We start from the raw sequence: 89,377 nt of genomic DNA, 5'->3' as shown, positions 1-89,377 counted from the left end.
TTTTTTTTTTTTTTTTTTTTTTTTTTTTTTTTTTTTTTTTTTTTTTTTTTTTTTTGGGGGGGGGGGGGGGGGGGGGGGGGGGCGCGCCCCCCCCCCCCCGCTTCTCCTTCTGGACTATGCCCGATTAGTTTTCGAAGCCCGGTTAGTGCTCGACGCCGACGATCGAGAGGTCGATGCCGCCGAAGAAGTAGCCCACCTGGGCGTTACGGACGTTTGATCCCACCACGCTGTTGGTGTGGCTGCGGATGAGCGGGACGATGGGATACGTCTTCAGGGCAGTGCCGAACGCCTCGGACCACTTCTTGCCAAGCTCTTCAGAGGTGCCGTCCGTGTTGCGCAGATCAAACATCGTCTTGGAAACTACGGGATCGAAGTAGCGGGAGGTGTTGGAGAAGCCGTAGCTGGTACCTTCGTTGTTCGGTCCCAGCAAGGGGTCCGCTGAAGTACGGACGGAGGCCGGATCAGCGCCGCCGCACCAACCCGAGCGGCCCATGTCCGGAAGCTGTTCGCTGGCCAGGACCGAGTAGTAGTTCGGCGCCGGGATGGCCACCAGCTCAACATCGATGCCCAGGGCTTTCAGGTTTTGCTGGACTACGGTGCCGGTGTTCTTGAAGGCGTCGCGGTTGTTGGCGTAGCCGTACGTGAGGTTCTTGGGGTAGTCCTTGCCTTCGAGGAGCTTCTTGGCTTCCTCCAGCTTGGGCTTGCCCGCAGGATCCAGATCCAGCTCCGTCTCGACGTAACCACGCATCTTGGAGTTGAGCGGGCTCTGCGTGATCTCGCCAAAGCGTCGTCCGCCGTACTGCACCAGGATGGATTGGCGGTCCAAGGCCAGGGCGATTGCCTTGCGGACGTCCGGGTCCTTGATCTTTTCCGTGTTCAGGCTGAGGACATCGTTGCAGCCGAGGAGGCCGGACGCGACGCGATCCTTGACCTTGGCATCGGCCAGTTTGGCGGAATCCGAGGTTTGGAGAGCCCCGTTGGAATCGAGCGTGATGGCATTAGGATCCGAGTCAGCCAACAACTGCTGGCTGATGGTTGCCTGCGAGGTGGAGAGGGAGAAGCTGAACGTGTCCGGGAGCGCAGTGCGGTTGGAGTCCGTGGCGGGATCCCAGTGCGGGTTGCGGACGAGCTTAAGCGACTTGCCCCGGTTGTACGACTCCACCATGTAAGGTCCCGAAGACACAGGATGGTTGGTGTAATCCAGCTTGGTGTCCTTTGCCTTGGGTACCGGCGCCGTGTTGGAGCGGGACGCCAGCGCAGGGAACTCAGCGAACGGCTTCTTCAGATGGAAGACGATGGTTCGATCATCCGGCGTTTCAACCGCCTGAAGCGACGCGGAAGGATCCTTGTAGGGCCCCTTGTACCCGCCGGCGTCGAGCGCTGAATTCAACTCTTGCGGGGCCTGGGTGAAGACATCCTGCGCGAAGGTGCGTTCCACGCCGTACTTAATATCGGCGGAGGTGATGGGTGTGCCGTCCTCGAACTTCACGCCTTCTTTGAGCGTGAACGTCCAGCTGAGGCCGTCGTCGGAAACTTTGCCGGTGTCCGTAGCGAGGTCAGGGACCACTGTTGGTGGTTGGCCTGCGGTTTCCTTGGCCATGGTCAGGGTCCGGTAGTACAGCTGGCCCACATTGGCGGTCTGGACGTAGTTGCTGTTGCCGGGATCCAGGGTCTGGAAGTCCGAGGACATCAGGACGTTGAGGTTGCCGCCCTTGGTGTTGAAGCCGGTCTTGACCACGTTGGGTGCCAGCTCCGTGACCGATTCTGCGGACTTGGTGTTGGCGGGCTGGTTCTGGCCGGCGGCGCAGCCTGTGGCGGCCATGGCAATCAGCACGGAAAGCGCCAGTGCTCTCGTGGGGGTTTTCATGATGCTCCTCTTGAAGGGGTTGGGTGGAGGGAGATGTTGGAAGTTAGTGGCGGGAAGCCTTGGGGTCCAGCGCGTCCCGGACGGCGTCGCCCAGGAGGTTGAACGCCAGGACGGTGACGATGAGCATGACGCCCGGAACAGCCAGGAACCACGGATCGCTGAGGTACCAGTTGCCGGATTGCGCAGCGTTCAGCATTTGGCCCCACGACGGTGTGGGGTCCTTGACGCCGACGCCGAGGAAGGAAAGGGCTGCTTCTGCAGAGATGTTGGTGGGGATCAACATGGTGGCGTACACCAGGACCACTCCCATGACGTTGGGGATGATCTGGCGGAACAAAACACTCATATGAGAGGCACCAAAGGAACGGGCCGCTTCCACAAACTCGCGTTCCCGGAGGCTCAAGACCTGGCCGCGGACAATCCTGGCCAGGTAAGCCCAGCCGAAGAATCCAAGGATGATCACCAGTGAGGCCATGGGCAGGAAGCTGCCTTCACCCAGCGGTGTGTCGCGGAGCCGGGATTGCAGGATGGGCGTCAGGGAGAGCACTAAAAGCAGGTGGGGGAATGCGAGGAACAGGTCCATGATGCGGCTGATGACGGCGTCGGTCTTGCCACCGAAGTAGCCGGCGGCCGCACCCAATACTGTTCCCAGAACTACGGAAACGGCAGTGGACAGCAGGGCGATGGTGAGGGATACCTGGCCACCGTAGGCAAGCCGGGCGAAAAGGTCCCGCCCCAAGCCGGGCTCCACGCCCAACCAGTGCTCGGCCGACGGATACATGTAGCCGGGGAGCGGCAGGCCAGGCGTCTGGAAGTCGTCCAGTACCTCGGGGCTGGTGTTGGACGTGAAGGGGTCGTTGCCGGACATCGCACTGAGCACGGGGGCAAGGATGGCGAACAGCATGATGGCCACCACGACGCACAGGCTCAGGAGTGCGATCTTGCTCCGCCGGATCCTCATCCACGCTGTGGCGAGCAGCGAACGTGCCTCGGCGGGTGCGGCTGCTTTACGCTCAGGCGACGTTGCCGGAGTGGGCGGCGGACTGCCGGTATTCGGTTCGATGGACTGTAGCTGGGTCAACGGTTGCTCGTTTCATGATCCAGGGAGCTGACTCCGCGATTCTTGTATACCAAACTAGATTAGATCAGGATCGATGCGATGTAAATCACAAATAATGTACTGTTTGGAATACCAGATAGCTATTTTGTTCGAGCAAAGGAGTGCACGTGCCCACAAAGGCAACTGCCCGCTACATCCTGGGGCACAACAAGGGGCAGCACGTGCTGCTGGAGGACGCCTGCGTGGTCTACAGCGGCGACACCATTGAGTACGTCGGCCATGACTACACCGGGCCGGTGACGGAAGAGATTCATCTGGGTGACGCACTCCTGATGCCAGGGCTGATCGATCTCGATGCCCTCACGGACATTGACCACCTCATCCTGGACAGCTGGGCCGGGCCGGAGCAGGCAAAGGGGCACCAATGGTCCGAGGACTACTTCCGCAACCGCCGCACCGACGTCTTTTCCGCTGAGGAACGCCAACAGATCCGCGAGTACGCCCTTATCCAGCTGATCCTGCACGGCATCACTACGTACATGCCCATTGCTTCGGAGGTCCATTCCGAGTGGGCGGAGTCCTTTGAGGAACTCGTGGGCATGGCGGAGACCAGCCGGCGGCTGGGCTTGCGCGGATACCTCGGGCCTGCATACCGCTCGGCCGTGAATGTCGTGTTGGAGAACGGCGAACGCTCGGTCATGTTCGACGTCGACCGTGGCCGTGAGGGGCTGGCGGACGCGTTGCGCTTCATTGACCACGCAACGGAGCTGAACGACCCGCTGATTAACAGTGTCCTGCTCCCGTGCCGCATTGAGACCCTGGACATCGAACTGCTCAAAGCAACGGCGGCGGCTTCGGAAGAGCGCGACGTCCTGGTTCGCCTGCACTCCCTGCAGGGCCTGGTGGAACGGGAACTTATTCTGGACTGGCATGGTGTCACGCCCCTGGAGCTCCTGGACCAAGTGGGCATGCTCAACGAACGCCTGCTGATCCCGCATGCCACCTACACGGACCGCAACCCCGCCGTGTTCGGAGAGGATCGGGGCGACCTGGCCCGGCTGGCAGCCAGTGGTGCCAGCATCATCCACTGCCCGCTGACATCCATGCGCTACGGCAGCACCTTGGATTCCTTCAATGCCTACAAAGCGGCGGGCATCAACATCTCCCTGGGCACCGACTCTTTCCCGCCGGACCTGATCCGGGGGATCGATGCAGGCGTGCAGCTGGGCAAGATCCTGGCAGGCAGCAATGACGCCGGCGACCTCGCCGGATACTTCGACGCCGCCACACTCGGAGGTGCCCGGGCATTGCGACGAACCGATCTTGGCCGGTTGGAGCCCGGGGCCCAGGCAGACATGGTGGCCTTCTTCTTGGGAGACATCCGCGATGGCGTTCACGAGGACCCACTAAGGACACTCACGCTCAACGGAACAGCCCGGCAAGCAGTACTTTCAGTGGTGGCCGGCCGGACCATCATGGCCGACGGTCTCATAGAGGGAGTGGATCTGGACTACTGGCGCGGAAAGGCCCAGGAACTCTTCGCCAGGATGCGTGAGGCCTACACACTCAGGGATGCCCTGAACCGCCCCTCCGACGAGCTGTTTCCACCCGTGTATGCTCGGGTTGAACGCTGACCGGCGCCGGCCGGCGAAGGGAGCGGACGCTGGCATGAAGGGAAGTTTGACAGTGGCTGAGGCGATGCCGGAAACCGGAAATGGCCGCGATGACGAGGCCCGCGCGGAGCACGTCTACCAACTGGTGTTGGAGGGAATCGTCACAGGCACCTTCGCACAGGGTGGGCGTTTGCGCGAACGGGAACTGTCCGAGATGTACGGCGTCTCCAGGATCCCGGTCCGCGAAGCCATTCAACGCCTGGAGAAGGACGGCTTCGTGGCCACCTTCCCGCGCCGCGGCGCCGTGGTCCGGCAACTCACGCTCACCGACGTCAACGAGCTCTTCGACGTTCGCCTTTGCCTGGAAACGTTCGCCGCCAGGATGGCTGCCACCCGCGTTGCCGAAGGCCATTCCGCAGGTCGGCTCGAGGAACTGATGGAAGCCTCCAATGCCGCCATCGACGAGGACCGCGCAGAAGATGTAGCACTGATCAGTGCCGAACTCCACGCCGAGATCGTGCGTCTCTCCGGCAACAGGTTGCTCATCGAGTCCGTGAAGCCGCTCTTCGGCCGCATGCGCTGGATCTTCGGATTGGCACACAACCGCAGCAACGAACTCCAGCGGGACGAACACAAAGAGCTGTGCAACGCCATCCTGAAAGGCAGGCCGGACCTGGCCTACTCACTGGCATACACGCACATTGAGCTCGGCCGGGAACCAGTGCTGGCAGGCCTCGCAGAGACCCTGGAACCCTGAATCAGTCGTCCGCGTCCGGGTACTCGTCCACTTCGTCGTACCGGCCTGACTCCTCCACCTCAACTTCAAGGATCTTGAGCAGCTCGGTGTCAGGGTTCAACATGATGGCAGCCTCGTCCCTGCGGTGCTGCAGCACAGTGTCCAGGTAGGACTGCACAGTCTCAGCCAGCGGGATGTAGCGATCCTGCTTCTGGCTCATGTACCAGCGGTGCTCCAGGACCTCGTGCACTACCTCGGCCGGTTCCAACTTGCCGGCAAGGTGCCGGGGAATAGACCGCACGATCGGTTCGAAGATCTGGCTGACCCATGCGTGGGCGCTGATTTCCTCGTCCAGGTCAGGGTTGTTGTCCGCCCTGAACTGGTCCATATCGTTCAAAAGCCTGCGGGCCTGGTTCTCCTGGGCGTCCAAACCGGTAAGGCGCAGCAAGCGCCTCTGGTGATGGCCGGCGTCGACGACTTTTGGCTGCAGCTGGATGGTGGAACCATCCGCCGTGGTCTTGATGGCATATTCCTCGACGTCGAAGCCGAGCTCGTTGAGCCTGCGAATGCGGGCGCCCACGCGCCAGCGCTCGCCGAGTTCGAAGGATTCCTTCTCCGTCAGCTCAGCCCATAGCCTGCGGTAACTGTCCATGATGAGCTCACTGGTAGCCACGGGATCCACCTTTTCCTCGATGAGCCCGCCATCCAGGAGGTCCATGAGCTCACCAGCGATGTTGACGCGGGCAATTTCCAGGTCATACTCGCGCTGGCCCATGGACAGATCCGGGTAGAGCTCGCCGGTCTCGGCATCCACAAGGTACGCCGCGAACGCGCCGGCGTCGCGACGGAACAGCGTGTTGGAAAGCGAGACGTCGCCCCAATAGAAGCCAATGAGGTGCAAGCGGACAAGGAGCAACGCCTGGGCGTCGATGAGGCGCGTCAACGTGTCCTTGCGCAGCATCTGCGAGAAAAGTGCCCGGTAGGGCATGGAGAACTTCAAATGCCGGGTGACCAACACCGGGTTGAGGGGTTTGCCGTCGACCGTGGTCCGGCCGGTGATGACGGCCACCGGCTCAACACACGGAACATCCAGCCGTGCCAGCTTGCGGAGCATGTGGTACTCGTGGCGGGCAACGTGCTCGGACGTTTCCTTGATGGCAATGACCGATCCACCAAGGTGGGCGAAACGCACGATGTGGCGGGAGATACCGCGGGGGAGGGCGGCGAGGTTCTCGGCTGGCCAGTCCTCAAGCGCAATGTGCCACGGCAGGTCCAACAGCTCCGGATCCGCTGCGGCGGCAGTGATGTTAAGGGAACCGATAACGCTGGCCGGTGGTGCTGTGTCCTGCGCGCTGGCCGCTTCAGTCCTGGGGAGCTTGCCGATCTGCCCGTAGTCGGTCGGTTCGTCGTGCCACTGGGCTCCGTTTTGCTCGCTCATGCCTCAATTGTTCCGTACTCGCCGGTGTTCGCGTTCATTGCTGCGGGAAAGGGAAATTCGGGCATCGCGGACCACTGGACGTCCGGTGCTGCCTGGAACGTGACGCCCTGCCTTGTGAGGCGCTCACCCAAGGCGCCAAGCCGACGTCGGAAGTCACCAAGGTCCCTTGCGTCCTGCGGCGACCACGCCACTTCCGCCAATGAAATCGCCCTCGGGTACATGAGCCAATAGGCCTGCTGGTTGTTGCGGACGGTCTCCGTCCAGAGCGGGCCTTCGACGCCAAGGATCCCGTCATCTTGCAGGCCCCCTTGGGCGGGATTCCAGTCGTAGTACTCGGACCACGTGAACGGCCCGCCGTCCACCCACTCAAGACCGATGGGACTGGTTGCTTCATACTTCTGGTCCAGGTAGGTGTTTGCCGCAGGGGACATGATGACCTTGGAGCCGCTGCTTTCGGCCTGCCGAACAACCGGGGCGAAATCGCCGTGCCAATACTGCACCACAGCCCCTTCCGGGAGTTCGACGTCGGCGTATTCGTTCCAGCCCACCACCGTCTTGCCTGTTTCGGCGCCGATCCTTGCGAATTCCTGCACCATGGTCACATAGTTGTCGTGTCCGGTCACCAGGGCCTCGTCGCCACCGATGTGGAGGTACGGGCCGGCCGTGATGGCGGCAAGCTGACCCAGGACCTCGCGCACGAACTCGTAGGTTGTGGCGAGCGAGACGTCCAGGGTGGACCAGCCAACCTCCGAGGTGGTGCTCATGGGTTTGGCCTGGCCATCCGGGTTGAGCTGGGGGATGGCGGCGAGGGCGGCATTGACGTGTCCGGGGAGGTCGATCTCCGGGACCACCAGGACGTTTTTCGTGGCGGCGTAGGCCACTATTTCCTTGAAATCCTGCTGGGTGTAGAAGCCACCGCGGCCGAGCGCCGGCAGGGCACCGGGGACCTCAACGGCACCCTGCCCGCCGATCGCTGTCAGATTGCTGTACGCCAATCCGGACGGGTTGTCCTCAGGCTCGTGGATTTCGATGCGCCAGCCTTGGTCATCCGTGAGATGAAGATGTAGCGCGTTCAGCTTGAACTGCGTCATCACATCGATCTGCTCCTTCACTTCGTCTACGGTGAAGAAGTGCCGGGCTACATCCAGCATGAGTCCGCGGTAAGCGAACCGCGGTGCATCCTTAATTTCGAGGGCGGGAATCACCCAGGTGCCGCTGGTTCGATTCTTCCAATCAGTCACGCCGGTGGCGGAGCTGCCTTCAATGGCAGGCGGGAACAACTGACGGAGCGTTTGGACTGCGTTGAAGAGGCCGGCAGGGGTTGTTGCCGCGAGGCGTGCGCCGGCATCGGTGACAGTCAGCTGGTAGGCTTCCGGGCCGCCGTCGAGCGTTTCAACGAACTCCAGGGCGATGTCGCCGGGACTGGCCTCCTCGACGATGGGAAGAGCGAAACCTGTGCCGCGGCGAAGCAGCACCGCCAGCTGCTCCGCGACCGGGACGGCTGCCTCGCTTGCCGCGATCCGGGCCGTAGGGGCAAGCGTGAAGGCCTGTCCGTCCGATGGCGCGACGTGTACGGGCGGGGGGATCAGGTTATCCGTCGGGTTCATGGCGTTCTTTCCGGGAGAAGGTTAACGCGAGAGCGGCCCGACCGGGAAGGGTCGGGCCGCTATCAAAATGCGGATTTATTGGGTGGGGATTAGTCGCCCAGGCGCAGGCCGGTCTTGGTGTCGAACAGGTGCACGTGGCCGGACTGCGGACGAACGAAGATGGACTCGCCCTTCATCGGGGGGCGGCGGCCGTCAACGCGGGCAACGATGTCGTGGCTCTTGCCATCCAGGATGGTGTGGCCGTAGACGTAGGCATCGGCGCCGAGTTCTTCGACGACGTCAACCTCAACCTGCAGGCCTTCGCCGTTGCCGACCGTCTCGAGGTCTTCCGGACGTGAACCAACGGTAACCGTCTGTCCGTGTGCTTCTTCGAGGACGTCGCGCTTGACCGGGTAAACCGTGCCACCGAACTGGACGCCGCCGTCGACGACCGGCAGTTCCAGAAGGTTCATGGCAGGGGAGCCGATGAAGCCTGCGACGAAGACGTTCTGCGGGCGGTCGTAGAGGTTGCGCGGGGTGTCAACCTGCTGGAGCAGGCCGTCCTTGAGGACTGCGACGCGGTCACCCATGGTCATGGCCTCAACCTGGTCGTGCGTCACGTAAACCGTGGTGACGCCGAGGCGGCGGGTCAGGGATGCGATCTGCGTACGGGTCTGGACACGGAGCTTGGCGTCAAGGTTGGACAGCGGCTCGTCCATGAGGAAGACCTGGGGGTTACGGACGATTGCACGGCCCATGGCAACACGCTGGCGCTGACCACCGGAGAGTGCCTTCGGCTTGCGGTCCAGGTATGCCTCGAGGTCAAGAAGCTTGGCGGCTTCGCGAACACGCTCGGCGCGCTCTTCCTTGGAGACGCCTGCAATCTTCAACGCGAAGCCCATGTTGTCCGCAACAGTCATGTGCGGGTAAAGAGCGTAGTTCTGGAAAACCATTGCGATGTCGCGGTCCTTCGGCGGAACATCCGTGACGTCGCGGTCACCGATCAGAATGCGGCCGGCGTTCACATCCTCAAGTCCTGCGAGCATGCGCAGGGAGGTGGACTTACCGCAACCGGAGGGTCCAACGAGGACCAGGAACTCGCCATCGGCGATGTCGATGTTGAGTTTATCGACGGCGGGCTTATCTGTGCCCGGGTACAGACGCGTAGCGTTATCAAAAGTAACTGTAGCCACAGTTATCAATCCCTTCACCGGCAGGTACGTGCCGGACGATCCGTTGTGAATGGTTCATTTTCTTCAGTTGAACTCCCCGGCCAATGGCCGGGGAGGATCGTGTGACGTCGCACGGTACTGTGCGTCACATCACGTCCAAGAGTATGTCAGACTTTTGGATTTACTGCCCAAATGTTACGAAGGTCACATGTGACGTTGATCCCGCCGCATGCTTCCGCGGTGAGGGGCTTATGCTTCCGCTGTGACGCGGCGGCGCTCCCGGAGGAGTGCTTCCAATAGTTCCGCAACGTGCACGGGGGCTTCCACACGGTACTCGGCCTGGGTGAAATCCAAGCCCACTTTGATGCCGACGTCGTCGCCCATCAGCCTGCCCAGGGCGTCCTCATCTGTCACGTCGTCGCCGGCGAACAGAACGGCAGTGGCGCCGGTCGCCTGACGAAGGAACTCCACGGCCTCGCCCTTGGAAGCCTTGACCACGGACGTCTCCAGCACGCGTTTGCCGGTCTTCACGTACACGCCAGGATGCTCACGCAGAACCCGCATGGCGGCCTCGACGGCGTCTTCCGCGACGTCGTCGTCGGCAAGCCTCGTGTGGAGGACGACCCCGGCGGGCTTGTCTTCGAGCAACGTCCCGGGCGCGATGTTGACGATGCCGGCCAGGACCTCACGGACTGAAGCCAGTCGTGCAGCTTGTTCGTCATCCAGCTCCAAGCCCAAGGAACCTTCGCCCAGCCATACCTCCGCCCCATGGCTGCCAATCAGCAACGTGTTCACAGGAGGCGAGGCGACCAGGCGCAAACTGTCCAGGGCGCGTCCGGAGATGAGTGCCGTCGTCGTGCGCGGCAGTTCAGCAAGGGCCTCCAAAGCCGCAGCTGATCGCGGAAGGGGCCGGGCGTCACCGGCATGGTCCACGATCGGGGAGAGGGTGCCGTCGAAATCCAAGGCCACCAGGAGTTGCTCCGTGCCCGCGATCCGCCGGATGGCGTCCAACAGTTCCGGGGACAGGGACAGGGGAGTCTGCTCAGCTGTCATCGCGCACTACCTTCTCCTCAAGGGCGGCCAGGAACTCCGCTGACCAATGATCGACGTCGTGGTCCAGGATCTGCTTTCGCATCAGCTTCATGCGGCGACGGGCTTCCTTGGGCGGGAGATTGACCGCCCGCAGGATGGCGGACTTAAGGCCATCGATGTCGTGCGGATTGATCAGGAGCGCCTGCTTCAGTTGGTCGGCAGCGCCGGCGAACTCACTCAGGACCAGCGCGCCGTCGTCCTCGGAACGGGCGGTGACATATTCCTTGGCCACCAGGTTCATGCCGTCGCGCAGCGCCGTGACCAGCATGACGTCCGCCGCGAGATAGAGCGCCACCATCTCCTCTACCGGGTAGCTGTGGTGCAGGTAGCGGACGGCAGTGTTCTGGATGGTGTCGTAGGTGCCATTGATATGGCCAACGGTGCCTTCGATTTCTTCACGCAGAAGCCGGTACTGCTCCACGCGTTCCCGGCTGGGGCTCGCTACCTGTATCAGGGTGGCGTCCTCCACCCTGATGCTGCCCTCGCGCAGGAGTTCCTCGAAGGCCTTCAGGCGGTGGCCGATGCCCTTGGTGTAGTCCAGGCGGTCCACGCCAAGAAGGATGGTCTTCGGATTGCCCAGGTCCTTGCGGATCTGCTTGGCCCTCTCGATGATGTCCGGCCTCCCGGCCAACTCCCGGATCTGGTCAACATCGATGGAAATAGGGAAGGCCTGCGCCCGGGCAATGTGGGTGACCTCGCCGTCCGGGCCCTTTACATGCACTTGTTGCTGCTTGACGCTGGCGCCCAGGAAGCGGCGGGCAGAGCGCATGAAGTTGCCGGCATCGCTGGGACGCTGGAAGCCCAGCAGGTCCGCACCCAGCAGGCCATCAATGATCTCGCGGCGCCAGGGCAGCTGCGCGAAGATCTCCGGAGGCGGGAAGGGAATGTGGTTGAAGAAGCCGATTTTCAGGTCCGGCCGTGCCTCGCGGAGCATGCGGGGAACCAGCTGGAGCTGGTAGTCCTGGACCCACACCGTTGCGCCCTCCGCGGCATGGCGTATGACGGCGTCGGCGAACTTCTTGTTGACCTGTCGGTATGCATCCCACCACGTACGGTGGAATTCCGGCGGGGCGATGACATCGTGGTACAGCGGCCAGATGGTCGCATTGGAGAAGCCTTCGTAATACAGCTCGACGTCGTGGCTGCTCAATTGGACCGGGACAAGATCCATCGCTTCGTGGCTGAAAGGGCGCACGGTTTCATCCGGGGCGCCATGCCAACCCACCCACGCGCCATCGGACTTTGTCATCATCGGTGCAAGCGCGGTAACGAGGCCGCCAGGTGAGCGCCGCCAGCCCCCGCCACCATCGCCGTCGCCATCGCTGCTGCAGCGGTCAACGGGCAGGCGGTTGGACACCACCATGAAGTCGAACTTGCTCGCCGTTGGCTTCCTGGTGGGAGAGGCCCTAACGCCGTCTTCCATCTTGAGTTTTTCGCTTGCCAAATCCTGCATTACTGCTCCCTGGGGTTGCTGTGACTCACCTCCCAGCCTACCGGCGGAATCATAGACCGCAGTTGATCGTTCAACGACCGGGCAAGCATGTCAGCGGCAGAGCTCCTAGTTGGCTCCCGTAAACTGACCCCGTTGCCCCAAGCTATGCACTACCGACGTCGAGTAATCCGAGGAACTGATGAGCCCCGCAAACGAACCCCGCCTCTCCAAGGCTGAACGCACCGCCCAGGCACGGGAGAAAGCGCGCGAAATCCGCGAAGCGCAGCTGAAAAAGGAAAAGCGCAACAAGCTCCTGATCGGTTGGGGCATCGTGGTGGCCGTCGTGGCAATCCTTGCCGTTATCGCGCTGGTAGTGACCACCAGCATTCAGCAAAGCGCACCCATCGCCGATCAGGGCCCCACTCCCGCGAACGGCAACGTGCACGGCGGCGTAACATTGCTGGCCAACTCCGACGTCGTGAAGTCCGATGCCTCGTCCGTGAACGTGGCGGACGTCCCTTCGGCTCCGGCAACCAAGCCCGCAACCGTCACCGTTCCCGGTGGTGAGCCCGAGGCCGGCAAGCCCGTCAAGGTGATCGCTTACATCGACTTCATCTGCCCGGTCTGCAAGCGGTTTGAGACAACCTACGGGGAGTCGCTCACCAATCTCCGCAACGAAGGCAAGATCTCCCTCGAGTACCGTCCCCTTGGCTTCCTGGACCAGCAGTCCACCACCAACTACTCTTCACGTGCAGCAAATGCTGCAGCGTGCGTGGTGAACTCTTCGCCTGAGAAGTACGCCGACTTCTTCAACCTCCTCTTCGAACGCCAGCCTGCCGAAGGCAGCGCCGGTATCTCGGACAACGACCTCAAGGCCATGGCCAAGGAAGTCGGCGCCGCGAACATCGACTCCTGCGTGGACAGCAAGCAGTACCGGCCGTATGTGAAGGTCGCTACGCAAGAAGCGGCAGCCATCGGCATCACGGGCACCCCCACCGTATTCGTCGACGGCAAGCAGTGGGATGGATCCACCGACCTGAACGCTGAGATCCAGACCGCGGTTGACGCCAAGGGCTAGGTTTCAGGAATTTACGACGGCGGCTGGTCACCTCGGGTTTTTGCCTTGCGTTCAACCCGGGGTGGCTGGCCGCCTTCGTGATTTCCGTGAGGGGGAGGGTCTGGGCTAACCTTATCTAGCGTCGTTTTCGGCGCATGCCTCCTTAGCTCAGTTGGCCAGAGCACCGCTCTTGTAAAGCGGGGGTCGTCGGTTCGAATCCGACAGGGGGCTCCACGAACCCCTCCATTCCGGCGATTTTGCCCGGAGCGGAGGGATTTTTCGTTTCCGGGAAGCGCGTCGTCAGCGTCCCCGGGCTAAGGCACTTCCCCCTGAGGCACAGGTGTCCGTCGTTGACGTTCACGCTGACCCTGCCGAAGCGCCAGCAGCGGAAACAGGAGCACAGAGAGCATGCCGGCCCCAACCAGTGCTGACGAGATTCCGCTTGAGATGAAGCCCTGATCCCGGCCAATGGCGGTGACGGCAACGATAATCGGCAGGCCGGTTGCCCCGAAAAGCATGATCGCCCGTTTCTCGGCGAAAGAGGACTTCGGTGGGGCAGCAAGCATCGACGGCAGGCCGCGGATGATCAGCAGGAGGAGCAGGAACAGAGGAAGTAACCCCAGTGCCATGGGGCTGGACGTGAGTGCGCCGAGATCGAAATCTATGCCGGTATCGATGAAGAAGATGGGCACCAGGAATCCGAACGCGACGGCGTCGAGTTTGGTCTCGATCACCTTCCGGTCCCGTTCGGGTGCGCGCGCAATGGCCACCTTCCAGAGGACGCCTGCGGCGAATGCCCCCAGCAACATGTCCAATCCCAGGACCATGCTCAGCACCACGAGCACGGTAAGGATGAACATGATGGAGCGGACAGCGAACTGGCCGCTGGTGTGAAGAGTCCGGGTGACCTGCGAGTGGAAGAGCGTGTGCTGTGCCCTGGAGGCCAGGAAAATCGCGATGCCGGTCAGGAGAACGAATCCGAGAAGCACGGCCGTAGCTGGTCCCAGCTGCCTGCCGCTGAAGAACAGCGAGATCGCAATTAGGGGACCAAACTCGCCAGCCGCGCCCAATGCCGTGACGGCGATCCCCATCGGTGATTTTGATTCGCCGGAATCACGAAGAATGGGCAGCAATGCTCCCAACGCCGTGGAGCAGAGCGCCACCCCGATGATGACCGCGGCCTCCGGCGTGGGGGCCAGCAGAAAGCCTGCGCCAACGCCTGCGGCCAACGAGATCACCCAACCGGCTGAGGCACGGATGGCGGGACGGCCTCGGATATCGGCGAAGTCAATCTCATTGCCGGCCACGAAGAAGAGCGTCGCCAGCCCGAAATCGGCCAGCGTATCCGTGAACTGGGTAGATTCGATCCATCCCAACAGGCTGGGACCCAGCAGGATTCCGAGGACGATCTCGAACACCACGAGGGGCACTTTGACCACCGGGTCAAGGAAGCGGACCGCCAGAGGCGCCGCCACAGCCAGTAGAGCGATCAGAACCAAGGATGTAGACAAACCCTGCATCAGCGGTACCTCCGGTACCTCGGCCGCTTCTAGCCCGGCCGCTTCGAAGGAAAAGTAATCCAAAGCTACCGCCACCCTTGCAATGACGCCATGACGTTCGACTTTCGGTCGGCGGCCAGAGTTATCCACATGCAGGAAGAAGCGCGCGACGCCGGGTCCCGGCCCGCGTTAGTCTGGTTACCTCGGCTGAAGCAAGCGGCCGCAACACCCACCGTGCGGAGCCGTTTTCCTATGTCCGATGATCCAGACCTGGGCGCCCTTGCGGCGTCTTCCTTTTCCCTTCCCAAGCTCCGCCCCGGCCAACTCGCTGCCATGAACGCGCTCGCAGGCGGCCGCGACGTCCTGGCGGTCATGCCCACTGGGTACGGCAAATCAGCCACCTACCAAGTGGCAGCCAGGTACCTCTACAACCAAACTGGGCGCCCCGCCGTCGTGGTTTCTCCCTTGATCGCTTTGCAGGAGGACCAGCTGGATGGGCTGAACGGGCAGTTGGGTGACGGGGTTGCCGTCGCCATTAACTCCTCCCGTAGCGACTCGGAGGTGGAGGACGCCTGGGAGTCAGTGGAGTCGGGCAAAGCCACTTTCCTGTTTCTTGCCCCGGAGCAGTTGGCCAAACAGGAGACTGTGGACCGCATCGCCAAACTGGACATCACGATGTTCGTGGTGGACGAGGCCCACTGCGTTTCCTCCTGGGGTCATGATTTCCGCCCCGACTACCTCGATCTGGGAAACGTCCGCGAACGATTGGGAAACCCTCCCGTGGCAGCCCTTACCGCCACAGCCTCACCGCCGGTGCGTGACGAAATTCTTGAACGGCTGGGCATGAAGGATCCGCTGGTCCTGGTCCGTGGCTTTGACCGGCCCAACATCAGCCTTGACGTGGTCCGCCACCAAGAAGACAAAGGCAAGCGAAAAGCAGTCCTGGAGCAGGTTGCCGCGCTGGCCAAAGGAGGAGAGCGGGGGCTCTTGTACGCGGCCACTCGGAAGGACACGGAAAAGTACGCCGCCAAACTGGTTAAGGAAGGGCTCCGCGCCGAGGCCTACCACGCAGGCCGGTCGGATGCTGACCGGGAGCGCATCCATGAGCAGTTTCTGGACGATCAGTTGGACGTCGTGGTTGCCACAACCGCTTTCGGCATGGGTATCAACAAACCCAATGTCCGGTTCGTTATCCATGCCGACATTCCGGAATCACTGGATGCCTATTACCAGGAAATCGGCCGTTCCGGACGCGACGGGAAACCGGCCGCTGCCACACTGCATTACCGCGAAGAGGATCTTGGCCTCCGGAAGTTCTTCGGCACGCACTCACCGGACCCCGATTCGCTCCTGGCAGTCCTGAAGATCCTGAAAGCCGCAGGCGCTCCTGCCCCGAAGAGCGCGCTCTCGGAGTTGACGGGATTCCCTGCGCGGCGCCTCACCGGGCTCGTTAACCAGTTGGAGGAAGCCGGCGCTGTCACCACAGGCAGGCGCGGCATTCGCCTGGCCTCCAAAGCCAAACTATCGGCCCTGGTGGCTCGCGCCGTCGAACTGGCCGAGGCCCGGCAGCGCGTCGACCAGTCCCGGCTGACGATGATGCGCGCATATGCGGAGACGGACAGCTGCCGCCGGCAGTTCCTGCTGGCCTATTTCGGTGAGGAACTTTCGGAGCCGTGCGGCAATTGTGATGCGTGCGCCGCTGCTTCCAAAGCCAGCAATGGTTTTCACAGCACAGAGGACGAGCGCGGCTCAGATGAACAGCGTGCTGGCGAAAGCGATCCATTCCCGCTGCAGTCCGCTGTGATTCACAAGGAATGGGGCCCAGGTCTGGTGATGCGGCATGAGGACGACGTCATTACCGTCTTGTTTGAGCAGGAGGGCTACAAGACGCTCTCCCGCAGCGCGGTTCTGGAACACGAGCTGCTGAAGCCCGCCTAGTGCTGACGGCGCAGGTGTTTCACGTGTTCAGCTCCAGCATCAGGGCGGGCAATTCGTCGGCGAGTTCGCGCGCAAGGAACCCGAGCGGGCCCAGCTTGCTGGCCAAGCGGTCGGCCGCGGCGGCGTGGAGGTGGGTTCCCCAGCAGGCGGCCTGTGCGCCGCTGGTTCCACGCGCCCGGAGACCGGTGATGGCACCGGCCAGTACGTCTCCACTGCCTGAGGTACCCAAACCTCCGTATCCGGTGGTGATCTTCCACAGTCCCGGGTCTTCAGGCGCTTCCCCGGACGGACGTGCGATCACGCCCTGGCAGCTCACCACCGCGCCGTACTGTTCGGCGACGGCAGCAACGTCATTTTCCAGGTGGTTTACGTCCCGTCCCAGCAGGATTCCCGCCTCTGTCGGGTTAGGGGTGAGAATTAGCCGGCCTCGCCAAGGTTCCGGCCTCTCCTTTAGCTTCGCCAGCCCGCCGAGGGCGTATGCGTCGAGGACAACGGCAGGCCTCTCCGGTCCGCCGCTGAGCTCCTCCCGCTCCAACAACCTGGTGAGCAATTCCCCGGCCAGATCGGAATCATCCAAGCCGGGGCCGACCAACACGGCGTCTGCCCGCTCCAAATACGTTGAGATGAGGTCCAGCCCCTCACCTGTCAGGGATCCATCGGCGGTCTCCGGCAAGCCCACCGCTCCACACTCCGGGAATGCTACTCCCACCTGCGCGGCCACGGATTCGGCGACAGCCAACGTCATCTTTCCGGCCCCCGCGCGGAGGGCGGCGATGCCGGCCAGGACGGTGGCGCCTGGAGTGGTTCGCGCACCGCCGATGACCAGCACAGCGCCGCGTGAGTATTTATCTTCGCCAGGAGCAGGCAGTGGCCAATCGCGCAGAAGCGACGGCGTCACTTGCGTGGGGCCGGTGGTGCCGTTGGAATCACTGTGGGTGGACACTGGCATCTCCGGCATGCTCGGTAACCGTGACGCCCTGTTCGGTGAGATGATCGGCCACGTTGAAGCTCTCGAGCGTCCACGGTCCAGCACCAGACGGGCGCACATAGCGGGTTATCGATGCGTTAAGGACTGTTGTTCCGGCGGCGAGGTCCAGGATCTCCCGCTCGGACATCCCCTCCAGGACGTATCGGACCAACAGGATCACTGCATCATGGCAAACGAGCATTACGCGGTGACCTCTTCCCAGATTGTTGAGCTCCTCCAGGACGGATCGCAGCCGAAGCGCTACGTCAGCCCAGGATTCACCTCCCGGTGGCCGGTAGTACAGCTTGCCCAGCCATAGGCGCCGTTCGGCCTCATCCGGGTAACGCGTTTCCACGCCTAAGCGGGTGAGTCTGTCCAAAATGCCCAATTCCCGGTCGCGGAGGCGTTCATCGGTGTGGACTTTCAGGGGCCAGCCAGCTGTTTGAACGGCAATTTCCGCTGTCTGAAGGGCGCGTGCATAGGGCGAGGAGACCACCGCGTCCGGACGGAACTCCTCCGCAATCCGGGACAGCGCCGTTCCCAGTGCCTTGGCCTGATCCTGGCCGGTATCCGAGAGGTTCACGTCAGGGTCCCTGGCGGGAACGTCAATGACCTCAGCCCGCGCCAGGCGGGCTTCCGTCGCGGCCACGTTGCCTTCGCTTTCTCCATGCCGGACCAGCAGCAACTCAACAGCCCCGGCCTCCTGCACCGCCTCTGTCAGGCCGTTGTCGTTCAAGAAAACCAACTCCTTCGCGCGCCCTTGCCGAATGCAGAACACTACCCAACTGCGTACCCACGGGACCAGAGAATAAACGCACGACGGTGACCTTCCGCCGCAGCGCTGGCGGCCACCCGGCGTCGAACCTTGCCGACAGGTGAAGACTGTCAAGCACTGTTGCCGGAACCCATGGTGAAGTAAGTTGCTCGCATGGAGGACACATACCAAGTCATCGTGGTGGGTGCCGGATTTGCAGGCGTTGCGGCAGCCAAAAAACTCGGCCGGAAGGGCGTACGCGTCCTGTTGATTGACTCGAACAACTACCACCAGTTCCAGCCGCTCCTTTATCAACTGGCTACTTCCCAGATTGGGGTTTCAGCCATTACGCGCCCACTGCGCTCCGTTTTCCGCCGCTATAAGACCGTCAAAGTCCTGACGGCGAGTGTTGCCTCTATAGATGCTGGGCAACGCTCAGTCACCACCTCCGATGGCGTGACTCTGCGGGCGGAGATCCTGGTCATTGCGGTAGGTGCCGTTCCCAACTTCTTCAACACCCCAGGTGCCGAGCAACATGCTTTCCCGCTGTACTCCGTTATGGACGCCACCAGGCTGGGCACCGCCATTACCCGGCTGCTGGACCAGGCCGATAGAAACTCCGAAGGCTTGGTAGACGTGGTGGTGGTGGGAGGGGGACCCACAGGCGTGGAGACTGCCGGGGCCATGGCAGAAAACGTGAAATACATGGTCCGCAAGTACTTCTCTCCCGAGCTCGCTGCCCGCTGCCGCGTGCACCTGGTGGACATGGTTCCGAGCGTGTTGAACATGTTCTCCACGAAGTCCCAGCGCTACGCCACCGAACGTCTTCGGAAGGTGGGCGTCCAGCTGCATATGGGAGTGGGCGTTACCGAGGTTCGAAGCGATGGTGTGGCGCTGGCTGACGGGAGCTTCGTCCCCGCGCAGATCGTTGTTTGGGCAGGCGGTCTGAAAGCGGGAGACCTCATCAGCACTTCGGGGCTGGCACAGGGCAAAGGTGGGCGTGTCGATGTCCGTCCGGACTTGACCGCCCCGGATGTGGATGGTGTGTACGTCATCGGTGATGCAGCGAACATCACGGATTCCAACGGCGCGAAGTTGCCCCAGCTCGGCTCCGTAGCCCAACAAGCGGGAAAATGGGCGGCGGCCAACATCCTTGCAGACCTTACTGGCGGAAGTCGGACTCCCTTCCGCTACGTTGACAAGGGCTATATGGCCATGGTTGGACGCGGTGCTGCGGTGGCAGAACTGGGCCGCAAGCGAATCCAGTTGCAGGGCCTTTTCGCCTTCTTGTCCTGGCTCCTGGTCCATTTGGCACTGTTGTCCGGGGTCCAGCAGAAAGTCCGTGCGCTGTTTTCCTGGCTCAACGGATACCTTCTGCACAGCCCCGCGCAGGTGGTGGTCAGCGGCCCAACCGAGAAGGAGCTATCCGTTATGACTCTTCCCGAAGTACGTCCCGCCCCACCAACCGATGCGGGCCTGGAAAAGGAATAGGCTCAGCCGGAGGTGGAACGGGCCTTCTGAACGCGATGTGCCACTAATCCCCACGCCATCAGAAAGAAGCCACAGTATCCCAAGGGGGACGGATTGATTGGTATGGCCAACAGCATCAGCAGCAGTCCAACTGTTACAGCAAGAACGTGGCGCGCCTGCGGTTCATAGGGGCGACGCGCAGGGATTCCTGTTTCCAGTTGACGGGCCAAGTCCGGATCCTGGATGAAAAGTTCCCGTTCGAGTTGCTGCAGCACCCTGCGCTCCCGTTCGTTTAGATGCATGCTTGTCCCTCCCATGTAGCGCTAAGGCTCCTCGGTGCGATCGGTGAGCCAACCGGTTCCTTCAAGGAATTCCAGCGGCACGATAAGCTAAGCATGCTTACTAAATGCTCCGCAAGGAAAATTTTCCGGACCCTCACTCCGGCCAGCGTCGGCTTGGTGGACTGACTACGATGGCAAGTAGGAACCCTGAACAAGGAGCACAATGTCACTGAAAGACCGCCTCAAAGCAGACGTCGTTGGCCACATGAAGGCGGGCAACAAGACAGCGCTCACCACCGTGCGGAACGTCCTGGGTGAGATCACCACTCGCGAGAAATCGGGCAAAACGCCCATCGAGTTGGACGATGCGCAGGTTACGTCACTGCTCCAAAAGGAGGCTGCCAAGCGCCGGGATACCGCACGCATCTACACCGAAGCCGGGGAAGCAGACAGGGCAGCCGCCGAAGTTGCGGAGGCTGAGATCATCGAGGCGTACCTCCCCAAGCCGCTAAGCCGCGAAGAAGTGGAAGGCATCGTCGACGAAGCCATCGCCGCTCTGAAAGCCGACGGACAGGAACTCTCAATGCGTTCAATCGGCGCCGTGATGAAGCCGGTCACTGCCAAGGTTGCAGGACGCTTCGACGGCAAGACCGTCAGCGAGATCGTACGAGGTCGCCTGAGCTAGGACCCGCCGGCTGGCTCGCCCTTAGCGAGTCAGCCGTTCCCAAGCAGCCACCGCAAAGTGTCGGCATTGCGCACGGCGTTACCACCGCCGTCGTTGTTGAAATAGGCGTACACGTCCTTGCCCGTGCTGTTCCACTCGCGAATCCGATCCGCCCACCAGCGAAGATCCTCCTCCGAATACGAGCCGCCGTAGAGGTGCTCGGGATCCGGTCCGTGAAGCCGGACGTAAACGAACGGTGCGGTGGCACGGAGGATGCATGGCAGATTGGCGCCGCTCATGATGCAGTAGGCGGCCTCGTGGCGTTCAAGCAACGCGTATACGTCAGGGTGGTCCCAGCTATCGTGCCGGAACTCCACCGCCACGCGAATCCAGTGGGGCAAGGCTGCCAGGAAGTAATCCAGGCGGGCATCATCACGGGCAAAATCTGGAGGAAGCTGGACAAGCAGCACAGCTCTTTTGTCGCCCAGCTCGTGCCAGCAGCGGGTAATGCGTTCCACCCACACTTCAGGGCCGTACAGCTTTTTCCCATGCGTGAGACCGCGGGGTGCCTTGACCGACATCGCAAATCCAGCAGGCAAACGATCGTGCCAGCTTTTGAATGCGGTGTCCCGCGGCCAGCGGTAAAAACTCGCGTTGAGCTCAACCGTGTCGAACCGCGCCACGTAGTGCGCCAGACGCTTGGCTGTGGGCAGGCCCGGTGGGTAGAGCACATTTTCCCAGTGATCGTAGCTCCAGCCAGACGTACCGATGCGGATACTCATGCTGTGGATGGTAGTCCTCGTGAGTGCGCTTGCCGGGTCACGTCACGCGTTGGGTCGGTCACCGAGCACTGCTTACCTATTCGGGCCGGATCCAATCCCGGCCGACGTCGCCGGTTAATGCCTGTTCAGGACTTCATCCCAGCCCTGGCGATCAACGCCTGGAGATCCTCGGCAACCTTGGCCACCTCGCGCTGCCGTGTCGACTTGGCTGCGTGCGTGGAGGGTCGGGTGGTCCGGGGAGAAATGCGTGTCCGGGCGTCGCGGCGGAACGCGCCATCGCGTCCAGTCCTTGGGTCACGCACGGTTGCGTCGACGGTGACGCGGCCCTGAAGGGGGTCGTGGAAAAGTGGGAGGTTCATGGTCCATTCCGGGGTATCAGGATGTGAACTTTGATCCTGACATATGCCTGAACGCCGCGATATGGACGGTTGCATATCGCCCCGCAGGGAGGCGGTGCACATGTCCAGTTGTCTGACGGATGCCGAATCGGTCCTGGCAGGTACTGCGGGTACCCCGCACACCAAGCCCTCCCACGTTAAGGAAGGGACTGGTTGTCTGGTGGAGATCGGATTTCCCTTCGAGAGGACCATCAGTGCGCCAGTTACTCCCGTCTTGCATGGCGTTACTGTGGGGCCTGCAGTTTGCCTTCCTCACTCCTGCCCTTGCCCTGATGCTGGTAGACCTTTTCGACGCCTCGCCAGCCGATGTGGGCTGGGTGCTCGCCGTGTACAACGCCGGTGGCTTTCTGGCCTCCCTGCTCATCCCGGCTTATGCGGACAGGAAGCGCGACTACTTGCGGCCGATGCTGCTCTGCGGGTTCTTGGCTCTGGCACTTCCCTGCGTACTGGCCTTCAAGCAGACTTCGTGTCTGGCGACCATCAAACTGACAGCTCGCTGCCATCCACGTGGGCCATTACTGGCGTGGTCATAGGTTTTACCCTGCTTCAGGCAACTGACAGCAGTGCGGTGACCATCATGGCACTCTTCGTGGGCCAGAAAATGGGCGGGGAGCTGATTTGGGCGGGTATTGCCCTGGGCGTCGCCGCAGCGCTCGAGATACCTGCCCTCCTGGTGATCGGGCGGCTCAGCCGTCACCTGTCCGGGACGGTGCTCATAACGTCGGGGTGTATGGCTGGAATCTTGTACTACGCAGCAATGACCTTCGTGGCTGACCCCATCACACTGCTGCTCCTTCAGATCCTGCATGCCTGGTTCTTCGGTGTCGTGGCGGGCGTAGGCCTGACCCTGTTCCAGCAGATCATCCCTCGTCCAGGCCTGGCAGCCGGTCTCTTCACCAATACCCGGCGCATTGGCGCCGTAGCTTCAGGTCCGATCATTGCTTTCGGATCAATGACAACCTTCGGTTACCAGGGAACCTTCGCCGTGTGTGCGGTCCTGACCCTGGCGGCCATGTTGCTCATCCAATTCACGGCAAGGGCCGGAAAATCACCAACGCGGCGCCGGGACAGCAACCGGACCGGAGCCGTGACTACCCCCACAGAGCCTTCTTCAATAGCGCCCTGAGTTGGGCGTTCTCCTCTTCGCTTAATGCCGCGAGCTGTGTTTGTTCGCACACCTCCAGGGCAGCGCGGGCCTTCGTGTGGATTCGGCGGCCCTCGGCTGTGGAGACGATGATCTTGGCGCGCCTGTCTTGCTTTCCCTGCGCTCGCTCTACCAGGCCCCGGTGCTCCAGGTCGTCCACGAGGCTGACAACCTGGCTGGGGTCCAGGCTGAGGAAATCGGCGAGTTCGCGCTGGGTCGGTTCCAGTCCACTGCAGGCGAGCGTCAGTACTGAAAAGGACCTTTCCCGCAGTCCAAAGTCGCTCAGCGCACGGTTATTCAGCACTGAGCCCATGGCGTGGAGCTTGGCGAGCAGCAGGCCTACGTCGTTCCCAATTTTCGCGGCCGCGAGGCGCGGGGTTTCGACGTTGGTGCTTTGCGGGCCCATGACAACTCCAATAGTAAATAAAAACAATCATTGACTTTTTCAATGATCCGTAATCTCATTGATCATGACAAGGATCTCACGGGGCAGTGGGATCGGCCCCACCGGCTCCGGCCGGTTACTGCATGCGAAGGAGCACGCCATGAGCTTGAACGGCAAGGTTGCAATCGTCACCGGGAGCGGACAGGGTCTTGGACTCGCTTACGCGAGGGAGCTCGCCCGCCAAGGCGCCGCCGTCGTGGTCAATGACGTGAACCCTGGGACAGCTGCAGAAGCAGTCGCGTTGATTGAGGCCGACGGCGGACGGGCCACCGCCGTCGTGGCTCCGGTGGGTACCACGGACGCTGCCAAGGCGCTGGTAGCAGGCGCTGTTGAGGCGTTCGGGCGGCTGGATATCCTGGTCACCAACGCCGGTATCCTGCGGGACAAGAGCCTGTTGAAGATGACCGATGAGGACTTCGACCTGGTCATCAACGTCCACCTGAAGGGCACCTTCACATGTGTCCGCGAGGCGTTCGCATACTTCAAGGACAACAACGTCGCCGGCCGCGTCATCACCATCGGTTCACCGACCGGCCAGCGCGGCAACTTCGGCCAGACCAACTACGCCGCAGCCAAGGCCGGAATCGTTGGCATGGTCCGAACGTGGGCGATGGAAATGAAGAAGGCCGGAGTAACGGTGAACACTGTGGTCCCTGTGGCGGCCACTGCCATGACCAAGACCGTTCCTTACTTCCAGAAGGCGGTGGAGGCTGAGGAACGCGGCGAGGCCATGCCGTCCTTCTTCCGTCACGACCTCGGATTCGGCACGGCCGACGACGTCGCTGGGTTAATTGCGTTCCTCGCCTCGGACTCGGCTGCCCATATTACCGGGCAGGTAATTGGCGCCGGAGGTGACCGGCTGCAGGTCTGGACGCACCCGACGGCCGCAACCACTGACTACCGCGACGGCGGTTGGAGCTACGAAGCCCTCCGCGACAACGCAGGGTCCCTCTTCGGAGCGGAGGCCCTGCAGAGCTACGGCGAGGAATTCCTACCGTTGCCCCAAGAACTCCAGCCCGTAGCTGCGGCCGTAACTGCTTAGGCCCGCTGACCATGGCCGACCGTTACGAACTTGGCATCGACGCATCCGCACTGGATGCGATCGACATGCATGTCCACGTGGAGGTGGACAGCTGCGGGCACGGATCCCTTCCGGACGCGCTTACGGAGGCGTCGGCGAAGTACTTCAAAGCTGAGGACCGGACGCCGTCGCTTGACCGCATCGCGCAGATATACCGGGACTTGAACATGGCCGCCGTCGTGTTTACGGTCGACGCGCGGACGCAACTCAAGCATGAACCCAACAGCATCCCCGAACTGATCGCCGGGGCGGCGCGGAACAACGATGTGCTGATTCCTTTCGGCAGTGTTGACCCGCGCACGGGCGAGGACGCGATCGCCGGTGCCAAGCGCCAGGCTATTGAGCTCGGTGCCAGGGGCTTCAAGTTCCACCCGTCCCTGCAGGGATTCGACCCGTCCAATGAACGGTTCTACCCTCTCTGGGAAACGCTTCAGGAACTTGGGCTGCCCGCCATCTTCCACACAGGCCAGAACGGCATGGGCGCGGGGCTTCCTGGCGGGTTTGGGATCAAGTTGGCCTATTCCAACCCGCTGCTGCTCGACGCCGTGGCCGCGGACTTCCCTGGCTTGCAGATCATCATGGCCCACCCGTCGGTGCCATGGCAGGACGAGGCCAACTCCATTGCCACACACAAGTCCAACGTGTTCATCGACCTGTCCGGGTGGTCGCCCAAGTACTTCCCGGAATCACTGGTCCGCCTCTCCAATTCCGTGCTGCAGGACAAGATTCTGTTCGGAACGGACTTCCCGCTGATCACCCCGCAAAAGTGGCTCGGAGCATTCGCTGATCTGCCACTGAAGGACGAGGTCCGGCCGAAGGTCCTGAAGGACAACGCTGTCCGGCTGCTCGGGCTGGGTGGTTGAGATGACGGCAAGCGCTGTGGAACAGCGGCTCTATTCAGCGGCGGACTGGTATGACGCCGAGTCACTCTTGTCCGTTCAGGAACGTCAGGTGCTATCCCGCTTGCGGGACTTCCTGGACATCGAGGCCAAGCCGCTCCTGGCCGCGTATTGGGACCGTGGCGAGTTCCCGGAGCAGATGGCACAGCCCCTGATCGACCTGGACCTCATGGAACCCTTTGAGTCGCCTGCCCGTGGGATCTATCACGGATTCCGGATCTTCGAGCTTGCCCGCACGGACGCGTCGTTGGCCACTTGGTACACGGCACAGGCCGGACTCTTCCGGACCGCAATCCAGATAGGTGCCTCTGAGGAGCAGCAGCGCGAATGGCTACCTAAGGTCATCGACTTCTCGCTCAGAGGCGTCTTCGCCCTGACCGAACCGGACCACGGTTCCGACATCGCCGGCGGGCTGTCCACCACAGCCCGTTTCGCAGCAGAAGCCGACGGCGGAGGCTGGGTTTTGGACGGCGCCAAACGTTGGATCGGGGGCGCCTCCACAGCTGACGTGCTGTGCGTGTTCGCCCGCGACCTTGGCGATGGACAGGTCAAATCGTTCCTCGTGGAGCGGACCGCGCCAGGCGTCACCGTGGAGAAAATCCATGGCAAGACGTCGCTGAGAATGATGCAGAACGCGCACATCAGCCTTGAGCGGGTGCGGGTTCCTGAGGCCATGCGCCTGCAGAACGTGAACTCCTTCAAGGACGTCGCCGAAATGCTCCGGGCTATGCGTTCGGATGTTGCATGGATCGCCACCGGCATCCAAGCCGGAGCGTTCGAAGCAGCGTTGGCCTACGTCAACGAACGTCAACAGTTCGGGCGCACACTGGGGTCGTTCCAATTGGTGCAGGAGAAGTTGGCCCGCATGCTCGGAAACATCACGGCTTCGCTCTCGCTGGTGGTCCGGCTCACCGAACACCAGGCCCGTGGGATTTACCGGGACCAGGATTCAGCACTAGCCAAGATGCAGACCAGTTTGTTCATGCGCGAGACCGTCGCACTGGCCCGCGAAGTGGTCGGGGGCAACGGCATCACGCTCGAAACCGACGTCGCGCGTTTCCACGCCGACGCTGAAGCCGTCTATTCCTACGAGGGAACCCACGACATCAACGCGCTCATCATTGGCCGCGCCCTCACGGGCGTCAGCGCTTTTACCCATTAAGAGACAGCCCAACTAAGCAACACCCCAACAAGGAGGCAACGATGCCCAATCTCGTCGTCGATTTCGACACGCTGCTCACCATGTCCGGCACGGACCTCGGCACTACCGATTACCGGGAAATCACCCAGCAGCAGATCAATCTCTTTGCTGACGCCACGGACGATCAGCAGTGGATCCACACCGATCCCGAGCGCGCCAAGGATGGCCCGTTCGGTGCCCCAATCGCCCACGGATTCCTCACACTGTCCCTGATCATCCCGTTCTGGGGTGAGCTTTTCGACGTCGACGGCGTCACCACCAAGGTGAACTACGGCCTGGACAAGGTCCGCTTCACCTCCCCGGTCAAGGTCGGATCAAAGGTCCGCATGCAGGGCTCGATCGCCGAGGTGACCGAGGTTAAGGGCGGGGCCCAAATCAAGGTCAACGCCACTATCGAAATCGAAGGCCAGGAACGCCCCGCCGTCGTGGCCGAATTCCTGGCCCGCTTCCATAAGTAAGCCCCTTTCAAAGAACCCACCCCTCCTCTCCCAAGGAACAGCCATGTCAGGACACACTGCACTCGCAACTGCGAGCACGGCCGCGAAGCGCAAAGAAGCGCGTACGGTCATTTTGTCCAGCTATCTGGGCAGCACCATCGAGTTCTACGACTTCCTGCTGTACGCAACGGCCGCCGCGGTGGCTTTTCCCAAGGTCTTCTTCGCAGGCACTGATGAGTGGGTTGGCGTCGTAGCCGCCTACGCTACTTTCGCTGCCGGCTATGTTGCCCGGCCTCTGGGCGGCATCATCTTCGGCCACTTCGGAGACCTGATCGGCCGCAAGGGAATGCTCATCGTCTCCATGGCGATGATGGGCATCGCCTCCACCCTGATCGGCCTGATTCCTGGTGCCAGCATCATCGGTCCGTGGGGAGCCGTGATCCTGGTGGTCCTGCGGGTGTGCCAGGGTATCGCCGTCGGTGGTGAATGGGGCGGCGCTGCGCTGATGGCGTTGGAACACTCCGATCCCAAGCGGCGCGGCTTCGCAGCATCGTTCGTCAACGCAGGCGCCCCAACGGGGGCCGTACTGGGCACATTGGTGATGGGTATCTTCTCGGCGCTTCCGCAGGACGCGTTCCTGGCATGGGGTTGGCGAGTGCCATTCCTGCTGTCCTTCGTGCTGCTGATCGTCGGCATGTTCGTGAGGCTGCGGGTCTCTGAGAGCCCCATCTTTGCTGAGGCCGTGGCCAAGGAGGGCGCCCAAAGCACCAAACGCAAGATTCCGCTGTTGGAAGTGCTGCGTCGCCCCAAGGCCCTCATCATGATCATGTTCGCGGGTGCCGCCGGCTTCGGCCTCCAAGTTGTGCTGCCGACCTTCTCGGTCACTTATGCTGTCTCCAAGGGCGCGCCGCAGCAAGGCGTTCTATACGCGTTCGCGGGAGCCTCCGCCATCTCCATCCTGTTCGTGCTCCTCGGCGGCAGAATGTCCGACCGCTTCGGACGCAGGCCAATCATGGTCACAGGGTTGACACTGTTTATCCTTTACCTGTTCCCCATGTTCGGAATGCTCAGCTCCGGCAATATCGCCTTGATCTTCCTGGCTTTTACGGTGGCACTCATTCTGCACTCGTCCCTGTACGGGCCACTTGCAGCATTCGTCTCCGAGCAGTTCGGTACCACCAACAGATACACCGGCGCGGCCGTCGGGTATCAGTTGGCGACCTTGATCGGCGCGGGTTTCACCCCGGGCATCGTGGCTGGCCTTTACAAGGATTCCGCCCAGAACATTCTCCCCGTGGTGGTCTTCCTCTCCGTCATGTCGCTGGTCTCGATTGTGTTCATCCTGCTAACGCGGGAATCTAGGAACAACGACCTCACCTCGGTCAGTTAGGAGTACCGCACCATGGACAACAACGGAGTCGGATCCTGGCCGCACCGTCGCCGTGCCAAGTCGGGTCCCAAAACGGCCTTGGTTTCCGGGGATCGCATCCTGAGTTACACGGAGCTCGCTGATCGCACTGATTACCTCGCCAACGCACTGAAGGACAGAGGTGTGGTCATGGGGGACAGGGTGGCCTACCTCGGTGAGAACCATTCATCGTTTGTTGAGACCTTCTTCGCTTGCGGGCTGCTCGGTGCGATTTTCGTCCCGCTGAACACCCGCCTCGCCGCCCCGGAGCTGCAGTTCCAACTTCAGGACTCAGGTGCACGCGTCCTGATCAGCGCCGAGGCGCTTGAAGCGGTAGCCGCTGCCTCGGTGGAGGACACCGCTGTGACCCACCGGCTTGTAGTGATGCCCGACGGCGGGACACAAGGTTTCGCTGTCAAGCCGCCATCCGGCGTCGAACGTTATGACGAGGTACTTCAAGCGGCAGCCGGGACCCCGCTTGATGTAGCCGTGGGCCTGGACGACCCGGCGATGATCCTCTACACCTCCGGAACCACGGGCAAGCCCAAAGGCGCACTCCTCACGCACGGGAACATCACGTGGAACTGTTTCAACACTGTGGTGGACATGGACCTGAACAGGAACGACGTCGCTCTGATGATTTCACCACTGTTCCACGTGGCCTCCCTGGATATGGGCCTGCTGCCGATGCTGCTCAAAGGTGCCACAGTGGTGCTCGAAACCAAGTTCGATGCCGGCCGCGTCCTCAAGCTGATCGGGCAGCACAAGGTCACCACGCTCAATGGCGTGCCCACCACATTCCAGATGCTCTGCGACCATCCGGAATGGTCGACGGCGGACCTCACCTCCCTGGACAAGCTCACGTGCGGAGGGTCTGCTGTCCCGCAGCGCGTGTTGGACGCGTATGAGCAGCGGGGCATTGGATTCACGAGTTGCTACGGCATGACCGAGACTGCCCCGGGCGCCACGATGCTCCCAGCGTCGAGGTCCAGGGAGAAAGCCGGTTCCGCAGGACTGCCGCACTTCTTTACCGACGTACGGATTGCAGACCCGATAGGTGGGCTCGCTCTTCCCGGCGCAGTTGGGGAGATTCAGATTTCCGGCCCAAACGTCATCAGGGAGTATTGGAACAGGCCTGAAGCCACCGCTGATAGTTACTCTGATTCGGTGTGGTTCCGGTCCGGGGACATGGGCTTCCGGGACGATGAAGGTTTCTTGTTCGTCTCGGACCGCATTAAGGACATGATCATTTCCGGGGGCGAGAACATCTATCCGGCCGAAGTGGAAGCTGCGATCGCGGAACTCCCGGAGGTGGGAAGTGTTGCCGTCATTGGGGTTGTCGACCACAAATGGGGCGAGGTTCCCCGCGCCATCGTGACACTGCTGGAAGGCGCTTCCCTGACCGAGGAACAGCTGCGCTCACATTTGGAAGGCCGGCTCGCCCGCTACAAGATCCCCAAGTCCGTGGTTTTCGTTGAGGAAATGCCGCGGACTGCCAGTGGGAAGATCCGCAAGGTGGAACTGAGGAAGCAGTTCGCGTCCTGACCCCCGTTTGTTCTCTCACGTCCTGCGGTGTTTTGGCGGTTGTTCTCTCACGTCCTGCGGTGTTTTGGCGGTTGTTCTCTCATGTCCTGTGGTGTTTTGGCGGTTGTTCTCTCACGTCCTGCGGGTGACAGAGATCCTCAGCAGGTGACTCCAACTGGCCAGAAATCTTCAAGCCTGAGGTACGACGACGACGCTTGCCAGGGCCGCCGTCGAACCTCAATGGGAGTTAGGTGAGAGAACGTTCGCCCGAAAGCGTTGGTATGTGAGAAAACGTTGGCCCGAAAGCGTTGGTATGTGAGAGAAGGTGGGCGCAAAAGGGTTGGTATGTGAGAGAGGGATTGGGCCGACATAATCCGTCAACGGACTAAATCCCGGTTAATTTTGTCCATCGACCTGCATAAATACCTCGGAGAGCACTACGATGAGCAACGACTCTTCACTGAGTTTGGTCTCATTGCATTATTCACACCTAACCCCGGGGGAACACCTTGAGTTACCAGCAACAGCCACAGCAAACCCAGCCGTATGGCGCACAGACCGGCGAACCGCCGCTGTGGGCTCCCTACTATGGCGCACCCATTGGCGCCGCTGTAAAGCGTTTCTTCAAGAAGTACACCGCCTTCACTGGCCGCGCGAGCCGCAGCGAATACTGGTGGGTGGCCCTCGCTTTGGGTGTCATCGGCCTCGTCCTGCAGATCCTTACCGGCATTCTTGGGGCAGCAGGTTCTACCACCTCAGCAAACGGAACGGCAGTTCCCGGCCCGGGCGCAGTTGTAGGACTTATCTTGATCTTTGCGTTCTACCTGGCGGTCCTCATTCCGTCCATTTCGTTGCTGGTTCGTCGTCTGCACGATGGCAACTTCAGCGGATGGCTCGCATTGCTCGGCCTCATTCCGTTCGTCGGTGGACTCGCCGTTCTGGTTTTCGCGCTCCTGCCGTCCAACCCGGCCGGCCAGCGCTTCGACCAGCCCAGCGCTGTCTAGCATTTCACGCACTACGTAAAAGGGGCGGCACGCGAAGTGCCGCCCCTTTTTACGTGCCCGGCGAACCACTCCATGGAATGCTGTGGAGTGATGCGGACCGATCCCCAACGACGAGGAGTTCCCATGCCCGGTGATACCAATCCGAAAAACATCAAACGATGCGCCGTTATTGGCGGCGGGATCATCGGTGTGGCGGTGGCTCGGGAATTGGCCAACAAACTCGACGGCGTCCAGGTCACGGTTTACGAGAAGGAAGACCAGCTCGCCAAGCACCAGACCGGCCACAACTCCGGCGTAGTCCACGCGGGCCTGTACTACGAGCCCGGCGGGCTGAAGGCAACGCTCTGCCGCCGGGGAGTTGCCCTGCTTCAGGAATTCTGCGCCGCCAAGGATCTCCCGTACGAGGCCTGCGGCAAGTTGGTGATCGCCCAGACCCCCGAAGAATCGAAGCGATTGGAGAACATCTTCGCGCGGGCAACGGCCAATGGGGTGCCGGGCGCACGCATGCTGAGCGGCGACCAAATACGCGAGGTGGAGCCGAACGCCGTCGGGCTTTCTGCTTTGCACTCGCCGGAAACGGCAATCGTGGACTACACGGCCATCACCAAGGCGCTCGCCGACGACGTCCGTGACGCAGGCGGGCAGATCCGGCTTGGGCAGGAAGTCACCTCGCTGGAACAGCAGGGGAGCGGCGTCGTGGTCCGCACGAAGGATGGAGGCGAACACTACGATCTTGTGGTGGCCTGCGCCGGCCTTCAATCGGACCGGTTGGCGAAAGCGACTGGAGAGCCTGCAACGCCGCGCATCGTTCCCTTCTTTGGGCAGTACTTCCTCCTCGGGAAGGAGACCCGCGCAAAAGTCAGGGGCTTGATTTATCCGGTGCCGGACCCCAAACATCCGTTCCTTGGCGTGCACTTGACCAAAAGGATCGACGGCGAAATGATGCTGGGCCCCAACGCATTCATCTCCTTCGGACGCGAGGCCTATTCCTGGAAGGACATCGATGTGCGCGATGTCCTGAATTACACCCTGTTTCCAGGCTTCTGGAATTTTGCCCGCCAGAATGTGCCATCGGCTGTCCGCGAATTCCAGACCGTGGTCAGCAGGAAGAAGTTCATTAAGGAGGCCGTACGCTTTGTTCCGTCGTTGGAGGGTGCCACTATTCTTCCCGGCACGCGAGGCGTCCGCGCACAGGCCATGAACGCTGACGGTTCCCTGGTGGATGATTTTGTGATTTCACGACGCCGGGACACGGTTTTGGTGCGGAACGCACCCTCACCGGGGGCAACGTCGTCGATGGCGATCGCGGAGTACATCGTGCAGCAGGCTCTGCAGGACCAGGTGCAGCAAGCTCTGCGGGACCAAGTGCGGAAAAAGGGGAAGTTAACACGCCCGTGACGCTGCAGAAACCGGCCCCACATGACTGCTGGATACCTTTGCCGCATGAAAGCATCCTGGGTGGCTGAACAAGGCGCGAAGATCGGCTCCAAGATCGGCCAATGGATTGAGGCCGCCTACGTCCTGGATTGTGTGGAACCGGCAAACGACCCCGGCGGCCAGGGGGGTCACGGGCGGCCCGCCGATTGGACGTGGTTGCCTGCGCTTAGCGGGGTTACGGTTGCCAGTGCGCAGGCCATTCAATCCCACTCGGGAATGGCCCGCCGTAACCCCTGAAGGTTGGCTTGAAAGCTGCTGAATGTTGTTTTGGGCACACTTTTCGTCTAACGCGGATGCTATGCCCTAAACTGCTTCACTGAGGTGCCTGAAATGGCACTATGCAGCAACGAAAGCGAACCCAATGGCTACTGATTACGACGCGCCCCGCAAGACAGAAGAAGAGACTCCCGCGGACTCGCTTGAGGCTCTTCAGGCGTCCCGCGGCACCGGTGCCCAGACTGCAGTCATCGACCTCGACGAAAACGACACCGCGGAAGGCATCGACCTCCCAGGCGCCGATCTTTCCGGTGAAGAACTGACCGTTGTGGTGGTACCTGAACAGTCTGACGAATTCACGTGTTCTTCCTGCTTCCTGGTCCGCCACCGGTCCCAGGTTGCCTTGGAAAAGAACGGCCTTAAGTACTGCAAGGACTGCGAAGGCTAACCCCAGGCACTGCAAAACGTTCGAGCCCCGTCAGGCCAGAGAATGGTCGGATGGGGCTTTTGCGTGTCCGCGGCTCTTTGTAACGCCCAGGTATCGTTATCTTCGGTTACGAACCTACGCATGAAGACCCTCAACAGAGTCCCTGAATCGGCCTAAATGTCCCCTTCCATGACTCTCCTGTGACCACCCCGGAGTCGTTTTAACGGTTGTGCGCCGAAGCGGCCACAACCCATCCAAACCACCCAATGCGCTCCTACTGTTGAAGTATCAACTTCGCCTGAAGGGGGCACAAAAAATGAGGAAATTTGGAGCGGGTTTGGCCGCAGTCCTTGCAGCTGCCGGACTCGGTCTGGTGGCACCGGGGCCAGCCTCGGCATCACCATATTGCGGGATCATGTGGGGCTCGCTGGCCAAGGCCGACCCCGATATGAGCGCCGCCAACGTCACCAACGTCCGAACGGGCCAGCAGCCCTGTTACGACCGCTTGGTGATCGACATGACCGGCAAGGTGGCCGGCTATTCAGTGCAGTATGTCCCGGTGGTGGTTCAGGATGCCACGGGCTATCCAATCCCCGTGCTCGGTGATGCTGACCTGCAGGTTGTTGTGACAGCGCCTTCATACAACCAGAACGGCCAACTGACGTACGCTCCGGCTGCCAAGGCGGAGTTGTCCAACGTTTCCGGGTATGAGACGTTCCGGCAGGTGGTTTACGCGGGCAGCTTCGAAGGCACCACGAGCATCGGTTTGGGTGTCCGTGCCCGGCTTCCGTTCCGCGTCTTCACTTTGGACGGGCCCGACGGCGGTTCGCGCCTTGTGGTGGACGTCGCCCACCGTTGGTGATTGGTTAGCTGGCTAACGCGAGAACGCGGGAAAGCGGCCAGTTCGTCCGGAGATTTCCGGCGAACTGACCGCTTTCCCACGTCTTCGCGTTGAGGACCTACTCGGGGACCACCAGGGCAGGGGTGTCCTTGCGGATGGTCTCTCCGCGGAAGAAGCCGGGACGGACGCGGGACATGATCAGCATGAACACCGCACCCAGGGCAAGGATTCCGATGCCGAGCACGAACACGAGCCCCACTCCGAAGATTTCCGAGCCACTTCCAAACTCCGGGGCCCAGCTGTCCACCGCGGTCTGCAGGAAGACAACGAACAGGCCGACCCCACCCAGCAGCGGGCAGAGGAGACGCAGGAAGAAGTTGCGGGCACTGGAGAACACGCTGTTCCGGAAATACCAAACACAGGCGATGGCCGTGAGCCCGTAGTAGAAGCAGATCATCAAGCCAAGGGCCAGGATGGTGTCGTTGAGGACGTTCTCACTGATCACGTGCATCACGGCGTAGAAGCCGGCGGACAGGACACCGGCCGCGACGGTGGCGAAGCCCGGCGTCGAGAACTTCTTGCTCATGTGGCTGAAGCGCTCGGGCAGGGCGCCGTAGTGCGCCATGGCCAGCAGGCTGCGCGACGGCGAGGTGAACGTGGACTGCAGCGATGCGGCCGAGCTCGACAGGACCGCGAGGGACATGAGGATCGCGAACGGACCCATGACCGGTGACGCGAGGGCCGTGAACACGTTGGCGTGGTTTTCCTCGTTGTTCAGGCCGATTCCAGTGTCTCCGACGCCTGCGAACATCATGGTGGCGATGGTGACCAGCAGGTAGATGCCCAGCACGATGACGGCGGTCAGGGTGCCTGCGAGGCCGGCGGTCTTCTTACCGTTGGCGGTTTCCTCGTTCACTGTGAGGCATACGTCCCAGCCCCAGTAGACGAAGATCGACAGGGAGATGCCGGCCGCGATCTGGCCGAAGGTCTCGATCTTGGTGACGTCGAACCAGTCCCAGCTGAACGGAATGGCGGTCTCGGAGGTGGACCAGTTGGCGAACGCCATGGCCACGAAGAGGCCCAGGACCAGCAGCTGGAAGCCCACCAGCCCGTACTGGACGATCTTGGTGGTGTGCAGGCCGCGGTAGCTCACCCACACGGCCAAGGCAACGAAGACGAAGCAGGTGGCAACGTTCAGCACCTTGTTCGAGGCGAGGTCCGCGAGCTCGGGGGAGCCCGTAACCTGTGCCAGGAAGAGATAGAAGAAGTCCACTGCGACGCCTGCCAGGTTGGACAGGACGATGATGTTGGCCGCGAGCAGGCCCCAGCCACCCATCCAGCCCACCCAAGGACCGAATGCTTTGGTGACCCACGTGAAGGTGGTGCCGCTGTCCGGGGAATCTGCATTGAGTTCCCGGTATGCCAGTGACACCAGGATCATCGGAATGAACCCGATAAGGAAGATCACGGGCAGTTGCAGCCCGGCTTCGTTGACGGTTGGACCGAGCGCGCTGGTAAGCGTATACGCCGGGGCGATGGTTGAAATGCCAAGAACGACGACGGCGAGGAGCCCCAACTGCCCCGTCTTCAGTCCCTTGCCGCTGATCTCGTGCGACTTGCCGGCCGGGCTGCTGCCTGAGGCCGTGCTACGGATTGTCTGGCTCATGAAAGGCCCTTTCTAGATGGCCGTAGGCTGCTGCTGCGTAATGCAGTGGATACCGCCGCCCCGGGCAAAGAGTTCCCGCGCGTCAACACTGACTACGCGGCGTCCGGGATAGGCGTCGGCGAGGATGCGGAGTGCTTTCTCGTCCATGGGGTCATTGAAACTGCATGCGATGACCCCTCCGTTGACCACGAGGTGGTTGATGTAGCTGTAGTCCACATACCCTTCGTCGTCGGTAAGGGTTTCCGGGGCGGGAACTTCGATGATGTTCCAGTCCCGGCCTGCTGCGTCATGGGTGGTGCGCAGGAAGTTGATGATTTCCCGGGAGACGTTGTAGTCCGGGTGTTCGGGGTTCTGCTGGGAGTGGACCAGCAGCGTGCCGGGGCTCGGGATCGCTGCCACAATGTCCACGTGGCCGCGGGTGCCGAATTTCTCCGAGTCCCGGGTGAGGCCGCGGGGCAGCCAGATCACATGGGTGGCGCCAATGGTGCGGGCCAGTTCCCCTTCGATGTCCGCCTTGGTCAGGCCGGGGTTGCGGCCTTGGTCAAGCTGTACGGTCTCGGTGACCAGGACTGTGCCTTCGCCATCAACCTGGATGCCGCCACCTTCGTTGACGATGCCTGAGGGGATGTGGTGGGCATCGGCGCGAGCGCTGATCTCCGCTGCGATGAGGGAGTCCTTGTCCCATGTGGCCCAATCCTGGCCACCCCAACCGTTGAAGATCCAGTCCACGGCACCCAGCTGCTTGTTGGCATCAAGCACGAAGGACGGCCCGATGTCGCGCATCCAGGCATCGTTGAGTTCAGCGGTCAGTACCTCGACGCGAGGGTCCAGGTAACGCGCGGCGGTGTCCACGTCGTCGGGGTGTACCACCATGGTGACCGGCTCGAACTCAAGGATGGCGTTGGCAACGGCAGCCCACGTGGACCGCGCTGCGTGAGCTTCTTCCGCGGTGTCACCCAAGGTGTAGCCACCAGTGGGGAAGGCCATCCAGACGCGGTCCTGGGGAGCGGTCTCGGACGGCATCCGCCAGGCGCTCATGCGGACACAGCCTGGTATGGGGTGGCCTCGGCTGTGGAGCCGAGCGGGGCGTTGGGGTTCACGGGTTCCGTGAGGCGGCCGTACGTTTCCGGGCGGCGGGTGGCCAGGAACGGGAAGAGCGTGAGCCAATCCTTGCGCTGGTCCAGGTCGAGATCGGCCACCAGGACGGCGGATTCGTCGCGGGGTGCCTGGACCAGGATGCGGCCGTACGGATCCGAGATGAAGGATGAACCGTAGAAGTTCAGGGTGCCCTCGCTGCCGTAGCGGTTGGGGGCGATCATGAAGAGGCCATTGGCGATGCCGTTGCCCACGATGACCTGCTGCCAGAGCGGTTGGGTGTCGAAGTCGGGGTGGTCCGGCTCGGAACCAATGGCAGTGGGGTAGACCAGGATTTCGGCACCGCCTAGGGAGTACATACGGGCGAGCTCGGGGAACCATTCATCCCAGCAGGTGGGCATGCCAAGGCGTGCGCCGCCGAGTTCGGCAGGGGCGTGGACCGCATAGGCGTCCTCGGCGGCCGGGCCTTTGCGGAAGAACTTGTCCTCGTAGTAGCCGGCCGTGACGGGGATGTGCAGCTTGTGGGTGCGGGCCACGAGCTCGCCAGCAGGGGAGACGAGGATCGCGGTATTGAGTCCCAAGCCGTCGTCCGTGCCGTCCGGGTTTTCAGCACGCTGGTAGAGCGATGCGTGCACCGAGACGCCGTACGTCCTGGCAGCCGCTGCGGCGAACGTGAAGGTTGGGCCCGTGAGCAGGTCTTCGGTGATGTCTGAAGGGCGGATACCTGCGGCCGGGTTGTTCTCCGGCCGGGTGTCTGCAGGGTAGCGGGAGAGGGTCAGTTCAGGCAGGAAAACAACACTGGCTCCCAGCTTGGCTGCACGTTCGATTCCCTCGTTCAGTTCGGCGTGCAGGACTGCTTCATCAGCGTGCCAGCGGTGCTGAACGACGCCGACCCGCAGCGGGGTGCGGGTGGACGGCTCGGTGCGGGCCAGGGAAGTCGGGGCTTCGAGGCGGGTAATTTCAATCATGGGGCATGTACTCCGGTGAGACGACAGTCACTAAATGAATAGCGTTCATTTAGTATGGCGGTAGTCACGGCTGGATGCAAGGAGCAAAAATGAATTCCCTTCATTTCCCGCGCTCAGGAGGCACCTATCTCTTCGGCCGCGCCCTGACGTGCATGCGCTCGCCCTGCTGTCCAAAGAGGGTAAGGAGCTCCACGGGCTCCTTAGTGGCGCTGGCGAACCAGTGCGGCGTCCGCGTATCGAACTCCGCCGCCTCACCTGCTTTAAGAATGAAGTCGTTCTCACCCAGGACAAGCCGGAGTTTGCCGTTGAGGATGTACATCCAGTCATAGCCCTCATGCGATTGGGGATCGGGAACTTCCTTCCCCGTACCGCCCGGCAGGACCATCTTGAACGCCTGGATTCCCCCTGCTCGTCGCGTCAGCGGCAAGGCTGTGCCCCACTCGTGCACGTGCGGCTTGAGGTGAATCCGCGGATCACCGGTTTCCGGGGCGTCGATGAGTTCTTCGAGGGGGATCTGGTGAAGCCGGGCAATGGGCAGGAGCAATTCGAGCGTGGGCTTCCGTTGCCCCGACTCCAACCTTGAGAGTGTGCTGACCGAAATGCCCGTGGCCGCCGAGGCCTCCGACAGGGTCACATTGCGTTGGGTCCGCAGCGCCCGCAGGCGAGGGCCGATGGCGTCGAGCATTTTGCTGAAATCCGGAGTCATGGCTTCAGTTTGCCATACCAGCAAAATTTGTTGCTGATTCCAGGGTCTTCGTTTGAGCATTGAATCAGGCCGTTATGAGGCCCGCTTTGCGCCCCAAAACCTGGAAATAGCGCGCAGATCAGGCCTCGCAACAAAGCGAACAGGAGGCAAAAATGAAACAACAGTACGACGTCGTCATTGTGGGAGGTGGCGCAGCTGGGTTAAGTGCCGCGGTCACGCTGGGTAGGGCGTTGCGGTCCGTGCTGGTCATCGACGCCGGGGAGCCACGGAACGCTCCTGCCGCAGGGGTGCACGGCTTCCTTTCCCGGGACGGGCTCAGCCCCAGGGAACTCTTGGCGCTTGGTCGCGCTGAAGTTTTTCTCTACGGCGGCCACATCGAATCGGGCGTGGCTGTGGCGGCGCGTTCGACGCCGGATCCCACCAACGCTTCCGAACCCGCCTTTGAGGTGGACCTGGCTGATGGTCGGACTGTCGGGGCGCGTCGGATGCTGGTGGCCACGGGCCTGACCGACATCCTGCCCGATGTTAAGGGCATCCGGCAGCGCTGGGGCAGGGACGTCCTGCACTGCCCGTACTGCCATGGTTGGGAAGTGCGGGACAAAGCAATCGGCATCCTGGGCTCCGTACCGATGGCTTTGCACCAGACCCTGCTGTTCCGGCAGTGGAGCCCCAACGTCACGCTGTTCCTGAACGACATCGTTGAACCGACTGAAGAGCAGTGGGAACAACTGGCGGCCCGGTCCATCAGCGTGGTCGAAGGCAAGGTTCAGTCATTGGAAGTCACTGACGATGTGCTGAGTGGCGTCGTCCTGGAATCCGGCGCGGTGATACCAGTTGAGGCGGTGGTGGTTGGTCCACGCATGGAGGCGCGTTCCAGGGTGCTCGAATCCCTCGGCATTGAGCCGGTGGAACACCCCCAGGGAGTGGGACTTCATTTTGAAGCGGTTGCACCAGGAGGAGCCACATCGGTGCCGGGCGTTTGGGTAGCGGGCAACGTCACCGATCCCATGGGCCAGGTAGTGGCTGCCGCGGCGGCGGGAACCATGTCCGGTGCAGTCATCAACGCGGATCTCATGATTGCTGAAACCAGGCTGGCGGTAGCGGCAGCGGCCAGCCGCGCTGAGGGCCTTGTTTCACCGTAAGTTGCATTAATTAGCAGTCGACTTACGGTCCGGGTGCGAGGACGATTAAAGAACAGCCACTAAGGAGGTTGGGTATGTGCTACTCGTACTATGAGGGCTTTGAGAGGCGCACGAAGAAGGACTCCGTGCGCACGCCTGAGATGCACAAGCCTGAGACCAGCAAGGATCAGGCACCTGAGGCCCCTGCCGAGAAGAGCCCGCAGACAGAAGGAACGTTGTGGACTTTCCTGGCTCGTCGCCGCAGGGAATTTGAGGTTTCAGAACCGAAGATCGACCGCATCCGCGAGAAGGTCTAGGCAGCGGTCTGGGCAAAGACCCTGTACAACGGGCAATTCACCACCGCGCGCGGCGGTGAATTGCCCGTTAAGCGGCGTTTCCGGCTGCCTGCTTGGGAACGTCCAGGAATTCGAGGGCGCCAGTGACCAGTGCTTCCGTGCCAAGGGCCAGTGTTGGCTGGATGATCGGGGCAAAGTAGGGCGAATGGTTCGACGGAACGTCCTCCGGGAGACGGCCCGTCGTCGCCCAGTCCTTGAAGCGGGTGGCCTCGATCCCGCCCAGGAACCAAAAGACGAGGGGCGCCCCGGCCGCCGTCGCGAGTTCCCCGACGTCTTCACTGCCTGAGACGGGGCCGGGGTCCATGATCCGCGCGGCCCCGAACCTATCGCGAAACGCTGAAGCGACCCTTCCGGCGGCCGATTCATCATTGACCGTCATCGGGAAACGCTCCTCATAGTGGAATTCGGGTTCCTTGAGGGAGCCTGAGGCAGCAGCTTCACTTCGAACGATGCGCTCGATCGAGTTCAGGACTTTCTCCCGCGTGGGCTCGCTGAAGGATCGGATGCTGAGGCCAAGGGTTGCGGTCTCGGGAATGATGTTGTTCTTTGTTCCCGAATGGATTTGCCCAACCGTAACTACTGCAGAATCGCTGGCGGCGAGTTCCCGGGACACCACTCCTTGCAGGCGCATGGTGGTTGCCGCTGCCATGAGCACTGGATCAATGGTGGTTTCAGGCCGGGAGCCGTGGCCGCCGCGTCCATGCAAAGTCACGTTGAGGGAATCCGCTGATGCCATGGCCACACCGGGACGGATGCCGAACCATCCGGCAGGAAAGGGCGCCACGTGCTGGGCGAGGACCACGTCCGGCTTGGGGACCAGGTCAAAGAGCCCATCCGCCACCATGGCCTGGGCACCGCCACCCCATTCTTCGGCTGGCTGGAAGACGGCGATCAACGTGCCCTGCCAGTCCTGCCGCTTTTCGGCCAACGCTTCCACGGCTCCGAGGAGGCAGCTGACATGCACGTCGTGCCCGCACGCATGCATGATCGGCACGTCGCGGCCTTCATGGTCGACGCCGACTGCCGCACTTGCGTAGTCCAACCCGGTGGCCTCTTTGACCGGTAACGCGTCCATATCGGCACGAAGCATCACCACAGGTCCGGGGCCATTGTCCAGGACTCCTACAACCCCCGTTTTCCCCACGCTGCGGTGGACCAGCAGCCCCAGGTCCTCAAGGTGTCCGCTGATGATCCCGGCTGTCCTGCCCTCTTGGAAGGAAAGCTCCGGGTTTGCGTGGAGGTCACGGTAGAGGGCTTCAAGGTCAATGCTCATGGGGAATTTTCCTTAACAGGTCGACGCCGCAGGTCTGGCCAGTGTATCGACGTCATCAGACAACGACGGCGACCCACACCTTTGCGCTTCAGGGCAAACTTGGTTGCATGGAATCTTCACAAGAGATCACTACCCAACGCTCAACGGTCGAGGATTGGACCAAGGCTCTGGCAGAGTCCAGCGGATCACCTGGTGGAGGCGCAGGAACAGGTGTAATGCTGGCCATTGCCGCATCCCTGGCTTCCATGGTTGCTGGTTATACGGAGGCGCCCGGGCAGCAGTTGGCCGATCTTCACGCCCGGGCCCGCTCCCTCCGCGAAACCGCCCTGAAGCTGGCTGACGACGACGCAACGGCGTCAAAGGCTTTCGGTGCGGCCTTCCGGCTTGATCCTGGCCCGGACCGGGAGCAGGCAATCCACCGGGCATCCGTCGATGCTGCCAAGGCGTCCGCGGTCCTCGGGGACCATGCCATCGAAGCCATCGAGGACCTGGGATGGCTTGCTGCCAACGGGAACCCGGCGCTCATTGCTGATGTGGTGGTGGGGTTCGGAGCCCTCAGGGCGGCGATCGCAGGAGCCCGGACCAACGTGAGCTTTGATCTCGGGTCGCTCAGATCCGCAGGCGCGTCGCTTGATGAGATCAAGGAAAAGCACCCTGAATTGTGGGCAACGGTAGGGCGGCTCAGCGATGCCCTGGACCGCATTGACCAGCTGGTGGCCGCCATAGATGGCAAGGCTGCACCTACGGACGGCCACTGATTCCCGCGGCGCCTACTGCGCTTTGGGAACCCGCCGGAGCACGACGGCGGCAAGCACTGCCGCGCAAGCCATCAGTACCAGCCCAATCGCCGCAGTGATGTGGACGCCGGATTCGAAGGCTACCCGGGCGGCGGCTGTCAGGGCATCCGATAGCGGAGCGGGTAGTGCCGAAGCAGCATCCACGGCGCCGGCCAGCGTTTCTCCCGATTTCCCGGCCGCTTGCGTGGACAAGCCCTCCGGGATGACGAGGTTGTGCTGGTAGGACGCGGTGAGGATCGAGCCCAGCACGGCCGTTCCCAGGAGCGAACCAAGCTCGTAGCCTGTCTCGGAAATTGCGGACGCCGCTCCGGATTTGTCGGCCGGCACCGAGCCGAGGATGAGGTCGTTGGAGATGGTTTCCGCTGCGCCTACGCCGACGGCGAGGACAGTCAAGGCTGACAACAGGAACACAGGTCCGCTGCCGTGATCACCCACAGCTACCACCAAATAGCCCGCCGCGCTGAGGGTAAGGCCGCCGGCCACAACGAATCCTGGCCGGATGCGCTTTACCAGCGGGACCACCACCAGGCCGGCGATGATGGTTGCCAGGAGCGCCGGAATCATTGCGATGCCCGCTTCCATGGGGGACTGGCCCTCAACAAGTTGCAGGTGCTGGGCGAAGAAGTAGATGAAGCCCGTCATGGAAAACAAGGACAGGACGTTGGCCACGATTGCGGTACTGAACACTTTGTTCCTGAACAAAGAGACGTCCAGCATGGGACTCTGGATCCGCCGCTGGCGCCGGACAAACAGAACGCCCATCACCAGGCCGAAGACCATGAAGGCCGCTGCCGACGCCCCGAATCCGTGAACAGCGAATTCCTTGATGCCGTACACGAACGGAGCCATGGTGATCACGGACAGCGCGATGCTGGGCACGTCCACACGGCCAGGATTGGCGTCCTTGGATTCGGGAATGAGGACCCTGCCGAAAGCGAGGAGGGGCAGGAGCAAGAAGGTCGCCACCAGGAAGACGGCACCCCACCAGAAGTGTTCCACCAGCCAGCCACCAAAGATCGGGCCAAGGGCGGCGCCGCCAGAGAATCCGGCAGCCCATACGGCGATCGCGAGCCGCCGGCGGTTCGGATCAGCAAAGATGTTCCGGATCAAGGACAACGTTGAAGGCATCAACATCGCGCCGAACACGCCAAGTGCGGCGCGGCCGGCAATCAGCCATTCCGCGGAAGGTGCGAACGCCGTAGCAGCCGAAACCGCCGCGAAGCCTGTGCTGCCGATCAGCAGCAGCCGCCGTCGTCCGATCCTGTCGCCAAGGTTGCCCATGGAAACGAGCAGCGCCGCCAACACGAGCGGGTAGGCGTCAATGATCCACAGCAGTTGCACGCCACCTACATCCAGGGAGCGGGCAATTTCGGGCAGGGCGAAGGTGAGCGCGGTGTTGTCTACGGCCACCAGCAGCACCGGGAACATCAGGAGTGCCAGGGCCGTCCAATCGCGCCACGGTGCCGTCTGACCCATCAGGGAATGAGCGGAACGGGGTGCTTGGGTTGAGGACGGCGTGAACATGGCACCAACTATACCGTCCAGACGGTATAGTTTCAAATTCAACACCATCAAACGCCGTAGGGAATGATGTAGTCATGCCACGAAAACCAGTTGCCCGGGATGCGGTCCTGGATGCCTACGAAGCCCTCCTTATCGAGGTGGGGGAGCGGGCTGCCACGCTTGACGCCGTCGCAAAGCGGGCAGGTGTCTCCAAGGGTGGACTGCTTTACCACTTCCCCAACAAGGAATCGCTGATCAGCGCCCTGCTGGAGCGCTTGGATGAGTTGGCCCAGGCAGACATCGAAAAAATGAAGACTGCGCCCGATGGCAGCGCTGCTTACTTCATTCGGACCTCGCTGTGGGCCGGGACCCCCATGGACCGGGCGTTCGTCGCGGCTACACGGCTGGCAGAAGTTGCCCATGAAGAGACCCGGCTACGGTTCAGCGGAATCCAGCAGCAGTGGCTGGACGTCCTGGCCGAGGATGTGGGTCCGGAGGTAGCCAAAGCCGTCAGTTATATGGGTGACGGCCTGTATTTCAATGCCATGTTCGAGGGTGGCCAGGAAGGCGGCAAGCCCGGGCGGGAGGTCGACGTCGAGATCCTGCTGGGAGTCCTGGACCGGCTCCGCAAGTAGCGGGTCGCCCATTTGCGGCGACGCCTCCGACGTAGGACAATTGAGTCTTGTGGTGCGTCTTTACAGAGGCACGCAAACAATAGAATATGCCTTTGATCTGCGGCGGGAGAGTCCTGCAAGCAAGTGATGCGGGCGCCGTAGGAGCAAACCCTCCCCAGGAATCTCTCAGGCCCACGCACCGCCGCGGCGAGGCAACTCTGGAAAGTAGCAGGCCTTTTGCTGCGCCCTTTGGCGCGGAAGAAATGCTGTGCTCACCGACGGTGCAAGCGATCGTTGTGCAAGCAACACGCGGAAACTCTCAGGTCCAATACAGAGCGGGGAGGAACCCAGCCGCTGTGGCGTACCCAAACGCCGCCCAAGTAATGGAGTTCCTTCGTGACGGTTAGTTCAGCCTCCACCACCTTCGTCGATCGGCATATTGGCGCCCGCCGCCAGGCCGACATTGACACCATGCTCAAGACGGTCGGCTACGACACCGTTGATTCGCTGGTTGATACGGCCGTTCCCAACGACATCCGCCAAGACGTTGCCCTCACCCTCGAAAACGCGCTCAGCGAAGTTGAGGTCCTGGCCGAGCTGCGCAAGCTTGCGTCCAAGAACAAGACCGCCGTCCAGATGATCGGCCAGGGCTACTACGACACCGTCACGCCGCCGGTTATCCGCAGGAACATCCTCGAATCCCCGGCCTGGTACACCGCATACACGCCTTACCAGCCGGAAATCTCGCAGGGCCGCCTGGAAGCTCTGCTGAACTTCCAGACCATGGTCCAGGACCTCGTGGGCCTGCCGATCGCCAACGCCTCCCTGCTGGACGAAGCGACGGCTGTGGCAGAGGCCGTGCTCATGATGCGCCGGGCCAACAAGAACAAGGCAGCCCATGACGGGAAGACCGTCCTCGACGCCGACTGCCTCCCCCAGACCATCGCTATCGTGAAGGGCCGCGCTGAGGCGCTCGGTTTCGAAGTTGAGGTCGCCGACCTTTCGCTCGGCCTCCCGGAAGGCGCCATCAACGGCGTCGTCCTGCAGCAGCCCGGCGTTTCCGGCCGCGTGTTCGATCACTCCGCCGTCATCGCTGACGCCAAGGAACGCGGTGCACTGGTCACGGTCGCAGCAGACCTTCTCTCCCTGACGCTCATTACCCCTCCGGGCGAGCAAGGTGCGGACATCGCCGTCGGTTCCGCCCAGCGTCTCGGTGTTCCGCTGTTCTTCGGTGGCCCCCACGCTGCGTACATGGCCGTCCAGAAGGGTCTCGAGCGTTCGATGCCTGGCCGTCTGGTGGGCGTTTCCAAGGACGACGCCGGTGTCCCCGCCTACCGCTTGGCGCTGCAGACCCGCGAGCAGCACATCCGCCGCGAGAAGGCCACGTCCAACATCTGCACCGCGCAGGCGTTGCTGGCCATCGTCGCCTCCATGTACGCCGTCTACCACGGACCCGAAGGCCTGAAGGCAATCGCAGAAACCGCCCACGGTCACGCCCGCACCCTTGCAGCGTCACTGAAGGCTGCCGGCGTCGAGGTCCTTCACACATCCTTCTTTGACACCATTACAGTCCGCGTTCCTGGCAAGGCTGCCGAGGTTGTAGCTGCTGCCGAGGCCAAGGGCATCAACCTGCGCGGCATTGACGCTGATCTGGTGGGCATTTCTGTTGACGAGACCACTACATCAGAGGTTGTTCGCAGCGTCCTGGATGTCTTCGGCGCTAACGTGCTTGAGTCCGCAGAAGGTTTCGCGCTTGAGGCTTCCATTGAGCGCTCGAGCGACTTCATGCAGCACCCGGTGTTCAACACGCACCGCTCCGAAACCCAGCTCCTGCGCTACATCCGCAAGCTCTCGGACCGTGACCTTGCACTGGATCGCACCATGATTCCGTTGGGTTCCTGCACCATGAAGCTCAATGCCACGGCCGAGATGGAAGCCATTTCCTGGCCCGAGTTCGCCTCGATCCATCCGTTCGCTCCGGATTCCCAGACAGAGGGCTGGCGTGAACTGATCACCGATCTTGAGTCCCAGCTGACTGAGATCACCGGCTACGATCAGGTCTCCATCCAGCCGAACGCCGGTTCGCAGGGTGAGCTCGCCGGCCTCCTCGCGATCCGCGGTTATCACCTGTCCCGCGGCGACGAGCAGCGCAACGTGTGCCTGATTCCTGCTTCTGCGCACGGCACCAACGCTGCTTCCGCAGTGCTGGCCGGTATGAAAGTTGTTGTGGTGGCCACCGCTCCCGATGGCACCATCGATCACGTTGACCTCAAGGCCAAGATCGAAGCAAACAGGGACGCCCTCTCGGCCATCATGATCACCTACCCGTCCACGCACGGCGTGTACGACGCCGACGTCCGGGAAGTGTGCGACGCTATCCACGAAGCCGGCGGCCAGGTCTACATCGATGGCGCCAACCTCAACGCACTCGTTGGGCTCGCGCAGCCGGGCAAGTTCGGCGGCGACGTATCGCACCTGAACCTGCACAAGACGTTCTGCATCCCGCACGGTGGTGGCGGACCCGGTGTTGGTCCGGTCGCGGCCAAGGCACACCTGGCGCCGTTCATGCCTGGTGACGCTGCTTCGTGGACCGAAGGCAATGACGTCCCGATTTCGGCCTCCCGTTTCGGTTCGGCCGGTGTGCTCCCGATTTCCTGGGCTTACGTGAAGCTCATGGGCGGCCAGGGGCTCACCGAAGCCACCAAGTCCGCCCTGCTGGCTGCGAACTACATTGCTTCCCGGCTCAACGAGCACTTCCCCGTGCTCTACACCGGCGAGGGCGGGCTCGTAGCCCACGAGTGCATCCTGGACCTCCGTGAACTGACTGCCCGCACAGGCGTTACAGCTGAAGATGTTGCCAAGCGCCTCATCGACTTCGGCTTCCACGCTCCCACGCTGGCGTTCCCGGTTGCCGGAACCCTTATGGTGGAGCCCACAGAGTCTGAGGACCTCGTGGAGATCGACCGTTTCATCGAAGCCATGATCACCATCCGCGCCGAAATCGAGCAGGTCGCCACCGGCGATTTCACTGTTGAGAACTCGCCGCTGCGCAAGGCACCCCACACGGCTGCCGCCGTCGTAAGTTCTGACTGGGACCGCGCATACCCGCGTGAGCAGGCCGCGTTCCCCGTCCACCACCTCAAGCAGGACAAGTACTTCCCGCCCGTTGGCCGCATCGACGGCGCAGCAGGAGACCGCAACCTGGTCTGCTCCTGCCCTCCGATCGAAGACTTCGAAAACTAAAGGACGGTCCTGCAAATGACTGAGAACTACACTGCTCTCTACGAAGAGCACAAGAAACTGGGCGCGTCCTTCACGGATTTCGGCGGCTGGCAGATGCCCCTTAAGTACTCCTCCGAGTTGGCCGAGCACCACGCCGTCCGCAAGTCCGCCGGCCTGTTCGACCTCTCCCACATGGGCGAAGTCTGGGTCACCGGACCGGACGCGGCGGCGTTCCTGGACTATGCGCTGGTAGGCAAAATTTCCGCCATGGCCGAGGGCAAGGCCAAGTACTCGCTGATCTGCCAGGAAGACGGCGGCATCATCGACGACCTCATCACCTACCGTCGTGGCACCGACAAATTCCTGGTGGTTCCGAACGCCGGAAACGCTGCGGTTGTGGCTGCGGCCCTGCTGGAGCGCGCAGCTGGTTTTGACGTGGTTGTTGAAGACGCCTCTTCCGAGACGTCGCTCATCGCTGTCCAGGGTCCGCGCGCCGAAGCCATACTGCTGCGCCTTGTGCCCGCAGAGCAGCACGCGCTGGTCACCGAACTGAAGTACTACGCCGCTGTTGAGGTGCCGTTCACGTTCGACGGCGGCACTCAGGACCTGCTGCTCGCCCGCACCGGGTACACCGGTGAAGATGGCTTCGAGATCTTTGTGTCCAACGACTCCGCTGCTGCCCTGTGGCAGGCCATCGCCGACGTCGCTGAAGAAGGCGAGTTGACCCCCGCAGGCCTGGCTTCCCGCGACTCCCTGCGCCTGGAAGCAGGCATGCCGCTCTACGGCAACGAACTGTCCCGCGAAGGAAACCCGTTCGCCGCAGGACTCGGTCCCGTCGTCGCACTTTCCAAAGAAGGCGACTTCGTCGGCAAGGACGCACTCGCTGCCCTCAAGGCTGACGGCGCCGGCTCCACCAGCGGACGCAGGCTTGTGGGCCTCAAGGGCCTGGGCCGCCGCGCTGGTCGTGGTCATTACCCGGTCCTCAAGGATGGTGCAGTGGTAGGCGAAGTCACCTCCGGCCAGCCCAGCCCGACGCTTGGTTACCCGGTAGCGTTGGCCTACGTCGACGTCGAGCATTCAGAGCTTGGAACTGCGTTGGACATTGACCTGCGGGGCAAGTCTGAGCCGTTCGAAGTTGTCGCATTGCCGTTCTACAAGCGCCAAAAGTAAGCGGGGGTCTTCGTGCCCGGCGGGGTCGCCTTTTGCCCGTCGGGTCCGCCATCCTCCGCGGGCCCGGTCGCCTAAGCGCCCGCTGGGCGGACGCGAGGCTCCCTTGGACGCCCGCTTCCGGATACCGGGCCCGACGGGGCCGCCCTGCCTGGCGCTTCGTGAACCGCTAAAGGTGCTGGGGAGTAGCCACTCGCCTCGGGTGATCTTGTCGTGCCGGCCTCCCCACCCAGCCACAGTTTTTGATCAACCACAGTAAGGAAACAGAATGCCCAAAGTAGCGCCCGAACTTCAGTACTCCGACGAGCACGAGTGGGTTTCCCGCGGGGAGGGGAACCTGGTGTCCGTCGGGATTTCCGAGGTCGCCACCGACGCGCTGGGTGACATCGTGTACGTTGACCTGCCCGAGGTTGGCTCCGCCGTTACTGCAGGTGAGACCTGTGGCGAGGTTGAGTCCACGAAGAGCGTGTCGGACCTCTACTCGCCGGTCACTGGTGAGGTCACTGAGATCAACGACGCCGTCGTGGGCGACCCGGCCCTGATCAACAACGACCCCTACGGCGCTGGTTGGCTGTTCAAGGTCGCCGCTGAGTCCGAGGGCCCGCTGCTTTCGGCCGAGGAGTACGCCTCCAAGAATGGCGGAGACCTCTCGTAGGGTCAGTGGTTGGCCCGTCGGGGCCGACGTCCTCCGCGTGTTCGGTCGCGAAGACGCCCGCTGGGCGGACGTGACGCTCCCTTGGACGCACGCTTCCGGACGCCGGTCCCAAGGGGCCCGTTCCCGCAGCCGATGAGGTATTGCCAGTCCGTTTCGTGGGGTTGCTGCCGGAGATGCCGTGCGCACGGCATGTTCGGCAGGGGAGCCCCGAAATGGCCGCTGGAGTCCGCGGAGGACGTTGGCTCGAAGCGCCCATACAGCGCCCACTGTGGCGTAGCGTGGCATTGTAGAACTGAATAAAATTGCGACGCCGGGTTGCCGCCTTTGGGGGCCATCCGGCGTCGTGCTTCGGTCGCCTGCCGCCATAAGCGGGGGCGGCCCTCCGGCAGGACCATCTGCCGGACCGTTTTCAAGCTTTGTTAAGGGATCCCGACCATGGCTGTTGGTGTTTTCGATCTGTTCACTGTGGGTATTGGCCCGTCGAGTTCGCATACTGTGGGGCCGATGCGGGCCGCTGCGGTGTTCGCTGGTGAGCTCAAGGGCGCCGGTGTCCTGGGCTCGGTCGCGTCGCTGAGGGTTGATCTGTATGGCTCTTTGGCTGCGACTGGCCGTGGGCACGGGACCATGACTGCGACCCTGTTGGGCCTTGAGGGTTACCACCCGGATTTGATCCTGCCCGATGAGGTGGAGGAGCGGCTGGCCTCGATCGCTGAGACAGGTGTCCTGAATCTGGCCGGTGCATCCGGCGAAGGCGTAGAGCTGCCGTATGCGGTGGAGGATATGGTCCTGCATCCGTTGACGGTGTTGCCGCGGCATACGAACGGGATGAAGTTTGCCGTGGCTGATGCCGGGGGGAACGTGCTGCGGGAGGCGACGTTCTTCTCGGTTGGTGGCGGGTTCATCGTCCGGGAGGGCGAGGAAGACGCGGCGCGGGCGGAGTTGGAGGAGACGAAGGCGGAGTTGCCGTTGCCGTTCCGGACGGCTGCCGAGTTGCTGGGCCGGTGCTCCTCCAAGGGCCTGGGGATCAGCGACATCATGTTCATCAACGAACGCGCGTCACGGTCTGAGGAGGAGATCCGGGAGGGTCTTTTGCATATCTGGCACGTGATGGAGGCGTGTGTTGAGACGTCGTTGAAGCGTGAGGGTGTGTTGCCCGGGGGGTTGAGGGTCCGTCGTCGTGCTCCTGATTGGTTGGAGCGGTTGTTGAAGGAAGACAAGGACCGCAACGATCCGAAGTATTGGCAGGAGTGGGTGAACCTGATCGCGTTGGCGGTCAATGAGGAGAACGCTACGGGCGGGCGGGTGGTCACGGCGCCGACGAACGGTGCGGCGGGGATCATTCCGGCGGTGTTGTATTACGCGTTGAATTATGCCCCGGGCATGGACAAGGCGTCCCAGGCCGACAAGGACGATGTGGTGGTGAAGTTCCTGCTCGCCGCGGGTGCTGTGGGTGTGTTGTATAAGGAGCAGGCGTCCATTTCCGGGGCTGAGGTGGGCTGCCAGGGCGAGGTGGGCTCGGCGTCGTCGATGGCTGCTGCCGGTCTTGCTGAGGTGATGGGTGGTACGCCGGGGCAGGTGGAGAACGCGGCGGAGATCGCGATGGAACACAATCTGGGGTTGACGTGTGATCCGATCGGGGGGTTGGTGCAGATTCCGTGTATTGAGCGGAACGCGATCGCGGCGGCGAAGGCGATCAACGCGGCGAAGATGGCGTTGTGGGGTGACGGGACGCACCGGGTGTCGCTGGATGAGGTGATCGTGACCATGCGCGAGACCGGCAAGGACATGTCCTCCAAGTACAAGGAAACCGCGATGGGCGGCCTGGCCGTGAACGTCGTCGAATGCTGAGTCTGTTCGCTGTCTGTCCCTAGTGCCATGCTGTATCCATGAGCGGGGGATACGACAAAGATTTTCTGAGGGCACGCGTTGAACTGCCCAGTCCGTCGGCAACGACGATTCTTTTGGACTACACACACTTTTCCGTGCGCTTCCGGGCTCCCCGGAAGCTCGCGGCGATCGTGGGGGTCAACATCAGTGGCGGGGAACTGACCCCACTGGCCCGGGAAGGGACTTGGCATTTCGATGACAGGATCCCCAAAGAACAACAGGCGGGCCCGGACGTCTACAAGAACAACGCGTTCGATCGCGGGCACTTGGTTCGTCGCCTGGATCCCGTCTGGGGCGACCCGGCCACGGCCAAGAAAGCCAACCAGGACACGTTTGCCTTTACCAATGCCGCACCACAGGTGGACGACTTCAACCAGGGCAAGGAACTGTGGGTGGGGCTCGAGGACCACGTGCTGGGCCATGCGGACGCGTACGACGCCAAGCTCACTGTGTTCACCGGGCCAGTACTTCTCGACGACGACCTCCCGTACAGGGGTGTACAGGTTCCGCGGAAGTTCTGGAAAATCGCCGTATGGACCAACGACGCCAAGCTTGCCGCTGCCGGCTTTGTGCTGGACCAATCGCCATTGCTGGGGAAGGTTGAACTGAAGAAAGCGATCGATCAACGGCTCCTGGAAGGCGAACCGCCGCCCCTGGGGCCGTTCCGGACCTTCCAAGTCCCCATCGGTCAGATCGCTGACCTTACCGGTCTTAGCCTCACCAGGCTGGCCAACGCGGATCGCCTGATGAGCGGCCAGCGGGAACTCGGTAAGGAACCCAAAGCCATCAAGCTGGAGAGCGCCGAGCAGATCCGTTTATGAGTGGCCTCAAGACCCATATATAGACAGCTCCAAGAGCAGGAACCCTCGTTTATCAGCCGAATCGGCCTATTTATGTACGCCCGATAGACTTGAGGCTGCATGTCCGCATGCGCACCCAGCTTTTGAACACTGCACCAACCCCTGAGATTGGACACGGCCACCTTGCGAGAATTTACCGCCCGCTTTGCCACCGCCGAGGAAATCGATAACTGGGACAAGCACGTCACAGCCAACCCCAATGGCGGCAACATGCTGCAGTCGGACGCCTATGCGGCAGTCAAGGATGGCAACGGCTGGTTGGTCCGCCGCCTGGTTCTGGAGACCTCTGAATATTCCAGTTACAACCTGCTCCTTGAGAAGCAGTTCCCCATCCTGGGCCGGCTGTGGTACCTCATCAAGGGTCCTGACGCTGCCGCAGTGCAAGACATCAAACCGATGCTCACCGCCGTCGCCAATCTGGCACGTGAGCAGAAGATGAACGTCTTCACCATCAAGATCGAGCCAGACATCGTGGCATCCAGTGAGGCGACGGCCCAGCTCGCAGCCGTCGGGCTGGTCAAAGCCCCCAACATCCAGTCAAACGACTCAACAGCGTTGCTGGATATCTCGGCACCTGCCAATGAAGTGCTGCGGAGTATTTCATCGCGGGCCCGTAACGCCGTCCGCAGGGCAGAACGTGAAGGATGCGAAGTTCTCCCTGCCGAGCCCGGCGAGGAGACCTACCGCAAGCTCTATGCACTGATGCAAGACACAGTGAACGCCAAGGGTGCCATGCCGTTGCGGAGCTACGAGTACTACTCCCGTTTCTGGCACGAATTCTGCAGCCGCGGCCAGGGGAACTTCTTCTTTGTCTACGAGGACGGCGCACCCAGCGTGGGTGCTTTCGTTATCAACTATGGCTCCAAGGCAACCTACAAGGATGGCGGCTCCACGCAGAACCGCAAGCAATACGGTGACTCGCATTTGGTCCAGTGGGCAGCTATCCAGCGGATGCAGGATCTGGGCTGCGTTGAGTACGATTTCTGCGGCACGCCGCCTGCCGCCCGGATCAAGGACAAGACCCATCCCCTGTTCGGCATGGGCTTGTTCAAAACGAGTTTCACCAAGACCGTTACCGACTTCGTAGGCTGCTACGACCTCGTCCTCGGACCATTCCGCCATAAGCTCTGGCTCAAGGGTGCAGAGCGCGTCTTCCGCCGGCTGGAAACCATGCGCACCGGCGGACAGTTCTACTGAGAACCGGCACCAACCCAACACACTTCAGGCCCGCCCCGGCCACCAACGGGTGCAAATCTATCTAGGTGAGGTAATTTCTTTGACTCCGATTGAGGCTGGAACCGGCATGGAATTCGTGATTCTCAGTGACGCTGATTTCGAGACATTCGCCAAGGGACACCCGCAAGGCAGCTTCATCCAGTCCGTGGACCTGGCGCGTTTCCAGCGTGCCCGCGGCCAGGAAGTGGAGCTCTTTGGCGTGACCCGCGCCGGCAGCCTGATCGCCGCCGGAAAGCTCGTCTACACCGCCAATCGCTTTGGCTACAAGGTCTGCGACTGCGCAAAGGGACCACTGATGGACTACAGCGACGCCGAAGCGGTGCGGTTCGTCGTCGAGCAGTTGAAGAAGCACGCGGCCTCGAAGAAGGCCGCTGAACTGCGGATTTCACCGAACGTCAAGTACATCGCGCGCGACGAGGACGGCGCCGAGCACCCGGAAGTTGAGGACAACCGTCCACTGCTGAAGGAGCTGGCGGGGCTGGGCTTCAAGCACCAGGGCTTTGACATGAATTTCGCGAACATCAACTGGATGTTCGTCAAAAAACTGGACGGGATCGCCGATTCCGAAGAGCTCATCATGGGCATGAACTACCGCACACGCAAGGCCATTCGGAAGGCCGAAAAGAACGGCGTTTACCTGGAGCAGGCCACGCTGGAAACGCTGGACGACTTCTACAACGCGCTGAGCACGGCCGGCGACGAAAAGGGCTTCACGTACCGCGAGCGTGAATACTACGAGCAACTGCTCCGCAATACCTCGGATGAGTTCACCAAGCTCATGATGGCCAAGATCAACATCCCCGAATACCGGGCCTCCATCACTGAGCGCCTGGATGCCGAAGCCAAGACTCTCGCGGACCTCAAGCGCGACGTCGAGGAAACCGGGAGCAAGAAGAAGGCCAACCGCATCAAGGTGGTCCAGGACCTCGTGGATAGCTACGAGCGAAGCCTCAAGGACATCGAACGGTTCCCCGACTCTGTTGGCGTGGCTACCGTTGCGGCGATCCACTTCGCTTGCTCCGGCGATGAAATCGTGTGCGTGATCGGCGGCACTGTCCAGGACTACATCTACTTCAACGGAGCTACGTCGCTGTACTGGGGCATGATGCTGCACGCGCTCAACAATGGCTACTCGCGCTACAACTTCTATGGCACGTTCGGCATTCAGGGCCAGGATGAAACCGGTCACGGCGGCTACGAATTCAAGAAGGGCTTCGGCGGCGAAGTGGTCCAGCTGGTGGGCGACTTCGTGACGCCGGTGAACCTGCCGGTCTTCACCGCTTACCAGGCGGTCAGGAAGCTTGCAGGTGCCGCCAAGATGGTACTGGCAAAATTGCCGGAGCCCCGAAACCTGCTGAGGAAATTCCGGGGGAAGAACTAATCAACGAAGCCAAAGGGAGGAACACTGCGTGACTGAACGCCCTGAGGGCTCCGGCGGCAGGCCTCACACCGACGGCTTGCCCAAGACCCAGCCGATGCGGCCATCGCAAATCCGGCAGAACGCCAATGCCAAACGCATGCTGATGCGCTTGGTGCAAGGCGACAGCCCGCCCACCGCCCCCATGAACATCGTGGACCGGCTCGCGGGCAGTCCCTACGCCAACCCCACTATTCAGGTGGTCGGCGTCGACGCCTCAGCGCGTAAGACCATCGACTTCGCCTTGCATCTGGCCGAAGTCATGTTCCGCTACGGCGCAGGCGCCCTTGAAGTTGAGACCAGCATGATTGCCGTGACTGCGGCCCTTGGCTTGAAGAACGTTGAAGTGGACATCACCAACCAGTCGGTGGCCATCAACTATGCGCCGAAGGACCAGACCCCCATCACGTTGTTGCGTGTGGTGCGCTCGTGGACCAACAACTACGCCGGTCTCGCCCAGGTGCATCAACTGGTCACGGACATTGTGGCCGGGGGAGTTGGCCGCGACGAAGCAGTCCGTCGATTGAATGACATCGTCCGCAGCGCCAAGCCCTTCCCTCGCTGGATGGTCACGGTTGCCTTCGCTGTTTTCGCCGCGGTGTTCGTGGGCGTCCTGGGTGGCGGTCCGGGGGCATCAGCCCTGGCCTTTGCCTCCAACCTGCTGATCAGCCTGGTTGCGCGGCAGCTCAGCCGCTGGCGCACCCCGGACTTCTTCATCACGATGTCGTGCTCGTTCCTCGTCACGTTTATCGCCCTCATGCTGCGTTGGGCGGGGGCGGACATCGCTCCGTCCATTGTGGTTGCGGGCGGGATCCTGTTGTTGCTTCCAACAGGCAGGCTTGTGTCCTCCGTGCAGGACGCCATCAACGGCTTCCCCGTCACGGCGGCCGGGCGGTTCCTCTCCACGCTGCTCACCTTCGGCGCGATCGTCGCTGGCATCGCGGTCGCCGTCGTTGTGGGGACCCTCATGGGCAGCGAAGTCCTGGACGTCACCAAAACATTCCCGGATGCGTATCCTTTGTGGGGCCAAGCCATTCTGATTGCCATCGCCGTAGTGGCTATCGGCGTCACCGAGCAGACACAGATGCGTCTGTTACTCCCGACGGCGGCAGTCGGCTTGGTTGGCTTCTTCGTCTTGTGGGTTGCCACCACCGCCGGGTTTGGCGACCGCTTGTCGCCGGCAGTTTCGGCTGTGGCCATCGGCCTGCTGGCTCGGGTAGTGGCGCTCAAACTTGGCGCTCCCCAACTTGTAGTGGCTGTTCCGGCCGCGCTCATCCTGCTGCCCGGCCTGACCATATTCCGTTCAATGTATGTATTGACCATTGAGGAAGCGGACATTCTTCAGGGTGCCGGAGGGATGCTGAATGCAGGCGCGATCGTCCTGGGAGTGGCAGCAGGAATCGTGCTCGGCGACAACCTGGCAAGGCCGCTGACGAAGGGCCTATCCAGCAACGAGCGCCGCAGGGTAAGGCGCCGCTAAATTTGTCCTGGTCGCTAAATCTGTCCTACTGGTAGCTTCTTCTCTGCCTGGAAAACTTCCTCTACCCGGCCCTGAGCCCAATAGCCGGAGAGCGAAACCTGCGAACGCTCCAGGCCGCGTTGGGCGAAGAAGATCTGCCGCAGGCCCTTCATGTAGCCCCTTTCGCCATGCGCAAAGACGTCAACGCGGCCGGGCAGCCACTGCATTTCGCGAAGTGCGTCAAGCAGCAGCTCGCTTGATCCGGCCGGCACTCCGTTGCGTTGCAGCCAGTGGATTTCCAGGCCGGCAGGAGCAGAGACAGGCAGGATGTCCTCGGCGCTGTCCACCTCGAGGAACGCGTATCCGCGGGCTTCCGGGGCGAGAGCCTCTATGCAGGCTGCGATGGCTGGAATCGCGGCGTCATCGCCGGCGAAGAGGTGCCAATCGGCGTTGGGCGCAGGATTGTAGGCGCCGCCGGGGCCGGTAAAAATCAGCGAGTCCCCAGGTTCCGCTGCCGCTGCCCAGGGCCCTGCCAGGCCCTCGTCGCCATGGACTACGAAGTCAATTGCCAGTTCCCGTTCTTCAAGGTTCACCCAGCGGATGGTGTACGTCCGGGTGTGCGGCCATTGCTCACGTGGCATCGTCTCGCGGATGGCCCACAGGTCCAGCGGAAGTTGGTAATCAACGCCGGGCTGCGGAAAAACGATCTTGACGTATCGGTCCACGTATTCGTTGTTCGCATAGTCGCTGAACCCTGGGCCGCCGGCGACGATCCGCACCATATGAGGTGAGAGCCATTCTTTGCGCAGGACGGTCAGGTTAACCTGCGGGCGCGTGTTCCGGGTGGCGGACGAGGTGACGGGGAGAGCAGCCATGCAGGCAAGCCTAAGCTAATTCGTTGGGTGCCACCTGGGTATGAGTCGAAGGTTACAAGATGGGTAGTTCCCAATTGACGGGCTTTGCGCCCTGTGCCGACAACAGTTGGTTGGTTCGGCTGAACGGCTTGGAACCAAAGAAACCACGGGATGCCGACAGGGGACTGGGGTGCACCGAAGTGATTGCCGGTGTGTCATCCAGCAGCGGCATGACCGCTTCGGCGTCCTTCCCCCACAGAATCGCTACCAGGGGACTCCGGCCTCCCGCGCCGTCGGTGCGATGGGCTACCGCCCTGACGGCCGCCGTCGTGATTGCCTCCCAGCCTTTGCCTCGGTGTGATCCAGCACTGCCTGCTGCGACACTAAGGACCCGGTTCAGCAGCAGGACGCCTTGGTCCGTCCAGGCCGTGAGGTCGCCATGGATGCGTGGCGGGAGCCCGAGGTCGTCGTGGAGTTCACGATAGATATTTGCCAGGCTCCGGGGGATCGGCCGCGTATGCCGCGAAACGGCAAAGGAAAGCCCGACGGCGTGTCCCGGGGTTGGGTATGGATCCTGGCCAAGGATGAGTACTTTGACGTCAGCCAGTGGTCGGCGGAAAGCCCGGAGAAGGTTGGTAGCTGGAGGAAGGACTTGGATCCCTTGGGCAGCCTGACCCGCAACAAAGGCCAAAGCCTCACGGAGTTGACCTTCCACGGGTCGCAACGCGTCCGCCCAATCAGCGGCCATCAGCTCTTCCAAGGGTCGGTCAATAAGCTCGTCGAAGCCTGGATCGGCAACGCCGGCGGGTTCCAGGTCAAACAGTGCATCCTCACCAGTCACCCTGTCATTGTCTCCTCCATGGCATCGGCGGTGCGAATGACAGCGTTGTTATTCGCCCGTAACATGGGGGTAGGACATTTTCCCCCAACCAGCGTCAAGGAGTGTGCCGTGGCAGAACCAGCACCGGAACCAATGGCGCCGCAGTCTACCGGTTTGGCGCTCGAAGACCTGGCGGCCGAGACCCGCAAAGACTCACCTTTAAGTGACCGTGATCAGCAAATGTTGGCCTTGGAACGGCAATGGTGGAAGTACGCCGGCGCCAAGGAACAGGCGATCCGTGAGCTCTTCAATCTCTCCGCCACGCACTATTACCAGATCCTGAACGCACTTATCGATACGGAAGATGCGTTGGCCCACGATCCCATGCTTGTGAAGAGATTGCGTAGACTACGTACGTCGCGCCAACGTGCGCGGACAGCGCGCCGTTTGGGGTCCGACGCGTAAATCGCCCGGCTGATAGTCAGCAGCAACCAGCAAGGACAAGGCTTCACCATGACCAAATTTGCCAAGGATGAATTCGACCGGGTCCCACAGAACAGCTCCCGGCAGGGGGTGCACCGTGACGCCCAAGAGACAGTCCGCCCCAATCTGTGGCCGGTCTTGACCGTAGGAGCCGTCGCACTGGTGCTGGGACTCGTCGCTTTCCTGATACTTCCGCGGCTTGGCCTGGTGGCCCCCGGCGCGTCCACAAGCGTTTCGACGCCGGCGCCCCAGCAGAGCGAAACCTCCCCTTCTGCTGCACCTGCCGAATCAAGCAACGCCCCCATCGCTTCCGGTGAGCCGAGCCCGGGGACCACACCTTCGGGCGAACCCTCCGCAACTCCTTCTTCAGCGCCCGTGGACAAGACCGTTGCTGTAGCCGTCTACAACGGCACGGGTACGGCTGGCCTCGCCAGCCGTGTCGCAGGACTGGTCCAAGGCGATGGCTGGACCCTGGGAACTGTGGGGAACTGGGGTGGCCTGCCGCAGCAGTCGTCCGTCGTCTTCTACAACGTTCCCGGGCAGAAGACGAACGCAGAAGCGCTGGGCAAGCTCCTCGGTATCAGCGCGGTCGTTGAATCTCCTGAAATACAGCAGCCACTGGTTGTTGTTGTGGGACCTGGCTACCAGTAATTTCGCTGATTTTCGGCAGTTTTTCAGTAGGTTTCAGCCCCGAAAGCCGCAACTCGGTTAAGCCTCAATAACAAAAGTCATGGTGGGCCCCTCGGCAGCAGCGCGCGGATAGTGACTGTGGTTACAGTGGATTGATTCCGGTCCGGAGATCCCGGCAACCGGTCTTGGCTACTGTGAAAGTGTGGGCATCATGGCTTTGGGAACCGTCAAATGGTTCAATGCCGAAAAAGGATACGGCTTCATCACTGTGGATGACTCCGGCGACGACGTCTTCGTGCACTGGTCCGCTATTCAGATGGAAGGCTTCCGTGCCCTCGAGGAAGGCCAGCGGGTGGAGTTCGAATTAGGCGAAGGCCAGAAGGGTCCGCAGGCGGAAAGCGTCCGCGTTGCATAGTCCTTATCCCGGTCGCGTCAGCTAACGGCTGAAACCCCTTTGTTTATAGCGCAAAGTGGCGCTTCTGCTTGCACTCTCCCCGGTCGAGTGCTAATTATTGATTTAGCACTCCTACGCTTCGACTGCTAACTGCGGCCCGGTTTACGCCGGGGGCGGATGGCTCTCGGAACGCCAGGAGGATCAAGAAACACCTTGGTGGGGTGAGGTCCGGAGCGCGGGGCATACAGAGGCCGCAAGCAAAGGACCGTCCGTCGCGGGCACCCCATCTGACAGGTTCCTTCTTAACGACTGTCCCGAAAGGACTACCGCCGTTATGGCCAAGATCATTGCATTTGATGAAGAGGCACGCCGCGGCCTCGAGCGAGGCCTGAACATCCTCGCCGACGCCGTCAAGGTCACCCTCGGCCCGCGTGGACGCAACGTCGTCCTCGAAAAGAAGTGGGGCGCCCCCACGATCACCAACGATGGTGTTTCCATCGCCAAGGAGATCGAGCTGGACGATCCTTACGAGAAGATCGGTGCTGAGCTGGTCAAGGAAGTTGCCAAGAAGACGGATGACGTCGCTGGCGACGGTACCACCACCGCTACGGTTCTCGCCCAGGCACTGGTGAAGGAAGGCCTGCGCAACGTTGCCGCCGGCGCCGACCCCCTGTCCCTCAAGCGCGGTATCGAGAAGGCTGTTGAGGCAGTCATCAAAGAACTGCTCGCCTCTGCCAAGGAAATCGAAACCAAGGAAGAGATCGCAGCCACGGCTTCCATCTCCGCCGGTGACCCGGAAATCGGCAGCCTGATCGCCGAAGCCCTGGACAAGGTGGGCAAGGAAGGCGTCATCACGGTCGAGGAGTCCAACACCTTCGGCCTGGAGCTCGAACTCACCGAAGGCATGCGCTTCGACAAGGGTTACATCTCCGCTTACTTCGTCACCGACGCTGAGCGCCAGGAAACGGTCCTCGAAGACCCGTACATCCTGATCGTGAACTCCAAGATCTCCAACGTGAAGGAACTCGTCACGGTCCTGGAGAAGGTCATGCAGTCCAACAAGCCGCTGCTGATCATCGCTGAAGACATCGAGGGCGAGGCCCTGGCCACCCTGATCGTCAACAAGATCCGTGGCACCTTCAAGTCCGTAGCCGTCAAGGCTCCGGGCTTCGGTGACCGCCGCAAGGCACAGCTCGCCGACATCGCCATCCTCACCGGTGGCCAGGTCATCTCGGAAGAAGTTGGCCTCAAGCTGGAGAACGCTGGCCTGGAACTCCTCGGTACCGCCCGCAAGGTTGTTGTTACCAAGGACGAGACCACCATCGTTGAAGGTGCCGGCGACGCCGAGCAGATCGCGGGCCGTGTTGCCCAGATCCGCGCCGAGATCGAGAACTCCGATTCCGACTACGACCGCGAGAAGCTGCAGGAACGCCTGGCCAAGCTGGCCGGCGGCGTTGCAGTCATCAAGGCCGGTGCCGCAACCGAAGTTGAGCTCAAGGAACGCAAGCACCGCATTGAGGACGCAGTCCGCAACGCCAAGGCTGCTGTTGAAGAAGGCATCGTCGCCGGTGGTGGCGTTGCCCTCATCCAGGCAGGCGCCAAGGCATTCGCCAACCTCACCCTCCAGGGTGACGAAGCAACCGGTGCCAACATCGTCAAGGTTGCCATCGACGCTCCGCTGAAGCAGATCGCCTTCAACGCTGGCCTCGAGCCGGGCGTAGTTGCCGACAAGGTTCGCGGCCTGCCTTCCGGCCACGGCCTGAACGCTGCCACGGGTGTCTACGAAGACCTGCTGGCTGCCGGCGTCAACGACCCCGTAAAGGTTACCCGCTCGGCTCTCCAGAACGCTGCTTCCATCGCTGGTCTCTTCTTGACCACCGAGGCTGTAGTTGCCGACAAGCCTGAGAAGAACGCTCCGGCTGCCGGTGGCGACGACATGGGCGGCATGGGCGGCTTCTAAGCCTCCTAAGCTGTAGCATCACGCTTCAGAGCACACGACGGCGGTCCTCACCATTTGTGGGGGCCGCCGTCTTGCTGTGCCGCCCAATGAGTAGCAGGTCAGACCGTTCTGAGTGCTCAGAACGACATGTCCTGCTATCTGGTTGGGTGCTTGCACGCTTTCAGTGTCTGTGTGGTCTGGCAGGATTGAAGGCATGACGATTATTGCTGCCGCCGATGGCTCTGCCCTCGGCAATCCTGGGCCGGCCGGTTGGGCCTGGTATGTTGACGACTCCTGTTGGCGCGCAGGAGGTTGGCCCCACGGCACCAACAACATGGGCGAGCTCATGGCTGTCCTGGACCTGTTCCGCTCCACTGCCCACGTACCGCAAGAAGAACTGCTGATCCTTTGCGACAGCCAGTACGTCATCAACTGCATCACTAAGTGGATGCCCGGGTGGAAGCGGAAGGGCTGGCGCAAGGCTGACGGAAAGCCCGTCCTGAACGTTGACCTTCTCAAGGACATCGACCAAGCAATTGTCGGACGCAAATACACGTTTGAATGGGTCAAGGGGCACGCCGGACACGACCTCAACGAGGCAGCAGACGAGCGCGCACGCGCCGTAGCCACCGCTTTCCAGCAGGGCACGGCCGCTCCAATCGGACCGGGGTTTACAGGCTCAGGCCAAGGCTCGGCCGAGCCTGTTCCTGCTACAGCTGGCACCGGCAGCATTACGAGTACCCGCCCAGTTCCCACAACCGCCTCAGTTCCCCCGGCCAGAGCCGGGCGCAGCTTCCAATCCCACTCGGAACCCACGCTGTTCGGGGAATCGGGTATCTTCGGTCAGCCGGATCTTTTCAGTGAACTGGACGAGGACGCATCCGCACAGGAATTGCCCGCGGAGGAAATCGTGGTTGCCTTGGAGCGCGAGCTCCTCCGCCCGGATGTGCGCACTGACATCGGCAGGATCGGAGTATTGCTCCATCCTGACTTTGCCGAGATTGGCAGTTCTGGTCGCTTCTGGACCCGGGACGCCATGATGGTCGCCCTTGAGGAGGACCCTGGCGAGCCCATTGAGCTGGAAGTTCTTAGCGCAGATCGCCTGAGTGAGAACACTATCCTGCTGAATTACCGCAGTTTCGCGCATTCAGGTTCGGCCCTCCGCAGTTCCGTTTGGCTTCTGGACCGAGGCCAGTGGCGGCTCCGGTTCCACCAGGGCACCCCCGAAAACTGAGCCAACCGGAAGCACGGCGCAGGAAGCAACGGGCTTGATGACCTGCGGGGCGGCTGCACAGGGGGAAGACAGCCGGCCCCGCAGGAGCTTATGTGAAGCAGGAGCTTGTGTGAAGCAGGACGTCGTATCCAGCTGGACCTCTTATCCAGCTGATCTTGGCGCTTCTAGTGGAGCATGGAGCCCCTAGTAGGCGAACCGCTGGGTGTTGCCCTGCTCCACTTCGAGGTAGCTTGCGGCTGCCGACGCTAAAGCCATGTTGATGGAAGCCAGTGAGGCCTCGACTTTGTTTTGCGTCAGGGACCATTCAAGGACAAGCGACTGGAAGTTGGTGGCAGCTGAGCCTTTCCAGGTGGCTTGAAGCTCGTCCAGTCCTTGTTTCATGGCTTGCACGTCCGTGCTGATGCGATCAACGGTTGCTTTGACGTTGGACGACTTGAGCTGAAGGAGCTCTGTGTCGACGGAAATGACGCTCATGGGTGGTGCCTTTCGACGATGATGTTCCGCTGCTCGCGGCGGTGTGCGTGGCCACAACATCGAGCCTAGGCAGCCGCCTGGAGCCGGGGAACAACCATTCGTCGCTATGTGGATAACACTCTGTTGACGAGCCGCTATATGGATAACGCCGCCATGGGGGACACCAGCGTTACTGGGATATCAGCTCCGCGGGCTCCTCGCGGAACGGGAGGCTGACCACCAAAGTTGCGCCGCCGCCGTCGGTCTCTTTCACCCGGACGCTGCCCCCATGCGAGCCCACGATGGCAGCCACAATGGCCAGTCCGAGGCCACTGCCGCCGGTCTCGCGGGTGCGGGAGGTATCGGCACGATAGAAGCGTTCAAAGATCTTCTTGGTCTCAGCCTCAGGAATGCCGGCCCCGTGATCCCGTATTTCGATGACCGAAAACGCCCCTTCAGGACTGGTCCGAACACCAACTGCGAGTTCTATGGGGGTGCCCTCTGGCGTGTAGCGAAGGGCATTGCCCACCAAGTTGCCGATAACCTGCCGGAGCTTGGCCTCATCCCCCTGGACTGGGGCTGGGGTGGGGGACGAACCTTCGAGTCCGATTAGGGTAATGTTCCGGTTGCCGGATGAGGCTTTGGTATCCACCACGGCGTCGTGCGCCAACAACTGCAGATCCACCGGCTTGAGCTGCAACGGCCGCTGCTCGTCCAGCCGGGCCAAGAGGAGCAGGTCCTCCACCATGGAACCCATCCGCTTGGCTTCGCTTTCGATTCTGCTCATGGCGGTGGCGACGTCTTCGGGAGTCGCCAGCGCGCCGTGGCGGTAAAGCTCAGAGAAACCCCGAATGGTGACCAAGGGAGTCCGGAGCTCATGGGAAGCATCCGCAGCGAAGCGGCGCATGCGGGCTTCAGAAGCGGCGCGCGCCGCAAAGGAAGCCTCAATGTGGGCCAACATTGCGTTCAGCGAAGCGCCAAGCCGGCCCACCTCTGTATGGGGGTTGTCTATTTCCACGCGTCGGGAGAGGTCGCCTGCGGCGATGGCTGCTGCTGTCTTCTCCACCCGGGCCAGAGGCCTGAAGGAGCGTGCCACAGTCCATGTAGCGATGAAGAACGCCAGGACCAGGGTCAGCAGGCCAACGCCCACCACCACCAGTACGGCGTGTTCCATGACTTTGTCCACGGGCGTCAGCGGCAGGCCGATAATCACCACGCCGTTCTGCCCGTTGGCCACGACGCCCACGGCGACGACACGCCAGTTGCTACCCGCGGTGCCACTCACTTGGAACGGGGCATTGCCGCGCGCTTTGGCCTCGGCAGGAGTGATGTTCGCGATCGCGGGACGGTCACTTTGCAAGCCGCCGAAGGGGTACGGCGAAAGCCCCGGAACGTACAGGGTCAGTGAGTAATCCGTGGGTACCGCAGGGTTCGGCTCGGACAGCTTGTCGAATGACTGCTGGTCCTGGGCCAGTGCGACGGCGGCCTTGAGTTTGTCGTCCACCTGGCCTTGCAGGTAGCTCTTGACGAGCGTCAGCGTACCGGCGCCCGTCGCGGCCAGCGCCAGCAGGAGCAGTCCCATGATGATGGCGACGAGCTGCGACCTCAGGGACGCCGATTTCCAGCGTTGCAGCAAGGTCAGCGCTTCTCTGCCGTTCGCAGCACGTAGCCCACTCCGCGCTTGGTTTGGATGAGGGCTGCGGCATCGGGGTCGATGTCCACCTTGCGGCGCAGGTAGGAGATGTACGACTCAACGATGGAGGCGTCGCCGTTGAAGTCGTATTCCCACACGTGGTCCAGGATCTGTGCCTTGGAGAGAACGCGGTTGGGGTTCAGCATGAGGTAGCGCAGGAGCTTGAACTCGGTGGGCGACAGTTCAATGACCGTGCCACCGCGTCGCACCTCATGGGCGTCGTCGTCGAGCTCGAGGTCGTCCACCCGGATCACGGCATCGTCATCCTCAAGGGGCTGCGTCCGGCGCAGTACGGCGCGGATGCGGGCCACTACTTCGTCGAGGCTGAATGGCTTGGTGACGTAGTCGTCCCCGCCCACGGTCAGGCCCGTTACCTTGTCCTCGGTATCGTCCTTCGCCGTGAGGAACAGAACGGGGAAGTGTTTGCCTGCAGCACGGAGCCGCCGCGTCACTGTAAAGCCGTCCATGTCCGGCAGCATGACGTCCAGGACTGCGAGGTCGGGGGCGTGAAGGTCGGCGGCAGCCAAGGCTTCGCGACCGTTGGATGCGGCAACGACCTCGAAACCTGCAAACCGCAGGGACGTGGAGAGAAGCTCGCGGATGTTGGGTTCGTCGTCGACGACAAGGAGCTTGGCTTCGGGGCCGTTCTTTTTCATGACACCCATGATGCTCCCAGTTTCTGTGAGTTATCTGGATGCTTGATGTGAGGAGACTGCGTGCCGCCTCAGGCGCCCAGCGCGAGCCCTGCGCCGAGGGCTCCCATGGTCACAGCGATCCCGCCGTCCAGAATCCGCCAGGACTTGGGCCGCGCGAAGAAGCCGCGCAGGAACCTGGCACCGAAGCCCAGGGAGCAGAACCAGAGGATGCTGCCCAGCATGGCCCCGGCGCCGAACCACCATTGCAAAGGAGTCCCTTGGGCGCTGGCCAGCGAGCCGATAAGTGCGATGTCCAGATAGACGTGCGGGTTGAGCCACGTCAGCGCCAGTACGGTGGTGAGGACCGCGGCGAGGCCACGTTTGGCGTCATCATCAGGGGACGCAGTATCCGAAGAAACGAGCACCTGCGGGCGAAGGGCCCGACGGGCCGCAAGTACCCCATAAGTCACCAGGAAAGCCGCTCCCACAAAGCGCAAGATCACGACGGCGGCAGGAGCGGCCGCGATCAGCGCGCCTGTGCCAAGCACACCGGCGGCGATAAGAAGGGCGTCTGAGAGGGCGCAAACTGCGACAACCGCGCCTATGTGTTTGCCGAGGATTCCTTGCCGAAGGACGAAGGCGTTTTGGGCGCCGATGGCAACGATGAGGCCGAGACCTGTCGCGAGGCCGAGGCCGGCAGAGTTGAAGATGTCAGAGAAAGTCACTCTTCAAAACTATGGTTCCCAAGACATTTAGGACAGCTAATGTTTTTGACGTACCGTAAGATTTTCTTATGCCACAGTTTCCCTCTGAGCAGTTGGTAACGTTCGCCACCGTACTTTCGGAAGGCACGTTGGATGCGGCAGCGCGCCGGCTGCACATCACGCCGTCGGCAGTGTCCCAACGCTTGAAGGCGCTTGAGCAATCGTCCGGAAGGGTCCTGCTTCAGCGGAGTAATCCCGCGCAGGCCACCGAAGCAGGCGAAGTGGTCCTTCGACTCGCCCGCCAGGTGGCCCAGTTGGAAGCAGATGCAGTCGTTGAGTTGGGTTTGGGCGCGGACGGTCCGCAGCTGGCTGTGCCAATCGTGGTGAATGCGGACTCGCTTGCGGTTTGGTTCCTGCAAGCACTTGCCCGTGTGCCCAGCGATCTCAACATCACCTTTGACCTGCACCGCGACGACGAGCAACACTCCACCTCGATGCTGCGTTCGGGGACTGTCATGGCTGCAGTCACGGCCACCCCGGACCCGGTGCAGGGCTGCCGTGTGGAGAGCCTCGGAGTCATGCGTTACCGGGCAGTGGCAGCTCCGGTCTTTGTTGATCGTTGGTTTGCAGATGGGGTGGACGGAGGCAAGCTCAACACGGCACCGGCCGTGGATTTCGACCGAAAGGACACCTATCAGTGGGCTTTCGTGGAATCGTGGCCGGATGCTCCACAAGCACGACAGAAGGGGCCGCGGCACTACGTGCCGGCGTCGCAGGACTTCGGCGATGCCATTCGCCTGGGCCTGGGCTGGGGACTGATTCCGGAAGTTCAATGCGGGCCGGACATTGCCGACGGGCGCTTGATTGAACTTGCCCCCGAGCGTCCCTTTGATGTTCCGCTCTACTGGCAGCGCTGGAAGACAGCATCAAAAGTTCTCGACGTCCTTAGCTCTACGGTGAGGAAAGTCTCTGCCGAGTATCTTCGGACGCCGTAGTCCAGATCGTTCCAAGTTATGGTTCGCGACCCTCTTTGCTGCCGGCGCTTCCTCCAGGCAACCCATTTCAGTTGCCTTCGAGGGGGTCGGGCATCAAAGAAGGTCAGGACGCCACGGGCCCAAGACTTTGGATCCGAACACGCCGACGGATGCTCCTAAAAATGTCAGTGCGCCATTCCACACTGGAAACATGGCAAAAGAAGCAGCCCCCATCAGCATTCATCACAATGAAAAAGCCGCGGACGTCGAGTTCCACGTGACGTACCTGGATACAGACTCGGGCCACATCCGCCGCGAGGAATTTCCGGACCTGGCATCAGCCGAGCGCTTCGCCAGCGCACAGCTCCATGACGCCGATTGCTGGGCAGTGGTGGATCACGTTGCAATCCAGCACGCCAGCCGCATGGTGGCCTGAGCACGTCTACCCGAAAGACATCCGCCCACAACCGTCCTATTCAGGACGGTTGTGGGAATGGCCACCGTGTACGAAGTCAGATGACACGCCTTCGTACTTCAGCATCATCATCATTCCCTCTGCAGCATGGTCCAGGTTGTGGCAGTGATCCATCCAGATGCCCGGATTGTCCGCATGCAGCAGTAGCTCCCATACTTCGCCCGGCAGCACGTCCACGGTGTCAAGGATCAGCGGCGATCCACTCGGGGCAACCCCGTTCCTGCTGAGTACTTGAACGTGGTGTCCGTGGGGATGCATGGGATGCGGCTCCGCGGTGCGGTTGACGATCGTCATTTTCAAAGTGTCCCCCTCCGCCACCTCAATGGAAGGCACCAGGGGATAGGAGGCGCCGTTCACCGTAAACGCATAGCGCGGAACTCCGTCAACAAAGCGGAACTGGCGGTCCAACACCAGCACTTCCTCCCGGACATTTTCTGCGGGTGCCGGTGTTCCAGCCACGGGTTCGCCGTAGTCCAAAAGGTCCAGGACGGGCGTCGTCGCAAAGACGCCCGGCCGTGCCTTCTCAGGGACGGCGGGCGCCGTCTCCCGGACATCCCGCGCCTTCTCCGGGACGTCGGCTGCTTTCGCTGCGGCATGAGCACCCTCCCCGTCCGGGCTGGACGGGGCGATCACGACGACGGCGCTGGCCGCCGAGTCAGAGCGCAGCGTCACCTCGGATTCGGGCATTGTGAAGGTGACGTCCATCCTTCCTCCGGCTCCAAGCCGCAATAGCTTCCCTGTGACCTCCTGGGGCTGGTTCACCTCCGTTCCGTCCATGGCCGCAACCTTGAACGCCGTTCCGTCCAGAAGGTAACGCTGTGGCAGGGAATCAGTGTTGATGAGGCGCACCCGAACGCTGGAGCCCGGGACGGCCGCATGAACACTGCTGCGGTCTGAGGAGCCCAGCAACCCCAGACCGCCGAGGTCGTGTCCCGCCACCACAATGTCAGTATCCGCGCGAGGCAGTGTGGGGTTGTGCACGACGAATGTGCCGTAGAGGCCCTTGCGGACACCTTCGGCTGCGTCCTGGTGCGTGTGGTACCAATATGTGCCGGCTTGGGCAGCAAGGAAGCGGTAGGTCATGGACTGCCCGGGCATGACGGCGTCCTGTGTTGCCCCGGCCACGCCGTCCATGGCGTTGGGGACGTCGTAACCGTGCCAGTGCAGAGTCACGCCAGCGCTCACGTCCTGGTTCTTAAGCTCAACTTCCATGACCTCGCCCAGTTGGGCCTCAATGCCGGGCCCGGGGAGGCTGCCAAAGGTCCAGGCATCGGTGGACTCCCCGGAGGGCAAGGTTATGTGTTCCGTGCGGGCAGTGAGCTCGTAGTGCCGGACCACGGCATTGTCAGGGATGTCTCCCACCAAGCTGGTTACCGGAGTTGGGGCCACCACTGGTGCAGCGGTGACACCTCGGTGATGACCGACGGCGGCCGCGATCACCGCGCCATCGGCGGACCGGCTACCCAGCCAGGCAAAGACTCCCGAGCCCAAAGCGGTGCAGGCCATGAGTCCGGCGACTGCAGCAGCCGCCGTCGTGCGCCTGCGAACCACACGGCCCTGGCCGGGTGAGGCGCTGCTGCCGGGATGAGCGGGATGAGCGGGCGGACGCTGGAACGGAGGAAACAGAGGGAACAGCGCGAGCCTGGCTAGCATCACGGTCCCTGCAACCAGGAAGAAGAGAATCGCCAGCGTCCACGGGGCGGGGAATGGGCCGAGGACGAAGATCAGCGCAAGTGAGGCAATTGCCGAAGCCGCGGCCGACACCATGGCGAGAACAGCCCATTCCTGGGCTCGGCCAGCACGGTTGGGGAGAGTCCGCGAAGGTTTTGAGCCGGTGTTCCGCCTCCTCAGCAAGTACGGAACACCGGCCATCGCGGCCCAAGCCGCGGGGATGGCGGTCAAAGGCAGGCTGATGGTTGTGCGTTCGCTGGCAAACCACCAACTGCCCGCCACCAAAGCGGGGAGCAAGGCATAGCGCGCCGCCGTGGCAACGACGGCCAGGCCCAGCAGAAGAAGCGCCAAGTCGATAACGCGTGGCTTGGCCGGCCTCCTGTCAGCTGTTGAAGAAATGGCCATGCAGGCGGCGGCTATCCAGACGCCGGCTGCAAGGACGGCCAGCATCAGGTCGACGGCCAGTAGCTGTGAAATATTCACAGCCGCCGCTGATCACGCCGTAGCGGACGAGGCGGAAGCATCCGATGCTGCTGCCTTGGGTGGAAGGGGCTGGGGATTGAGTGCAAGCGCACGGGCACGTCTGAACAACCAGTAGGACATGAAGATGATCAGCAGTCCTGTGACCGGGTGGATGGAAGCCACCCACGATCCGGAGGGCGTGATGAAATCTTCCGACGAACCAGTGAGCATGCCGCCGATGATGAAGATGAACAGCTGGACCCACGTCATGAGGAAGATGCCGGCGGCAAGCCAGATAGTTCGGGATCCGGCTTTGGCAATAGCCGCGACAATCACAGCCAACAGCGCCGAATAGCGCAGCACGTATTGGCCGTTCATTACGTGATAAACGCCCGCTTCGTGCTGGGCTTCAATGCTGTTTTGGAAATGGAAGTAGCCGGCAAAAAAGAGCTGGGCAAGCCCTGATAGCAGGATGATTGCCGACAGGACCAGGAGGGTCTTACGCATAGGGAATCCTCTGGTAAAAAAATCACAGATTCTTCAAGGCCTTCGAATCGTCGGCACCCTGGCTGCGGGCTACCCCCACTGCCGACGACTGGCCGCCAGGCTGCCTGGACCAAGGGCAGCCATTAAAAGCGGAGAGCTTCACTTGGAATCCTAAAATTGCTGGAGATAAATAGCAATGGCCTCACGACTATTCGTCTGTGGCAGCGTCCTTGCCCACATCCTTGGCATCCATGATCCGGTAGGCATATCCCTGCTCAGCCAGGAAACGCTGGCGCTTGGCTGCAAAGTCCTGATCCAAGGTGTCGCGGGCCACGAGGGAGTAGAACCGCGCGGAACGGCCGTCTTGCTTGGGCCTCAGCAGGCGTCCCAGGCGTTGGGCCTCCTCCTGCCGGGACCCGAAGGAACCCGAAACCTGGATGGCGACTGAAGCTTCCGGGAGGTCGATGGAGAAGTTGGCAACCTTGGACACCACGAGCGTCTGGATCTCGCCCTTGCGAAAGGCATCAAAAAGTTTCTGCCGGGCTTTGACACTGGTTTCCCCCTTGATCAAGGGAGCATCCAGCCGCTCTGCGATCTCGTCCAGCTGGTCTATGTACTGGCCGATGACCAGTAGTTGCTCACCCTTGTGCGCCGCCACGAGCTGCTCTACCAGTTGGGTCTTTGTCTCGGAGGTTGCGCACAGCCGGTATTTGTCTGCGTCATCAGCCATGGCGTAGGCCACGCGCTCGTCACGGGGCAAATCGACGCGGACTTCAACGCAATCCGCCGGTGCGATGTAGCCCTGCGCTTCGATGTCCTTCCACGGAGCGTCGTAGCGCTTGGGTCCAATCAGGCTGAAGACTTCGCCTTCCCTGCCATCCTCGCGCACCAGCGTAGCCGTCAGTCCGAGCCTTCGCCGGGCCTGCAGGTCCGCCGTCATCCGGAAGATCGGGGCGGGCAACAAGTGCACCTCGTCATAGATGATCAGGCCCCAGTCATGGCCGTCCACGAGTTCAAGGTGCGGGTAAAGTCCACCGCGTTTGGTGGTGAGTACCTGGTAGGTGGCGATGGTGACCGGCCTGACTTCCTTGACTGCACCGGAATATTCGCCGATCTCATCTTCAGTCAAGGACGTCCGCTTGAGCAGTTCGTCCTTCCACTGACGTGCCGAAACCGTGTTGGTAACCAGGATCAGCGTTGTGGTGGAGGACGTCGCCATGGCGGCCGCGCCCACCAGGGTCTTTCCCGCACCACAAGGAAGAACGACGACGCCGCTGCCGCCGGCCCAGAAGTTCTCCGTGGCCAACTTCTGGTAAGGGCGCAACTGCCAGCCAGTTTCATCGAGCATGATCAGGTGGGGCTGCCCATTGACATACCCGGCAAGGTCTTCGGCCGGCCATCCCAACTTGAGGAGCAGCTGCTTGAGCTGGCCTCGCTGCGAGGAATGAACCACCACGGTCTCACCATCGATCCTGGGCCCAAGGAGTGGGGCGATTTTCTTGGCGCGGATGACTTCCTCCAGCACGGGGTAGTCGTCAGTTCGCATCACCAGACCGTGCTGTGGATCCTTTTCGAGGCGGAGCCTGCCATAGCGGGACATGGTCTCTTCGATATCGATCAACAGTGCATGCGGGACCGGGAATCGGGAGTACTTCAGCAGCGTATCCAACACCTGCTCGGCGTCGAGTCCGGCGGCACGGGCGTTCCAGAGCCCAAGAGGCGTCAGCCGGTAGCTGTGCATGTGCTCGGGAGCGCGCTCAAGTTCAGCAAATGCCGCAATGGCGTGCCTGGCTTCTGTAGCGAGCTCGTGGTCGACTTCCAACAGAATGGTTTTATCGCTTTGTACGATCAGTGGACCGTCGGTCACTCTTGTATCCTCACTTGCGCAGTTCTCCTGCGGGTTCTACATCGATGATCCGGTGGATGGACAGTACACGTTCCGTTTCCTTGCCGGGATCAAAGACCCTGACGCGGCCACCGGAGACGGAGACAGGGACCACGGTTTCAATGTTCGCATTCCCCAGGCTGTCCACCACGTTCATGGTGACCGCCTGTTTGAGCCGGATGGCCTTCTGCAGCGTTTCCAGGCCGAGTTGCGTGGAGGCTTCGCCTGTCGCATCAGCCGGGACGCCACGGTGCTGCCGCAAGACCGAGAGCTGGGCTTCGACGTCGTCGTCCGGTGGGGCCGTCCGCGGTGCCGTATAGACCGGACGCGCGCTGCCGGGCACTGCCGCTGTCCGTTTAAAGCGCACGACGGCGGGTTCCGCGTCCTGGACGGCAGGGGAAAGGCCCAGCTCGCGCAGCACACGTGCAGTCTCCTTGGGGCTGGCAGAGGACGTCAGGACGGTGGGGGCGATCCGAACCAGGCTCAGTGCAGACGTGCGGGCCTCCTGCAACAGGTCAGTGATGGCGGATTCGTCGTCGCTTTGGATGAAGCTGGCACTGGAACCGATCCGCAAACGTCCGTGTCGGGACGCTGTGTCCTGCACCAGGTACGCGAGCGGTTGCGGCACGTCCGTGGCTGAATGCTCGCGGAGGAACGTCAACAGCGATTCCGCATCCTGGCCGGCGTCGAGGGCCCTGCGGATAGTTGCCGTGGAAAAACGGTAGATCGACGCCGGGCCCTGGCCTTCGGCGTCGGCCATGAGCAGCAGCGTTTCACTGAGTTCGGGGGCGAGGTAACCGGGCGCCACGGCTGTGAGGTCCGCTTGCAGGAGGATGTGGTTGACCGCGGCGGGCAGGTGTTCACCAAGGAGGGTCATCGCCTCTTCGGGATGGCCGAGCGCGATGGCAGACCCCAACTGTGTGAAGGCCCCGGACCCCATCAAGCCCAGCAAGGTGGCTTCTTCCAGGATCCCCCTCACCAGGGAGCTGAACCGTCGGGACATCCGGGGCTGCGTCCATTCCGCGCGTTGCAGCACCGCGCGCGCATCCAGGACGGGTGCTTTGCCATCCGGAGCGGCCGCCTCAACCGTCAGTTCATTGAGGATTTCCAGGACCCGGCGCCGGACCACTGGAGCGTCGGGCCTTTGAGCCTCTGCGGACAATGCATTGATGGTGCTGCCGGCGGAACCTGGATGGGATGGCGAACCGGACGTCGCTCCCGGGAGGGGCTGCCCCACCATGGAAGGTGCCCGCTCGCTGGCCAACCAGGCGTTCACCAGCCAGAGCCACTGTTCCTGTCGCGGCAGGGAGAGCCATTCCAGTGATGGCGGCTGGATCCACGTGGAACTGTCAACGTCCAGCCGCACAAGGCCGGCCAGCGCGCAGAACTCCAGCAGGAGGGCAGTTTCGTGGACGCCGCACCGGATGGATTCTGCAAGGCGCCGCAGCTCACGCACGCCTACGCCGCCGCTCCGGAGGGTTGCCAATGGCTGCTCACGGACTGCAAACAGCACCTCGCTCGTGAGCCGTAGTGTCTCGGCGATCGCCCCCATCGCGGCGTTGCGCCGGAGGGCGGCACTCGTGTGGCCCAGTTCCGGAACCGGAGGGCTGAGGGTGAAGTCGTCAACGATCGCACCACCGCGCAGGGCGATGCCGACACTGTGCGGCAACTCGACGTGGCCGGCATCCAAGGGAACCAGCAGGCCGCGGGCCAGCAGCCAGTCGACAGGCCCGACGTCGGCGCTTTCGTGGGTCACGGAGGCCCGCCGTTGAGCTTGGGGGACCGCGCCCATGGCCCAACTGCCGAACTTGTCCAGCAAGCCGACGGTCCTTTCGGGCGCCGTGGCCAGAATAGCGCGCACGTTCTCTGGACTTGACGTCCAGCGCTGCAGGGACAAGGCGGCGTCCATGGGCGTGCTGGCCGGGTGGATGTCCAGGCCGCAGTGATGGAGCTCGGCTACGAGCTGAACCACGCGTTGGGCGAAAGCCGGCTGCAACCTGACCAGCTCCGTGTAGCTTCGGCCCAGGCCGGCCGGATAGATGCCGATCACGTCCTTCAGGCTTCCAACTGGAAGGTAGAACCGTTGCCGCGAATTCGGTTGTGAATTTGATGCCGCCGGCGGATCGGCCCGGTGGATCAGGGCCAACTCCTGAAGTTTAGCGAGAATCGGTTCCAGCGCAGACAGCGTGGAACCGGCGATGACCTTCTTGAGCCCGGCAGCGGAAACGCTGTGGCCAGTATCGGCATTCGTGCACAGATGGAGTGTTTCCAGAACCTGCATTTCAGGCTTCGTCAGGCGCTCCAACGCCCGTTGCACGCTGACTCGCGCACTTGCCCGGGCTGCCAAGGCAGCGAAGTCCGGGGCCATGGGAGAAATCAGGTCAGGTCGCGCGGCAAACAAGGCCCGCAGCGAATTGTCGCTGCGCGCTTCCAGTTCCTTGCTGAGCGCGCGAATTAGGGACATCAATCCAACGTTACCGCCACCGGGCCACTCGTGCGTGGCCAAGGCAAAGCCGCCCCGGTTGATTTGCTGTTGACGGCGCCTGATTCGCTATTGCCGGCGCCGTTGACGGACGGCATCCAACACCAGGACCACGGCAAGCATGAAGGCAACCGGCAGTCCGTACAGGGCGGCGGACGTGATCCACACCGGCGCCACTCCACCGTTGAAGGCGATAGCCATGACCGCGCCTACTGCAGCCAAGGAGAGGATGGCGATCATGGCGGCAACGATCATGAGGGGGCGGCGGTAACCCGGGGAAGTCATGCGCCTAACGCTAGCAGCAGGGCCATACGAAGCAGGCTTGTGGGCTCCTGGGCGGCCTCCATCCCGGCCTGTTCGCAGTCAAGGCGCCGCAAGCGTGAAGCAACGGCGCCGCAAAGCGGCGGCAAAGCATGAATAGGTGGTCCGGCAGGATAACCTTGAAGCAACAGACCAACACGGACCGTGCTGTCTCCCTCGATCCCGCACATCCCTGCGGATGCGGTGGCGGCGCGACGTGTCTCCAAAGCAAGAACGAAGAAGGTTGATTACGTGCCCACCGGCAAGGTCAAGTGGTATGACAAGGAAAAAGGCTTCGGATTCCTCGCGGCTGAGGACGGCCAGGAGGTATTCCTGCCCAAGACATCGCTGCCCGCAGGCGTAACCGAGCTCAAAGCCGGTACGCGTGTGGAATTTGGCGTGGCCGATGGCCGTCGCGGTGCCCAGGCGTTGGGCCTTCGGGTCCTGGACAAGACGCCCTCCATCGCCAAGGCCAAGCGCATGAACGCCAAGGACCTGGCGCCTTTGGTGCAGGACCTCGTGACCGTGCTGGATAACTTGTCCGGTACTTTGTCGTCCGGTAAGTACCCGGAAGGCAACAAGGCCAAGGCCATCGGTATGGCGCTGCGCAAGGTTGCCGACGAGCTAGAAGCCTAGGAACTGCCATGACTTCGGAATCCGCACAGGATACTCAGGCCGGAAGGGACGCGCAGGCCAGCCCTGAGGCCGTCACTGCCGCCGCCCCAGTTCCTGTCACCGGGGAGAATCCTGTCAACGGGCAAGCCCCTGAAAACAGCGACACCCCTGCGCGGAAGCCGGTCGCAGCGAAGCCGCGGGCCGGCATCCCCGTGTGGCGCACTGGCAAGCCGGATGCGTTCCTGGCCGCCGCCGTCGATGTCGCGCGGGAAGCGGTGGAGACTATCGCGAACCCGGGCGAGGTGGGTACCTACGTAGGCGCAAAGTCCGAGGGCGACCGCGTGGTCACGCACTTGTTCGAGTCGAAGCTTGCGGGATACGGCGGGTGGCAATGGTATGCCGTGATCACGCGCAATTCCCGGTCAAAGATCGTCACAGTCAGCGAGCTTGGCCTCTTGCCCTCTGAGGATTCCATCCTGGCCCCGGAATGGGTCCCGTGGGCCAAGCGTGTCCGCCCGGAAGACGAGACACCCTTGGTGGAGGAGACGGTTGAGGAAGTGTCCGAGGAATCCGTACAGGCTGATGAAGACGACGCCGCCGAGGCATCCGATGAAGCCGACGAAGAGGACGACGACGCAGCCCGCCTGGGCGATTAACGGCAGCGGCGCCGCCCGGGAAGAACCCTGACGACGCCGTTTCCTGCCCTTGCGCGGAATTCCGCGACAGTTACTTCTTCAGTTTTATTTCTTGAGTTCGCCCACGACGTAGTCGATGCTGGCGAGCAGGGCTGAGACGTCGTCCGGTTCGATAGCGACGAAAGTGGCAATGCGCAGCTGGTTCCGCCCAAGCTTGCGGTACGGCTCGGTGTCCACGACGCCGTTGGCACGCAGGATCTTGGCGATTGCCGCTGCATCAATGGAGTCATCGAAGTCGATGGTGGCGATGACGTTGGAGCGGTCCTCAGCCTTGGCGACGAACGGTGTGGCGTACTCGGAAGCCTCGGCCCAGGAGTAGATGCGGCTGGCAGAGTCTGCTGTGCGCTTGCTGGCGAAGTCCAGTCCACCATTGCTGTTGAGCCACTGCACCTGCGCGTCCAAGGTCACCAGCGTGGACAGTGAAGGTGTGTTGTACGTCTGGTTCAGTTTGGAGTTGTCGATTGCGGTCTGGAGATCCAGGAAGTCCGGGATCCAGCGGTCGCTGGCCTTGATCCGAGCGGCGCGCTCCAGGGCCGCGGGGGAGAACAGGCCCAGCCACAGGCCGCCGTCAGAGGCGAAGTTCTTCTGCGGGGCGAAGTAGTAGACATCCGATTCGGCGACGTCCACGTCCAGCCCGCCGGCGGCTGAAGTGGCGTCCACCAAGACGAGCGAACCGGCGTCGGCGCCCTCGACGCGCTTCACGGGGGCTGCAACACCAGTTGAGGTCTCGTTCTGCGGCCAGGCATAGACGTCAACGCCAGCCTCCGCTTGGGAGACCGGCCGCGTGCCGGGCTCGGACTTGATGATGGAGGATGCATCCAGGAACGGGGCTTTGTCGGTGGCCGCGGCAAACTTGGAACCGAACTCACCGAAGGAAAGGTGCTGGGCCTTTTTCTCAACCAGGCCAAAAGCCGCTACATCCCAGAAAGCAGTGGAACCGCCGACGCCGAGGACAACTTCGTAGCCCTCAGGTGCACGGAAGAACTGGCTGAGCCCTTCGCGGACCGAACCCACCAGGTTCTTGACCGGCGCCTGACGGTGGGACGTGCCGAGAATGGTGGTCGATGCGGCAGACAGGGCCTGGACCTGTTCCGGGCGGACCTTGGACGGTCCCGCGCCGAAGCGTCCGTCCTTGGGCAGCAGGTCGGCGGGAATAGTGATGCTGTTGTCGCTCACGTATGGCTCCAATGGGTATCGGTTAGAGAGGGGGAGGTGGGCAGGTGGCATCGGCTGCCCCTTCGACTCCCTCATTCTGCCTGACCGGACCCACCGTCAGGAATCTGCGGTTGTCATAGTCCGCCACGTGGAATGACGGACCACCACAGGCATTGCGGCCCAGGGAAAAATTATCCAGAGTAATTCCAAATAAGCTAGGCTGGGGTTGACGTTCCTGAGGTGTCGGTTGCACACCGTCCACCTTGGCTGGGACGCGGTACGGTGGAGATTACGCAAGAAATGCGTTCGAGGAGAGCTGAGCTGGATGACGGATCTGATCGATACCACTGAGATGTATCTTCGGACCATTTTGGAGCTTGAAGAAGAGAACATCGTGGCTCTTCGCGCACGCATTGCGGAGCGTCTGCGGCACTCGGGTCCCACGGTTTCCCAGACCATTGGACGCATGGAACGCGACGGCCTGGTGATTGTGTCCAACGACCGCCACCTGGAACTGACCGAAGTCGGGCGCAAGCGGGCCACCGAAGTCATGCGGAAGCACCGTCTTGCCGAAAGACTCCTGGCGGACGTCATTGGTCTGGACTGGGCGTACGTTCATGACGAAGCATGTCGCTGGGAGCATGTCATGAGCGAACGGGTGGAACGGCGGCTCTATGAGTTGTTGGAACACCCCACCGAGTCACCGTATGGCAACCCCATCCCGGGTTTGGAAGCGCTTGGCGGCCTCGCCAACCAGCCCCTTGCCCGGCTGGACGTCAACCTGCTGCATGCGATGGACGGGTATGCTGCCGATTCGCGCGTAGTGGTCAGCCGCCTTGCTGAGCCCATCCAGGTTGAGCCCGAGCTCCTCACCCAGCTCGACGAAGGCGGAATTCGTCCTGGCGCAACTGTCTCCTTGGAACGGGTGGGGGAGTACATCTCTGTCCGCGTTCCCGGCATTGAAGGAGCACTGGAGCTGCCTCCCGAGGTAGCTGCGCACGTCTTCGTCGCCGTCAGCTGACTCTGACTTTCCCTCCGACCGCGGGGAGTGTCGGATCTCACTTTGAGCTGGTTGCCGCGCGTGTGACCTGCGGATTTCGGCGACTGATGATATGGGGCCACCCACAACACGGTCGTCTGGAAAGATAACGAATTTATTACTGCGGGCTTTAATCACCTATAGTTATCTACTAGCGCCGATACCAAAGCGTTACCTGATCTGGAGCCGAGCTCTGCCAGCAGATCAGGTGTGTCATCAACTACTGGCAGAGGCGGGGGAACCACAAGCGGCTGCCTAAAGAAGCAGCCTTGGGGTGAAGTCCGCAGCAGAAGTGCCTACTAACGCAAGTCCTTCCGGGGATACCTGTGTGCCGTTTGCGCTTCGTGCGGACCGGGTCTTTGAACTCTCTGACCCGAATCCGACAGCTAACTTCGCAGGCTTTCCAGAGAGGAACAGAGTTTGACATCGCAGAACGTCAGGGGCCGCCGCCGCGCGTCCGGCCCCGCTGCTGAGCTGCGGCCAGCCCGCGCCGCAATGGAGATCCGGCCACGCGACACCCCGCGTCAGGTGCGCCGCCGTAAGAGCCCGTTGCGCCAGGTAGCCGACTTCGCCGCAGCCAGTGGTGTCGGGCAGAAGGCCGGTGTCGCGCTTGCCGCCACCGGACTTGCCCTGACTGTAGGCCTGCCTGCCACAAGCCCCGTCATGGCCACGTCCGAGTCCGGCCAGGCCGAGGCGGCCCTCTCCGTGCCCGGTGGCAGCCAACCGGAAGTTTCTGCAGCAGCCTCTGCCAAAATCGATTTCAGTCGCGCAGCCGTCGCTACCGCCGCTGATCCTGACGGCAAGCTCAAGCAGTTGCTGAGCGCCCAGTCAGCGGGGAGCATCCAGCGCGCCTCCTCACTTGGCACCTTGGGAAGTCCGCTGGACAAGCTGGTCACGGCATCGCCGTTTGGCTACCGTGTCAGCCCCCTTACCGGCGGCACCGGCGACTTCCACCGTGGCCAGGACTTCGTGGCCCAGTGCGGAACCGCCGTTCACGCCGCAGCCGCAGGCAAGGTCACATTCGCCGGGTGGCATGAGTACGGCGGAGGCAACCGCGTCGTGATTGATCACGGCAACGGCCTCGAGACCACGTACAACCACCTGTCGTCCTTCAACGTCAAGGTGGGGCAGACTGTCAGCCGCGGCGATACCGTCGCGCTGAGTGGCACCACAGGAGCATCTACCGGCTGCCACCTCCACTTCGAGGTCCAGGTCAACGGCGAAGTCGTAGATCCCATGGGCTGGCTCTGAGCCAGTTGATGGTTGTCTATCGCATTCATGACACGCCCCGTGACCTGAATGTGACATTCACGAACATCTGTTGTACCGTCTAAAGCGCATCGGCTTTTTAGGGGGCCGATGCACTTGAGTGGATTGCCTAGCTCTGCCACCACTCGAGGTCCGTTCGCAAAAATCGTCTGGCAGGGGCGGGGGAACCAATTTTGGTCTTCGAGTCAGAAGACCTTGGGGTTAAGTCGCAAAAGCTTCCTTGAAGCCGCGCGGCCGGATGACTCCCATCCGAATCCGACAGCTCACCTCGCAGGCATTGGGAGAGGCTACCTTCGTGTCATCACGCACTACCCCTGCGCGCCATCGCGCCGAATTGGTTCGCACGAACCCGTTGAACACCCTTTCCAAGGCTGTCTCAACCAATGCAGGCACCGTAGGCCGCCAAGCCGCCGTTCTGGCCGCAGCCTCGGGGCTCGTTCTCAGCGTTGGACTCCCGGCCCAGGCCGCTGACACCGACGTTTCCAAGTCGGAATCCTCCAGCACCCAGCAGTTGGTCGCCACCGCAGTTGTTACCGCGGAGCCCACCGCAACCGTTTCCTTCGAGAGCCCCGTTGTGGCTACAAAGGAAGCTCCCAAGGTTCAGCGGGCCTCCCAGCGCACGGCAACCGAAGACCAAGCGAACGGCACCCTCGCTGCCCTGTCCTCCAAGGCCAAGGATGCCGCTTCCAGCGCGGCAGCCTCAGGACTTGCAGCAATTGCCTACACCGGCATCGGCCACCCCTACGTTTGGGGCGGCACTTCCCCCAACGGCTGGGACTGCTCCGGATTTACCCAGTGGGTTTACGCCCAGGCCGGCATCAGCATCCCCCGCGTCAATGCCTGGACGGTCATGACCCCCACCAGCACCCCTGCCCCTGGCGACCTCGTCGTGCAGAACGGTGGAGCCCACGTGGGCATCTACGTCGGTAACGGCATGATGATCAGCGCTTTGAACCCCAGCCAGGGCACGCTCCTGCACTCCGCGGCCTCCACCGGCACGTCCTCGTTCTACACCCTCCGCTAGAAAATCCCATTCGGGGTAAGCCAGCATGCCCCCCAAGTGCTGGCAGCCCATAACCCGCGTGCGACCCCACCGTGCGCGGATACGAAAAGAGAGTAATCATGACCAGTGCAAACAAGGTTGCACGGCATAGAGCTGAGGCCCCCAAGACCAGCTCACTTGCCGTCATTGCCAAGGCTGTCAGCGACAACGCCGGTGGCGTTGGCCGTCAGGCAGCAGTGATCGCAGCTGCATCGGGCCTTGTCCTGACCAGCGGCGTTGCTGCAAATGCTGCGGACACCAACGTCCAGCGCGAATCTACGTCTGCGTCCACCCTTGACGTGCAGTCGGTTGCCCAGGTGACCATTGCTGCCGATTCCAGCGTCGCCATCTCCTACGAGCGCCCTGTGGTCAAGACTGTGGAAGCCCCGGCTCCCGTCGTCGAGAAGGCACCTGCCAAGGAAGCTCCGGCTGCCGGCGGCACCGCTACTTTGGCGGTCAACACTGATGCGTCCGCGGCCAAGGCGCCTGCTGCATCCAGCGGCCTCGGGGCGGCTATCGCTGCAGCGGCCTACGCACAGCTCGGCGTCACGCAGGACTGCACCATGCTGGTGACCAACTCGCTGGCCGCCGTCGGTATTCACTTCCACGATTGGCCGGCCGGCTACCTCTCCCTCGGCCGCACGGTCAGTGCAGCTGAAGCCCAGCCCGGCGACCTCGCCTACTATGCCAACGGTGGCTACGGCGGAATGGCACACATCGCTGTTTACGTCGGCAACGGCATGGCAGTCCACGGTGGATGGAACGGATCCACCACGGCACTGTTCAGCGTGAACGTTGGCTCCGGCCCCGTTTTCATCCGCGTCAACGGCTGATCAAGTACTCCACGGAACACCCCGCAGGCTCAGGCCGGCGGGGTGTTCTGCTTTAACCACGGGGTGTCCCGCACATGAACTTTCGCCAACACCACAGGCGAAACGGCGGAAAAATTCGTTGATATGGCATATAAGTGCTTACCCTTGTGTTGTCGATCCACAGCCCGTACAAGCAGAGGGCAGCCGGCCCTCGTGCCCCTGACGGGTGCGGCCGTGAAGAGGTACGTGCATGCGCACACTCGTTCTGAATGCTGGATATGAACCGCTGGCGGTAGTAACCTTCCGCCGGGCGCTGGTCCTTGTGCTGACTGGAAAAGCTAGCGTGGTGGCCGAAGGCGACGAGCCTGTCGTCGGGCCACAGGAGGTTCTCGGGAGACCATCCGTGATTCTTCTCAATCGCTACATCCGGCCCCGGTACAACAGGATCACTGCCGTGAGCCGCCGCGGGGTACTCCGCCGCGACGGCCATCGCTGCGCCTATTGCGGGAAAACAGCCCACACCATAGACCACGTCCACCCCAAATCCAGGGGCGGCGCGGATTCCTGGGAAAACCTGGTTGCGGCGTGTTTGAAATGCAACAACGCCAAGAGTGACCACACGCTGGCCGAGATGGGTTGGAAACTTCGTTTCAAACCTGGCGTGCCCACGGGAACCATGTGGCAGATCAAAGAACTCGAGAAACCTGCGCCGGACTGGGACCCGTTCCTGTTGCCGGAATCCGCCGCCTGATCGATTTCTGTTGCCCTCCCGCCGTCCGGGTAATCTGGGCGGATGGAGTTCAACGCTGTGATTCTGGCGGGTGGCAGGGCCACCCGCCTCGGTGGCGTGCCCAAGCCCGGATTAACGTTCGACGGCGCCAGCCTCCTTTCGCATGCCCTGCAGGCGGCACGGGGTGCTTCCGCTGTGGTGGTGGTTGGTCCTGACACCTCTGGTATCGGCGGCGTCCTGCCGGATGGAGTTCTTAGTGCCCGGGAGGAGCCGGCCTTTGCTGGGCCTGCCGCCGCGATAGCTGCTGGTCTGGTGGCTTTGCACCAGAATGGGCAACCAGCGCCGTGGACGCTCGTCCTGGCATGCGACATGCCGCACGCCTCCAGGGGCATTGCGCCCCTCTGGGAAGGATTGCGTGCCCATCCTGAAGTGGAAGGTGCCATGGCCGTCTCAGCCGACGGCCGGCAACAGCCCCTCCTGGGGGTCTACAGCACCACCGCTTTGGAAAGGGAAGTTGCCGTAGCTTCGGCAGCTTCGGGGTTAACGAACTCTTCAGTGTTCCGGCTGCTTGCTAGGCTGAACCTGCTGGCCGTTACTGTCCCCGATGGGTCTACCGATGATGTGGACACGTGGGAGGACGCTGCGGCCCTGGGCATACACAACGAGCAGGAGGCGGACATGAAGAGCCAGGAAGAGACGCTCGAGGATTGGTGCCGCACACTGTTGCAGGCCTTTGAGCTTGAGGGCGTTGAAGTGGACATCAATGAAGTCCTTTCGGTGGCAGGAGTTGCAGCCCACTCCGTGGTTCGGCCTGCGGCGCCGCTGACTACGTTCATCGCCGGTTACGCTGCCGGTATGGCCAGGGGGATCGGACAGGCGGCGGACGACACCGCCATGAGCGCTGCCCTTGACCTGGCCCGCCAGGTTGCCAAGCAATACCTGGAGCCCGGGACTGAGTCGGAATGACCGAGGCCCCCGGACAGGGCCACCACCACGCGGCACACACATGGCATGAGGCCCGGCAACGTGCCTTTGAGGTCGCTGCTCCCATCCCGCCAAGCCCAGTGCCATTGAAGGCTGCCTTGGGAAGGACACTTGCCTCGGATGCAGTGGCCATTCAGGACATGCCGCACTATGCGTCCTCCGCCATGGACGGCTGGACCGTCAACGGAACGGGCCCATGGATTCTTGTTGAGCCCGGCCACAGACTTGCTCCCCACCAGGCCAGTCCCATCGTCACCGGAGGACTCATTCCGCCAGGCGCCAAGGCCGTTCTGCGCAGCGAAAGTGGCGTTATCACCACGGACGACGACGGCCTTCCGATCCTTGCGCTTGGCGGGTCCGCGAAGCCGGGGGAGCCACGCAATGGCCAGCACATCCGCAAAGCTGCCGAGGAAGCTGCCGAAGGGGACGTGCTGCTCAAAGCCGGCACCATCCTGAATCCTGCGCACATTGCCTTGGCTGCCCTGGCCGGACTGGATGAATTGGAAGTCCTGGGGAAACCTTTGGTGCGGTTTCTCCTGACGGGGTCGGAAGTGGTGACGCAAGGCGTCCCTGTGCCAGGCAAGGTCCGGGATACCTTTGGCCCTCAGCTTGGAGCCGTCGTCGAACTCCTGGGTGGCATCGCAGGAGAGCAACTTAAGGTAGGCGACAACTACGACGACTGGCTTGCGGCTTTGCAGGACACCGAGCCTGAACCTGCGGAACCATATGCCGCAGCGGAGCCGCCGGCCGACGTCGTGATTACTACGGGCGGGACCGGACGCTCAGGGACGGATCATTTCAGGAGGGCCGTGGCTGAACTGGGCGGCCGTCTGCTGATCGATGGCATTGCCATGCGCCCCGGGCACCCCGCCGTGTTGGCGGAGCTTCCGGACGGGCGCTTCGTGCTGGGCCTGCCCGGGAATCCGCTGGCTGCCATGATGGCGCTGTTTACGCTTGGGGGGCCGCTGCTCGCAGCCCTCGGCCACAGGAAGCTGGAGGACGTTGGCGAGGTTCCGAGCGGTGCGATGATCGACGCCGATCCTGGACGGACGCGCCTGATGCCCTTCAAGCTGGTCTACGGATTGGCATCGCCCGCGCAGCATGCAGGGCCTGGGATGATGCGAGGGCTGGCGGGAGCAGATGGCGTCATGGTGGTGCCGCCGCATGGTGTCCAGATGGGCGAGCTGGTCCCGGCTTTTTCTTTGCCATGGGGCAAACCTCTGCCCACGCCCCAAGATGCTGCAGGAAAACCACGCAAGCCGCCGGCCAGGCAACAAAAGAAGGCTTCTTCCGGTCCTGTTGACTGGAGCGCGCTGGAATCCTGAAGGTCCCCGGATGGACGCAGGTGGTAACTGGGGGCCCGGGCTTGCAATGATGGACCCATGAACAGGCATGCTCCCGAACAGGACATCAATGAAGATGACCTGCAAATCCACCCGCCCAAGAAGGCTGCGGCAGGCCTCAAGGCTGTCACTGTCGCCCTTGTAAGGGGCTACTCCCAGGCAGGAGTAGCCCGCACGGTCCGCTCCATGCTCAGGGTTAACCAGCATGACGGCTTTGATTGCCCGGGCTGCGCCTGGCCGGAATCCATCACGGGACGCCGCAGTCCCGCGGAATTCTGTGAGAACGGCGCGAAGGCAATCGCTGAGGAAAGCACCACACGGACGGTCGGCGCAGATTTCTGGGCAGCACATTCCATCGCTGATCTTGAGGACAAGACCGAATATTGGTTGGGGAGCCAGGGGCGGATCGCCGAGCCGGTAGTCCTCAAACCGGGGGACACCCACTATTCCCCGATCAGCTGGACTGAAGCCTTTGCCTTGATCGGGGAGCATATCAATGCCACCACACCTGATCGCTGCGTTTTCTACACGTCCGGCCGCACGGCCAACGAGACCGCGTTCATGTACCAGTTGTTCGCCCGCAGCATCGGAACCAACAACCTGCCGGACTGCTCCAACATGTGCCATGAGTCCTCGGGCAGCGCGCTGAACCCGACCATCGGAATCGGCAAGGGAACGGTTTCGCTGGAAGACATCCACCACGCCGAACTGGTGTTCGTAGTGGGCCAGAACCCCGGGACCAACCATCCCCGCATGTTGTCCGCTTTGCGTGACTGCAAGAACAACGGCGGAAAGATCGTTGCCGTGAACCCGCTTCCGGAGGCGGGACTGCTGAACTTCAAGGACCCCCAGTCCCTCAACGGCGTGATCGGCGGCGGCACTACGATCGCGGATGAGTTCCTTAAGATCAAGGTCGGTGGCGACCTCGCACTGTTCCAGGCACTGGGCCACCTGCTCCTGGAGGAAGAGAAGCGGAACCCGGGGACGATCGTCGATAAATCATTTATCGGGAAACAGACCGAAGGCTTCGAAGCGTACGCCAAGGCACGGTCCCAGCTGGACTGGGAGGAAACCGAGCGGGCAACAGGCTTGTCCCGCGAGGAGATCGTCACTGTGGCCGGGCTGATGGCCAAGTCAAAGGCAACCATTATTTGCTGGGCGCTCGGCTTGACCCAGCAGCCGCACTCCGTGGATACGCTGAAGGAGATCATCAACCTGCTGCTGCTCCAAGGCAACTTTGGCAAACGGGGAGCCGGCGCCTGCCCGGTGCGTGGCCACTCCAACGTGCAGGGCGATCGCACCATGGGTATTTGGGAGAAGCCGGGCGAAACGTTCCTTGCCGCGCTGGACAAGGAGTTTGGGTTCCAGATGCCTCGAGAGCATGGATATGACTCTGTGGAGACCCAGCACGCCCTGGAAAAGGGAGAGGTGGATGTCTTCGTGTCCATGGGTGGAAACTTTGCTGCAGCCGGTTCTGACACCGCAGCATTGGAAGCAGGGCTCAAGACCGCCGGGCTGACCGTCCACATCTCCACGAAACCGAACCGTGCCCACGTGGTGCACGGGAAGACATCCCTGATCCTGCCCACATTGGGACGCACGGACACGGACGACAAACACCCCAAGGGCAAGCAGTTCCTCTCCGTAGAGGACTCAATGTCGGTCATCCACAAGACGCAGGGCAGGCTGGCTCCGATCTCAGAGCACCTCCTGAGCGAACCCGTCATCGTGGCCCGCATGGCGGAAGCGACACTCGGGGACGGCCACGGCGTGGACTGGCGCGCCATGGCAGAGGATTATGACGTGATCCGGGACCACATCTCACGTGTTATCCCGGGGTTCGAGGACTTCAACGCCAGGGTCCGGACGAAGAACGGTTTCGTCCTTCCGAACCCGCCACGGGATACCCGTACCTTCGCCACTGACATCGGCAAAGCACGGTTCTCGGTGAGTCCGCTGGAGTATCTTGAAGCTCCAGAGGGCCATTTGATCCTGCAGACGGTGCGCAGCCACGACCAATACAACACCACGTTCTATGGCCTTGATGACCGCTACCGCGGGGTCTCGGACGCCCGCAGGGTGATCCTGGTCCACGAGGAAGACATCGCTGGCCTGGGTTTCAAGGACCGTGACCTGGTGGATGTCATTTCCACCTTTGCCGGCACGGAACGGCGAGCCAATAAGTTCCGGCTGATTTCTTATCCCACGGCCAAGGGCTGCGCTGCCGCCTACTTCCCGGAAGCCAACGCCCTGGTGCACCGCGAGCTTGTGGCCCGCGAATCGAACACGCCCGGCTACAAGGCCATGACTGTACGGTTCGTAAAGCACCCAGAGGAGAACGGATCCTGACATGGGACGTGTGACCCAGCGCCGAAAGCTGCATAAGTTCGTTCTGGACGGATCGCCCCAGGCCCTGGAACACCCTGTCCGTTACAAGGAAGACATCCTCGCGGTCGAGGAGCCCCTGGAGATCCGTCTTGGTGATATGTCGTTCTCGGTGACCATGCGGACACCTGGGGACGATTTCGATCTGGTGGCGGGATTCCTTGTCTCGGAGGGCATCATCTGGGAGCCGGGGCAACTGGTCTCCGAGCGTTTCTGCGCAGGGGAGGACGAGGACGGCGTACAGACCTTCAATGTCGTGGACGCTCAGCTGCGGCCCGACGTCGAACGTCCGGACACCGGCCGTAACGTCTACACATCAAGCTCCTGCGGCATTTGCGGTACCGACTCGATCGACGCCGTCCGGAAGTCCTCACGTCATAGTCCCCAGAACGATGACGTGACGATCCCCGTAAGAGCACTGGCTGCCCTCCCGGTCCGGTTGCGTGAGGCGCAGGCGGTCTTCGCCAAAACCGGTGGCGTCCATGCCGCGGGCCTTTTCAGGATTCACGACGACGGTACTACCGAGCTGCTGTGCCTGCGGGAAGATGTGGGGCGCCACAACGCCGTGGACAAAGTGGTGGGTTGGGCTTTGCGGGGAGGCAAGCTGCCACTGAAAGGAACAGTTCTTCAGGTATCCGGCCGGGCATCTTTCGAGCTTGTCCAGAAAGCTGCCATGGCGGGCATTCCCGTCCTTGCGGCCGTCAGCGCTCCATCGAGCCTCGCTGCCGAGCTCGCGGACGAAACGGGTATCACGCTGGTGGGCTTCAGCCGCGGTGCGAGCCTGAACGTGTACGCGGGCAGGGACAGGATCGTAGGGGTAGAGGCTGGCTAAGGGCCCCATTCGCTGCGGATAGTCCTCGATCACTTGGCTATTGAGCTGGAACAACGTAGATTTTATCCATCGATTGGAATCGCTGTGTCCTCTAATAATGCCGTCCATAAAGTGCCGGCTCGCCAGCCGGCCATGACGCTTTGCCACCAGCCAATGCCTAAGGGGATTTAATTGCACGACGACCGCCGGATCACTGAACAGCGTCTCGATCGATTCGTTCGGGAACGCCTTCTTCCGGCCATTTACGGCAGGTCCGTCCCGCTGCAGCTCAGCAGCTGGGACGCGCCTGGAGAACCCGTGCCCGCAGCGGAGGCCATGCGCCAGCTCTTCACGCCCCAGGAGCCGGGCGCACCTTGGGGTAAGCCATGGAGCACTAAATGGCTCCGGCTCCAGGGTGAAGTTCCAGAAGGCTGGGGTTCAGCCAAGGGGACGGCGGTGGAAATCATCGTGGACCTCGGTTTCAACAGCGACGTGCCGGGGTTCCAATGCGAAGGCACGGCCTGGCACGCCGATGCCAGCATCATCAAAGCGATCTCACCGCGTAATTACCACGTTCCGCTGAAGCTGCTCGGCGGCGGATTGTCCGTGGATTTCTATGTGGAAGCGGCAGCTAACCCGGACGTGTCGCAGGGCTGGTCATTTGCGCCTACTCCTTTGGGTGATAAGGCGACCTCCGGCGACGAACCCCGGTATCGTCTGGGCCGGATTGCCATTGCCGAACTCAACGAGACGGTGTGGGAACTCAACCAGGACGTGTGGACATTGAGCGGGCTCATGCACGAGCTCCCCATGGACCTGCCGCGCCGCCACGAAATCCTGCGGGCCCTGGAACGGATGCTGGACATCATGGATCCGGACGACGTCGCAGGAACGGCTGCCGCAGGTCGCGAGGCATTGGCAGAAGTACTGAGCCGCCCCGCCTATGCTTCGGCACACGAACTCCTGGCTACCGGTCATGCGCACATCGACTCCGCGTGGTTGTGGCCCGTCCGCGAAACAATCCGCAAGTGTGCCCGCACCTTCTCCAACGTGGTGGCCCTCATGGACGAGGACCCCGACTTCATCTTCTCGTGCTCCTCAGCTCAGCAGATGGCCTGGATCAAGGAATTCTTCCCTGAGCTCTTTGTCCGCATCCGGGAAAAGGTCCGGGCCGGGCAGTTCGTTCCCGTCGGTGGGATGTGGGTTGAATCGGACACCAACATGCCCGGTGGCGAGGCCATGGCGCGCCAGTTCGTGGAAGGCAAGAGTTTCTTCTTGAAGGAATTCGACGTGGAGTGCCAGGAAGCATGGCTGCCCGATTCCTTCGGTTACTCGGGAGCACTGCCACAAATCGTCAAGTCCGCGGGTTTGCGATGGTTCCTTACGCAGAAGATTTCCTGGAACAAGGTGAACCGGATGCCGCACCACACCTTCATGTGGGAAGGCATCGATGGCACCCGGTTGTTCACCCATTTCCCGCCGGTAGATACGTATAACGCTGAGCTCCACGCGCGCGAACTTGCGCATGCGGAACGCAACTACCGTGACCACGGCCGCGGCACCATGTCATTGGTTCCCTTCGGCTATGGCGATGGCGGTGGTGGTCCCACACGCGAGATGGTGGCGACTGCACACCGCACGGCGGATCTTGAAGGTTCGCCCAAGGTCCGGATGGGTACGGCCAAGGACTTCTTCACCGCGGCCGAGGCCGAGTACCGCAACCTCCCGGTGTGGGTGGGCGAGATGTACCTGGAGATGCACCGCGGAACGTACACCAGCCAGGCGAAGACCAAGCGAGGCAACCGGCGCAGCGAGCACCTGCTGCGCGAGGCAGAACTGTGGTGTTCCACGGCCGCAGTGCGCCTGGGCGACGCCTACGCCTATCCCGAAACGGAGCTCAAGAGGCTGTGGCGGTTGGTGCTCCTGCAGCAATTCCACGACATCCTGCCGGGCAGTTCCATCGCCTGGGTCCACCAGGACGCCGAGCGGAATTACGAAGCGATCGCCCGCGATCTCGAGGCCATCATCGGCCAGGCCGCTCAGGCACTCGT

Annotated in this window: 82 protein-coding genes, 1 tRNA gene and 3 riboswitches (1 of these 86 cut by a window edge); of the genes, 51 read left to right on the top strand and 32 right to left on the bottom strand. The window is 62.1% G+C overall.

The window, feature by feature from the left end:
* Positions 1-142: 142 nt before the first annotated feature.
* Positions 143-1,867, bottom strand: a complete 1,725-nt coding sequence (locus tag ABIE18_RS16350; protein ID WP_499723699.1) for an ABC transporter substrate-binding protein — start codon at positions 1,865-1,867, stop codon at positions 143-145.
* 43 nt (positions 1,868-1,910) lie between these two features.
* Positions 1,911-2,948, bottom strand: a complete 1,038-nt coding sequence (locus tag ABIE18_RS16345; RefSeq protein WP_499723698.1) for an ABC transporter permease — start codon at positions 2,946-2,948, stop codon at positions 1,911-1,913.
* Positions 2,949-3,094: 146 nt separating this feature from the next.
* On the opposite strand from ABIE18_RS16345, the gene ABIE18_RS16340 reads away from it, so the two are divergent.
* Both ABIE18_RS16340 and ABIE18_RS16335 read left to right on the top strand, forming a co-directional pair.
* Entirely contained in the window at positions 3,095-4,561 is a 1,467-nt protein-coding gene (locus ABIE18_RS16340) for a chlorohydrolase family protein (protein ID WP_499723697.1), read from the top strand.
* A gap of 34 nt (positions 4,562-4,595) precedes the next feature.
* The gene (locus ABIE18_RS16335) at positions 4,596-5,297 is read left to right on the top strand and encodes a GntR family transcriptional regulator (RefSeq protein ID WP_477516661.1); all 702 of its coding nucleotides are present in this window, start codon (positions 4,596-4,598) and stop codon (positions 5,295-5,297) included.
* A 1-nt stretch (position 5,298) separates the two neighbouring features.
* On the opposite strand, the gene ABIE18_RS16330 is transcribed toward ABIE18_RS16335, so the two are convergent.
* The 5 genes from ABIE18_RS16330 to ABIE18_RS16310 all read right to left on the bottom strand — a co-directional run bounded on the left by ABIE18_RS16330 (position 5,299) and on the right by ABIE18_RS16310 (position 11,987).
* The gene (locus ABIE18_RS16330) at positions 5,299-6,714 is read right to left on the bottom strand and encodes a DUF4032 domain-containing protein (protein ID WP_499723696.1); all 1,416 of its coding nucleotides are present in this window, start codon (positions 6,712-6,714) and stop codon (positions 5,299-5,301) included.
* A complete protein-coding gene (locus ABIE18_RS16325) occupies positions 6,711-8,321 on the bottom strand; it encodes a beta-N-acetylhexosaminidase (RefSeq protein ID WP_499723695.1) in 1,611 nt (536 codons plus the stop codon). Before ABIE18_RS16325 ends, ABIE18_RS16330 begins: the two co-directional genes overlap by 4 nt.
* A gap of 89 nt (positions 8,322-8,410) precedes the next feature.
* Positions 8,411-9,493, bottom strand: a complete 1,083-nt coding sequence (locus tag ABIE18_RS16320) for an ABC transporter ATP-binding protein (protein ID WP_431118474.1) — start codon at positions 9,491-9,493, stop codon at positions 8,411-8,413.
* A 228-nt stretch (positions 9,494-9,721) separates the two neighbouring features.
* On the bottom strand, positions 9,722-10,525 hold the full coding sequence (gene otsB / locus ABIE18_RS16315) for a trehalose-phosphatase (RefSeq protein WP_499723694.1): 804 nt from the start codon (positions 10,523-10,525) through the stop codon (positions 9,722-9,724).
* Complete coding sequence (locus tag ABIE18_RS16310; protein WP_499723709.1) at positions 10,515-11,987, bottom strand: alpha,alpha-trehalose-phosphate synthase (UDP-forming); 1,473 nt, start codon at positions 11,985-11,987, stop codon at positions 10,515-10,517. Before ABIE18_RS16310 ends, otsB begins: the two co-directional genes overlap by 11 nt.
* Before the next feature lie 208 nt (positions 11,988-12,195).
* Here ABIE18_RS16310 and ABIE18_RS16305 point away from each other — a divergent pair, with 208 nt between their 5' ends.
* Both ABIE18_RS16305 and ABIE18_RS16300 read left to right on the top strand, forming a co-directional pair.
* A complete protein-coding gene (locus ABIE18_RS16305; RefSeq protein WP_499723693.1) occupies positions 12,196-13,074 on the top strand; it encodes a DsbA family protein in 879 nt (292 codons plus the stop codon).
* A gap of 136 nt (positions 13,075-13,210) precedes the next feature.
* Positions 13,211-13,287, top strand: a tRNA-Thr gene (locus ABIE18_RS16300).
* An 80-nt stretch (positions 13,288-13,367) separates the two neighbouring features.
* Here ABIE18_RS16300 and ABIE18_RS16295 read toward each other — a convergent pair.
* Positions 13,368-14,636 (bottom strand): cation:proton antiporter, encoded by a 1,269-nt coding sequence (locus tag ABIE18_RS16295; RefSeq protein WP_499723692.1) that lies wholly within the window; start codon positions 14,634-14,636, stop codon positions 13,368-13,370.
* 168 nt (positions 14,637-14,804) lie between these two features.
* On the opposite strand from ABIE18_RS16295, the gene ABIE18_RS16290 reads away from it, so the two are divergent.
* Complete coding sequence (locus ABIE18_RS16290; protein WP_499723691.1) at positions 14,805-16,490, top strand: RecQ family ATP-dependent DNA helicase; 1,686 nt, start codon at positions 14,805-14,807, stop codon at positions 16,488-16,490.
* A gap of 19 nt (positions 16,491-16,509) precedes the next feature.
* On the opposite strand, the gene ABIE18_RS16285 is transcribed toward ABIE18_RS16290, so the two are convergent.
* On the bottom strand, positions 16,510-17,439 hold the full coding sequence (locus ABIE18_RS16285; protein WP_499723708.1) for an NAD(P)H-hydrate dehydratase: 930 nt from the start codon (positions 17,437-17,439) through the stop codon (positions 16,510-16,512).
* Positions 17,417-18,193, bottom strand: coding sequence for a histidine phosphatase family protein (locus ABIE18_RS16280; protein ID WP_499723690.1), 777 nt, complete (start codon positions 18,191-18,193; stop codon positions 17,417-17,419). The genes ABIE18_RS16285 and ABIE18_RS16280 overlap by 23 nt, the downstream gene beginning before the upstream one ends.
* 192 nt (positions 18,194-18,385) lie before the next feature.
* On the opposite strand from ABIE18_RS16280, the gene ABIE18_RS16275 reads away from it, so the two are divergent.
* Positions 18,386-19,702, top strand: coding sequence for an NAD(P)/FAD-dependent oxidoreductase (locus ABIE18_RS16275; RefSeq protein ID WP_499723689.1), 1,317 nt, complete (start codon positions 18,386-18,388; stop codon positions 19,700-19,702).
* 2 nt (positions 19,703-19,704) lie between these two features.
* On the opposite strand, the gene ABIE18_RS16270 is transcribed toward ABIE18_RS16275, so the two are convergent.
* Positions 19,705-19,983, bottom strand: coding sequence for a DUF3040 domain-containing protein (locus ABIE18_RS16270; RefSeq protein ID WP_499723688.1), 279 nt, complete (start codon positions 19,981-19,983; stop codon positions 19,705-19,707).
* A gap of 202 nt (positions 19,984-20,185) precedes the next feature.
* Between ABIE18_RS16270 and ABIE18_RS16265 the strand changes: the two genes are divergently transcribed.
* Positions 20,186-20,647 carry a GatB/YqeY domain-containing protein gene (locus ABIE18_RS16265; RefSeq protein WP_499723687.1) on the top strand — a complete coding sequence of 154 codons (462 nt, stop codon included), beginning with the start codon at positions 20,186-20,188 and terminating at the stop codon, positions 20,645-20,647.
* 29 nt (positions 20,648-20,676) lie between these two features.
* Here the strand turns inward: ABIE18_RS16265 and ABIE18_RS16260 are convergent, their stop codons facing one another.
* Both ABIE18_RS16260 and ABIE18_RS16255 read right to left on the bottom strand, forming a co-directional pair.
* Positions 20,677-21,408 carry a DUF72 domain-containing protein gene (locus ABIE18_RS16260; protein ID WP_499723686.1) on the bottom strand — a complete coding sequence of 244 codons (732 nt, stop codon included), beginning with the start codon at positions 21,406-21,408 and terminating at the stop codon, positions 20,677-20,679.
* A 125-nt stretch (positions 21,409-21,533) separates the two neighbouring features.
* Entirely contained in the window at positions 21,534-21,767 is a 234-nt protein-coding gene (locus tag ABIE18_RS16255) for a hypothetical protein (protein ID WP_499723685.1), read from the bottom strand.
* 233 nt (positions 21,768-22,000) lie between these two features.
* On the opposite strand from ABIE18_RS16255, the gene ABIE18_RS16250 reads away from it, so the two are divergent.
* A complete protein-coding gene (locus ABIE18_RS16250) occupies positions 22,001-22,339 on the top strand; it encodes a hypothetical protein (RefSeq protein WP_499723684.1) in 339 nt (112 codons plus the stop codon).
* Positions 22,273-22,932, top strand: a complete 660-nt coding sequence (locus tag ABIE18_RS16245; RefSeq protein WP_499723683.1) for an MFS transporter — start codon at positions 22,273-22,275, stop codon at positions 22,930-22,932. Before ABIE18_RS16250 ends, ABIE18_RS16245 begins: the two co-directional genes overlap by 67 nt.
* Here the strand turns inward: ABIE18_RS16245 and ABIE18_RS16240 are convergent.
* On the bottom strand, positions 22,898-23,356 hold the full coding sequence (locus ABIE18_RS16240; protein ID WP_499723682.1) for a MarR family winged helix-turn-helix transcriptional regulator: 459 nt from the start codon (positions 23,354-23,356) through the stop codon (positions 22,898-22,900). The two genes, ABIE18_RS16245 and ABIE18_RS16240, sit on opposite strands and share 35 nt — an antisense overlap.
* A 139-nt stretch (positions 23,357-23,495) precedes the next feature.
* On the opposite strand from ABIE18_RS16240, the gene ABIE18_RS16235 reads away from it, so the two are divergent.
* From ABIE18_RS16235 to ABIE18_RS16185, 11 genes are all read left to right on the top strand, one after another.
* On the top strand, positions 23,496-24,437 hold the full coding sequence (locus tag ABIE18_RS16235) for an SDR family NAD(P)-dependent oxidoreductase (RefSeq protein WP_499723681.1): 942 nt from the start codon (positions 23,496-23,498) through the stop codon (positions 24,435-24,437).
* Between the two features lie 11 nt (positions 24,438-24,448).
* The gene (locus ABIE18_RS16230) at positions 24,449-25,339 is read left to right on the top strand and encodes an amidohydrolase family protein (RefSeq protein WP_499723680.1); all 891 of its coding nucleotides are present in this window, start codon (positions 24,449-24,451) and stop codon (positions 25,337-25,339) included.
* Position 25,340: 1 nt separating this feature from the next.
* Positions 25,341-26,537 (top strand): acyl-CoA dehydrogenase family protein, encoded by a 1,197-nt coding sequence (locus tag ABIE18_RS16225; RefSeq protein WP_499723679.1) that lies wholly within the window; start codon positions 25,341-25,343, stop codon positions 26,535-26,537.
* 41 nt (positions 26,538-26,578) lie between these two features.
* Entirely contained in the window at positions 26,579-27,034 is a 456-nt protein-coding gene (locus ABIE18_RS16220; protein WP_499723678.1) for a MaoC family dehydratase, read from the top strand.
* Positions 27,035-27,077: 43 nt separating this feature from the next.
* Positions 27,078-28,403, top strand: a complete 1,326-nt coding sequence (locus tag ABIE18_RS16215) for an MFS transporter (protein WP_477516642.1) — start codon at positions 27,078-27,080, stop codon at positions 28,401-28,403.
* Positions 28,404-28,415: 12 nt separating this feature from the next.
* Entirely contained in the window at positions 28,416-29,966 is a 1,551-nt protein-coding gene (locus tag ABIE18_RS16210) for an acyl-CoA synthetase (RefSeq protein WP_499723677.1), read from the top strand.
* A gap of 488 nt (positions 29,967-30,454) precedes the next feature.
* Positions 30,455-30,949, top strand: a complete 495-nt coding sequence (locus ABIE18_RS16205) for a DUF805 domain-containing protein (RefSeq protein WP_477516640.1) — start codon at positions 30,455-30,457, stop codon at positions 30,947-30,949.
* Between the two features lie 123 nt (positions 30,950-31,072).
* A complete protein-coding gene (lhgD, locus tag ABIE18_RS16200) occupies positions 31,073-32,347 on the top strand; it encodes an L-2-hydroxyglutarate dehydrogenase (RefSeq protein ID WP_499723676.1) in 1,275 nt (424 codons plus the stop codon).
* 45 nt (positions 32,348-32,392) lie between these two features.
* Entirely contained in the window at positions 32,393-32,623 is a 231-nt protein-coding gene (locus tag ABIE18_RS16195) for a hypothetical protein (protein ID WP_499723675.1), read from the top strand.
* A 124-nt stretch (positions 32,624-32,747) separates the two neighbouring features.
* The gene (locus ABIE18_RS16190; protein ID WP_431118510.1) at positions 32,748-33,050 is read left to right on the top strand and encodes a DUF4193 domain-containing protein; all 303 of its coding nucleotides are present in this window, start codon (positions 32,748-32,750) and stop codon (positions 33,048-33,050) included.
* A 295-nt stretch (positions 33,051-33,345) separates the two neighbouring features.
* Positions 33,346-33,891: an AMIN-like domain-containing (lipo)protein gene (locus ABIE18_RS16185; protein ID WP_477516637.1), complete on the top strand. Its 546-nt coding sequence runs from the start codon at positions 33,346-33,348 to the stop codon at positions 33,889-33,891.
* Between the two features lie 97 nt (positions 33,892-33,988).
* Here ABIE18_RS16185 and ABIE18_RS16180 read toward each other — a convergent pair whose 3' ends face one another.
* The 4 genes from ABIE18_RS16180 to ABIE18_RS16165 all read right to left on the bottom strand — a co-directional run bounded on the left by ABIE18_RS16180 (position 33,989) and on the right by ABIE18_RS16165 (position 38,305).
* Positions 33,989-35,536 carry an APC family permease gene (locus ABIE18_RS16180; RefSeq protein WP_499723674.1) on the bottom strand — a complete coding sequence of 516 codons (1,548 nt, stop codon included), beginning with the start codon at positions 35,534-35,536 and terminating at the stop codon, positions 33,989-33,991.
* Positions 35,537-35,548: 12 nt separating this feature from the next.
* Complete coding sequence (locus ABIE18_RS16175; protein ID WP_499723673.1) at positions 35,549-36,574, bottom strand: agmatine deiminase family protein; 1,026 nt, start codon at positions 36,572-36,574, stop codon at positions 35,549-35,551.
* Complete coding sequence (locus tag ABIE18_RS16170; RefSeq protein WP_499723672.1) at positions 36,571-37,599, bottom strand: nitrilase-related carbon-nitrogen hydrolase; 1,029 nt, start codon at positions 37,597-37,599, stop codon at positions 36,571-36,573. The genes ABIE18_RS16175 and ABIE18_RS16170 overlap by 4 nt, the downstream gene beginning before the upstream one ends.
* A gap of 124 nt (positions 37,600-37,723) precedes the next feature.
* On the bottom strand, positions 37,724-38,305 hold the full coding sequence (locus ABIE18_RS16165) for a helix-turn-helix domain-containing protein (RefSeq protein WP_499723671.1): 582 nt from the start codon (positions 38,303-38,305) through the stop codon (positions 37,724-37,726).
* A gap of 152 nt (positions 38,306-38,457) precedes the next feature.
* On the opposite strand from ABIE18_RS16165, the gene ABIE18_RS16160 reads away from it, so the two are divergent.
* Both ABIE18_RS16160 and ABIE18_RS16155 read left to right on the top strand, forming a co-directional pair.
* A complete protein-coding gene (locus ABIE18_RS16160; RefSeq protein WP_499723670.1) occupies positions 38,458-39,447 on the top strand; it encodes an NAD(P)/FAD-dependent oxidoreductase in 990 nt (329 codons plus the stop codon).
* Positions 39,448-39,521: 74 nt separating this feature from the next.
* Positions 39,522-39,743, top strand: a complete 222-nt coding sequence (locus tag ABIE18_RS16155) for a hypothetical protein (RefSeq protein WP_499723669.1) — start codon at positions 39,522-39,524, stop codon at positions 39,741-39,743.
* 67 nt (positions 39,744-39,810) lie between these two features.
* Here the strand turns inward: ABIE18_RS16155 and ABIE18_RS16150 are convergent, their stop codons facing one another.
* On the bottom strand, positions 39,811-41,055 hold the full coding sequence (locus ABIE18_RS16150; RefSeq protein WP_499723668.1) for an amidohydrolase: 1,245 nt from the start codon (positions 41,053-41,055) through the stop codon (positions 39,811-39,813).
* Between the two features lie 107 nt (positions 41,056-41,162).
* Between ABIE18_RS16150 and ABIE18_RS16145 the strand changes: the two genes are divergently transcribed.
* A complete protein-coding gene (locus ABIE18_RS16145; RefSeq protein WP_499723667.1) occupies positions 41,163-41,813 on the top strand; it encodes a cyclodeaminase/cyclohydrolase family protein in 651 nt (216 codons plus the stop codon).
* Between the two features lie 12 nt (positions 41,814-41,825).
* On the opposite strand, the gene ABIE18_RS16140 is transcribed toward ABIE18_RS16145, so the two are convergent.
* Complete coding sequence (locus ABIE18_RS16140) at positions 41,826-43,376, bottom strand: MFS transporter (protein WP_499723666.1); 1,551 nt, start codon at positions 43,374-43,376, stop codon at positions 41,826-41,828.
* Between the two features lie 74 nt (positions 43,377-43,450).
* Between ABIE18_RS16140 and ABIE18_RS16135 the strand changes: the two genes are divergently transcribed.
* From ABIE18_RS16135 to ABIE18_RS16095, 9 genes are all read left to right on the top strand, one after another.
* A complete protein-coding gene (locus ABIE18_RS16135) occupies positions 43,451-43,990 on the top strand; it encodes a TetR/AcrR family transcriptional regulator (RefSeq protein ID WP_499723665.1) in 540 nt (179 codons plus the stop codon).
* A 93-nt stretch (positions 43,991-44,083) separates the two neighbouring features.
* A riboswitch (glycine riboswitch) is annotated at positions 44,084-44,181 on the top strand.
* Between the two features lie 184 nt (positions 44,182-44,365).
* Positions 44,366-47,212 (top strand): aminomethyl-transferring glycine dehydrogenase, encoded by a 2,847-nt coding sequence (gene gcvP / locus ABIE18_RS16130; protein ID WP_499723664.1) that lies wholly within the window; start codon positions 44,366-44,368, stop codon positions 47,210-47,212.
* A gap of 15 nt (positions 47,213-47,227) precedes the next feature.
* Positions 47,228-48,361, top strand: coding sequence for a glycine cleavage system aminomethyltransferase GcvT (gene gcvT / locus ABIE18_RS16125; RefSeq protein WP_499723663.1), 1,134 nt, complete (start codon positions 47,228-47,230; stop codon positions 48,359-48,361).
* 265 nt (positions 48,362-48,626) lie between these two features.
* On the top strand, positions 48,627-49,013 hold the full coding sequence (gene gcvH / locus ABIE18_RS16120) for a glycine cleavage system protein GcvH (RefSeq protein WP_477518056.1): 387 nt from the start codon (positions 48,627-48,629) through the stop codon (positions 49,011-49,013).
* A gap of 435 nt (positions 49,014-49,448) precedes the next feature.
* On the top strand, positions 49,449-50,861 hold the full coding sequence (locus ABIE18_RS16115) for an L-serine ammonia-lyase (RefSeq protein ID WP_499723662.1): 1,413 nt from the start codon (positions 49,449-49,451) through the stop codon (positions 50,859-50,861).
* 38 nt (positions 50,862-50,899) lie between these two features.
* The gene (locus ABIE18_RS16110) at positions 50,900-51,721 is read left to right on the top strand and encodes a DNA/RNA non-specific endonuclease (protein WP_499723661.1); all 822 of its coding nucleotides are present in this window, start codon (positions 50,900-50,902) and stop codon (positions 51,719-51,721) included.
* Positions 51,722-51,868: 147 nt separating this feature from the next.
* Positions 51,869-52,957 carry a lipid II:glycine glycyltransferase FemX gene (locus ABIE18_RS16105; protein WP_499723660.1) on the top strand — a complete coding sequence of 363 codons (1,089 nt, stop codon included), beginning with the start codon at positions 51,869-51,871 and terminating at the stop codon, positions 52,955-52,957.
* A 106-nt stretch (positions 52,958-53,063) separates the two neighbouring features.
* Positions 53,064-54,377: a peptidoglycan bridge formation glycyltransferase FemA/FemB family protein gene (locus ABIE18_RS16100; RefSeq protein ID WP_499723659.1), complete on the top strand. Its 1,314-nt coding sequence runs from the start codon at positions 53,064-53,066 to the stop codon at positions 54,375-54,377.
* 28 nt (positions 54,378-54,405) lie between these two features.
* Complete coding sequence (locus ABIE18_RS16095) at positions 54,406-55,893, top strand: threonine/serine exporter family protein (RefSeq protein ID WP_499723658.1); 1,488 nt, start codon at positions 54,406-54,408, stop codon at positions 55,891-55,893.
* A 14-nt stretch (positions 55,894-55,907) separates the two neighbouring features.
* Here the strand turns inward: ABIE18_RS16095 and ABIE18_RS16090 are convergent, their stop codons facing one another.
* Positions 55,908-56,747 (bottom strand): siderophore-interacting protein, encoded by an 840-nt coding sequence (locus tag ABIE18_RS16090; RefSeq protein WP_499723657.1) that lies wholly within the window; start codon positions 56,745-56,747, stop codon positions 55,908-55,910.
* A 52-nt stretch (positions 56,748-56,799) separates the two neighbouring features.
* Positions 56,800-57,567: a uracil-DNA glycosylase gene (locus ABIE18_RS16085; protein ID WP_499723656.1), complete on the bottom strand. Its 768-nt coding sequence runs from the start codon at positions 57,565-57,567 to the stop codon at positions 56,800-56,802.
* Positions 57,568-57,675: 108 nt separating this feature from the next.
* Here ABIE18_RS16085 and ABIE18_RS16080 point away from each other — a divergent pair, with 108 nt between their 5' ends.
* The 5 genes from ABIE18_RS16080 (at position 57,676) to ABIE18_RS16060 (ending at position 62,226) form a co-directional block, all read left to right on the top strand.
* Positions 57,676-58,011 (top strand): DUF3263 domain-containing protein, encoded by a 336-nt coding sequence (locus tag ABIE18_RS16080; protein WP_431118552.1) that lies wholly within the window; start codon positions 57,676-57,678, stop codon positions 58,009-58,011.
* Between the two features lie 48 nt (positions 58,012-58,059).
* The gene (locus tag ABIE18_RS16075) at positions 58,060-58,680 is read left to right on the top strand and encodes a LytR C-terminal domain-containing protein (protein WP_499723655.1); all 621 of its coding nucleotides are present in this window, start codon (positions 58,060-58,062) and stop codon (positions 58,678-58,680) included.
* A 190-nt stretch (positions 58,681-58,870) separates the two neighbouring features.
* On the top strand, positions 58,871-59,074 hold the full coding sequence (locus ABIE18_RS16070; protein WP_216926027.1) for a cold-shock protein: 204 nt from the start codon (positions 58,871-58,873) through the stop codon (positions 59,072-59,074).
* 313 nt (positions 59,075-59,387) lie between these two features.
* Positions 59,388-61,013: a chaperonin GroEL gene (gene groL, locus ABIE18_RS16065; protein WP_442005923.1), complete on the top strand. Its 1,626-nt coding sequence runs from the start codon at positions 59,388-59,390 to the stop codon at positions 61,011-61,013.
* 193 nt (positions 61,014-61,206) lie between these two features.
* Positions 61,207-62,226, top strand: coding sequence for an RNase H family protein (locus ABIE18_RS16060; protein ID WP_499723654.1), 1,020 nt, complete (start codon positions 61,207-61,209; stop codon positions 62,224-62,226).
* A gap of 183 nt (positions 62,227-62,409) precedes the next feature.
* On the opposite strand, the gene ABIE18_RS16055 is transcribed toward ABIE18_RS16060, so the two are convergent.
* From ABIE18_RS16055 to ABIE18_RS16040, 4 genes are all read right to left on the bottom strand, one after another.
* Complete coding sequence (locus ABIE18_RS16055; RefSeq protein WP_499723653.1) at positions 62,410-62,700, bottom strand: WXG100 family type VII secretion target; 291 nt, start codon at positions 62,698-62,700, stop codon at positions 62,410-62,412.
* A gap of 169 nt (positions 62,701-62,869) precedes the next feature.
* Positions 62,870-64,315, bottom strand: a complete 1,446-nt coding sequence (locus ABIE18_RS16050) for a sensor histidine kinase (RefSeq protein ID WP_499723652.1) — start codon at positions 64,313-64,315, stop codon at positions 62,870-62,872.
* A 2-nt stretch (positions 64,316-64,317) separates the two neighbouring features.
* Positions 64,318-65,028, bottom strand: coding sequence for a response regulator transcription factor (locus ABIE18_RS16045; protein WP_026543233.1), 711 nt, complete (start codon positions 65,026-65,028; stop codon positions 64,318-64,320).
* Between the two features lie 68 nt (positions 65,029-65,096).
* Positions 65,097-65,732, bottom strand: a complete 636-nt coding sequence (locus ABIE18_RS16040) for a LysE/ArgO family amino acid transporter (protein ID WP_499723651.1) — start codon at positions 65,730-65,732, stop codon at positions 65,097-65,099.
* A 68-nt stretch (positions 65,733-65,800) separates the two neighbouring features.
* Between ABIE18_RS16040 and ABIE18_RS16035 the strand changes: the two genes are divergently transcribed.
* Both ABIE18_RS16035 and ABIE18_RS16030 read left to right on the top strand, forming a co-directional pair.
* On the top strand, positions 65,801-66,706 hold the full coding sequence (locus tag ABIE18_RS16035; protein WP_499723650.1) for a LysR family transcriptional regulator ArgP: 906 nt from the start codon (positions 65,801-65,803) through the stop codon (positions 66,704-66,706).
* 190 nt (positions 66,707-66,896) lie between these two features.
* Positions 66,897-67,121 carry a hypothetical protein gene (locus ABIE18_RS16030; protein ID WP_477515944.1) on the top strand — a complete coding sequence of 75 codons (225 nt, stop codon included), beginning with the start codon at positions 66,897-66,899 and terminating at the stop codon, positions 67,119-67,121.
* A 36-nt stretch (positions 67,122-67,157) separates the two neighbouring features.
* Here the strand turns inward: ABIE18_RS16030 and ABIE18_RS16025 are convergent, their stop codons facing one another.
* The 5 genes from ABIE18_RS16025 to ABIE18_RS16005 form a co-directional block, all read right to left on the bottom strand.
* A complete protein-coding gene (locus ABIE18_RS16025; protein WP_499723649.1) occupies positions 67,158-69,314 on the bottom strand; it encodes a multicopper oxidase family protein in 2,157 nt (718 codons plus the stop codon).
* A gap of 12 nt (positions 69,315-69,326) precedes the next feature.
* Entirely contained in the window at positions 69,327-69,800 is a 474-nt protein-coding gene (locus tag ABIE18_RS16020) for a hypothetical protein (protein ID WP_499723648.1), read from the bottom strand.
* 187 nt (positions 69,801-69,987) lie between these two features.
* Complete coding sequence (locus ABIE18_RS16015; RefSeq protein ID WP_216926037.1) at positions 69,988-71,646, bottom strand: DNA repair helicase XPB; 1,659 nt, start codon at positions 71,644-71,646, stop codon at positions 69,988-69,990.
* 10 nt (positions 71,647-71,656) lie between these two features.
* The gene (locus tag ABIE18_RS16010) at positions 71,657-74,128 is read right to left on the bottom strand and encodes a helicase-associated domain-containing protein (protein ID WP_499723647.1); all 2,472 of its coding nucleotides are present in this window, start codon (positions 74,126-74,128) and stop codon (positions 71,657-71,659) included.
* Between the two features lie 87 nt (positions 74,129-74,215).
* A complete protein-coding gene (locus ABIE18_RS16005) occupies positions 74,216-74,431 on the bottom strand; it encodes a hypothetical protein (RefSeq protein WP_499723646.1) in 216 nt (71 codons plus the stop codon).
* 267 nt (positions 74,432-74,698) lie between these two features.
* Here ABIE18_RS16005 and ABIE18_RS16000 point away from each other — a divergent pair, with 267 nt between their 5' ends.
* Both ABIE18_RS16000 and ABIE18_RS15995 read left to right on the top strand, forming a co-directional pair.
* Complete coding sequence (locus tag ABIE18_RS16000; RefSeq protein ID WP_216926040.1) at positions 74,699-75,082, top strand: cold-shock protein; 384 nt, start codon at positions 74,699-74,701, stop codon at positions 75,080-75,082.
* An 8-nt stretch (positions 75,083-75,090) separates the two neighbouring features.
* Complete coding sequence (locus ABIE18_RS15995) at positions 75,091-75,717, top strand: DUF3027 domain-containing protein (RefSeq protein WP_499723645.1); 627 nt, start codon at positions 75,091-75,093, stop codon at positions 75,715-75,717.
* 84 nt (positions 75,718-75,801) lie between these two features.
* Here the strand turns inward: ABIE18_RS15995 and serC are convergent, their stop codons facing one another.
* Positions 75,802-76,932, bottom strand: coding sequence for a phosphoserine transaminase (gene serC / locus ABIE18_RS15990; protein WP_499723644.1), 1,131 nt, complete (start codon positions 76,930-76,932; stop codon positions 75,802-75,804).
* 304 nt (positions 76,933-77,236) lie between these two features.
* Here serC and ABIE18_RS15985 point away from each other — a divergent pair, with 304 nt between their 5' ends.
* From ABIE18_RS15985 to ABIE18_RS15940, 10 genes are all read left to right on the top strand, one after another.
* Positions 77,237-77,932, top strand: a complete 696-nt coding sequence (locus ABIE18_RS15985) for an iron-dependent transcriptional repressor DtxR (RefSeq protein ID WP_442018464.1) — start codon at positions 77,237-77,239, stop codon at positions 77,930-77,932.
* A gap of 202 nt (positions 77,933-78,134) precedes the next feature.
* Positions 78,135-78,364: riboswitch (cyclic di-AMP (ydaO/yuaA leader) on the top strand.
* 6 nt (positions 78,365-78,370) lie between these two features.
* Positions 78,371-79,201: a M23 family metallopeptidase gene (locus ABIE18_RS15980; protein ID WP_431118572.1), complete on the top strand. Its 831-nt coding sequence runs from the start codon at positions 78,371-78,373 to the stop codon at positions 79,199-79,201.
* A 145-nt stretch (positions 79,202-79,346) separates the two neighbouring features.
* Positions 79,347-79,510, top strand: a riboswitch (cyclic di-AMP (ydaO/yuaA leader).
* A gap of 4 nt (positions 79,511-79,514) precedes the next feature.
* Positions 79,515-80,243 carry a C40 family peptidase gene (locus ABIE18_RS15975; protein WP_477515952.1) on the top strand — a complete coding sequence of 243 codons (729 nt, stop codon included), beginning with the start codon at positions 79,515-79,517 and terminating at the stop codon, positions 80,241-80,243.
* Positions 80,244-80,341: 98 nt separating this feature from the next.
* Positions 80,342-81,094 (top strand): NlpC/P60 family protein, encoded by a 753-nt coding sequence (locus ABIE18_RS15970; RefSeq protein WP_499723643.1) that lies wholly within the window; start codon positions 80,342-80,344, stop codon positions 81,092-81,094.
* Between the two features lie 229 nt (positions 81,095-81,323).
* A complete protein-coding gene (locus ABIE18_RS15965; RefSeq protein WP_431118577.1) occupies positions 81,324-81,824 on the top strand; it encodes an HNH endonuclease in 501 nt (166 codons plus the stop codon).
* Between the two features lie 42 nt (positions 81,825-81,866).
* A complete protein-coding gene (locus tag ABIE18_RS15960) occupies positions 81,867-82,769 on the top strand; it encodes an NTP transferase domain-containing protein (RefSeq protein WP_499723642.1) in 903 nt (300 codons plus the stop codon).
* Complete coding sequence (locus tag ABIE18_RS15955; protein ID WP_499723641.1) at positions 82,766-84,112, top strand: molybdopterin molybdotransferase MoeA; 1,347 nt, start codon at positions 82,766-82,768, stop codon at positions 84,110-84,112. The genes ABIE18_RS15960 and ABIE18_RS15955 overlap by 4 nt, the downstream gene beginning before the upstream one ends.
* Before the next feature lie 57 nt (positions 84,113-84,169).
* Positions 84,170-86,479 carry an FdhF/YdeP family oxidoreductase gene (locus ABIE18_RS15950; RefSeq protein ID WP_499723640.1) on the top strand — a complete coding sequence of 770 codons (2,310 nt, stop codon included), beginning with the start codon at positions 84,170-84,172 and terminating at the stop codon, positions 86,477-86,479.
* 1 nt (position 86,480) lies between these two features.
* Positions 86,481-87,347, top strand: a complete 867-nt coding sequence (fdhD, locus tag ABIE18_RS15945; RefSeq protein ID WP_499723639.1) for a formate dehydrogenase accessory sulfurtransferase FdhD — start codon at positions 86,481-86,483, stop codon at positions 87,345-87,347.
* Positions 87,348-87,518: 171 nt separating this feature from the next.
* Positions 87,519-89,377, top strand: partial view of an alpha-mannosidase gene (locus ABIE18_RS15940; protein ID WP_499723638.1) — the 5' portion only. 1,168 nt of this gene lie beyond the right edge of the window; 1,859 of the gene's 3,027 nt are visible here — the first part of the coding sequence; the start codon lies at positions 87,519-87,521; its stop codon lies off the right edge, out of view.

It is taken from the genome of Arthrobacter sp. 2762, from assembly GCF_040548745.1.
In the GTDB taxonomy this organism is placed as follows: domain Bacteria; phylum Actinomycetota; class Actinomycetes; order Actinomycetales; family Micrococcaceae; genus Arthrobacter.
This window is presented reverse-complemented; position numbering and strand designations above follow the sequence as displayed.

What these genes read in the sequence shown, in the direction of transcription:
- ABIE18_RS16005 (WP_499723646.1), bottom strand. Translation starts at nt 74,431, where the DNA reads ATGACTTCCCCGGGTTACCGCCGCCCCCTCATGATCGTTGCCGCCATG.
- ABIE18_RS16175 (WP_499723673.1), bottom strand. Translation starts at nt 36,574, where the DNA reads ATGAGCGCCTGGCGGATGCCGTCCGAGACCGCTCCCCAGGACCGCGTC.
- gcvH (WP_477518056.1), top strand. Translation starts at nt 48,627, where the DNA reads ATGCCCAAAGTAGCGCCCGAACTTCAGTACTCCGACGAGCACGAGTGG.
- ABIE18_RS16030 (WP_477515944.1), top strand. Translation starts at nt 66,897, where the DNA reads ATGGCAAAAGAAGCAGCCCCCATCAGCATTCATCACAATGAAAAAGCC.
- ABIE18_RS16305 (WP_499723693.1), top strand. Translation starts at nt 12,196, where the DNA reads ATGAGCCCCGCAAACGAACCCCGCCTCTCCAAGGCTGAACGCACCGCC.
- ABIE18_RS15960 (WP_499723642.1), top strand. Translation starts at nt 81,867, where the DNA reads ATGGAGTTCAACGCTGTGATTCTGGCGGGTGGCAGGGCCACCCGCCTC.
- ABIE18_RS16260 (WP_499723686.1), bottom strand. Translation starts at nt 21,408, where the DNA reads ATGAGTATCCGCATCGGTACGTCTGGCTGGAGCTACGATCACTGGGAA.
- ABIE18_RS16160 (WP_499723670.1), top strand. Translation starts at nt 38,458, where the DNA reads ATGAAACAACAGTACGACGTCGTCATTGTGGGAGGTGGCGCAGCTGGG.
- ABIE18_RS15955 (WP_499723641.1), top strand. Translation starts at nt 82,766, where the DNA reads ATGACCGAGGCCCCCGGACAGGGCCACCACCACGCGGCACACACATGG.
- gcvT (WP_499723663.1), top strand. Translation starts at nt 47,228, where the DNA reads ATGACTGAGAACTACACTGCTCTCTACGAAGAGCACAAGAAACTGGGC.
- lhgD (WP_499723676.1), top strand. Translation starts at nt 31,073, where the DNA reads ATGCCCGGTGATACCAATCCGAAAAACATCAAACGATGCGCCGTTATT.
- otsB (WP_499723694.1), bottom strand. Translation starts at nt 10,525, where the DNA reads ATGACAGCTGAGCAGACTCCCCTGTCCCTGTCCCCGGAACTGTTGGAC.
- ABIE18_RS15985 (WP_442018464.1), top strand. Translation starts at nt 77,237, where the DNA reads ATGACGGATCTGATCGATACCACTGAGATGTATCTTCGGACCATTTTG.
- ABIE18_RS16020 (WP_499723648.1), bottom strand. Translation starts at nt 69,800, where the DNA reads ATGCGTAAGACCCTCCTGGTCCTGTCGGCAATCATCCTGCTATCAGGG.
- ABIE18_RS16010 (WP_499723647.1), bottom strand. Translation starts at nt 74,128, where the DNA reads ATGTCCCTAATTCGCGCGCTCAGCAAGGAACTGGAAGCGCGCAGCGAC.
- ABIE18_RS16140 (WP_499723666.1), bottom strand. Translation starts at nt 43,376, where the DNA reads ATGTTCACGCCGTCCTCAACCCAAGCACCCCGTTCCGCTCATTCCCTG.
- ABIE18_RS16060 (WP_499723654.1), top strand. Translation starts at nt 61,207, where the DNA reads ATGACGATTATTGCTGCCGCCGATGGCTCTGCCCTCGGCAATCCTGGG.
- ABIE18_RS16220 (WP_499723678.1), top strand. Translation starts at nt 26,579, where the DNA reads ATGCCCAATCTCGTCGTCGATTTCGACACGCTGCTCACCATGTCCGGC.
- ABIE18_RS16135 (WP_499723665.1), top strand. Translation starts at nt 43,451, where the DNA reads ATGCCACGAAAACCAGTTGCCCGGGATGCGGTCCTGGATGCCTACGAA.
- ABIE18_RS16165 (WP_499723671.1), bottom strand. Translation starts at nt 38,305, where the DNA reads ATGACTCCGGATTTCAGCAAAATGCTCGACGCCATCGGCCCTCGCCTG.
- ABIE18_RS16335 (WP_477516661.1), top strand. Translation starts at nt 4,596, where the DNA reads ATGAAGGGAAGTTTGACAGTGGCTGAGGCGATGCCGGAAACCGGAAAT.
- ABIE18_RS16190 (WP_431118510.1), top strand. Translation starts at nt 32,748, where the DNA reads ATGGCTACTGATTACGACGCGCCCCGCAAGACAGAAGAAGAGACTCCC.
- ABIE18_RS16230 (WP_499723680.1), top strand. Translation starts at nt 24,449, where the DNA reads ATGGCCGACCGTTACGAACTTGGCATCGACGCATCCGCACTGGATGCG.
- ABIE18_RS16330 (WP_499723696.1), bottom strand. Translation starts at nt 6,714, where the DNA reads ATGAGCGAGCAAAACGGAGCCCAGTGGCACGACGAACCGACCGACTAC.
- ABIE18_RS16035 (WP_499723650.1), top strand. Translation starts at nt 65,801, where the DNA reads ATGCCACAGTTTCCCTCTGAGCAGTTGGTAACGTTCGCCACCGTACTT.
- ABIE18_RS15950 (WP_499723640.1), top strand. Translation starts at nt 84,170, where the DNA reads ATGAACAGGCATGCTCCCGAACAGGACATCAATGAAGATGACCTGCAA.
- ABIE18_RS16325 (WP_499723695.1), bottom strand. Translation starts at nt 8,321, where the DNA reads ATGAACCCGACGGATAACCTGATCCCCCCGCCCGTACACGTCGCGCCA.
- groL (WP_442005923.1), top strand. Translation starts at nt 59,388, where the DNA reads ATGGCCAAGATCATTGCATTTGATGAAGAGGCACGCCGCGGCCTCGAG.
- ABIE18_RS16210 (WP_499723677.1), top strand. Translation starts at nt 28,416, where the DNA reads ATGGACAACAACGGAGTCGGATCCTGGCCGCACCGTCGCCGTGCCAAG.
- ABIE18_RS15995 (WP_499723645.1), top strand. Translation starts at nt 75,091, where the DNA reads ATGACTTCGGAATCCGCACAGGATACTCAGGCCGGAAGGGACGCGCAG.
- ABIE18_RS16150 (WP_499723668.1), bottom strand. Translation starts at nt 41,055, where the DNA reads ATGAGCATTGACCTTGAAGCCCTCTACCGTGACCTCCACGCAAACCCG.
- ABIE18_RS16310 (WP_499723709.1), bottom strand. Translation starts at nt 11,987, where the DNA reads ATGGAAGACGGCGTTAGGGCCTCTCCCACCAGGAAGCCAACGGCGAGC.
- ABIE18_RS16290 (WP_499723691.1), top strand. Translation starts at nt 14,805, where the DNA reads ATGTCCGATGATCCAGACCTGGGCGCCCTTGCGGCGTCTTCCTTTTCC.
- ABIE18_RS16100 (WP_499723659.1), top strand. Translation starts at nt 53,064, where the DNA reads ATGGAATTCGTGATTCTCAGTGACGCTGATTTCGAGACATTCGCCAAG.
- ABIE18_RS16075 (WP_499723655.1), top strand. Translation starts at nt 58,060, where the DNA reads ATGACCAAATTTGCCAAGGATGAATTCGACCGGGTCCCACAGAACAGC.
- ABIE18_RS16115 (WP_499723662.1), top strand. Translation starts at nt 49,449, where the DNA reads ATGGCTGTTGGTGTTTTCGATCTGTTCACTGTGGGTATTGGCCCGTCG.
- ABIE18_RS16045 (WP_026543233.1), bottom strand. Translation starts at nt 65,028, where the DNA reads ATGAAAAAGAACGGCCCCGAAGCCAAGCTCCTTGTCGTCGACGACGAA.
- ABIE18_RS16195 (WP_499723675.1), top strand. Translation starts at nt 32,393, where the DNA reads ATGAAAGCATCCTGGGTGGCTGAACAAGGCGCGAAGATCGGCTCCAAG.
- ABIE18_RS16255 (WP_499723685.1), bottom strand. Translation starts at nt 21,767, where the DNA reads ATGAACCTCCCACTTTTCCACGACCCCCTTCAGGGCCGCGTCACCGTC.
- ABIE18_RS16270 (WP_499723688.1), bottom strand. Translation starts at nt 19,983, where the DNA reads ATGCATCTAAACGAACGGGAGCGCAGGGTGCTGCAGCAACTCGAACGG.
- ABIE18_RS16225 (WP_499723679.1), top strand. Translation starts at nt 25,341, where the DNA reads ATGACGGCAAGCGCTGTGGAACAGCGGCTCTATTCAGCGGCGGACTGG.
- ABIE18_RS16070 (WP_216926027.1), top strand. Translation starts at nt 58,871, where the DNA reads ATGGCTTTGGGAACCGTCAAATGGTTCAATGCCGAAAAAGGATACGGC.
- ABIE18_RS16265 (WP_499723687.1), top strand. Translation starts at nt 20,186, where the DNA reads ATGTCACTGAAAGACCGCCTCAAAGCAGACGTCGTTGGCCACATGAAG.
- ABIE18_RS16285 (WP_499723708.1), bottom strand. Translation starts at nt 17,439, where the DNA reads ATGCCAGTGTCCACCCACAGTGATTCCAACGGCACCACCGGCCCCACG.
- ABIE18_RS16180 (WP_499723674.1), bottom strand. Translation starts at nt 35,536, where the DNA reads ATGAGCCAGACAATCCGTAGCACGGCCTCAGGCAGCAGCCCGGCCGGC.
- ABIE18_RS15965 (WP_431118577.1), top strand. Translation starts at nt 81,324, where the DNA reads ATGCGCACACTCGTTCTGAATGCTGGATATGAACCGCTGGCGGTAGTA.
- fdhD (WP_499723639.1), top strand. Translation starts at nt 86,481, where the DNA reads ATGGGACGTGTGACCCAGCGCCGAAAGCTGCATAAGTTCGTTCTGGAC.
- ABIE18_RS16240 (WP_499723682.1), bottom strand. Translation starts at nt 23,356, where the DNA reads ATGGGCCCGCAAAGCACCAACGTCGAAACCCCGCGCCTCGCGGCCGCG.
- ABIE18_RS15970 (WP_499723643.1), top strand. Translation starts at nt 80,342, where the DNA reads ATGACCAGTGCAAACAAGGTTGCACGGCATAGAGCTGAGGCCCCCAAG.
- ABIE18_RS16155 (WP_499723669.1), top strand. Translation starts at nt 39,522, where the DNA reads ATGTGCTACTCGTACTATGAGGGCTTTGAGAGGCGCACGAAGAAGGAC.
- ABIE18_RS16185 (WP_477516637.1), top strand. Translation starts at nt 33,346, where the DNA reads ATGAGGAAATTTGGAGCGGGTTTGGCCGCAGTCCTTGCAGCTGCCGGA.
- ABIE18_RS16055 (WP_499723653.1), bottom strand. Translation starts at nt 62,700, where the DNA reads ATGAGCGTCATTTCCGTCGACACAGAGCTCCTTCAGCTCAAGTCGTCC.
- ABIE18_RS16350 (WP_499723699.1), bottom strand. Translation starts at nt 1,867, where the DNA reads ATGAAAACCCCCACGAGAGCACTGGCGCTTTCCGTGCTGATTGCCATG.
- ABIE18_RS16275 (WP_499723689.1), top strand. Translation starts at nt 18,386, where the DNA reads ATGGAGGACACATACCAAGTCATCGTGGTGGGTGCCGGATTTGCAGGC.
- ABIE18_RS16215 (WP_477516642.1), top strand. Translation starts at nt 27,078, where the DNA reads ATGTCAGGACACACTGCACTCGCAACTGCGAGCACGGCCGCGAAGCGC.
- ABIE18_RS16090 (WP_499723657.1), bottom strand. Translation starts at nt 56,747, where the DNA reads ATGGCTGCTCTCCCCGTCACCTCGTCCGCCACCCGGAACACGCGCCCG.
- ABIE18_RS16110 (WP_499723661.1), top strand. Translation starts at nt 50,900, where the DNA reads ATGAGCGGGGGATACGACAAAGATTTTCTGAGGGCACGCGTTGAACTG.
- ABIE18_RS16235 (WP_499723681.1), top strand. Translation starts at nt 23,496, where the DNA reads ATGAGCTTGAACGGCAAGGTTGCAATCGTCACCGGGAGCGGACAGGGT.
- ABIE18_RS16170 (WP_499723672.1), bottom strand. Translation starts at nt 37,599, where the DNA reads ATGATTGAAATTACCCGCCTCGAAGCCCCGACTTCCCTGGCCCGCACC.
- ABIE18_RS16145 (WP_499723667.1), top strand. Translation starts at nt 41,163, where the DNA reads ATGGAATCTTCACAAGAGATCACTACCCAACGCTCAACGGTCGAGGAT.